The 115,343-nt window shown below is 48.6% G+C and carries 99 protein-coding genes and 1 other RNA gene (1 of these 100 running past the window's edge); 43 read left to right on the top strand and 57 right to left on the bottom strand.

Annotation, left to right across the window (positions count from 1 at the left end; genetic code table 11):
- A protein-coding gene (gene cysZ / locus J2X05_RS19110) for a sulfate transporter CysZ (RefSeq protein ID WP_310075614.1) crosses the window boundary here: on the top strand, positions 1-309 show its 3' portion. It extends 429 nt beyond the left edge of the window; 309 of the gene's 738 nt are visible here — the last part of the coding sequence; its start codon lies off the left edge, out of view; it ends in the stop codon at positions 307-309.
- Positions 310-375: 66 nt separating this feature from the next.
- On the opposite strand, the gene J2X05_RS19105 is transcribed toward cysZ, so the two are convergent.
- From J2X05_RS19105 to rhlB, 4 genes are all read right to left on the bottom strand, one after another.
- Positions 376-1,638 (bottom strand): response regulator, encoded by a 1,263-nt coding sequence (locus tag J2X05_RS19105; protein ID WP_310075613.1) that lies wholly within the window; start codon positions 1,636-1,638, stop codon positions 376-378.
- An 86-nt stretch (positions 1,639-1,724) separates the two neighbouring features.
- The gene (locus J2X05_RS19100) at positions 1,725-2,534 is read right to left on the bottom strand and encodes a DODA-type extradiol aromatic ring-opening family dioxygenase (RefSeq protein ID WP_310075611.1); all 810 of its coding nucleotides are present in this window, start codon (positions 2,532-2,534) and stop codon (positions 1,725-1,727) included.
- Between the two features lie 27 nt (positions 2,535-2,561).
- The gene (locus tag J2X05_RS19095; protein ID WP_310075609.1) at positions 2,562-3,434 is read right to left on the bottom strand and encodes a DMT family transporter; all 873 of its coding nucleotides are present in this window, start codon (positions 3,432-3,434) and stop codon (positions 2,562-2,564) included.
- An 88-nt stretch (positions 3,435-3,522) separates the two neighbouring features.
- Positions 3,523-5,142: an ATP-dependent RNA helicase RhlB gene (gene rhlB, locus J2X05_RS19090; RefSeq protein ID WP_310075606.1), complete on the bottom strand. Its 1,620-nt coding sequence runs from the start codon at positions 5,140-5,142 to the stop codon at positions 3,523-3,525.
- Positions 5,143-5,475: 333 nt separating this feature from the next.
- Between rhlB and J2X05_RS19085 the strand changes: the two genes are divergently transcribed.
- Positions 5,476-6,180: a type 1 glutamine amidotransferase gene (locus J2X05_RS19085; RefSeq protein WP_310075604.1), complete on the top strand. Its 705-nt coding sequence runs from the start codon at positions 5,476-5,478 to the stop codon at positions 6,178-6,180.
- A gap of 1 nt (position 6,181) precedes the next feature.
- Here J2X05_RS19085 and J2X05_RS19080 read toward each other — a convergent pair whose 3' ends face one another.
- Genes J2X05_RS19080 through J2X05_RS19070 form a run of 3 tightly spaced genes read right to left on the bottom strand, consistent with a single transcriptional unit; the run spans position 6,182 to position 7,954 of the window.
- Complete coding sequence (locus tag J2X05_RS19080) at positions 6,182-6,871, bottom strand: VIT1/CCC1 transporter family protein (RefSeq protein ID WP_310075602.1); 690 nt, start codon at positions 6,869-6,871, stop codon at positions 6,182-6,184.
- Positions 6,872-6,875: 4 nt separating this feature from the next.
- Positions 6,876-7,430, bottom strand: coding sequence for a cytochrome b (locus J2X05_RS19075; RefSeq protein WP_310075600.1), 555 nt, complete (start codon positions 7,428-7,430; stop codon positions 6,876-6,878).
- Positions 7,431-7,465: 35 nt separating this feature from the next.
- Entirely contained in the window at positions 7,466-7,954 is a 489-nt protein-coding gene (locus J2X05_RS19070) for a DUF3465 domain-containing protein (RefSeq protein ID WP_310075597.1), read from the bottom strand.
- A 408-nt stretch (positions 7,955-8,362) separates the two neighbouring features.
- Between J2X05_RS19070 and J2X05_RS19065 the strand changes: the two genes are divergently transcribed.
- Complete coding sequence (locus J2X05_RS19065; RefSeq protein ID WP_310075595.1) at positions 8,363-9,106, top strand: hypothetical protein; 744 nt, start codon at positions 8,363-8,365, stop codon at positions 9,104-9,106.
- Positions 9,107-9,205: 99 nt separating this feature from the next.
- Positions 9,206-9,823, top strand: a complete 618-nt coding sequence (locus tag J2X05_RS19060; RefSeq protein ID WP_310075593.1) for a TetR/AcrR family transcriptional regulator — start codon at positions 9,206-9,208, stop codon at positions 9,821-9,823.
- Positions 9,824-9,894: 71 nt separating this feature from the next.
- Here the strand turns inward: J2X05_RS19060 and J2X05_RS19055 are convergent, their stop codons facing one another.
- The 4 genes from J2X05_RS19055 to J2X05_RS19040 all read right to left on the bottom strand — a co-directional run bounded on the left by J2X05_RS19055 (position 9,895) and on the right by J2X05_RS19040 (position 17,800).
- Positions 9,895-10,263, bottom strand: a complete 369-nt coding sequence (locus tag J2X05_RS19055; RefSeq protein WP_310075590.1) for an FmdB family zinc ribbon protein — start codon at positions 10,261-10,263, stop codon at positions 9,895-9,897.
- 176 nt (positions 10,264-10,439) lie between these two features.
- Complete coding sequence (gene fmdA / locus J2X05_RS19050) at positions 10,440-11,669, bottom strand: formamidase (RefSeq protein WP_310075588.1); 1,230 nt, start codon at positions 11,667-11,669, stop codon at positions 10,440-10,442.
- A gap of 122 nt (positions 11,670-11,791) precedes the next feature.
- Positions 11,792-12,949 carry an AraC family transcriptional regulator gene (locus J2X05_RS19045; protein ID WP_310075586.1) on the bottom strand — a complete coding sequence of 386 codons (1,158 nt, stop codon included), beginning with the start codon at positions 12,947-12,949 and terminating at the stop codon, positions 11,792-11,794.
- Between the two features lie 180 nt (positions 12,950-13,129).
- The gene (locus J2X05_RS19040) at positions 13,130-17,800 is read right to left on the bottom strand and encodes a glycosyl hydrolase (RefSeq protein WP_310075584.1); all 4,671 of its coding nucleotides are present in this window, start codon (positions 17,798-17,800) and stop codon (positions 13,130-13,132) included.
- Between the two features lie 291 nt (positions 17,801-18,091).
- Between J2X05_RS19040 and J2X05_RS19035 the strand changes: the two genes are divergently transcribed.
- A complete protein-coding gene (locus J2X05_RS19035; protein ID WP_310075582.1) occupies positions 18,092-18,412 on the top strand; it encodes a hypothetical protein in 321 nt (106 codons plus the stop codon).
- A gap of 100 nt (positions 18,413-18,512) precedes the next feature.
- On the opposite strand, the gene urtE (J2X05_RS19030) is transcribed toward J2X05_RS19035, so the two are convergent.
- The 5 genes from urtE (J2X05_RS19030) to urtA (J2X05_RS19010) form a co-directional block, all read right to left on the bottom strand.
- The gene (gene urtE, locus J2X05_RS19030; protein WP_310075580.1) at positions 18,513-19,202 is read right to left on the bottom strand and encodes an urea ABC transporter ATP-binding subunit UrtE; all 690 of its coding nucleotides are present in this window, start codon (positions 19,200-19,202) and stop codon (positions 18,513-18,515) included.
- Positions 19,203-19,240: 38 nt separating this feature from the next.
- Complete coding sequence (urtD, locus tag J2X05_RS19025) at positions 19,241-19,987, bottom strand: urea ABC transporter ATP-binding protein UrtD (protein ID WP_310075579.1); 747 nt, start codon at positions 19,985-19,987, stop codon at positions 19,241-19,243.
- Positions 19,977-21,182: an urea ABC transporter permease subunit UrtC gene (gene urtC / locus J2X05_RS19020; protein ID WP_310075576.1), complete on the bottom strand. Its 1,206-nt coding sequence runs from the start codon at positions 21,180-21,182 to the stop codon at positions 19,977-19,979. Before urtC (J2X05_RS19020) ends, urtD (J2X05_RS19025) begins: the two co-directional genes overlap by 11 nt.
- A 15-nt stretch (positions 21,183-21,197) precedes the next feature.
- Positions 21,198-22,124 (bottom strand): urea ABC transporter permease subunit UrtB, encoded by a 927-nt coding sequence (urtB, locus tag J2X05_RS19015; protein ID WP_310075574.1) that lies wholly within the window; start codon positions 22,122-22,124, stop codon positions 21,198-21,200.
- A gap of 203 nt (positions 22,125-22,327) precedes the next feature.
- Positions 22,328-23,590 carry an urea ABC transporter substrate-binding protein gene (urtA, locus tag J2X05_RS19010; RefSeq protein ID WP_310075571.1) on the bottom strand — a complete coding sequence of 421 codons (1,263 nt, stop codon included), beginning with the start codon at positions 23,588-23,590 and terminating at the stop codon, positions 22,328-22,330.
- Positions 23,591-24,034: 444 nt separating this feature from the next.
- Between urtA (J2X05_RS19010) and J2X05_RS19005 the strand changes: the two genes are divergently transcribed.
- Together J2X05_RS19005 and J2X05_RS19000 are read left to right on the top strand one after the other, a co-directional pair.
- Positions 24,035-27,493, top strand: coding sequence for an ATP-binding protein (locus J2X05_RS19005; protein WP_310075569.1), 3,459 nt, complete (start codon positions 24,035-24,037; stop codon positions 27,491-27,493).
- A 46-nt stretch (positions 27,494-27,539) separates the two neighbouring features.
- A complete protein-coding gene (locus J2X05_RS19000) occupies positions 27,540-28,457 on the top strand; it encodes a response regulator (protein ID WP_310075567.1) in 918 nt (305 codons plus the stop codon).
- Between the two features lie 86 nt (positions 28,458-28,543).
- On the opposite strand, the gene J2X05_RS18995 is transcribed toward J2X05_RS19000, so the two are convergent.
- Positions 28,544-29,560 carry an LGFP repeat-containing protein gene (locus J2X05_RS18995; protein ID WP_310075565.1) on the bottom strand — a complete coding sequence of 339 codons (1,017 nt, stop codon included), beginning with the start codon at positions 29,558-29,560 and terminating at the stop codon, positions 28,544-28,546.
- 332 nt (positions 29,561-29,892) lie between these two features.
- On the opposite strand from J2X05_RS18995, the gene J2X05_RS18990 reads away from it, so the two are divergent.
- Positions 29,893-30,366, top strand: coding sequence for a hypothetical protein (locus tag J2X05_RS18990; RefSeq protein ID WP_310075563.1), 474 nt, complete (start codon positions 29,893-29,895; stop codon positions 30,364-30,366).
- Positions 30,366-30,650, top strand: coding sequence for a transcriptional regulator (locus tag J2X05_RS18985; RefSeq protein WP_310075562.1), 285 nt, complete (start codon positions 30,366-30,368; stop codon positions 30,648-30,650). Before J2X05_RS18990 ends, J2X05_RS18985 begins: the two co-directional genes overlap by 1 nt.
- Positions 30,651-30,754: 104 nt before the next feature.
- Here J2X05_RS18985 and J2X05_RS18980 read toward each other — a convergent pair whose 3' ends face one another.
- The 3 genes from J2X05_RS18980 to J2X05_RS18970 all read right to left on the bottom strand — a co-directional run bounded on the left by J2X05_RS18980 (position 30,755) and on the right by J2X05_RS18970 (position 33,157).
- Complete coding sequence (locus J2X05_RS18980) at positions 30,755-31,954, bottom strand: glycoside hydrolase family 3 N-terminal domain-containing protein (protein ID WP_310075560.1); 1,200 nt, start codon at positions 31,952-31,954, stop codon at positions 30,755-30,757.
- Between the two features lie 127 nt (positions 31,955-32,081).
- Positions 32,082-32,633 carry a pyridoxamine 5'-phosphate oxidase family protein gene (locus J2X05_RS18975; protein ID WP_310075558.1) on the bottom strand — a complete coding sequence of 184 codons (552 nt, stop codon included), beginning with the start codon at positions 32,631-32,633 and terminating at the stop codon, positions 32,082-32,084.
- A 62-nt stretch (positions 32,634-32,695) separates the two neighbouring features.
- Positions 32,696-33,157 carry a GNAT family N-acetyltransferase gene (locus J2X05_RS18970; RefSeq protein WP_310075556.1) on the bottom strand — a complete coding sequence of 154 codons (462 nt, stop codon included), beginning with the start codon at positions 33,155-33,157 and terminating at the stop codon, positions 32,696-32,698.
- A gap of 294 nt (positions 33,158-33,451) precedes the next feature.
- Here J2X05_RS18970 and J2X05_RS18965 point away from each other — a divergent pair, with 294 nt between their 5' ends.
- The gene (locus J2X05_RS18965) at positions 33,452-36,838 is read left to right on the top strand and encodes a glycosyl hydrolase (protein ID WP_310075555.1); all 3,387 of its coding nucleotides are present in this window, start codon (positions 33,452-33,454) and stop codon (positions 36,836-36,838) included.
- Between the two features lie 129 nt (positions 36,839-36,967).
- Positions 36,968-37,516 carry a PEP-CTERM sorting domain-containing protein gene (locus J2X05_RS18960; protein ID WP_310075553.1) on the top strand — a complete coding sequence of 183 codons (549 nt, stop codon included), beginning with the start codon at positions 36,968-36,970 and terminating at the stop codon, positions 37,514-37,516.
- A gap of 63 nt (positions 37,517-37,579) precedes the next feature.
- Here the strand turns inward: J2X05_RS18960 and J2X05_RS18955 are convergent, their stop codons facing one another.
- The 3 genes from J2X05_RS18955 to J2X05_RS18945 form a co-directional block, all read right to left on the bottom strand.
- Entirely contained in the window at positions 37,580-39,823 is a 2,244-nt protein-coding gene (locus J2X05_RS18955) for a glycoside hydrolase family 3 C-terminal domain-containing protein (RefSeq protein ID WP_310075551.1), read from the bottom strand.
- A gap of 219 nt (positions 39,824-40,042) precedes the next feature.
- Positions 40,043-41,347 carry a glycosyl hydrolase gene (locus J2X05_RS18950; RefSeq protein WP_310075549.1) on the bottom strand — a complete coding sequence of 435 codons (1,305 nt, stop codon included), beginning with the start codon at positions 41,345-41,347 and terminating at the stop codon, positions 40,043-40,045.
- Positions 41,348-41,366: 19 nt separating this feature from the next.
- Entirely contained in the window at positions 41,367-41,717 is a 351-nt protein-coding gene (locus J2X05_RS18945; RefSeq protein ID WP_310075547.1) for a pentapeptide repeat-containing protein, read from the bottom strand.
- Positions 41,718-42,202: 485 nt separating this feature from the next.
- Between J2X05_RS18945 and uxaC the strand changes: the two genes are divergently transcribed.
- Positions 42,203-43,618 carry a glucuronate isomerase gene (uxaC, locus tag J2X05_RS18940; RefSeq protein WP_310075545.1) on the top strand — a complete coding sequence of 472 codons (1,416 nt, stop codon included), beginning with the start codon at positions 42,203-42,205 and terminating at the stop codon, positions 43,616-43,618.
- A gap of 82 nt (positions 43,619-43,700) precedes the next feature.
- On the top strand, positions 43,701-44,657 hold the full coding sequence (locus tag J2X05_RS18935; RefSeq protein ID WP_310075543.1) for an AEC family transporter: 957 nt from the start codon (positions 43,701-43,703) through the stop codon (positions 44,655-44,657).
- Positions 44,658-44,673: 16 nt separating this feature from the next.
- On the opposite strand, the gene J2X05_RS18930 is transcribed toward J2X05_RS18935, so the two are convergent.
- The 17 genes from J2X05_RS18930 to J2X05_RS18850 all read right to left on the bottom strand — a co-directional run bounded on the left by J2X05_RS18930 (position 44,674) and on the right by J2X05_RS18850 (position 63,165).
- Positions 44,674-45,168 (bottom strand): GNAT family N-acetyltransferase, encoded by a 495-nt coding sequence (locus J2X05_RS18930; protein ID WP_310075541.1) that lies wholly within the window; start codon positions 45,166-45,168, stop codon positions 44,674-44,676.
- Between the two features lie 17 nt (positions 45,169-45,185).
- Positions 45,186-46,067 (bottom strand): SMP-30/gluconolactonase/LRE family protein, encoded by an 882-nt coding sequence (locus tag J2X05_RS18925; protein ID WP_310075539.1) that lies wholly within the window; start codon positions 46,065-46,067, stop codon positions 45,186-45,188.
- A gap of 103 nt (positions 46,068-46,170) precedes the next feature.
- Positions 46,171-47,736, bottom strand: a complete 1,566-nt coding sequence (locus J2X05_RS18920; RefSeq protein WP_310075537.1) for a sodium/sugar symporter — start codon at positions 47,734-47,736, stop codon at positions 46,171-46,173.
- Between the two features lie 187 nt (positions 47,737-47,923).
- The gene (locus J2X05_RS18915) at positions 47,924-48,709 is read right to left on the bottom strand and encodes an SDR family NAD(P)-dependent oxidoreductase (protein ID WP_310075536.1); all 786 of its coding nucleotides are present in this window, start codon (positions 48,707-48,709) and stop codon (positions 47,924-47,926) included.
- Between the two features lie 83 nt (positions 48,710-48,792).
- The gene (locus J2X05_RS18910) at positions 48,793-49,503 is read right to left on the bottom strand and encodes a FadR/GntR family transcriptional regulator (RefSeq protein ID WP_310075534.1); all 711 of its coding nucleotides are present in this window, start codon (positions 49,501-49,503) and stop codon (positions 48,793-48,795) included.
- Between the two features lie 216 nt (positions 49,504-49,719).
- Entirely contained in the window at positions 49,720-50,439 is a 720-nt protein-coding gene (phoU, locus tag J2X05_RS18905; protein ID WP_310075710.1) for a phosphate signaling complex protein PhoU, read from the bottom strand.
- A gap of 21 nt (positions 50,440-50,460) precedes the next feature.
- Positions 50,461-51,237: a phosphate ABC transporter ATP-binding protein PstB gene (gene pstB, locus J2X05_RS18900; protein WP_310075532.1), complete on the bottom strand. Its 777-nt coding sequence runs from the start codon at positions 51,235-51,237 to the stop codon at positions 50,461-50,463.
- A 74-nt stretch (positions 51,238-51,311) separates the two neighbouring features.
- The gene (gene pstA, locus J2X05_RS18895; RefSeq protein WP_310075530.1) at positions 51,312-53,000 is read right to left on the bottom strand and encodes a phosphate ABC transporter permease PstA; all 1,689 of its coding nucleotides are present in this window, start codon (positions 52,998-53,000) and stop codon (positions 51,312-51,314) included.
- 15 nt (positions 53,001-53,015) lie between these two features.
- Positions 53,016-55,307 carry an ABC transporter permease subunit gene (locus J2X05_RS18890; protein ID WP_310075528.1) on the bottom strand — a complete coding sequence of 764 codons (2,292 nt, stop codon included), beginning with the start codon at positions 55,305-55,307 and terminating at the stop codon, positions 53,016-53,018.
- Between the two features lie 168 nt (positions 55,308-55,475).
- The gene (locus J2X05_RS18885) at positions 55,476-56,447 is read right to left on the bottom strand and encodes a PstS family phosphate ABC transporter substrate-binding protein (protein ID WP_331351485.1); all 972 of its coding nucleotides are present in this window, start codon (positions 56,445-56,447) and stop codon (positions 55,476-55,478) included.
- A 206-nt stretch (positions 56,448-56,653) separates the two neighbouring features.
- Positions 56,654-57,085, bottom strand: coding sequence for a ClpXP protease specificity-enhancing factor (locus J2X05_RS18880; protein WP_310075526.1), 432 nt, complete (start codon positions 57,083-57,085; stop codon positions 56,654-56,656).
- A gap of 117 nt (positions 57,086-57,202) precedes the next feature.
- Entirely contained in the window at positions 57,203-59,437 is a 2,235-nt protein-coding gene (locus J2X05_RS18875; protein WP_310075524.1) for a ubiquinol-cytochrome c reductase, read from the bottom strand.
- 1 nt (position 59,438) lies between these two features.
- On the bottom strand, positions 59,439-60,038 hold the full coding sequence (gene petA, locus J2X05_RS18870) for a ubiquinol-cytochrome c reductase iron-sulfur subunit (protein WP_310075522.1): 600 nt from the start codon (positions 60,036-60,038) through the stop codon (positions 59,439-59,441).
- Positions 60,039-60,327: 289 nt separating this feature from the next.
- Positions 60,328-60,720: a 30S ribosomal protein S9 gene (rpsI, locus tag J2X05_RS18865; RefSeq protein ID WP_310075519.1), complete on the bottom strand. Its 393-nt coding sequence runs from the start codon at positions 60,718-60,720 to the stop codon at positions 60,328-60,330.
- 11 nt (positions 60,721-60,731) lie between these two features.
- Entirely contained in the window at positions 60,732-61,160 is a 429-nt protein-coding gene (gene rplM, locus J2X05_RS18860) for a 50S ribosomal protein L13 (protein WP_062066674.1), read from the bottom strand.
- A gap of 116 nt (positions 61,161-61,276) precedes the next feature.
- A complete protein-coding gene (gene zapE, locus J2X05_RS18855; RefSeq protein ID WP_310075705.1) occupies positions 61,277-62,407 on the bottom strand; it encodes a cell division protein ZapE in 1,131 nt (376 codons plus the stop codon).
- A 92-nt stretch (positions 62,408-62,499) separates the two neighbouring features.
- Entirely contained in the window at positions 62,500-63,165 is a 666-nt protein-coding gene (locus tag J2X05_RS18850) for an alpha/beta hydrolase (protein ID WP_310075515.1), read from the bottom strand.
- A gap of 144 nt (positions 63,166-63,309) precedes the next feature.
- Between J2X05_RS18850 and J2X05_RS18845 the strand changes: the two genes are divergently transcribed.
- Positions 63,310-63,816: a Z-ring associated ZapG family protein gene (locus tag J2X05_RS18845; protein WP_310075513.1), complete on the top strand. Its 507-nt coding sequence runs from the start codon at positions 63,310-63,312 to the stop codon at positions 63,814-63,816.
- Between the two features lie 115 nt (positions 63,817-63,931).
- On the top strand, positions 63,932-65,056 hold the full coding sequence (locus J2X05_RS18840; protein ID WP_310075511.1) for a trypsin-like peptidase domain-containing protein: 1,125 nt from the start codon (positions 63,932-63,934) through the stop codon (positions 65,054-65,056).
- A 73-nt stretch (positions 65,057-65,129) separates the two neighbouring features.
- Here the strand turns inward: J2X05_RS18840 and hisD are convergent, their stop codons facing one another.
- The 5 genes from hisD to J2X05_RS18815 form a co-directional block, all read right to left on the bottom strand.
- A complete protein-coding gene (hisD, locus tag J2X05_RS18835; protein ID WP_310075510.1) occupies positions 65,130-66,437 on the bottom strand; it encodes a histidinol dehydrogenase in 1,308 nt (435 codons plus the stop codon).
- Positions 66,438-66,550: 113 nt separating this feature from the next.
- Positions 66,551-67,186, bottom strand: coding sequence for an ATP phosphoribosyltransferase (gene hisG, locus J2X05_RS18830; RefSeq protein WP_310075508.1), 636 nt, complete (start codon positions 67,184-67,186; stop codon positions 66,551-66,553).
- Positions 67,187-67,199: 13 nt separating this feature from the next.
- Positions 67,200-68,465, bottom strand: a complete 1,266-nt coding sequence (murA, locus tag J2X05_RS18825; RefSeq protein WP_310075506.1) for a UDP-N-acetylglucosamine 1-carboxyvinyltransferase — start codon at positions 68,463-68,465, stop codon at positions 67,200-67,202.
- Between the two features lie 70 nt (positions 68,466-68,535).
- Positions 68,536-68,790 (bottom strand): BolA family protein, encoded by a 255-nt coding sequence (locus tag J2X05_RS18820; RefSeq protein ID WP_310075505.1) that lies wholly within the window; start codon positions 68,788-68,790, stop codon positions 68,536-68,538.
- Between the two features lie 202 nt (positions 68,791-68,992).
- Entirely contained in the window at positions 68,993-69,616 is a 624-nt protein-coding gene (locus tag J2X05_RS18815) for an MlaC/ttg2D family ABC transporter substrate-binding protein (protein ID WP_310075503.1), read from the bottom strand.
- Positions 69,617-69,920: 304 nt separating this feature from the next.
- Between J2X05_RS18815 and J2X05_RS18810 the strand changes: the two genes are divergently transcribed.
- The 11 genes from J2X05_RS18810 to yjgA all read left to right on the top strand — a co-directional run bounded on the left by J2X05_RS18810 (position 69,921) and on the right by yjgA (position 77,987).
- A complete protein-coding gene (locus tag J2X05_RS18810; protein ID WP_310075501.1) occupies positions 69,921-70,892 on the top strand; it encodes a KpsF/GutQ family sugar-phosphate isomerase in 972 nt (323 codons plus the stop codon).
- 16 nt (positions 70,893-70,908) lie between these two features.
- The gene (locus tag J2X05_RS18805) at positions 70,909-71,451 is read left to right on the top strand and encodes a KdsC family phosphatase (protein ID WP_310075499.1); all 543 of its coding nucleotides are present in this window, start codon (positions 70,909-70,911) and stop codon (positions 71,449-71,451) included.
- A 3-nt stretch (positions 71,452-71,454) separates the two neighbouring features.
- Complete coding sequence (gene lptC, locus J2X05_RS18800; RefSeq protein WP_310075497.1) at positions 71,455-72,066, top strand: LPS export ABC transporter periplasmic protein LptC; 612 nt, start codon at positions 71,455-71,457, stop codon at positions 72,064-72,066.
- Positions 72,053-72,664, top strand: coding sequence for a lipopolysaccharide transport periplasmic protein LptA (lptA, locus tag J2X05_RS18795; protein WP_310075495.1), 612 nt, complete (start codon positions 72,053-72,055; stop codon positions 72,662-72,664). The genes lptC and lptA overlap by 14 nt, the downstream gene beginning before the upstream one ends.
- A 5-nt stretch (positions 72,665-72,669) precedes the next feature.
- Positions 72,670-73,395 (top strand): LPS export ABC transporter ATP-binding protein, encoded by a 726-nt coding sequence (gene lptB / locus J2X05_RS18790; RefSeq protein WP_310075492.1) that lies wholly within the window; start codon positions 72,670-72,672, stop codon positions 73,393-73,395.
- 203 nt (positions 73,396-73,598) lie between these two features.
- Positions 73,599-75,257, top strand: coding sequence for an RNA polymerase factor sigma-54 (locus tag J2X05_RS18785; protein ID WP_310075490.1), 1,659 nt, complete (start codon positions 73,599-73,601; stop codon positions 75,255-75,257).
- 109 nt (positions 75,258-75,366) lie between these two features.
- Positions 75,367-75,657, top strand: a complete 291-nt coding sequence (gene hpf / locus J2X05_RS18780) for a ribosome hibernation-promoting factor, HPF/YfiA family (RefSeq protein WP_310075488.1) — start codon at positions 75,367-75,369, stop codon at positions 75,655-75,657.
- 98 nt (positions 75,658-75,755) lie between these two features.
- Positions 75,756-76,208 (top strand): PTS IIA-like nitrogen regulatory protein PtsN, encoded by a 453-nt coding sequence (gene ptsN, locus J2X05_RS18775; RefSeq protein ID WP_310075487.1) that lies wholly within the window; start codon positions 75,756-75,758, stop codon positions 76,206-76,208.
- Between the two features lie 11 nt (positions 76,209-76,219).
- Complete coding sequence (gene rapZ / locus J2X05_RS18770; protein ID WP_310075485.1) at positions 76,220-77,089, top strand: RNase adapter RapZ; 870 nt, start codon at positions 76,220-76,222, stop codon at positions 77,087-77,089.
- 3 nt (positions 77,090-77,092) lie between these two features.
- On the top strand, positions 77,093-77,365 hold the full coding sequence (locus J2X05_RS18765; RefSeq protein WP_310075483.1) for an HPr family phosphocarrier protein: 273 nt from the start codon (positions 77,093-77,095) through the stop codon (positions 77,363-77,365).
- A 103-nt stretch (positions 77,366-77,468) separates the two neighbouring features.
- The gene (yjgA, locus tag J2X05_RS18760) at positions 77,469-77,987 is read left to right on the top strand and encodes a ribosome biogenesis factor YjgA (RefSeq protein WP_310075481.1); all 519 of its coding nucleotides are present in this window, start codon (positions 77,469-77,471) and stop codon (positions 77,985-77,987) included.
- A 53-nt stretch (positions 77,988-78,040) separates the two neighbouring features.
- On the opposite strand, the gene J2X05_RS18755 is transcribed toward yjgA, so the two are convergent.
- From J2X05_RS18755 to J2X05_RS18730, 6 genes are all read right to left on the bottom strand, one after another.
- The gene (locus tag J2X05_RS18755) at positions 78,041-82,231 is read right to left on the bottom strand and encodes a YhdP family phospholipid transporter (RefSeq protein WP_310075477.1); all 4,191 of its coding nucleotides are present in this window, start codon (positions 82,229-82,231) and stop codon (positions 78,041-78,043) included.
- Between the two features lie 52 nt (positions 82,232-82,283).
- Complete coding sequence (gene rng / locus J2X05_RS18750) at positions 82,284-83,753, bottom strand: ribonuclease G (RefSeq protein WP_310075475.1); 1,470 nt, start codon at positions 83,751-83,753, stop codon at positions 82,284-82,286.
- The gene (locus tag J2X05_RS18745) at positions 83,750-84,376 is read right to left on the bottom strand and encodes a Maf family protein (RefSeq protein WP_310075473.1); all 627 of its coding nucleotides are present in this window, start codon (positions 84,374-84,376) and stop codon (positions 83,750-83,752) included. Before J2X05_RS18745 ends, rng begins: the two co-directional genes overlap by 4 nt.
- 68 nt (positions 84,377-84,444) lie before the next feature.
- Positions 84,445-84,930, bottom strand: coding sequence for a rod shape-determining protein MreD (gene mreD / locus J2X05_RS18740; protein ID WP_310075471.1), 486 nt, complete (start codon positions 84,928-84,930; stop codon positions 84,445-84,447).
- Entirely contained in the window at positions 84,930-85,847 is a 918-nt protein-coding gene (gene mreC / locus J2X05_RS18735; RefSeq protein ID WP_310075702.1) for a rod shape-determining protein MreC, read from the bottom strand. Before mreC ends, mreD begins: the two co-directional genes overlap by 1 nt.
- Before the next feature lie 64 nt (positions 85,848-85,911).
- Positions 85,912-86,946 (bottom strand): rod shape-determining protein, encoded by a 1,035-nt coding sequence (locus J2X05_RS18730; protein ID WP_062066743.1) that lies wholly within the window; start codon positions 86,944-86,946, stop codon positions 85,912-85,914.
- Between the two features lie 455 nt (positions 86,947-87,401).
- On the opposite strand from J2X05_RS18730, the gene gatC reads away from it, so the two are divergent.
- The 4 genes from gatC (at position 87,402) to J2X05_RS18710 (ending at position 91,021) form a co-directional block, all read left to right on the top strand.
- Complete coding sequence (gene gatC / locus J2X05_RS18725; protein WP_310075466.1) at positions 87,402-87,689, top strand: Asp-tRNA(Asn)/Glu-tRNA(Gln) amidotransferase subunit GatC; 288 nt, start codon at positions 87,402-87,404, stop codon at positions 87,687-87,689.
- A gap of 115 nt (positions 87,690-87,804) precedes the next feature.
- Positions 87,805-89,259 (top strand): Asp-tRNA(Asn)/Glu-tRNA(Gln) amidotransferase subunit GatA, encoded by a 1,455-nt coding sequence (gene gatA, locus J2X05_RS18720; protein WP_310075463.1) that lies wholly within the window; start codon positions 87,805-87,807, stop codon positions 89,257-89,259.
- Between the two features lie 11 nt (positions 89,260-89,270).
- Positions 89,271-90,716, top strand: a complete 1,446-nt coding sequence (gatB, locus tag J2X05_RS18715) for an Asp-tRNA(Asn)/Glu-tRNA(Gln) amidotransferase subunit GatB (RefSeq protein ID WP_310075461.1) — start codon at positions 89,271-89,273, stop codon at positions 90,714-90,716.
- A gap of 8 nt (positions 90,717-90,724) precedes the next feature.
- Positions 90,725-91,021: a PA4642 family protein gene (locus tag J2X05_RS18710; RefSeq protein ID WP_310075458.1), complete on the top strand. Its 297-nt coding sequence runs from the start codon at positions 90,725-90,727 to the stop codon at positions 91,019-91,021.
- Positions 91,022-91,169: 148 nt separating this feature from the next.
- Here the strand turns inward: J2X05_RS18710 and J2X05_RS18705 are convergent, their stop codons facing one another.
- Entirely contained in the window at positions 91,170-92,537 is a 1,368-nt protein-coding gene (locus J2X05_RS18705; RefSeq protein WP_310075456.1) for a deoxyguanosinetriphosphate triphosphohydrolase, read from the bottom strand.
- A 468-nt stretch (positions 92,538-93,005) separates the two neighbouring features.
- On the opposite strand from J2X05_RS18705, the gene atzF reads away from it, so the two are divergent.
- From atzF to urtE (J2X05_RS18665), 8 genes are all read left to right on the top strand, one after another.
- On the top strand, positions 93,006-94,793 hold the full coding sequence (atzF, locus tag J2X05_RS18700) for an allophanate hydrolase (RefSeq protein ID WP_310075455.1): 1,788 nt from the start codon (positions 93,006-93,008) through the stop codon (positions 94,791-94,793).
- A gap of 27 nt (positions 94,794-94,820) precedes the next feature.
- Positions 94,821-98,441, top strand: coding sequence for an urea carboxylase (uca, locus tag J2X05_RS18695; protein WP_310075452.1), 3,621 nt, complete (start codon positions 94,821-94,823; stop codon positions 98,439-98,441).
- Positions 98,442-98,533: 92 nt separating this feature from the next.
- A complete protein-coding gene (locus J2X05_RS18690; protein WP_310075450.1) occupies positions 98,534-99,247 on the top strand; it encodes a GntR family transcriptional regulator in 714 nt (237 codons plus the stop codon).
- Between the two features lie 187 nt (positions 99,248-99,434).
- Entirely contained in the window at positions 99,435-100,730 is a 1,296-nt protein-coding gene (gene urtA, locus J2X05_RS18685) for an urea ABC transporter substrate-binding protein (RefSeq protein ID WP_310075448.1), read from the top strand.
- 186 nt (positions 100,731-100,916) lie between these two features.
- A complete protein-coding gene (urtB, locus tag J2X05_RS18680; RefSeq protein ID WP_310075446.1) occupies positions 100,917-102,608 on the top strand; it encodes an urea ABC transporter permease subunit UrtB in 1,692 nt (563 codons plus the stop codon).
- A gap of 72 nt (positions 102,609-102,680) precedes the next feature.
- Positions 102,681-103,832: an urea ABC transporter permease subunit UrtC gene (urtC, locus tag J2X05_RS18675; RefSeq protein ID WP_310075444.1), complete on the top strand. Its 1,152-nt coding sequence runs from the start codon at positions 102,681-102,683 to the stop codon at positions 103,830-103,832.
- Positions 103,832-104,644, top strand: coding sequence for an urea ABC transporter ATP-binding protein UrtD (urtD, locus tag J2X05_RS18670; RefSeq protein WP_310075441.1), 813 nt, complete (start codon positions 103,832-103,834; stop codon positions 104,642-104,644). The genes urtC (J2X05_RS18675) and urtD (J2X05_RS18670) overlap by 1 nt, the downstream gene beginning before the upstream one ends.
- A 33-nt stretch (positions 104,645-104,677) precedes the next feature.
- Positions 104,678-105,373 (top strand): urea ABC transporter ATP-binding subunit UrtE, encoded by a 696-nt coding sequence (gene urtE, locus J2X05_RS18665; protein WP_310075440.1) that lies wholly within the window; start codon positions 104,678-104,680, stop codon positions 105,371-105,373.
- Between the two features lie 44 nt (positions 105,374-105,417).
- On the opposite strand, the gene J2X05_RS18660 is transcribed toward urtE (J2X05_RS18665), so the two are convergent.
- The 3 genes from J2X05_RS18660 to J2X05_RS18650 are packed head-to-tail and all read right to left on the bottom strand — an operon-like array spanning position 105,418 to position 107,110.
- The gene (locus tag J2X05_RS18660; protein WP_310075439.1) at positions 105,418-106,317 is read right to left on the bottom strand and encodes a LysR family transcriptional regulator; all 900 of its coding nucleotides are present in this window, start codon (positions 106,315-106,317) and stop codon (positions 105,418-105,420) included.
- Positions 106,318-106,356: 39 nt separating this feature from the next.
- Entirely contained in the window at positions 106,357-106,866 is a 510-nt protein-coding gene (locus J2X05_RS18655) for a DUF2938 domain-containing protein (RefSeq protein ID WP_310075437.1), read from the bottom strand.
- A gap of 16 nt (positions 106,867-106,882) precedes the next feature.
- On the bottom strand, positions 106,883-107,110 hold the full coding sequence (locus J2X05_RS18650) for a DUF2798 domain-containing protein (protein WP_310075434.1): 228 nt from the start codon (positions 107,108-107,110) through the stop codon (positions 106,883-106,885).
- A gap of 393 nt (positions 107,111-107,503) precedes the next feature.
- Here J2X05_RS18650 and J2X05_RS18645 point away from each other — a divergent pair, with 393 nt between their 5' ends.
- From J2X05_RS18645 to J2X05_RS18630, 4 genes are all read left to right on the top strand, one after another.
- Positions 107,504-108,982 carry an MFS transporter gene (locus J2X05_RS18645; RefSeq protein ID WP_310075432.1) on the top strand — a complete coding sequence of 493 codons (1,479 nt, stop codon included), beginning with the start codon at positions 107,504-107,506 and terminating at the stop codon, positions 108,980-108,982.
- A gap of 62 nt (positions 108,983-109,044) precedes the next feature.
- Positions 109,045-110,064 carry a glycoside hydrolase family 43 protein gene (locus tag J2X05_RS18640; RefSeq protein WP_310075430.1) on the top strand — a complete coding sequence of 340 codons (1,020 nt, stop codon included), beginning with the start codon at positions 109,045-109,047 and terminating at the stop codon, positions 110,062-110,064.
- 69 nt (positions 110,065-110,133) lie between these two features.
- Positions 110,134-110,521, top strand: a transfer-messenger RNA (tmRNA) gene (gene ssrA / locus J2X05_RS18635).
- The gene (locus J2X05_RS18630) at positions 110,477-112,342 is read left to right on the top strand and encodes a DUF6538 domain-containing protein (RefSeq protein ID WP_310075429.1); all 1,866 of its coding nucleotides are present in this window, start codon (positions 110,477-110,479) and stop codon (positions 112,340-112,342) included. Before ssrA ends, J2X05_RS18630 begins: the two co-directional genes overlap by 45 nt.
- Before the next feature lie 176 nt (positions 112,343-112,518).
- Here the strand turns inward: J2X05_RS18630 and J2X05_RS18625 are convergent, their stop codons facing one another.
- Positions 112,519-112,758, bottom strand: coding sequence for a helix-turn-helix domain-containing protein (locus tag J2X05_RS18625; RefSeq protein WP_310075427.1), 240 nt, complete (start codon positions 112,756-112,758; stop codon positions 112,519-112,521).
- Positions 112,759-112,903: 145 nt separating this feature from the next.
- Between J2X05_RS18625 and J2X05_RS18620 the strand changes: the two genes are divergently transcribed.
- Positions 112,904-113,575: a hypothetical protein gene (locus J2X05_RS18620; RefSeq protein WP_310075424.1), complete on the top strand. Its 672-nt coding sequence runs from the start codon at positions 112,904-112,906 to the stop codon at positions 113,573-113,575.
- A gap of 601 nt (positions 113,576-114,176) precedes the next feature.
- Here the strand turns inward: J2X05_RS18620 and J2X05_RS18615 are convergent.
- A partial coding sequence (locus J2X05_RS18615; protein WP_310075420.1) for an SH3 domain-containing protein occupies positions 114,177-115,343 on the bottom strand: 1,167 nt, incomplete at its 5' end.

The raw sequence follows: 115,343 nt of genomic DNA, 5'->3' as shown, positions 1-115,343 counted from the left end.
CTATTAGTATTGATTATTTTCGTAGTGCTATTTTTTATTCCCGGTGCAAATTTATTGGGTTTATTGATTGGGGTAATCTGGAGCTGCTGGTGTATGGCGGTGCAGTATTCGGATTATCCCGCCGATAATCACCAATTGAGTTTCCGTGAGTTGCGTCGCCGTTTAAACAAACAGCAATTGACCAGCTACTCCTACGGCGGGATTATTTTGTTGGGCAGTATGGTGCCGGTGTTGAATATTTTTGTCACGCCAATTGCGGTAGCCGGAGCGACACTTTATTGGGTGAAAGAAGTAAAACATCTTTCTTAACAATAATTTCCTGCAAAACACACAACGGTCATACCTGCGTTCGCGCGGCATGACGAAGATGACAAGTTATTCCTCCGCATCGCCATCATCCACAATCATATTGCCGCCAGCTTCTTTGGCGTGGCGCACATAAATATTCGCCTTGGCAATTTGCTGATCCAGACTTTGACACATTTGGCTGGTGATACCCGCGCTAAAATAAAAGTGCATGGTTTCACCGTTGATAACGTAGGCTTCGGCGGCCAACAATTGTTTAACTTTGCTTAACAGGGCCGCCGCTTTTTCATGATCCAAACCCGGCATCAGCACATAAAAGTCGTCGCTATCGGCGCGCGCGAATAAAAATCGCCCCAGCATAGTGTGCAAGCTGGTTGCGATATATTTGAGCGCTACATCACCCCAACCATTGCCATGTTTCTCGTTAATATCACCGAAATGATCAATATTAATAATGGCCATCGCCAGCGGGGCTGCTTTTTCTTCGGCAGTCTTATATAACTCACGGGCGGCATTAAAAAAATAGGAGCGATGGAACAAACCGGTGAGATGATCGCGCTGGGCGTTATAGGTGATCTGTTCAACCAGTTCAAGTGATTCAATATTGTGGATAATGCGGCAATAAAATTCTTCCGGATGAAACGGTTTCCGCAAAAAGTCATTGGCACCGTGTTTGATAAATTTGGCGGAGAGCGCCTCGCTACTTTCACCCGATACACCAATCATAATCAAATCGGTTTTGTCGTACTTGTAACGCAGGTTGCGCACCAACTCAAAGCCATCCATTTTCGGCATGTTGTAATCGGTGATTAGTAATTTAGTGTCGGGGTTTTCCAGCAGCACTTTGATCGCATCCACACCATCAACCGCCTCAACCACTTGAAACAAATGGCGGCGAAATAAATTTACCATATGCTTGCGCGACATATCCGAATCATCAACCACCAAAACTTTTATGCGCTGGTTTTTTTCCAGACGGTTGATCATGCCGACGGCTTTGCTATAAGCGTAGCGGCCCTCTTTGGTCACATAATCAACTATGCCTTTGTTGAATAATTGCTCGCGCCGTTTTTCGTCGTAGCTACCGGTGAGCACAATGGTAGGAATTTTTTTGCTGAGGATGAAGTCCACTACTTCACCGTTGGGGGCATCCGGCAAATTCAAATCTACCAGGGCAGCAAAAAAATCGTTCGGATATTGTTCGTAGAGCGCTGTTGCTTGCGCCATAGTCGCAGCGTACACAGCTTCATAAGCTAGCGATAAACTCTGCACCAGATGGCGCATGATTTTCATCACCATCTCGCTGTCTTCGACGATTAGAATTTTTTTCATGGGTTATCACTCAACAGCTTTCAAGTATCCATTGAGTGTAGCCAACATTTGGAAAAATGCGCCAAGTCTATGATTAGGCTAAGTGTTTAGCGCCAGAGGTAACCAGAAATTGCCGTGTTGAACAGTAGGCTGCTGAAGTTTTGCTCTGCCACCAATGAGCCTTTGCTGGCAGCACCCCAACATACATGCAATGGCAACAGGTGTTCTTCGCGGGGGTGGCTAAAACGTCCTTGTGGGGCAGAGGCCCAAGTGCACAGACGCTGTTCACGATCCTGAGGGGTCAAGTTAGATGCAGTGAGTGTCTCGGCCAGCCAATCGTCAAAAATCTCGCTTTTGCCTTTTATCGATGGGTCATTAGAAAAAAAAGCGCGCATATTGTGAAAGGACATACCCGAGCCAACAATCAACACGCCCTGCTCACGCAGCGGCGCAAGCGCTTTGCCAATGGCAATATGCGCTGCAGGATCGAGCGAGGAGAGTAAAGATAATTGTACGACCGGAATATCAGCGGCGGGGTACATCAACATCAGCGGCACAAAGGTCCCGTGATCGTAAGCGCGTTGGTTATCTAAACGTGCGTCGATATTGTTATCCTGCAATAGCTGCTGGATTTGCTTTGCTAAAGGTTGGTCGCCCGGTGCGGGATATTTGAATTCATAACTCTCAGGCGGGAAACCATAGTAGTCGTACATCATGCCCGGTGCGGGAGAATAAGTGATGCTGACCACCTCTTCTTCCCAATGCGCGGTGATCACCACAATTGCTGTTGGACGAGGTAAATCGACCGGAAGCGATTGCATAAAGCGGGTGAGCTCACGGTGATTGGCATCGCCCAACAAAGGCATAGGGCCGCCGCCGTGGGGAACAAACACAATTGGCATTAATGATTGACTCATAAACTCACCGAAAATTATTTGCTGTATTTACAGCAGGGCGGCAGCTTTATTGTGTTCGCGCACAGACTCGTAAATCGCTGCGGCCATAATAATGCTACCGCCAATGATTGTGCTCCAATCAGGATAAGTGTGCAGCACCGCAATTTCGTATATCACCGCATACACCGGCTGCAAACAGGCCACCAACCCCACCGTTTTCGCTTTTAGGTAGCGCAGCGCATAACCCAGCAATGTATGGGTAAAAGCGGTAAACACAACGCCAAGGCAGAGCAGCAGCCACCAGTCGTGCGTGCTCGGTTGGTGCGATGAAAAAAATAAAATCGGGGTCATCAATAGCGCGACGATCAATACTTGATAGCTCATCGAGCGCGCGGCAGTTTGGTCGCTGAACCAATAGCTCAACAATAAATTGCGCACTGCAAAAGTCAGTGCGGATATCACTCCCCAAATCACACCTTGGGTCATGTTGTTGTCGATATCAAATTCAGGCACGAGACAATAAATACCAACCAGCACCAGAAAACCGCTCACTACATCGCGCCAATCAAGTTTGGTGCGCTTGATCCAAGGCTCCAGAAATACGGTGACGACCGGGTAGGCGTAGAGCGAAATCATTCCCACCGCAATATTCGCGACCTGCATGGAGTAGAAGAAGGTCACCCAATGTAGGGCAAGCAGAACGCCAAGCACCAGCATGCGACCATAATCTCGCGTCGTTTTAAGCCCGATACTGCGTTCGCGCCAATAGACCCAGGCGAAAAGTACCACTGCCGCAATCCAGGTGCGGTAGCCGGTGATATCCCATGCAGGCAATTCGATAATTTTTGAGAAGAGCCCCGTCGCGCCCATCAGGAACGCACCCAAATGCAGGGTTAACAAGGCCGATTTAGCAGAGGACATAACCATTCCAGGCAGCAGGAGCGCCCCGCTAGGCGCGCCCGGCGAATGCCGGGCGGAATCAAATCAGTGGTTATTGATTTTAAAGAATTTAATTGCGCGGTCTGCGGCTGCGATTGCCGCCGGGGCGGTTGCCAACGGAGCGATTGCTAAAACGCTCATTGGTACGCGCACGCGGTGGTGCTGGAGGGCTGTCCGGCGGAGTCAGCAACAGATATTCCGGCGGCTGCTCACATTTAATCGGCTTACCCAACAACTGCGCGATAGGCTCCAGCAACAACGCATCATCCTCACAGGCAAAACTGATCGAGGTACCGTTTTTGCCTGCACGACCGGTGCGGCCAATGCGATGAACATAGTCTTCCGGCTCTTCCGGCAGGGTGAAATTCACTACGTGGCTGATGCCGCTGATATGAATCCCGCGCCCGGCAACATCAGTCGCTACCAACACTTTTATCTCGCCGGATTTAAACGCATCCAAGGTCGATACACGCTTGTTCTGTGCAATCTCGCCGGAGAGTAAACCTGCTTTGATACCGTGGCGCTGCAGCTTTTCTTGCAGATCGCGGCATTCGTCGCGGCGATTAGCAAACACGATCATGCTCTCGGCATGTTCTTGCTGAATGAGGTTATATAGCAGTGTGTATTTCTCTTCCGTCGAAACCAGATACACATGTTGGTCAACACGTTCGTTGGCGACGGATTCAGGTTCGATATCGATGGTGACCGGCTTGTAAGTCCACTGCTCTACCAAAGTACGCACTTCATCGGTAAAAGTGGCGGAGAAAAAGAGTGTCTGGCGATCTTCGCGCTTGGGAGTCTGGCGTACGATTTGACGCACTTGCGGGATAAAACCCATATCGAGCATACGGTCAGCCTCGTCGATGACAAGGATTTCCAACTGGTCGAGATACACATCTTTGTTGCCACAGAAATCGAGCAGACGGCCGGGAGTCGCCACCAAAATATCGACCAGATCATCATGCAGATGGCGCTGTTGTTTGACGTAATCCATACCGCCCACGAGCGTGTGGATTTTTAAATCCGTGTATTTGCACAGGCTTTTGGCGTCTTCCGCAATCTGGATAACCAGTTCGCGTGTAGGGGCGATAATCAACGCACGCGCCTCACCGGCATAGCGTTTTTCAGCGATAGGATTCTTGAGCAGGTCATCGATAATCGCCGTTAAGAACGCGGCCGTTTTACCGGTACCGGTTTGGGCTTTACCAACGACATCCTTACCTTGCAAAGCGTAGGGCAGCGATTGGGCCTGGATCGGCGAGCAGTATTTAAAGCCGAGATCGGCAATTGCTCGCATGATCGGAGGCTCAAAATCAAAATCGTGGAAGCGGGTTTTGCCTTCGATCTCCTCAACTTCAAACTGGGAAATATCCCAGGGGCCATGATCCACTTTCACGCTTTTTTTCGGACGCGGCGCGGCCGAGTGACGCGGGGGTTTGGCTGAGTGGTCACGCTCAACCGCAGGAACTTGCTCACCGGTTTTTTGGGCGGGACGCTGGTCGCGAGAATTGCGGTTGCCACGGCTATTTTGACTTGATCCACTGCGTTCGCGGGGATGTTTTTTTGCACCAGATCTATCATTGGCAGTTGTTTTGTCACTGGCGGGCTTGGAGGTTGCCTCGTTCTTTTCAGGCTTATCCGCACCTGAACCTATCAGTTTTTTAAAGAAATTTCCGATCAATCTATTCACCAAAAGTTATTTCAGCCAAAGGCTTAAAGGGGCAGTCACGCAGACTTGCCGATATAACCACTATCTCGCGTTTATGCAGCAGGGAGTTCAAATCTGGCATTTGGGGGATTCAAACCTGATTATGAGGGTTTAAACCTGCGGCGAAACAGTAGAAGGAGCGCGCAAAGAGTCTATTAATTGCACGCATGAACTGTGCCCGAGTATACACCAATCATCAGACAATCAGCGGCTTTGCAGCCAGTTGGACAGAATTAATGCTCCCCAACCAAGGGGATTTCTGCATAATTAGCACCTGCTAACATCCCCCCCCGACGACATCGACAGGAGCTATCCATGAGAATTCACAGCCTGCAACATGTTCCATTTGAAGATATCGGCAGCATGGCAAGCGACTTTCGCGCACGCGGTTATGCGCTCTCCACTACCCATTGGTACCGGGGCGATGCAGTGCCGGCAGTGAGTGATTTTGATGCTTTAGTGGTGATGGGCGGCCCCATGGGGATTTACGATGAAGCAATTTACCCTTGGCTAGCCGATGAAAAAATCCTGATTAAAGAGACCATCGCCGCAGGGAAAATCGTGTTGGGAGTTTGTTTGGGCGCGCAGCTGATTGCTGATGTGCTGGGCGGAAAAGTCACGCGCAACCCACACAAAGAAATTGGCTGGTTGCCCATTAGTATCAATCCCACTGCCGCAATACATCCCATCGCGCAGGTCTTTGCGCGCTACCCGAATGTATTTCACTGGCATGGTGATACGTTTGCATTACCATCTGGCGCGGTGCATCTCGCCAGCAGCGAAGGCTGCGCTAATCAGGCGTATGTTTTTCAAGATCAGGTTTACGGTTTCCAATTTCATTTGGAAACCACACCTGCATCCGCGCGGGCGTTAATTGAACATTGTGCGGAAGATATTGATGGTTCGCACTACACACAACCGGCGCAAACCATTCTCGCGAGCGATGAAAAGTTTGCGCAGATCAATCGTGCGATGAGTGAAGTAATTGCAGTAATTTTTGGATCAGAGCAACACCCTTAACTCAGAGCACCACGCCAAATAAATGCCCTGCTGCTGCAGTTAACGCCATAGCGGCAGCGCCCCAGAAACCAACGCGCGCAGCCCCAACAAACGTATTTGCCCCACCCACTTTTGCCGCAAGCCCACCTAATAACACCAGCGCGATGAGTGAGAAAGACACAATCGCAAACGAAAGATATTGTGCTGGATGAAATAGCACAACCAACAACGGGATCAGCGCACCCACTGCAAAAGTTCCTGCGGATGTCAGCGCCGCTTGCAGTGGCCGCGCACTAAACATATCAGTAATGCCCAACTCATCGCGCGCGTGGGCGCCGAGTGCATCGTGTGCAGTCAATTGCTTGGCTACTTCATGGGCGAGGCTGCGCTCCAAACCGCGGGCAACATAAATCTCTTCCAGCTCGCGCAGCTCGCCTGCCACATCGTTTTCCAGTTCGTGAATTTCGCGCGCAAGATCAGCCGCTTCAGTATCCGCCTGCGAGCGAACAGAAACATATTCGCCCGCCGCCATACTCATCGCACCCGCCACCAAACCTGCCACACCGGCTAATAAAATAGCGGAGGAATCTGCCTGCGCGGCAGCGATGCCCATCATCAAACTGGCGGTTGAAATAATGCCATCGTTCGCACCGAGAACTGCAGCGCGCAACCAGCCTGAGTGATGGGAACGGTGACCTTCGCGATGGCGCATAGGCTTAAGACTCTTTATTGATTAATGAAATACGTTTTAAGGTGTTATCGCGTTTTACATAGTGATGAAACAAACCCGCCAACACATGCAAGCCAATCAGGTAATAACCAATTTCTCCGACCAGACCATGCCAGTGCTCAACTTGTTCCGCCAGGTCATGATTCTCACCCACTAACGGTGGCAATTCCAATCCAAAAAAGGGCACCCCATGGCCTTCAGCACTTAAAATGATCCAGCCGGCAATTGGCATAAAAACCATAAAAGCGTAGAGCGAGAGATGCACAATTTTTGCGAGCGCATTTTCGAGCGGTTTAGGCGTGGGCGCTATCGCCGGAGTTGGGCTGGATAAGCGCACGCCAAGGCGAACTATCACCAGCAATAACACTACAATCCCAAACATAAAGTGCAGTGCTTTCATAAACTCACGAGGATCACTGCCTTTGGGAAACATGCCGCGAAATTCCATAGTGACGTAAACAGCAATCAAAAGTACAAACATAAACCAATGCAAGCCAATAAGAATTGGGCTATAGCGGCTAACAGTGTTGGGGTTAATCATCGTATTTCCTCTGCAAGTTTTTTATAGTGTTGATGTTACTTATACACCCGACCCTGGTATTTTAACCAACCACCGGTATGCACGCCTTTTGGGTCGTGATGCGTCCAGTGGATCACGCCCCCTTTTTGATTCCATTCATATTCGCCATAGAATTCCAACTGCTCTCCCTCGCGCAAATTTTCCACGCGCGGAGCCAAGTCAATATTATGCGCAATGAGCAGGCTATGGCCGGATTCCAATTCCAGTAAAAATCGTTGATGGCGATTACCGTTATTATCATCGGGAAGAATCCGGGCAACCCTGCCCTCACCGCCCAACTGCACATTGGACCGCCCATTGCGGAATGCCTCGGCAATTAATACATCGGCACCGACAACACTCTCGCCCTTTACGGCCAGCGCCAGTTGCGCTTGGGCTGCGTCTGACTCCAACAATTGTTGTTTGTTAAGGTTATTGAGCAGCGCAAGGCCCAGAGCAAAAATCAACAGGGCAAATAGCGGTTTTAGTTTACTGCGCGACTTCATGGATGAGTCTCAACAACTGCGAAGCGCGCAGCATAACCCAGACCAACCGCGCTGTTAACGCCTGCCTTGCCCGCGCCGCACTCTACCCACGCAAACTTAAGCCAAGATTAATTCAGTACTTAACACATCTGGTGAGCCCCACACTTTTTCACAAAAGTCGAATTGACAGACCATTTGGTCTGTTATTTAATGACGACCGACCAAATGGTCGGTTTTTCGGTTACCCCACAAACCGCTCAAGATACAACCAGAGTTAATAATGGAGAAAAAGGAACTTCACACCAGAGATGGCAATCGCCCGCTGCTTTCAGTATGGATTCAGCTCGCCAGCGCCAATCTAGTCGCGGGTATTCAGATTTCAAACTGATGCCACAAGAACCAAAAGATCGCTCAAGGAGCCAAGCCCTAATGAAAAACACACTGAAATCGTCAGTCCAGCACATGCCGTTACTGCAAAGTTTCCCAACCCTTGAATTACGCTCCCCCTATCATTTAGCTGATTTCCAGCCATTTTCGCTGGAACTCATGAGTTACACGCGGCATATCCGTGCGATAGCCCTGACTTTTTTTATTGTTGGCCTACTCGCGATTAGCAGTACCCTGAGCTTTGAGGCTTGGCAATTCAATCCCTCAATCGTAAAAGAAAATGGTCTCCTGGAGTTGGCGCAAGGCGGCTTCTTGCTCCTGGCAGCACTGGTGCAAGGTTGGCGTGCGTTTAATACGCATGACTCCGGCTTAAAGCGCGATATTCGCGTGGGACTTGCACTATTTGCGTTAGCACTTTTTTTGCGCGAAGTAGATATCGATAAATTGGGCAGCAGTGCAGCATGGGATGCACTCGAAAAAATCTTGCGCGTAATCGCCCTGTTAATGATACTCAGCTTTACGTGGCACATATCGCGCAGAGTTAAGTTGGTTTTCCGTAACCTCGGTAAAGTCCTGTTGGCACCAACGGTTATGCTAACCATGCTAGCCTGTGTGTTCTACGCCAGCGGCTGGCCGTTTGACCGGGAACTCTTCGATATGGATAAAGGTCTATCACAGTGGTTTGAGGAGACCTTCGAACTCAATGCTTGCCTGTTATTTTTCTGCGCAAGCATATTGGGCAGTATCAAAACTGATGTAGTAAAAATCCAGGCGCCGTCATTTTAACGGCGCAGTGTTTTAACTGGCGTGTTTCTACTGGAATGTTTCACCGGGATGTCATGAAACTCGATAACAATAATATGATTGCATACCCAAGAGACAACTATGGCCACTGAACGCAATGCCGAACAAACGCGCACCCGCATACTTGAAGCAGCGCGCGAGGAAATTTTCCAAAACGGGTATCAGGGGATGCGCATTGATGCGATCCTGCAAAAAACCAAGCTGGCTAAAGGCGCTCTCTATCACTACTTCCCCAATAAACTAGCCTTGGGTTATGCGGTGGTCGACGAGGTATTGATGGGGCATTTCCAGACAGTCTGGGAAGATTTTTTCCAGCAACACAAAAATCCGCTTACCACACTGCAGCAAATGTTTGTTTATAAAGCCGAGTCGTTCCAAAATGCCGCCTGCTTTAACGGCTGCCCCTTAAATAATTTAAATCAGGAGATGGCCGCTATTGATGACGGCTTTCACCAGCGCCTGGAAAAAGTATTTGAGAATGCACACATGACGATTGTGCGCGCACTGGAAAAAGGCCAAGTGGATGGACTGGTCAGAAAGGATATTGACCCCGTGCGAATTTCAATGTTTATCTTCAGCAGTTACCAAGGGATTATGGGCGCTGCAAAATGTATGCAGGCACCGGAATTGTTGAGCGATTTATTTGGTACGCTCAATGATTATATTGACACCCTGCGCGCATCGGGAAAAACACATTAGCGATCCACTTGGTTATCTAAAAATTAAAAAGGGCTTCGAATGAAGCCCTTTTTATTTGCTGTAAAAAAACATCAATGGCTAATCATCCATGGCCGCATTGATGGAAACATTTTATTGCCGCCAGCGGTATACATGAGATTCGATTTGCGGATCGGCTTATCGCCACAACCACAGCCTTTACCATGTTTGTGCTCACGCCGTGCCTGCTGTTCGGCGCGGTAATCCGGCGTAGAAAAAATCGGGGCATGCATCGCACTTTCATTGCGTGCATGTGCTGCGCGGTTTTCTTTTTTCATATCCAGAAATTCCGGCGCAACCATGATGACTCGCGCACTCAACTTTGCACAGGTTGGGCAAGCAGCGGGTTTGCTCGAATCATCCATCGAAGCCAATTCATAAAACAGACCGTGGTCTGTGCATTTGTAGTCGTAAACGGGCATGTGAATTCCTCAATAAAAGCGTTGGAATTTTCGCAGGGATGGACTCCGTCATTTGCTCCGGGACGCGCAGTCCGGGACGCGCAGTCCGGGACGCGCAGTCCCGGAGCAAATGCCGGAATTCATCTCAGTATATTCTGCTGACATCGATAAAAAGCAAATGCTATTTATCTTTCCCCTTACTTGTCTTTAGATAAAGGAACATCCATTCCCGGCGATACTTTTTTGGTCGGTCCTTCTGCCGATGGATTTACATCAAAATCAAAAATATCCGTCGGCAGCCACAAGGTTGCACAGGCATTCGGAATATCCACCACACCCGAGATATGCCCTTGCACCGGAGCACAACCGAGAATTGCATAAGCCTGCGCTTTGGAGTAACCAAATTTGGTCAAATAATTAATCGCATTCAAACAAGCCTGGCGATAAGCGACATGCACATCCAGATAATGTTGCTCGCCATATTCATCGACTGAAATACCTTCGAAGATTAAATAGTCATCGTATTTCGGCGCAATCGGACTGGGTTTGAAGATTGGATTTTTAATAGCGTATTTCGCCATGCCATCTTTAATTAAACTCACCCGCAGATGGATCCAACCCGCCATTTCAATGGCACCACAGAACGTGATTTCACCATCGCCTTGGCTGAAGTGCAAATCGCCAACCGAAAGCCCACCGCCCTTCACGTATACCGGAAAATAAATTTTAGAGCCGCGCGATAAATCTTTAATGTCGCAGTTACCACCGTGTTCACGCGGTGGCACGGTGCGCGCACCTTCAGCAGCTGCAATTTTTGCCGCATCGGGAGCCATTTTGCCCATGTGAGCGGTGTCGGCATAAGGGAGTGTGGCAAGTGCTGGAACGCGATCGGGCTCAGTATCGTAAAGCTCTTTTTCGCGCTTGTTCCACTCTAACAACATTTCTTTCGATGGCAGACAACCAATCAAACCGGGATGTACCAGTCCGGCAAATTCCACATTAGGCACATGACGGGATTTGGTAAACATACCGTTGATATCCCAGATCGATTTCTGCGCTTCCGGGAAATGCTCTGTTAAAAATCCGCCCCCATTTTTCTTGGAGAAAAATCCATTGAAGCCCCACAAGCTTTCTTGGAAGGCACCAATGTCGAGAATATCCACCACTAATAAATCACCCGGCTCTGCGCCTTCCACTCCCACTGGGCCAGAGAGGAAATGTACTTGCGATAAATCTACATCGCGCACGTCATCGGCATTGTCGTTATTCGTAATCTGGCCGCCCGTCCAGTCATAGCATTCAATAATAAAATCTTCACCAGGCTTCACGGTTTTGACCATGGGAATATCCGGATGCCAGCGATTGTGGATCATTTCATTTTCATAGGGCGATTTGGTTAAATCTATTTTGATAATCGTTTCAGCCATGGTTCTGACTCCTGGTGAGTGTTGGACAATACGTCTCGGAACAGGGTCAGTATCTGGCGCAGACTAACGAATCACCATACGACAAATAGCGCGCGCACCTACGCTATTTGACGTATGGACAATCAGTTTTTACGGTTGAGTTGATCAACGTAATCCGTTGGCGTCATATGGAGGAATTTTTTAAACGCGCGATAAAAGGTCGATTTACTGTTGAAGCCAGCATCGGCCATCACATCCAGCATGGAGGTTTTGCCGTTACGGCTGGCCAATATGTAAGCCGCCTTTTGCACGCGATGGAAGTTGATGTAATCAAAAAAGTTTTGTCCGGCATCGCGGTTAATGGCAGCGGAAATTTTGCGCACAGGAATCTCGCTAACTTCCGCCAGTTGCTCCAGCGTGAATTCAGGATCGAGATAGAGCTCCTTGTCTTTCATCAACTGATTGAGTTTTGTCATAATGAGTGGGTCATATTTTTCAGGTTCAGGTGCGTCAGATTTTTCCTCCTCTGACACTACTCGCCGATATCCGATGGTGGAATGGGCCATGCTGTAAAGCACTAATGCATTGACAAACACGAAGCTAAACACGTTGCCGGAAATACCAATCAGGTTTCCAATCCATTGGGATGCATTTAGCAGCGTTAGCAAGTAAGAAATAAACACCCACACCCAAATCATCAAAAAACCACCTATCAACATTTGCAACCAAAACATATCGATGTTTTCAATGTTGGAGTAGTGCTGCTTTAAACGGTTTTTGTATTGGAAAAGCAGGTAAAAACAACCGATGCCATAACCTACATATAAGAAATGCCTCATCCATAGATGCATCTGGAATACAGGCTCTTTGTATAACAATCCAAATTGGGTAATACCCAGCACCCGTTCTTCTGGTGTCAGGCTGGTATAGAGGCCGATGATAAACAAGGGGAATAGCAGCAGCGGCAACAAGTGTACGGCATACCGCCAGTGCAGCTTGAAGTCGGGATCAATCATCGATTTCACATAAAAAAATAACATAGGTGCCGCAAGGTAAACGCTGAATTTCAACCAATAAAATATGTGTACAGCGCCATCCAGATAGGCAACTTTGATACTGGGACTCCAGTAGATAAGCGAATCAAACGCATCGAGCCCTATCGCTAGCAGAAACATTGCGAGAAAAAAATTGGCCTGACGCCTTCCCAGATTCGCCGTCAACAAAAGAATAGAGAAAAGCAACGACTGGAAAATGACCAGAATGAGAGGAATATCATTAAAGCTTAAAACTAATTTATCCACCTAAAGCCCACCGATGTTTGTTTATTTTTATGTCACATCATTCTTCATAAAACCAGCATAGCCCAGGGGTTGAGTGTCAACAAACAAAAGGACGACTTAATACCTGCGGCATCGCAGGCAAAGGCTGAGCTAAAAAACCGGCGCAATTGCGCCGGTGATAATTGCATTGCGGGCAAATTCTTATTGCACAGTCCATGTATGGGGTTGGTTGCTATTATTGGCTTCACCGCGGCTGGCGGTGCTGATGGTGAAGTAATAATTCAGCGCAGTGCCTGGGGTGATGCCGGGAATGATCACCTCAAAGCTGTTGCCCTGTAAGCGGGTCATGTTGTTCCAGCCAGGGGTAAATACCCATACCCAGTTCAGGTTTTCAGTGGTGGTGAAGGTGATTTTCACCCCGCCATTGCTGTAGCTGGCAGTAGTGGTGTAAGCCACGTTCGCGCCATTTGGCATTACTGCACTCGCCGAGTAGCCATTAGTGACCGCGGAAGACGAAGAGCTGGAGCTGCTGGATGACAGCGATGAGCTGGAACTGCTCGATGGCACCAATGAACTGGATACGCTGGATGCTGACGAAGAACCCGCCCAATAGGTCATCGTTTTCCAGCTGGTTTCACCTGGACCAGGGTGGAAGGTTTGACCACTACCTGGATTGAAAGTGTAAAACCGCGCTTCAACCACATCCCAGCCCGCATAAACACCATTGCGGGTGATTTGGTAGGTGTAGGTACCATCGCCATTGTTGATCTCGGCGCCTGCCTGGGCTTGCAGGTCATTCACCACATAGTCCTGCAGGCCGTTGCGACGGGCAAACAAATGTACCTGTTGTTTGCGCTCATTCAGGCGGATGCTGAACTGCATACCACCATTGGCCAGCGCGGTCATTTTCACTACCCCCAACTCCACGCCCACTGACGAATTGCTGGAGGACAGACTGCTTGAGGATGACGTTGAGCTTGACGTGCTGGTGGACGTGCTGGTTGAAGACGAGCTGGATGAGCTGGGCACACTGGACGAGGTGCCGCAGTTAGCTGTGCTGTGGCTGTAGCTGTAAGGCCCCAGATCGTGCCCAACGGTATCAAAGTAAGTGAATTCAAAATTCACACCGCTGTTGTTGTTCAGGCCGGTCACGTCAAAGTAGGACTTGCCCTCCGCCGTTTTGGGCATGCGATAGCCACCTGACTGCATGGGTGAAGTGAGGCGGATATCGGCCCAAACCGCGCTGCGATTGAGGGTGATACGCACCGCACTGCAACTGGTGCTTTCTATGCAGTAGGCTGCGGTTGGGTCGCAGGCGGGCGGCGCTTCGCTGGTGACAACGGTAAGCGTTGCCGCGGGTGATTGCACCGCGTTGTTGCTCGCAATCACACTGACTTGATAGCTGGTTGCAGCATTCAGGCCTGTAATTACGCGCTGGACGGTGCCGCCAGTGGTGGGAATCGACTGTACCAATGTGCCGTTGCTGCGCAGCTCAATGGCATAGTCGGCGTTCAGGTAGGCAGCGGGAATAGCGCTCCAGCTCAAGGTGAAACTCTGGTGATCTACATTGGTGGTGCTAAGGTTTTTCACTGCTGGCACCAGGCTGGTATCTAAGGGAGTCTCAAAGGTGCTGTAGGCCGAGCGACCGCTTAAATCCTCAAAAACAGAGGTTACGCTCAGGCTGTAGCTGGTGCTGTGGGTCAAACCGGTAATGGCGACTGAGGTGCCGGTGACCAGCTGGTTAAACACTTCGCTGCCGCTGCTGTCTTTCACCACTGCGCGATAGCTGGCGCCAGTCCACTCGCCAGTCAACGCTGTCCAGCTGGCGTTGGCACCGGTAAAGCTTAGGTTGGCCACACTCAGGTTGCTTACGGCGGGCGCTACGGCATCGTCACCGCTCATACTGAACGGAGCGACATTGATGCTGACACCATCGCTGAAGGTGATGGTTTTGGGGGTAGCAGTAGGGTTGTAAGCCACATAGGTGCGGGTGCCATTTTTTTCAAACACCGCGTAGTGCGCGGTATCGGCGCTAATGCCTTTTACCGGGCGACCTAATTGACGCAGGTTGAAAATCCAGTGATAGGTATGGGTTTTGCTGGCACCGGCTTCACTGCGCACTTCGTCATTGGGGTACATAGGTGCGAGTGAGGGATCAAACTCGGTTTTGTAGTTGCCGGCGGCATTGAACTTGTCGGCCGCTGTCTGCGGGTTGACCAATGCTTCGGCCTGCCACATCAAATCGTCCCAGAATTTGGTTTTGCGACGGAAATCGTACTGGGTGTACTCGGCGGGCAGGTCTCTGTGCCAGAGTACAGAGGCAAAGAAGTTGGTGTCCTCATTCAGACGATCCATCACCAGTTGCAGAGAGGGAATAGTGCTGCCACTACTGAGTTTGCGCTCCATATGGCCCAGGTGCAGAGAGGCGCCGGTAACGGGCAGGAAGTTAATACCCGCAATCATGCGCGGTGCGGCTGAGAACCAGGTGCCGTAGTCGGCCTTGCTGTGCCATACCAGGCCTACCGAGGCGCGGTCAAAATCCTTCTGCACAAATTGGCTGCCGTTATCCCAAAATACATTGCGTGGAAATACCGCATTGTCCACATCGAACCAGTATTGGTGAATGGCCTGGATCTCGCTGGCATAGAGGAAAATCCCCAAGTCGCGAATGGCGCTATCGCCGGTTTCCGAACCCCAAAGCGCAACCGCTTGCGCGAAGTTAATACTCTCGGAGGAGGACTCCTGATTGCCGCCGGCGTCCATGTTCAAATGGCCATTGGCGAGTGAGTAGCCGTTGTAGATGTCAAAGTAGCGCAGGTACTGGAAGCGGGTATCGCTGCGATCCCAGTTGGCTGAGTCTTTAATCAACAAGTCGACCATTGGCTTCCACTGCTGCGCCCAGCTGTGGTCATAGCGGGCGATGGCTGCAGCGGCCGAGATCAAATAACCGGCGTGGAAATGGTGATCGTTCAGTTCGGTATCCGAGCCAAAACTGGCGGGGAAGCCGGTGAGCGAGTTCCACTCCTCGTTGTAGTAGAAGTATTTTTTCTCGTTGGCGAGGCGCAAGTCGCGGTAGCAGTTACTGCGCGCGGGTTCAGCCATGGGGTTGCAATGGCTATTGTTGTAGGCCTGGTCTTGCTGCCAGTCGTCGGCACTTAACCAATCTTCCAAATGCGTTTTAATGCGCCCCATCAAGGTGGCGGCAATATCGCTTCTGCCGGTTTGCTCGGCAATGTGCAGCAGCTGCAGCATCCAGTTCAGTTCTTTGCCGTTGTTGTAGGTATCCAGCACATCGTTTTGGGTCAGGCCGTCGGCCCACTGGCCGTTTTTGTCCTGCTCCAACAATGTCATCAAACGCTCCAGCTCGGCGCCTTCCAATTTATTGGGCAGGTTGGGCAGCAGGCCAGGGTGGTGAATGCGGGTCTCAAAGCTATTGCCTTTAATCACTTTCATCTCACCGCGCGGGGTGGAGTAGGTGTAGGCGTAATCGAGGTCGCCCGCGTTAATGTATTGGTGGCGATAGAGCCCCATCATGGTTTGGTTGATGGCATCAGGGTCGGCGTATTGCTCGGTGCCTACCTGATGGGTGGTGACTGTGTAAGTGGATACCACTTCTGCGGTTGCCTCGTTATAGCGGTAGTCAAAGCGGGTATCGGTGGGCAGAGCATAGGCATGGTGGCGGTAGTCAGCAATCAGCGCATCCAGTTCTTCGACTCCGACACCGTCACCGGCTTCATCCTCGCGGAAAAAATCCCCAACCAAACGCGATACCACCAGCGGCTGGCGGGTGCCAGCGATATGGGTGGGCAAGTCGCTCACCGCCGTACCTGCAGCAATCGCAAAACCCTGCTCGGTATAGCTGGTAGGCGCCTTGAAAATGTCGTTAATTTCGTTGGGCAGAACCGCCACGCTGAAATACTGGTGACTGGCGGGCAGGGTCATGGTTATCTGGCCATTGCTGGCCAGCTCTTTCAAGTCAAGATTCGCCAGGTTGTAGCTGAACTGAGTGCCCGGCGGCGCAAAAATTCCGTAGCCTGCACGCACGTCGCCCAAGTACAGGGCGAGCACTCCGTCGGACTCGTGCACAATGCGCATACCATTAAAGTAGGTGAAACTCACGCTACTCAGGCCCGTTTTCTGGAAGTGAATGTAGGGCGAACCATTCACCAGAGTCACCCTTGCAGCCTGGGTGTTTTCATTGGCGTCGGGATTTTTGAGCAACACGGTGGCGGCAAAGTCGCTGTAGTTATCCAACTGGGTTTCATCGGCATCCATACCGTCAAAACGAATATTCAGCTCGGTGCCACCCAGAGGGTCAAGGCGTGGGTCGATGCGCGCCGGATAGGTGTAGGCGGTGAATTTCGGGTTGCTGGTGGATGGCAGTACCCGTTTGTCGGAGTTGGGATCCTCGTAGCGGTAGGGTACCAGCAGCGGGATTTGCGCATAAGTCAGGTTGACGCCGCGATTAGTGAACTTGAGCGTGTAGGGCGAATTACTCATCCAGTGTGAGTAGGGCACGGTATCCACATTAGTTTCGATAATGCCGCCGTTTTCATTGCGGATCAGGTTTTTTACAGCGTGGGGCCAGACCACCGAGGACCAGAACTCGTGCGTGGGAGTGGGTTTACCCGAGCTTTGAAAGCGGTTGGTGACCTTGGGGCTCTGCTCCTGGCGTGGCACATAAATACCCCAGGGCTGCCCTTTTGGCACGGTTTGGTCATAACCTTCAGCGGTGGATGGCGCCCAGCGATGGGCGGGTTTTTCGGTGGTAAAACTACCGGCGCCGGCAGGTACTTCCCCCGCCTGTACAGCGATGGAGGCGGTGAGCAGGCTGGGCAACAATACCCCGATTAATCGTCTACAGGATTGCATCTCGTATACCTCTTTTATTGATTATTGTGAGCACCGCAATGGCGGTTAACTTATCTAATCAAAGTGCGAGGAGGCTGTCGTCCCAGCGGCGGATCGGTGCTCCTTGAGACGCACATTAAAAGTCCCACTAATAAGTCCCAGTTGAGATTCACGCAGGCAGTACGCGTTGAACCCAGCGTCAAGCGCGTGATTGTGCAAAGACTGTGATAACCAGTAAGAAGCCCGAACTATTATTTTTATTATTTATCTCAGAAACGTCTTTTAGCAATTTGACCAATCACGAGGTAAACAATGAAGATATTAATAAAAGCAGCGCAATGCGCAGGTGTTTTGGGCGTTTTACTGCATTCGTTTGCAATGCCAGTCTACGCCGCTGAACAGCAGCGGCCACCGCGCGATGAACATCATTTCGGCCCACCTCAAGAAGCACTGCTTGCCTGCAAAGGATTAACGGAAAATGATGTCTGTTCGTTTGCAGGGCGCAATGATGAATTGGTGAACGGCGTGTGCAGCACACCTCCGCACCAATCAGATGAGATCACCCTTGCGTGCAAACCAGACAATATGCCAGAACCACACAATGGAGAACCTCCTGAAGACCGTCAGGATTAACGGCAAATAAAAGAGCCAGCAATCGCCCGAGACGTAGCGAAAGCTGGCTTAAGAAGTAATAACTGAAATCAAAACAACAATGAAAAATTACACTGCCCTTTTACACTGATAAGTAGGACGCAACCTTTGCCTCATTAATCGTCTCGCGTAATTCTTCATGAACTATTTCGCCTTTCTCGATCACCAGAATCCGGTCGGCAATATCCAATGCAAAACTTAATACCTGCTCTGAAACAACAATTGATAAACCGCGCTGGTCGCGAATCATTTTTAAGGTTCGACCAATTTCGCGAATGATCGACGGCTGAATACCTTCTGTCGGTTCGTCGAGAAATAACATTTTTGGATCACTCGCCAGTGCGCGGGCAATCGCTAATTGCTGTTGCTGACCACCGGATAAATTACCGCCACGGCGATTGCGCATCTCCAATAGCACCGGAAACATATCGTAAAGTTCTTGTGGTACCGAACGTCTTTTTGTAGTGGTTAAACCTGTCTCAATATTTTCCTTTACGGTCATGCTGGAAAATATCATCCGCCCCTGGGGTACAAAACCAAACCCGCCGGCAACACGCTGGTAACTTTTCAGTTGGCTCACTTCCTTGCCGTCCAGTTTTACACTGCCACCGGAGCTGGGGATCACACCCATCAAGGATTTCATCAGTGTGGTTTTGCCCATGCCATTGCGGCCCATCACCGCGACAATTTCACGCGGTTTCACTTCAAAATTTAATCCATGTAACACTTCGCTCTGGCCATAACTTACGCGGTAATCTGATACAGATAACATAATGAATTTCTCCGAGGTGTTATTCGCACAACACTTTGTTAATGGCCAAGGTAAACTTCAATCACTTTCGGATCATTTTTGACTTTATCGACTGAACCTTCCGCGAGAATTTTTCCCTGGTGCAACACGGTAACCTTGTCGGCGATTTGCGCCACAAATTGCATATCATGTTCGATCACAATCACCGAGCGGTCTTTGATAATGCTGCGTAGCAATTCTGCTGTTTGTTGTCGTTCGCCCACCGACATACCAGCAACGGGTTCATCGAGCATTAAAAGATCAGGGTCTTGCATCAATAACATACCGATTTCCAACCATTGTTTTTGGCCGTGGCTTAAGAGCTCCGCTTGTTTATCCAATTGATCGCCGAGAAAAATCATATTGGCAACTTCATGGACTTTACTGATCACTTCCTCATCGCGTTTAAATACCAACGCGCCGAATACCGAGCGTCCGCGCGGAAAAGAAATTTCCAGGTTTTCAAATACACTCAAGTCGCCGTAGATAGAAGGGGTTTGAAACTTGCGGCCAACACCGGCTTTAACGATATCGTGCTCCTTCATTCTGGTGAGTTCGCGGTTGCGAAATTTAATGGAGCCATCAGTCGCTTTGGTGCGGCCACAAATCAAATCCAACACTGTAGTTTTGCCCGCGCCATTAGGGCCGATAATGACGCGGATCTCATTTTCATCCACATAAAAAGTCAAATCATTAACCGCTTTAAAACCATCGAAGGAGACAGTGAGACCTTCCACCGCCAGGACAAAGTCAGTATTACTGCTCATGGACAACTCCTTGCGGCAAAGTGACAGATTCAGTTTTAGTATTGGTTGGTTTTGATGGCAGAGGTGTTGGTGGTGATGAATGATTCACAGGAGTTTTGCCAAATAATTTGGCGAAGAACGCGTCTACTTTCGGTGCAGCGTAGGTGTTGTATAAACCGGCCAGACCGTTAGGAAATGCCATTACCACCGCGATAAATAAACCACCCATCGCAAACAACCAAAGCTCCGGAAAACTCTCCGAAAAAGAGGTTTTAGCAAAATTCACCAAGAGCGCGCCATACACTGCGCCGATGATGGATAAACGTCCGCCAACCGCACAGAAAATTACCATTTCAATCGAGGGTACAATGCCGACTAAAGTAGGCGACATGAATCCCACCTGCAGGGTAAACATAGCACCACCAATCGCCGCAAAAATCGCCCCGATGCAGAACACAAAAATTTTGAAATTGGACACATCGTAACCTGAGAACCGCACACGGTCTTCTTTATCACGCATTGCCACTAACAAGCGGCCCAATTTACTTTTGCGAATAAATTGCGCGATAAACAAGCATACAAACAGCAAAAACACGCATACAAAATAAAACACGTATTTGGCGTTGTCGGTGCGGATATCCCAACCGTGCAAGGTGCGCAAATCGGTCATACCATTTACACCGCCGGTATAACCTTGTTGGCCGATAATTAAAATCGTCAGAATTGCAGCGAGTGCTTGGGTAATAATCGCAAAGTACACGCCCCCTACCCTGCGCTTAAACATGGCAACGCCGATGATGTAGCCCAAAATGGTGGGCAGCAAAATAATCGCCAGCAGCGTAAATCCAAAACTGTAGAAGGGCTCCCAAAAGAAAGGCAATTCGGTAATTTGGTTCCAGTCCATAAAATCCGGAATGCCGGGGGTGGATTGAATTTTGGTGCTCTCCGGATCAGAGGCTTCCAATTTCAAAAACATCGCCATGGCATAACCGCCTAAACCGAAAAAAACACCCTGCCCTAAACTTAAAATCCCACCATAACCCCAGCACAGAACCAAACCCACAGCAACAAATGCATAGGTTAAATATTTACCGACTAGGTTGAGGCGAAAAATATCCAGCGAGAGCGGCAACACAATCACCAAAATTAATGCGAGCACCAAAAAGCCATAGAGATCTTTTTTGGGCAAGAGTGATCTTAAACCTTGATAGGACATAATGAGAGACTCCTCTTAACGGCGTACTTTCAGGGTGAACAAACCTTGCGGGCGCAGCATCAGGATCAACACGACAAACAAGAGCGTTAATACTTTGGACATAGAACCACTCATAAAGAATTCCATGGTCGATTGCGCTTGCGAAATGCTGAATGCAGAAGCAATGGTGCCGAGCAAACTCGATGCACCACCAAATACCACCACCAGGAATGTATCGACAATATAAAGTTGGCCAGAGGTTGGGCCAGTAGAACCAATCATCGTAAACGCACTGCCCGCAACACCAGCAATGCCGCAACCCAGCGCGAACGTAACGCGATCCACTTTGCCGGTATTAATGCCCACTGCACCTGCCATAGGGCGATTCTGTACTACAGCGCGCACTTGAGTGCCCCAACGCGAGCGATACATGAGCAAGGCAACGGCAAGTGAAATCCCGAGTGCGAGACACATTACAAATAAACCGTTGATTGGTAACTCAATCGATTCGGTGAGTTGATAAGAACCCATTAACCAATCCGGCAATGTGACGCCCACTTCGCGTGGACCAAACACTGTGCGATAGGTTTGTTGCAGAATTAAACTTAAACCCCAAGTTGCCAAAAGAGTATCCAATGGCCGGTGGTATAGATGTCGGATCATCGCCCATTCGACTAATGCACCTAGTGCGGCGGCGGCGATAAACGCGAGTATCATCGCGAGAATAAAATAGATACTGAAAAAATCAGGCAAGTAAGTGGAAAAAACATGCGAGGTTAAATAAGTCACGTAAGCGCCGAGAATCATAAATTCGCCGTGCGCCATATTGATCACGCCCATCTGGCCAAAAATAATCGCCAACCCCAGGGCCATAAGCACAAACACCGAAAACAAAATCAATCCCGCTACACCTTGCATCGCAAAGATCGATAATAATTCCGAGCTACTGTATTCAGCGAACATAGCTGCACCTCATCTCGATTTAAAAACAGAGCTTCTATCCAAAGTGAGGAGTAGAGTTCAATTTAAAACACGCCGTAAATACATCCATGTAGGCTAAAATCGGCATCCATGCCTCATATTGTTTTAAATCAAACTCTACTCCTCACTCATCACGATCTTCTCAACACATATCGCAACCAGCCTTGCGGCTGGTTGCGACTTTATTATTGATAACCTTTCGGGAATGGATCCGGTTCGATCAAATCTTTGGTTTCGAAGACCACATCGTATTGACCATCAGTGCGTGCATGACCGATACGGGTTTTAGACCAGAGGTGATGATTGGGGTGAACTTTTACATAGCCTTCAGGCGCCGTCGTCAACTCAATACCGGGTGATGCAGCGCGCACTTTATCGATATCAAATGATCCCGCTTTTTCCACTGCAGCTTTCCACAACCAGGGGCCGAGGTATGCAGCTTGGGTTACGTCACCGATCACGATATCTTTGCCATACTTCGCTTTGAAATCCGCAACAAATTTCTTGTTGTTTTCGTTCGGCAAACTTTGGAAATATTTCATCGCTGCATAAGCACCCACCATGTTCTCACCACCGATACCCAGAATTTCGTCTTCGGTTACCGAAATGGTCAACACCAGTGGTTTTTCTTTAGTCATATCAATACCGGCTGCTTTTAATTGCTTGTAGAAGGCAACGTTAGAACCACCCACCACAATCGCATAAATCACATCGGGCTTTTTCAATTTAATTTTGTTGATCACCGAGTTAAATTGGGTATGACCGAGTGGATAATATTCTTCACCCACCACACTCAAGCCCAATTTTTCAATGTGTTTGCGCGCGATTTTGTTAGAGGTGCGCGGCCAAATATAATCGGAACCGAGCAAGTAGAATGATTTGGCACCCTTGGTTTTAGTCACCCAATCGATACCGGCAATAATTTGTTGTGTAGCCTCCTGACCGGTGTAAATCACGTTGGGTGATTGTTCCAAACCTTCGTAGAAAGTTGGGTAATACAACATACCGTTGTACTGTTCAAAAATTGGCAACACTGCTTTACGTGATGCCGATGTCCAGCAACCGAACACTGCAGCAACTTTATCGTTCACCAATAATTTTTTGGATTTCTCCGCAAAGGTTGGCCAGTCACTCGCGCCGTCTTCCTGGATGTATTCAATTTTGCGACCGAGCACGCCGCCCATTGCATTGATTTGATCGATCGCCAGCTTTTCTGCTTGCACCGAACCTGTCTCACTGATCGACATAGTGCCGGTCACCGAGTGCAGGATACCCACCTTCACCGTTGTATCTGTCACTGCAAGGCCAGTCGTGTTTACATCGGCAGCTTGAGCATTACCAAACACAAGCGAAGCCGCCAGTGTGAGCAAACATTTTTTCCAGGTTTTCATGCCCGCACCCTGTGTGCGGGGCGAAACATGAAAGGAAGATAGCAGGGTCTTGTTCATGGTCATTCCTCAGGTAATTAAAAATTGTTTAGGTTGCGCACAAGCTGTAATAGGGATTTGCAGATTGTTACCACTGAGTTTTTGTCCTTACTGCGACGTTTAATCACTGAGAGGGAGCTTTGAAGCGGAAGCTGTCTCTACGCTTCACAATCTAGGCGCGAGCAGCATTTGAGACCATTCGATAAATGACACAGACCACTACGTCATTTGACGCATGGATAAATCACAAAGTTGGTACAGCAATTGAGTAGGGATTAATCGTAGATGTTTAAACGCCAGTGATAGCGGTGTTGATTAATTTCGCAGCAACAAAAAATGCACCAAGAAAGAAACAATAAGTGCACAAATGCACACAAATAAAGCGCACAACATAAAGCGCTGATAAAACCACTCACTTAATCGACGAGACGTTCCCGGACGAACAGACTGTTTAACGGGTAAACCATGACTGCCAAGCAGCATATATTTCGCGTGCGGCGTAATTACAACCAGTGGGTTGCCAACCAGACACTGGAAGATTACGCGCTGCGCTTCACTGCCAAAAGCGCACGGCGCTGGTCTGCTGCACGGGTAGCAACCACAGCGCTGGGCGCTATTTCATTTCTTGCATTGGAAGCCATAGGCGGTGCAATTACCTTGCACTATGGCTTTAACAATGCAGTCGCCGCGATTATGGCGGTGAGCTTGATTATTTTTCTCACCGCCATTCCCATCAGCTACTACGCTGCCAAATACGGTGTCGATATCGACCTGCTCACACGCGGAGCTGGTTTTGGTTATATCGGTTCCACTATCACTTCGCTGATTTACGCTTCCTTCACATTTATTTTTTTTGCGCTCGAAGCCGCCATCATGGCTATGGCTTTGGATTTATTATTTGGGATTCCACTCGCATGGGGTTATTTAATTAGCTCGCTGGCGATAATTCCGCTAGTCACCCACGGTATTACCTTTATCAGCCGGTTCCAATTATGGAGCCAACCACTGTGGATTATTCTGCAGTTACTGCCGTTTGTTTTTATTATCTATGCCGATGCCAGCGCGGTAGAAAGTTGGACGGAATTTTCGGGCGGGATGCAAGCACAAGAAGCGCCGGGTGAAGGCATTAATATTTTATTATTTGGTGCAGCCTCCGCCGTTATTTTTTCGTTGATTGCACAAATCGGCGAGCAGGTGGATTTTTTACGCTTTTTGCCAGAACCAAAACCCAATGCACGTTTACGTTGGTGGGCGGCACTTATTGCCGGTGGTCCGGGCTGGATTGTGATTGGTGCAATTAAAATTCTCGCCGGTTCGTTTCTCGCCGTACTCACGTTAAATCACGGTATTGGTATCGAAGAAGCTGCCGATCCAACGCGGATGTATATGGTGGCGTTTAGTTATATCGCCAGCTCGCCGGAAGTGGCTTTATCGGTCGCGGGTATTTTTGTCATTTTGAGCCAGCTCAAAATTAATGTTACCAATGCTTATGCCGGTTCAATTGCCTGGTCAAATTTTTTCTCGCGCTTGACTCACAGCCATCCCGGTCGGGTGGTGTGGCTGGTGTTTAATGTGGCGATTGCATTATTGTTAATGGAGCTTGGCGTTTATCGCGCATTGGAACAAACGCTAGGTTTTTATGGGATAGTCGCCGTGGCCTGGTTAGGTTCGCTGGTGGCCGATCTCGTGATTAACAAACCGCTCGGCCTAAGCCCGAAACATATTGAATTCAAACGCGCGCACTTATTCGATATTAATCCTGTGGGCGTGGGTTCAATGTTGATTGCTTCGATTGCCGGCATCGTTTGCCATACGGGAATCCTCGGTAATATTGCACAGGCGCTTTCACATTTTATCGCGCTGGGCCTTGCACTTATCTGTGCACCACTGATTGCATTTGCCACTGGTGGGCGATATTACCTTGCCCGTCCGGTCGTTAATGTGATGAAAGATGCCGATCACAGCGAAGGTGCTCACGCTACGATTTCCTGCTGTATTTGCGAACATAAATTTGAAACTGAAGATATCACCTACTGCCCCGCTTACGCTGGACACATCTGCTCGTTATGTTGCTCGCTTGATGCACGCTGTCACGATTACTGTAAACCGGGCGCTAATTATTCCACGCAGCTGAGCAATTTCTTTAAGGTATTTTTACCTAAGTCGATTACCACCAATATCAATTCGCGCGTGGGGCATTTTGTAGTCCTTGTGCTATTTATTAACGGGCTCTCGGCGATTCTTCTCTCACTCATTTATTTCCAAACGCCGATTGATGCACCAGAGACAGCAGCATTATTAGAAGCAACATTGTGGAAAGTATTTTTCCTGTTAGTGATTATTACCGGCGTAGTCAGCTGGTTATTTGTATTGGCCCATGAAAGCCGTGTTGTTGCACAGGAAGAATCGCAACGGCAGACACGCTTGCTTATGGAAGAAATTGAAGCACATGAACGCACCGACCGCGCACTGCAAACCGCTAAAGAAGAAGCAGAAGCGGCCAATCAGGCCAAAAGCCGCTACCTCACCGGAATTAGCCATGAACTGCGCTCACCGCTAAATGCCGTACTGGGTTATGCACAATTATTGGAAAAAGATCCGAGCATGCCAGCGCATCGCAAAGACGCGTTGGGTGTCATCCGCCGCAGCGGCGAACATCTTGCGGATTTGATTGAGGGTCTGTTGGATATTTCCAAAATCGAAGCTGGACGATTGGATTTGCATCAAGACCAAGTGCGCATTGCGGTATTAATGGAACAGCTAGTCCACATGTTTCGTTTACAAGCGGAAGCCAAAGGCTTGATATTTATTTACGAATGCAAAGACCGGCTGCCGGAATTTGTGCGCACCGATGAAAAACGCCTGCGCCAGATTTTAATTAATTTATTATCCAACGCCATTAAATACACTGACAAAGGTAGTGTGGTGTTTAAACTGCGCTATCGCAGTCAGGTCGCTGAATTTACGATTACTGATACCGGTGAAGGCATTGCACCGGAAAACATCGAGCGTATTTTTCGCCCCTTTGAACGCGTGCGCCGCGCAGGTTCCACTGCAACGGGAACCGGATTGGGATTAACGATTACCCGCTTGCTCAGTGAAATTATGGGTGGCGATATCGCTGTCACCAGCACACCCGGCGTTGGCAGTACCTTTAAAGCGAGCTTGATGCTCGCCAGCATCAGCAAGCCCCACCCCGAATTTATCACCGCACCGGTGCAAACTATTTACGGTTACAAAGGCACAGTGCGGACTCTCATGCTGGTTGACGATGAAGCATCGCACCGCCAACTGATGCGCGCCATGTTGGCACCGCTCGGTTTCGAAATTATCGAACTGGATAATCCCCTGCTCGCGCTTGATCGGCTAATGCAGGAAATAGACAACAACCGCAGCCCGGATTTAATTATGCTCGACGTCTCCATGCCCGGCATAAATGGTTGGCAGTTGGCAAAACAATTGCGTGAAGCGGGTTACCACTCACCCATTATTATGGTTTCTGCAGATGCCAGTGAAGGCAAGGATTTACCTGCGCATGATAATACTGAAGTTACACCGCTACATGATGCCTACGTGATTAAACCAGTGCGCATCAATTTATTACTGGATCATATTGGCCGTTTATTGAACCTGGTGTGGTGTTACGAAAAACAGGAAAGCGCCGCACCTGCATCACAGCTTATCGGAGCGCTGGAATTACCGGCCGATAATCATCTGGACGATATTGCTCATCTCGCAGCTATAGGCCACAAAAAGGGGTTGCAAGACAAAATCCAGGAGCTTGAAAAATCCGGTACAGCCCATCCGGTATTTATTCAGGAATTAAAAAAGCTCACTGGCAATTTCCAGTTTGAAAAAATTTTAGCTTTAGTAGATGCAGAGATTGCTGAAGAACAAGATACAGAAGTGACTCAAGACCAGTAGTTATATTTGAAGATCATAAATTCGTTAAAACAAAGAGTAAATTGCAATGAACACTAAGACCCAGTCGCAAGTCGTATTGGTGGTAGATGATGCTATCGACAGTATTCATATGCTTAACGATGTATTGGAAGAATCGCACTTCACCGTATTAGTCGCACTGGAAGGCGCGCAGGCACTGACCATCACTAAAAATATTCGCCCGGATATTATTTTGCTCGACGCCATAATGCCGAACATGGATGGCTTTGAAACCTGCCGCCAATTAAAACTCAACCCGCAGCTCGCCGATGTACCGATTATTTTTATGACTGGCCTTAGCGACACTGAGCATGTGGTAATGGGTTTGAATGCAGGCGGTGTGGATTATGTAACTAAACCGATTAACCCGGACGAATTGATTGCGCGCATGCGTGTGCACCTCGCCAACGCACGCATCACCCAAAGTGCACGTGCTGCCCTGGATACTGCAGGGCAATATTTATTAACCATCGATTTACACGGGCAACTAGTATGGGCCACACCACAGGTTTATCAATTGTTGGACGGTGCCGGCGCCACTGCAGATTCCATCGCCCTCACCCACACCATTAGCCAGCAGTTGCGCGAGTGGATCAGCCACAAACCCGAAACCGGGCGACAACTGCCACTACAACAAGTGACGCAAGAACTCAGCGTGGAAATGTTGAATTTAATCGACGGCAAAGAATATTTACTACGCCTGACTAACCCTCACAAACCCGCTGACGACACCCAATCCCTCAAACAACAATTTTCAGTAACCGGCCGCGAAGCCGACGTATTGTTATGGATCGCCAACGGCAAAACCAACCGAGAAATCGGCCAGATTTTGGAGATGAGTCCGCGTACGGTGAATAAACATTTGGAACAGATCTATAAAAAACTCGGTGTGGAGAATAGAACCTCTGCAGCGGCAGTGGCTATTAAGTGTTTGGCGCGGGGATGACACAAAAGTTATGTAGAAACCTATTCTGATGATAGAAAATAGAATGTGATGATAACTAAACCCAACACATTCTATTTTTATTCAAATCAAACAGCAAAGTTACTAATATTGATAGTGACATTAGCAAAATCGTCACCTTCATCCTCATTATTTACCACAAAGCTTTTCGCGGTAAATTGGTCGCGCACGACAATAAAACTGAGCGGTTCCTCACCATCCAGATCGGAAGTTCTATCATCTGTTCCTTCATAAAGGCGTAGTGTGCCAGTCATCATTACATCGCCACTAATCATTGCCTGCGCATTTAATCTAAGTTCAACTCGCATTTCATCGCCCGCGACAACTTCCATAAAAATAGTTTCTTGTGGCATATCACTGGTGACAGTCGCCTGTCCCTGACCGTCTCCGCTACCATGTTCATTAGCACCAATGTTTTCATGGTCAGTTAAATCCATATGCGCGCTAACGACAACACGTCGCCTTACACTGGTAACTCCCGCATGACCATGATCCTGAGGTCTGACTCCACTCGCTGGCGCAGGCCGAATAAATGACGATACAGCCGCACCCGCAGAAGGAGACCAGGCTATTTGCCCATGCTGAAAATTGCTTGCACGTCCCTGACTCACGTCAACTTCGTCAGAAATGGGATAGCCTAATCCTGCTTGCTCGGCACCCAGGTCAAACCATTTTTGCCGAATATCACCATGTATTTCGTGTGCACCAGTCTCGGGGGTCCAATAAATCGATCCTCCTTCGAAATGATTGAAGCGCCCAACACCATCGTTTGCGCCTAGCTCATCTGTAACAGGAAACCCTAAAAATCCGTTCTCCCACCCCATTGAAGCCCATTTATCGCGAATAAGGCCATAAATAACACAAGCGCCAGCATCTGAATAATAGATGGAACCCTTCTCATAGTGCTGGTACCAACCTGCGCGCACTGGTGCAGGCAAGATGGCAGATGTGGCTTGCCCCAACCATGAGTTTTGTTCTCGTTTTTCGTTTATTTTTTTATGCGACCACAAAATAACACTGCGTGGCTTAAATACATTGAAAGTAGTTTCCGCAATTAACGGTCTAAGTCTGAGTGCAGTTGGCATATCTTTCTCCTTGATTCCTAACGGTTAAGTGAATTCTAGAGACATCTTCTGATCACAAGCGACCTCTAGCCAACATCAACATATCAATCCCGATATTTCACGTATGTGAGTAAATACGAAACGACCTAGTGATATTTTTACATTTGGCGTATCAATGACCATTGATCATAGAAATCGCGATCAATACAAGAAAATAACAAACATTTTAAAAAGCAGTCTGTGGCGCAGCGGTAAGATGACCATCACTTTCCGCAACGAAAAAAAACAACTTTCCGAAACGGAAAGTCAATGTTATATTAGTTTCCGAAACGGAAACTAAAGGGAGCTAAACGATGAATACTACCGACCACCCCATTACCGCTGACGATGCAAGAGCAGCACTTGAATCATTAGCAATGGTTAACAAAATCGCCGTTAATAGTATGCGGCCGCCGTTATGGTTAATACTTCTGTGCGCAGTCTCTTTGGGCATAAAAACTGCTGCTATGGGACTGATGATTAGCAATGACCTGTGGATTAGCATCCAATGGGGCTCCTATATTGTTTGCTGCATCTGTATTGCCTCATGGATTATTACTCTGCACGTAAAAGGCATAGACATAAAGATTGTTGATGTAAACATAACAAAAACAGGGATTATTTCCGCCATTCTTATTTGCACATTGCTTGTGTCATCCCGCGTGACTTACCTGCAAACAGGCTCCCTCTTATTTCCGGTTATAGCGGGTATATTCAATACACTGATTCTTGCTTACGGCCTACATTTTGGTCTGCGATGGAATGTAAAAGAAAGGGAGAAAAATTAATGGCTACCGCTTGTTTTGATGAATTGATCCACGCGCCCAACCGTTTAAAAATATGCGCGCTTCTCGCACCGGTCGCATCACTGGAATTTGTAACCCTATGCGAACAATTGGGCGTGAGCGACTCTGTACTTTCCAAACACATTAAGTCACTTGTCGATGCGGATTATGTGGTTATTAACAAAAAAACCAGCGATGGAAGGCAGAGAACCTGGTTGTCACTCTCAGCTAAAGGACGCAAGGCTTTTGCAGGGCATGTAGAAGCATTGAAGGAAATTGTGGGGTGATAAAATTGTTCAATTATCAACAACAGTCACGGTGTGCGCACAACTGCACATCTTTACTATTGAAGGATATTGACTAAAGCTGAGGGGAAGTTCAAATTTTTCGGCTACTCGTTAAGAGATCTTATACACTTTATAGCAGTGAAGTATTTTTCATCGTCATATGCAATTAATAAATAATTAATAGTGGTCGAATATGATTGAGCCACACTCTTACAAAAACCACGGTTATAGATCGCCCCCATAGTTAGGTCGTCTGTAATGAGCACATTATTAATACCTAACTTTGATCTTATTATACTCTCAACAACTAAACTAGATGTAGTTATTGGATTTTCGGGGTCAACGTTTTCTAATATTACATGTGAAAGCATTAGCCATGACGAGGTCGATTTCAATATCTCCCTGAATGGAACCAAGTCTGTCTCTAGAAGAGTTGGAATGTCAGCATTCAAGCGAGCCGAAAAATGATGTGTGTCAGATTGTACTCTTGCAAGCCCCGGAAAATGTTTTAATGTCGCTTTAACACCTGACTCCTCAAGCCCTTTAACATAAGGTAATGCCACATTTACTACTTCTATTGGATTTGATGATATTGCTCTTGTCGCAATCAAAGAATGAAAATCAAATTTACTTGGAGGCCGGTTAGGCTTTAAGTCTAGAACGGGGCTAAAATTTACTGTTATCCCCAATTCATTGAGCCATTTTCCTTGCATCTTTCCATACTCATAACTTGACTCTCCTTTGCTACTAGCAATAGCCAATGATTCTTGCTGCCTAACTAATGGTGATAATCTGGACACAGCGCCTCCCTCTTGATCGGTCGTGATAATCAAAGGGGGCAGGTCATTTTCTTTTCTTATTTCTTGCAGCTCTTCGATAAATGATTTTAGAGAATTATGTGTTTCACCTTGTATATTTCTTTTTGTTAAAAATATCCCTGCTATTCCATTGACAGCTAGTCTTTTAATCTGGTTTTTATCATTAAAACCCACAATAAATCGTTTATTTATTAAAGAAAATTGGTTTGATTCATTCAATAAAATCTCATTTTTATATTTATAAAAATAATATTCATTTTTGCTAACGATAACCAGCAAGATTGCAGTGAAAACCAAGCAAAAAACTCTAATCCATTTTTTTTCTTGTAGCATTGCACTAACAACCAAAAACACACTTGATAACAAGAAAAATAAAATTTCAAAATCCCTGATAAATAACAAATGAGGATCTCTAAAATTTAGTGCCCAAATAGCATTTATAAAAAGCAAGGAAAACATGAATATACTAACTACAACTCTTTTCACAATCTCCTAATTCTCCATATTAGTTTATTAAACGGCCGATACCATATTCCATTAAAACATACATCTAAAAATATCAATTAAATTAGGTGTTTGCTTCAAGTTTTACCTTTCTGATTCAAAAAATTTGCTAAACCGTTTTCTCCACAATACCCGTCGCCTTCCCATCCAAACTCAGCTGATTTTTCTCTTTCCAATAAGCTTTAATTCCCTCCTGGCCTTTATTTATCGCCCAGTTGGTTAATTGCTCGCGTTCAGTGACATAATCAAAAAAAGGCACTGCCATCCCGCAGGAAGTTTGCACCAAGTCAACTTGCAGATCAAAAATCTGGCGCGCGCCGGGAGTTACAGCAAAGTTGCTGTAGAGTTGATTCCATTCGAGATCTCCATGATGAATCGCACGAGCATTGCCATATAAACGCAAAATCATCGGCGCACCTTCAAACGCGGCGAACATAATGGTCATACGTGGATGGGTTTGCAGGTGCGCGGCGGTTTCATTGCCGCTGCCGGTGACATTGAGCCAGATAACGCGGTTGCTATCGAGTACGCGCAGTGAATCCATTCCCTTGGGAGAAATATTGACCCGGCTGTCTTCGGTGGCAGTGCCGACAAAAAATAATTTTTGTCGAGCAATAAATTCCTGAATGTCTGCAGTCATTTCTGAATAACGCTTTCCCATTGTTCAACTCCTTGTTTATTAATAAGCAGCTGACTGATAAGTCACCAGCCGCGCTATTGTTGTCAAAGTGGATCTATCTTCATCAACGTCGCCTGGCCACCGCGATACGACTCCTGCGCGATAAACTGCCAACCCAGCTCGCGATAGAATTTGGCTTGGTCTGGAGTAAAGAGATAAAGCGGGCTGAAACCGAGTGCTTTGGCCTGACTAACAATATGCTTCACCAATGCCGCACCCACCCCGCGCTTGCGGCAATCTGGCCTCACATAGACGCTAGCGAGCCAGGGCGATAGCTCGGGGTGACTATCCATATCGCTCTCCACCAACGCAGCAGTACCCACCAAGTGTTCGCCATCCACACAGATATACATCGCGGGTATAGGCGCGCCTTTTAAAAAGCGCTGCATGCGTTCGATGCGTGATTCCAAAGTCCCGCCCGGATTTAAATAGCCCCACTGCGCATGATGCCACGCGGCGATAGTGGGAATATGTTCTGGGGCAGAAGCTAGATTGATAATTTTCATGCAGTTTCATCTTGGTTGCTCAAGAGCCAACATTATCCACCGAAAGAGTGCATCTATATAAGTGGCGACGTGTGCTACAACACGAGTGAATAAGCAAAATTTTTCTCAGGCTTATTTCTTAGATAAAGGCGTTTCACTCTTTATATTCCATAAAGTGAACCCTCCCACATTGGGTTTATTTTCAACTTGGGACGATTTAACTGACACCTTGGACTAGGGTGGCGCGTCGGACAAGGCTCGCCTGCCGGGTGAGCACCAAGCGCACCAGAATCTAACAATAAAATGGGACATATCATGAAACAGTTAAAGAATGCCTTACTCATCTGGGGGGCAGTCGCACTCGCACCTGTCTGCTCAGCAACAATAACCTCCTACGGTGCCGGTAATATTACCGACGCCGCCAACCCCGCCGGTTACAAATGTGCGGTTGATCATGGTAACTGGATTTACAACGCGGGCATCGTCAAGCCGGGCGTTAGCAGTTGCAGCCCGATTGGCGCACCCACGGCCATCTATCCACAAAAAGTGGCTCCTGCAACCGCCAAACACACCATGACCCATCGCTGGTGGGGTTCGATTTCGTTTATGGGCGAAATGAAAGTGGGCGATCCCAATGGCGCCGGCTACATTACGCCCGATCCTATGACTGCGCGCATAACTGATCGCGGCGTGCGCATTATGGGCATTCCCGGCGGCCTGCGTACCAATCCCACGGCAACACAGTATTCCATTCCTGATCCATTCAATGAAGTGTTTGATGGTATCGCCATTGCCAATACCGATTACACCAACCTCGAAGCCTACCTGAAAGATTACAGCGATGGCTCAGTGACTGTGCAGTGGAACAGCGGCAGTACGCCGGTGATGGAAGCAACCTTTGTGCACGGTTCGCCCTATGCCTATTTCACTGCACTCAAAGGTAACTTGCAGTTGCGCACCAAGGCCGCTGATGGCGGAGAAAAAGGGATTTTTTACCAGCAAGGAAACTCTCTGGGTGTATGGACCAGCGTTGCGGGCAACTACAACAATTTCCTGATCACCGGTCACGATGCAACCACTTTTAGCAACATCAATACGGCGACTATCGGCATCAACAATACCAGCAAACGTATGACAGTCACGTTGCTGCCGCAAGTATCCGGCACGCCGTCTGCAGCAATGATTCAGGATTTTGCACAATACGCTGCACAGCGCGTGGATAAAGTGAATATCACTTACGCCGTAAACCGCACCACTAGCAAAGTGACTGTGACCCATAAATTCCAATTCAATGGCACCCCCGTAACCACTATGGCGGGCATGTTGCCAATGGCATGGAAAAATTCTACGCAAGCGGTAAGCAATTACAAAGTGCGCAGCGCGCGCGGCGTAACAAAATTTGCAGCGACCAATGGCTTTAGCTACACGATTCCATTCGTGGGTGTGCTGCCTTATTTGCCAGAAAATATTGGTGATTACGATGCAAACCAATTAAAAGCGTTTGTCACTGAATTTGTAAACCAAGGCCCTGCCGGTTGGAACAATATGACCGATACCTACTGGGCGGGTAAAAATTACGGCAAGGTTGCCGAACTCGCTGCAATTGCCCGCTCAATTGGCATGACCGCCGAAGCAGATCAACTGATCAATTGGCTCAAAGGTGAATTGCAAGATTGGTTCCGCGCGAATACCAACGGCAGTGTCGATACCACCAAATATTTTTCCTACGACAGCAACTGGGATACCTTGCTTGGCTACGATGAATCATTCGGTTCACAACAACAATTAAACGATCACCACTTCCACTACGGCTATTTTGTCCGCGCCGCTGCAGAAATTTGCCGTGTTGATTCCAGCTGGTGTAGCGCAACGAATTACGGCCCCATGGTGGAATTATTAATTCGCGATTACGCCGCACCGCGCGATGATGCCATGTTCCCTTACCTGCGCAATTTTGATCCGGCTTATGGATTCTCCTGGGCATCAGGCCATGCGAACTTTGTATTGGGCAACAATAACGAATCGACTTCTGAAGCAGCCAATGCCTACGGCGCAATGGTGTTGTACGGCCAAATCACCAATAACAGAGCACTCACTGAACGCGGCATTTATTTACATGCATCATCCACTGCAGCTTATTGGGAATATTGGAATAACCTGGATCGCTTCCGCGGTTTAGGCGGTGATTACGATAACTTTGATGCTGCTTATCCAAAAATGACTACCTCCATTATTTGGGGCAATGGCCATGTATTTTCTACCTGGTTCAGCGGTGCTTACGCGCATATCCTGGGGATTCAAGGCCTGCCGCTGAGCCCATTGGTTTTCCACATTGGCCAACACGCTGATTACCTCGATCAATATGTCGATTTAGGTATGAGCCAATCAAGCAACGGCAAACCTTCCGGTTTGATCAACGATCAATGGCGCGATGTCTGGTGGAATATTTGGGCAATGGCTGACGGCCAGGCCGCTGTCGATGATATGCAAACCTATGGTTTTAACTACGTACCTGAAGCAGGTGAAACCAAAGCGCACACATATCACTGGGTTTACACACTCAAACAATTAGGCCATTTGGCAACAGGCACAGGTGCATTGACCGCAAACAGCCCTACTGCTGTCGCATTTAATAAAAATGGTTTGATGACTTACATTGCGTACAACTATGGTTGCAGTTCGCAGTATGTAGTGTTTTCAGATGGTATGACGTTAAATGTGCCCGCTAAAAGTTTCCGTGTAAAACGCACAGGCGAAACACCGGATTCTTTGCCGACATCTACCAGTTGCACACCGGCAACCAGCTCCTCCAAGAGCAGCCTTGCCAGTTCAGTGACCAACAGTGTGACTTCATCCAAAGCGAGCAGCGCGGCAGCGCCAAGCTCTGTTGCAACCACCAGCGCTGTAGTCGCTAGTAGCTCAACAGCAACCAGCAATGCGGTTGCTTCCAGCAGCGCGACCAGTCAATCACAAGCATCAAGTTCATCTGTTGCCAACGCAAATTATGGCCACACCGTTATCGCCGCCGACAGTGTGCAATTTTTTGCAAACAACGCTGCATGGGCGGATATCCATTTCACCGTCAACGGTGGTGGCCAACAAAATATTCGCATGGTACACAATGCTGACAACTCCAACACTTACGAATTAACCGGCCTACCTGCTGGTGCCACCGTGCGTTATTTTATGACAATTGCACAAACCCTCGGCGCAATGGATACCCCCTGGGCTGAATTTGTTGTGAGTGGTTCTGTTGCTTCATCAAGCGCTGCATCCAGCACTCCGGCAAGTAGTTCATCAAGTGCAAGTTCAATAGCTGCATTCAGCCAACATATAGAAGCAGAAACCTATGCGTTTATGTCTGGCCTTGAATTATTTGGCACTGGCGATGTTGGTGGCGGACAAGTGGTTGGCGCAATCGATGCAGGCGATTGGATGGCATTTACCAACATCACATTCCCAACTACCGGAAATTATTTGGTGGAATATCGTGTAGCCAGCCCAACCGGTTCACTGCTATCACTCGATCTAAACGGCGGTTCAATTGTGTTGGGTAATGCCAGCATTCCCGCCACGGGTGATTGGGGTAACTTCACCACCGTAACCCAAACTGTCACCATCAATGCCGGCACTTACAACCTCGGCATTTATGCGCAGCAAGGCGGCTGGAGTATTAACTGGTTGCGCATTACCAAAATATAAAGAGCCAAACGTTAATTTGCATTTTCGTCATACCCACGCATGCGGGTATCCATGAAAAATACCGCAGTTGAATTCTCAGCTGCGGTATAGCGAAAAATAAATTACAACACTCATACACGGAGATTGACCATGAAAAAAATGATTACCATGCTGACGTTAACTGCTGGCTTGTTGTTCGGAGCGCAAGCCAAGGCTGTTATTATCGATGCATCCACAGTAATTCCCGACGAAAATATTTTGCTGAACTTCAATGGTTTGGATTGGGTTTATGCAGGTCCTATCGCTACTGAGGAGTGGGGTCCAGGCAATATTGAAGCTCCTGAATATCGCGCTGCAGAAGGTTGGCGCTATGCCACCCAAGCTGAATGGGACTTACGCCCCGATTGGACAGATTTTATTATTGGCGGTGCAACGGTAGATGCCGTCGCTGGCTTCAGCGATCACGCAGTTTATCGTTTCGCGTCTGAATACTGGGGCAACTTTAATCACATCGATTTAAATGATGCTGCAGAGGGCAGACTAACCAACGGTTACGATATAGGTTCACCCTATGACGTCTACGAAACCTGGTACGTCCGCGATACAATTATCTCTGACGTACCTGAATCATCGTCAATTATGTTGTTGGGATTGGGATTGCTGGGCTTGGTATTTGCGCGCAAGACACAAAGGAAATAATTGTATATAAAAAATAAGGCGGCTCATTGCCGCCTTATTTTATAGAAAGTGCAATCAAATAAACTATTTACCATTCACATCCAATTTACGTGCTGGCAATTTCACTTTCACGCTAGTTTGTGGTTCAGCGGTGGATTTTGCGAGGATAACCTCGTATTCACCTTTGGCGATCTTCCAGGTTTTATCTTTGCTTTGGTACATAGCCAATAAACGCGGGTCAACAGTCACTGTTACATTGGAAGACTCACCCGGTTTTAAATCCACCTTTTGGAAAGCCCCCAAACGTTTTGGTGCTTCCCACTTGGCACTTTTTGGAGCGACGTAAACCTGTGCAACATCTTTACCGGCAAGAGCGCCAGTATTTTTTACGCTGAAGCTGACATTTAACTGACCGTTTTTCACATCGGCTTTTAAATCGCTGTAGGCAAAATCGGTGTAAGACAAACCGAAACCAAATGGAAACAGTGGTTGATGGTTTTTTAATTCAAACCATTTATAACCCACCGCAGCGCCTTCGAAATAATTTACTTCAAAACGCTCCTCAGGTTTTTTCAGACTGCCATCGACAATTGCCCGCGGTAATTGATTTTCCGCTGCGGGGAATGTTATCGGTAAATGACCTGATGGATTGACCTCACCTGACAACACCCGTGCAATTGCTTCGCCACCGTTCGTGCCTGGATACCAAGCTTCTACAACCGCACCTACATCGTTTAACCAAGGCATTAACACCGCACCACCAGTCTGCAACACCACCACCGTTTTAGCATTGGCTTTTGCAACGCTGGCGATGAGTGCATCCTGATTATCGGGCAGCGACAAATTAGGTACATCGACCGATTCTGCTGTCCACTGATTTGCAAACACAATGGTCAAATCACTTTCCGCCGCCAATTTTGCAGCCGCTTGTGGATTGGTGCCTTCATCAAAACTAATACGTGCATTTGGGTAGCGTACCGCAAGGGCTTTCATGGGTGATGAAGGGTAATAGACCATTGGACCGGGAAACACTTTAGGACCAAGACCTTTAACTGCCATGCCGCCAATTGGATAGACTTGTGAAGAGCCACCACCGGAAAGTACGCCAACATTGGCATGTGAACCAATGATGGCAATTTTTTTCAACTCTTTTGCAAGTGGTAAAAGTGTTGCGCCATTTACCTTTTCATTGCGCAGTAGCACCATGCCTTCTTCCGCATCTTTTTGCGAGATCAAACCGTGTTTTTTGAAATCGATATTATTGCTGGCTTGCGGAACCGGGTTATCCATTACTCCCTGTTCAAATAAAGCGTGTAATACCCGCCCAGCCATATCATCCAAACGCGCTTGCGTTACCCAGCCATTGGTGACTGCTTCTTTTAGCGGTTCTTTGAAATAAGCAGCATGATCAAAGGGCAAACCGGATTGCTGATCCAAACCATTATTGGCAGCGGGAATTGTGCTGTGAGTTGCGCCCCAATCCGACATTACCCAGCCTTTAAAGCCCCAATCTTTTTTCAGCACTTCATTTAATAAATACTCACTCTCGCAACCATATACACCATAAACGCGATTGTATGAACACATCACCGATCCGGGGTTGCCAATTTCGTAAGCAAACTGCAATGCGAGCAAATCCGACATGCGGCCTGCCGCTTCATCGATAGTGACATTTAAATGAAAGCGACCGGATTCCTGATCGTTATAGGCAAAATGTTTTAACGTAGAAACAATTTTATTTGATTGCACACCTTTGATCTGTGCGCCCACCATTACGCCTGCGAGTAGTGGATCTTCACCGCCGTATTCAAAGTTGCGGCCGTTGCGCGGTTCACGCACAAGATTGACGCCACCGGCAAGTAACACATTAAACCCCGAAGTACGCGCTTCGGAGCCGATCATTGCACCACCTTCAAAGCCCACTTGTGGATTCCAGGTGGCCGCGGTGTTCATTCCCGATGGCAATGCAGTGCGTTCACGCACATTGGGTCCACCTTGTGATGCCACACCAACACCGGCATCTGCTTGCCAAATATGAGGAATTCCCAAACGTGGAACACCATAGACAAAACCTGCAGATTGTGGATGGGACTCCACTGGACGGGTAAAATTTTTCCAGGGTGCATCAGTGCCAAAATAACCGACAACCAATGATAATTTTTCATCCAGCGTCATTTCTTTGAGCACTAATTGCGTACGCTCGGCGGCACTGAGATCGGTCTTCATCCAGGGCTGGGCACTGGAGCTGGCATCTTGTGCAGTGACAAATGGAATAGCGCCCAGAGCGTATGCAATCGCGATGACACTGAGTTTTTTGGAGAATTTCATGCTTGAGCCTCTTGCTGTGTTTACCCGGGAGAGCGGTTTTAATTGTTATGTTGATAGCCTGGCGGCAAGTTTGTAGTGGAGTTGGAAAAAGAGCATCAATTTAACGCGCAGATACTAACCATCTAACAAAATAGCCGCTGGAAATTAACCGAATTTTACCCTGCTACAAACAAAAACGGCCTGCTATGAAGGCCGTTTTTACTATTAAAAAGCGATCAGTTATTTCACACGGGTTTCAATGTTATAAACACCGGAAATATCGCGATTAAATGCGGTGAAGTCATCATTATAGAATTCACGCAGATCATCCAATGTGCCGTTCTGGATATTTTCTTCGCGGTTGGCTGGTACCCAATAGTGAGGTACGTTTTTACCGTCGGGCCCGGGTACACCTTCAGGGGCATTGCGCCAAGTCAGCAGGAAGGAAATATTGCGCGCATCCTTGTCAGCTTTTAAGCTGGCAATCAGTTTGCGATACCATTGGTTATCGTATTTACCCGCTTCAATATCCGGGGCACGTATACCAATTTCAGAAATCACCGGAATCTTGCCACGCGCTTCTGCCATACGCGCCACCAAGGCCGCGTTATCCACTACATTTTTAAACCAATCAGCATTATTTTCAGCGGCACCATAGGTATCAAATCCGAGCACATCGACATAGGCATCACCGGGGTAACGCTCCAAATAATTGGCTTCAGTTGCCTCTGGAAAATTATTCGGCGAATAAGCATACAAAAAATTGTGTACACCTTTGGTATCTCGCAGATATTCAACCGTGTATTGATACAGTTTTTGATATTGCTCGGGCGTAGATTGTTCCGCCCCCCACCAAAACCAGCTGCCGGTATTTTCGTGCAGTATGCGGAAAATAACCGGAATATGTTTTCCATTATCGTCTTTGAGGCTATTAGCCCAGGCAGCGAGTTGATCGAGATAACCGTTGTAGACTGAATTAAATTCACCCCCCGGCAAAGCGGCAACAACTGCGGGAGTTTTATCCCAGGAAGTCCCTACTGGCCACACGCCCTTTTGTTTATCCGTAATAGGATTGTCAAAATGGGAACTCACAGTGATGATGCCACCGCGCGCATAAGCTTTTTTAATTTGCTCAACCACGTCGCCCTCTGATTGAGGGGCGACTATGGAGAGCGTATCCCAGCCATAGACCGCCGCAAAATCACCGACTGCGTTAAAGGTATCGGATTGCGTACCGTCGGTAGTTGTGATCGTTAAGCCTTGCGTGGTTTCATGCTGATGGCCAAACATAATCGATTGTTTACGCTGCGCCTGCATAAATGCAAACAACGAACGGGTTTCAAAGGTAGCTTGTTTATCGACAATACTGATTTCAATTGCAGCGGTGTTTTGTGCAGCGCTTGCGACTGATTCTCTCGTTGTTACCGGAACAGACTCAGAATCGTTTGTTTTATCATTACAACCGACTATTGCAAATAACATCACCGCCATGATTAAACTACGCACACACGCTGATAAGAGTGCCGGTAAAAAAATTATTTTCATTGTTACCTCGGGAAAATAGCTAATTATTCTGGTATCGCACACGTATCCCCAAATCAAATGAAAGTCTCAATTCATCAGCCGTAATTTCACGCGGAAAAAAACATCCGGAAATATGTGCCTGACAAAAACTGGCTCCCTCTAATTGGGTAGTGCGAAAATCAATGCCACGTAAATCGGCGCCACGAAAATAAGCATCGCGCAAATCCAGACCACTCGCATCCAGCTCACGCAAATCCAGGCCGCGAAAATCGCCACCACGTAGAATCCCCTCCTTCACTTCACCGCGCGCTTTACGCTGGTTGAATTCAGCCACTCGCTCTGAACGCAATAACTCGTAATAAGGGTTGTGATGCACAATAGGTTTAGTCATGGCGGGCTCCGTTTGGCTGGCTAATAGTTGCAACAATATGCACAGGGCATTATTAGTTTTGACTATAGCCCAGGAACACAGATTTGCTTAACCGATTTCAGCACCGCCAGCATTATACTGTAAACGGTTACATTCGGGTTTAAGAAGTGTAATTAGAGTGTTAAAAGCGTAGTTCGTCCAGTTGGTATTTTAAGTGGCGCAGGTTACACTTGCGTAAAAGCTGCAACATAGCAGCACGCCCAATTTTTACGGTTATTGTTGTTTATCAATCTAGCCTTTGGGCAGGCAATCCTCGGTCAAACTTATCCCATCAGGTATAGCGCCTGTTGGAATAACAATCTTCAGCCAGTCTCCCTTTCATAAGGTTTAGTTGCTCATTTTTCGGGCTATGCTAAAGACATGCGTTGAGCGTAAAAAATTATCTTGCCATCGCACAGCCTCACGCGGGTTCGCTGTCGCTTCGGCATTATTGAGGAATTGTGAGAATGAGCTTTATCCACGACGACTTTTTGCTCGACACTGAGCAGGCGAAAATACTCTTTCATGAGTATGCCAAACACATGCCCATCATTGATTACCACTGCCACCTCCCCCCCGAACAAGTAGGCCAGAATAAGCAATTCAAAAACCTTACTGAAGTCTGGTTGGCAGGCGACCATTACAAATGGCGCGCCATGCGCTCCAACGGTGTAAATGAACGTTTCTGCACTGGCGATGCCAGCGATTGGGAAAAATTTGAGCAGTGGTGTGCGACTGTACCTTACACCCTGCGCAACCCGCTCTACCATTGGACCCATCTGGAACTGCGTAAACCCTTCGGTATTACCGACCGTTTACTTGATAACAGCAACGCCAAACGCACCTGGGATGAATGTAACGAGTTGCTCGCTACACCAGAATTCAGCGCGCGCGGTTTGATGACCCAAGCCAATGTGAAAATGGTATGCACTACTGATGATCCGATTCACGATCTCGAACATCACAAAACAGTGGCGGCTGACAAATCGTTTAAATCCGCGATGCTGCCCACCTGGCGCCCCGACCGCGCAATGATGGTGGAAAATACCGAAGCGTTTAACAAATATATGGATCGTCTGGCGATTGCAGCTGATGTGAACATCAATACCTTTGACGATTTGATGAAAGCGCTTAATATCCGCCACGATTATTTCCACGCAAATGGCTGCCGTTTGTCGGACCATGGTTTGGAAACTGTGTATGCAGCCGATTACACGCAAGAAGAAATCAAAACGATTTTCCTGAAAATTCGCAGCCATAAAGATCTGGATGCAGAGGAAATTGAAAAATTCCAGTCGGCGATGATGGTGGAGTTTGCACTGCAGGATCACGCCAAAGGCTGGGTGCAACAATTCCATATCGGTGCGATCCGCAATAATAATCCGCGCCTGTTCCGTACTCTGGGCGCTGACACAGGTTTTGATTCCATTGGCGATCACAACTACGCCAAACCCTTGGCCAAGTTTTTAGGCCGTTTGGATGACCAGAACAAACTCGCCAAAACCATTATTTACAACCTGAACCCACGCGATAACGAAGTGATCGGCACTATGATCGGCAACTTCCAGGACGGTTCATCGGCAGGCAAAATCCAATTTGGTAGCGGCTGGTGGTTCCTCGACCAAATGGAAGGCATGACTCGCCAGATCGAAGCCTTGAGCCAATTGGGATTGCTAAGTCGTTTTGTTGGTATGTTGACTGACAGCCGCAGCTTCCTGAGCTATTCACGCCACGAATATTTCCGCCGCATTTTGTGTGGAATTTTAGGGCGCGATATGGCCAAGGGTTTAGTGCCTAACGACACTAAAATGGTTGGCAAGATGATTCAGGATATTAGCTTCAATAACGCAAAAAAATATTTTCCGTTTGTAGTGCCGGATTAAGCACCGCGTTATTATCTGCACGAGTTTAAATAGCCCGGTTCGCCGGGCTTTTATTTTTTCTACTTTAGACTGAGAAGCAGAATTGCTGCACAACGCACTCGATACATTCTTATTCGCTTTCAACATCACTGCACCCATTTTTGTGATGCTTTTTCTCGGCATATGGCTGAAAAAACGCAACATGGTCAACGACGATTTTATTAAAACTGCCTCGCAGCTGGTGTACAACATTGGCTTGCCGGTGATGTTATTTATCACCAGTGCAACAACCAATATTTCCCAGATTACCGATTGGAATTTACTGATTGCATTTTGTGTGATGACCGCGCTGGTATTTATCGGCAGCTTGCTGACTGCCCATTGGCACTGCAAAGATGCGCGCGACCAGGGGGTTTTTATCCAAGGGGCTTTTCGCGGGAATTTGGTGATTCTGGGTTTGGCCTTTTGCGCCAATGCCTACGGCGAAAAGGGCTTAGCGTTAGCATCACTACCCGTCGCTATGACGGTAGTATTTTATAATGTACTTTCGGTTTATGTGTTGAATCGCAGTTTACATCACGCCAGTAATTCATTCATGCCGACATTGATTGGCGTAGCGAAAAACCCGTTAATTATTGCGATTTTTGCGGGCTTCGCCGTGAATACTCTCCACATCACCCTACCCGGCGTAATAATGGATAGCGGTAAATATTTGAGCCAGATGGTGTTACCACTCGCGTTAATTTGCATCGGCGGTTCATTGAGTATTGAGCGATTAACCCGAATGGATACGACAGCGATAAGTGCCTGCGTATGGAAACTGATACTGTCCCCACTGATTGCGTGCGCAATTGCCATTGGCTTAGGACTAAGAGGCGATGCACTTGCGGTATTATTTTTATTGGCAGCATCACCCACCGCAACGATCAGTTTTGTGATGGTACAGGCAATGAAAGGAAACGGGGAATTAGCGGCTAATATAATTGCCCAAAGCACATTGTGGTCACTAATAACGGTGACATTAGGCCTAGGGATACTACAAATAATGCATTGGGTTTGATGTTGCGCAGAAAAATTTAAAGTAATTTTTTCTGCCAAAACATCGCTTTTCCCATTTGTGGATCTAACTCATAGCCCGCAAATCCAGATTTTTGATAAGCCTGCTGGGCAATCACATTCCCTTCCAACACTTCCAGCGTAATTTTGCAGCAGCCTTTATCGCGCGCGATTTTTTCAAGCTCTTGCAATAATAATTGGCTTAACTGCAAGCCGCGAAATGTCTCCAGCACAACAATATCGTGAACGTTGAATAATGGTTTGCATGCAAATGTCGAAAAGCCTTCGAATGCATTTAGCAATCCAGCAGGTTGATTATCAACATAGGCGATTAGCGACAATCCAAAATCGCGTTTTGATAGTTCAGCAACCAGATTATCTTTTACAAATTGGCTGAGTGGTTCACCACCGCCCATAGGATCGCGAGCATAACTGTCGAGCAACAATACCAAATCACTGCCATGCTGCGGATTACCATAATCGACACGAACAATATTGATTTGTCGCTGACCCATTATGAATCTCCGCTAACTCAACCAAACCAGGCTTCAGGTAAACCAGTAAAATCGGTTTGGAAAATAAACAAATTACCCGCCTGCGGCTGCTGGGTGATAGCCGCATCACTTAAACCAATTCGCGCGCTGGTCACGGCTAACAAATTAAAATCGCTCCCACCGAATGCGACGCAAGTTGCTTGCGAGACAGGCATATCCAACACTAAATTTTTAGTGCCATCCGGTGCATAACGAACTACACGGCTACCGCCCCACTGAGCATTCCATACAAATCCTTCAGCATCGACACAAGCACCATCCGGTTCCACTCCAATTTCTGTGTGTGCAAAAATTTCCGGATTAGAGAGTTCGCCAGTCTGCGCATCAAAATCATAAACGCGAATACTATGGGTGGGTGAATCGGCGTGATATAACTTGCATGAATCGGGGCTCCAGCAGAGCGCATTGGAAATCATCAACCCGCTAAAATGTTTGCTCACAGAAAATTGTTGATCCAAACAATAAAGCGCGGCACTTTGCTCAGGAGTATTTTTTTGCTCCACGGTAGTACCCATCCAGAAACGCCCTTGGCGATCACAACGGCCATCGTTCGAACGGTTTCCAACAATTTCCGATTCTGGTTTTGCAATCCACTCCACTGCACCTGTTGCAACATCAAACCAAGCAAAACCTGATTCAAAAGCAGCAAGAATACGTGCATCATTTTTAGCAAAGGTAAAACAGCAAAGACGCTCGGGCATATCCCAAGTACTTAATTGTTTATCGCTGATACGGTACCGATAGAGTCTGGAGGATGGAATATCCGTCCACCAAAAACAGCCATCCTGATGATTCCACTGCACACCTTCACCGAGCAAGTTTGCACAGGGGACTGTATCGATAAGCGTCAATGTAGCCATAGCGTTCACTTTTCAAATATTGGATGACGAAATGTAATTTCATTAGCAAAAAAAACGCCCCTGAATAGGGGCGTTTTTTAACCGTTTTCAGTGGTCGCGCAGCTTACCACCAGGTGGCATAGATTGCGATGAGGATGAGCACAACACCGACAGCACCGATATTAAAACCTGGCGTAGTTTTGAAACTCACATCATTAAGGTCAACAGCATTGGCTTGATCTTTCGCACCGCCCAAATAAGTCACTATTACCGCTAATACACAGCAGAGAATAAAGACTAAACCAACGCGATCCATAAACGGAACTTCGGGAATGTAAATTTTAAACAACCAGGAGAAAGTGACCGATGCAATCGCAGCCGTTAATGCTGAACTTGCGGTGGCTTTTTTCCAGAAGAAACCAAACAAGAAAATCACCACAATACCGGGGGTAAAGAAGCCGGTAAATTCCTGAATAAACTGGAACGCCTGCTCTGATTTACCCACCAAAGGTTTTGCCAAAAGCACTGCAATTATCATTGCGACAAATGCTGTAGCGCGTCCGATAAATACCAATTTATGCTCAGATGCTGAAGGGTTAATGGACTTTTTATAAATGTCCATAGTGAAGATAGTGGAGACGCTGTTGCTCATGGAGCTGAGTGAAGATGCAATTGCAGCGACCAGTGCAGCAAAGGCAACTCCCAATAAACCATGTGGCAACAATTTCATCATTTCCGGGTAAGCCTGATCCGCCTTACTCAAATCCGGTGCAAGCACTACCGCGCAAATTCCAGGCAATACTACAATCAATGGAACAAATAATTTAATGTAGGCCGCAAAGGTCATACCTTTTTGCGCTTCTTGCAAACTTTTTGCAGCGAGCGCACGCTGAATGATGTATTGGTTAAAACCCCAGTAGCTGATATTCATAATCCACAAGCCACCGATCAACACCGAAATACCAGGGAGGTTTGCATAGCTGGGGTTGTCTTTAGACAGAATCATGTCAAATTTTTCCGGCGCTTTTTCTAACAGTGTAGAGAAACCCGACAGTACGCCGGTTCCACCTGAAATTTGATTCAGTGCCAGATAACTCACCAAGATGCCGCCTAATACCAACAAAGCCACTTGAATAATATCAGTCATGGCCACGGCTTTAAGGCCGCCATAAATTGAATAGGTCATGGAGAAAATGGCGAGGAAGATCATGCCGTAAAGCATATCTACACCGAGGAACTGTGAAATCGCCAGCGAGCCTAAGTAAAGTACTGACGTTAAATTTACGAAGGTGTAAAGCGCGAGCCAGAAAATTGCCATGACGGTACGCACGCGGCCATCGTAACGATTCTCCAAAAACTGCGGCATAGTGTAGATGCCTTTGGCGAGGAAAATGGGCAGGAAATATTTGGCGATAATAATCAGCGTAATCGCTGCCATTAACTCATAGGCCGCAATACCCATACCGATCACATAACCGGAGCCGGACATACCGATGATTTGTTCAGCGGAAATATTAGCGGCAATTAAGGATGCACCTATCGCCCACCAAGGCAGGGATTTGCTCGCGAGAAAATAATCATTGGCATTTTTCTCGTGACCTTTTTCGTCACGCGATACCCAGTAAGCAACAAACAGCAGGATCAGGGTATAAGCAATCAATACCCCAATATCGAGTCCATTTAAAATCATGATTGACCTCTATGTAGTAGTGCGTATGGGGAGCGCACTTTGTTATTAAAAAATTTTCTTTTTATGGCGGCAAACCAAATTACTCGCAATTCTGTTTGCCCTTTAAACAAGAAGCATTCATTAGGGTGACTAATGAATGCTTCCGGGTTAACGCTTGTAGCAATTCTTCTATAACTAATCTCGCTACTTAAATTCTCCCACCATCGACAACAAATTCTTGTGAGGTGATCATGGCAGAATCATCCGCTGCCAAAAACAGAGCCAAATTCGCTACATCGTGTGCGCCTAAACGTTTTTTGAGGCACACTCGTTTCATCAACTCTTCTTCCTCTTCCGCACTCAACCATTTTTCCAGTTGCTTGGGGGTTGCTACCCAACCAGGCAAAATAGAATTCACGCGAATATTATCCACGCCATAATCCGTCGCCAGCGCTTTGGAAATTCCCAAAATTCCCGCTTTGGCGGTGATATAACTCGCCAAACGCGGTGGCCCGAACTGCACATTGATCGAGCTGATATTAATAATTGATCCACCGCCCTGCGCGGCCATCATCGGCTGCACCGCTTGCGCCGCAAAAAAAGCTGGGTGGAGATTAATCGCCAAACCGCGATACCAGTCCGCTTCGGTAATACTGCGTGTATCAAAGCGTTGGTCATTGGCGGCATTGTTGACCAGTACAGTTATATCTCCCTGCGCCTGCTGGGCATCACTAATACTGCGCTGCAATGCGGCTATGTCACTCACATCACACACTTCAAACCAGGGCCGGGCGTAGCCTTTTGCCACCATCCCATCGCACAACTCAATTGCGCTCTGCTCATCAATATCGACAAAAGCCACCTTTGAGCCCTGCGCAGCAAAAGCTTCGACTAATGCCGCGCCTATACCAGTGGCGCCGCCAGTAATAAATACACTGCGCCCCTGCAAACTGGGGTAAGCGGTATATCTTTTATGGGCTGAGTAGCTATACATGTTGATTTCTCTCTGGGTTCAGGTGCTATTCGTGAAGACACAGGCACTCATAAGCATAGGCAGTTGTATGAGACCTGCTTTAGCTATTTAGGTTTAACCAGAGATACATTAATCAACTGCATAACTTCCTGCAGCAGTGTTTTTACCGCCTTACTCGCACCTTCCTGATCGCCCGCACAAATGGCGTCATAGATGCGCTTGTGGTCGTCATAATCCGCCGTCAGTACACCTTTCAGCTGGTTGGTGCTGGCGATACTGACCCGCAGGGCAACCTGGATAAACTCGCGCAACTGAAAAAAGAAGCGGTTGTTGCCCGCCGCCAGAATCGCGCAATGGAACTCTATATCAGCCGAAAGCGGATCATCGTGGCCTTCATCGGCGCGCTTCATCCGCGCCAGCGCATCACCGATGGCTTTAATTTTTACCGTGTCCTGATTGTTTTCCGCCGCCAAAACAGCAGCTTCAGGTTCTATTGCCATGCGCAGTTGGGTGAACTCGCGCAGCAGTTCCAGTGAAGGGCGCGCGTTTAGTGTCCAACTGAGCACATCAGCATCAAACATATTCCAGTGGGTACTCGGCATCACCCGAATCCCCTGCCGCGGGCGAGATGCAATCAGCCCCTTGGCGGTCAGCATTTTTACCGCTTCACGGGTAACACTGCGGCTGATATTGAATTGCTGCGATAGCTCCGCCTCAGTGGGAAAGGATTTATCGATCGCATATTGACCCTGAACAATTGCCGCACCCAGTTGATGGGTTAACTGGTGAGTAAGATTACGCCCTGTATCCAGCATAGTTATTTAGCCTATTTATATTATATATTTATGAGGTATCCGACAAGACTTAATTTGTCGTCGCTGTCACCGCTAAAGCCTTGGGAGAATGACGGATACCACTGGTATTTGACCCCGAAAACGAAAAAACCCGCGCCTGCTAGCAGGCGCGGGTTATTTAACAAGAGGAAGCTGCTTTAGTCACGCAAAAAATACGTAACTGAGGCAATCACAGGCCTATTCTTTGCTATTAACGTTTTCTTCGATCTCTTCAATATTGGAATGACGAACATCCTCGCCATTGACCAGATAAATCACGTACTGCGCCAGGTTACGAGCATGGTCGCCAATCCGCTCCAAGGCGCGCAACGACCACATGATATTGAGCACGCGCGTGATGCTGCGCGGATCTTCGATCATAAAGGTAACCAGCTCGCGCATCGCAGTGCTGTATTCCATATCGACCTGTTTATCGGTCTGAACTACGTTAAGTGCCAAGTCCATATCCAGACGCGCAAATGCATCGAGTGCATCCTGCAACATACGCGCTACATTGTTACCGATATGGCGCACTTCGATATAACCACGCGGTGCGAGGCCATCTTTATTCATGGCAATCGCCTGACGGGCAATTTTGGTCGCTTCATCGCCAATACGCTCCAGATCGGTAATGGCTTTAGTCACCGCAATAACCAAACGCAAATCGCTGGCAGCTGGTTGGCGACGCGCAAGAATGCGCACGCACTCCTCGTCAATAGTCATTTCCATGGTGTTGACTTTAATATCCGCGCGAACTACTTGCTCAGCGCGCTCAACATCAGCATCGATCAACGACTGAATTGCATCATTTACCTGGCGCTGCGCCATACCGCCCATTTCGGACAAATGGGTGCGGATCGTTTCCAATTCGAGATTGTATTGCTGCGAGATATGATGAGTGTGACTCGTAATATCCATAACCATGATGCGACCTCCGCATTAACCGTAACGGCCGGTGATGTAATCTTCAGTTTGTTTTTTGCTGGGATTGGTAAAGAGCGTGTCCGTTAAATCATGCTCAATCAAATCGCCCATGTACATAAACGCGGTGTAATCGGAGACGCGTGCAGCCTGCTGCATATTGTGCGTCACAATCACAATCGTGTATTGGTGTTTTAATTCGTTAATCAACTCTTCAATTTTCAAGGTTGAAATAGGATCGAGTGCCGAAGCGGGCTCATCAAGTAAAATCACTTCCGGCTCAATCGCAATCGCACGCGCAATCACCAAACGCTGTTGCTGTCCACCCGACAAACCAAATGCGTTATCGTGCAAGCGATCTTTTACTTCGTCCCAGAGCGCAGCACCGCGCAATGACTTTTCAACCACTTCATCCAACACGCGTTTGGATTTCACGCCTTGTAAGCGTAGACCATAGGCAACGTTTTCATAAATAGATTTTGGAAATGGATTGGGTTTTTGGAACACCATTCCCACTTGGCGGCGCAACTCGGCCACATCGACACCCTTGTCGTAAATATTATTGCCATCGAGAATGATTTCACCTTCAACGCGGCAAGCATCAACCAAATCATTCATACGATTAAAGCAGCGCAAAAGCGTTGATTTCCCACAACCGGATGGACCGATAAATGCAGTCACCTTTTTTTCCGGTATTTTCATGCTCACACCATTGAGTGCGCGCTTTTGATCGTAATACAAGTTGAGGTTTTTCACTTCAAGCTTGATCGGTTCCACTAATGCTGTCGGGCTCATAGAGTATGCCTGTTTAAAATTTTTACCAATATATTGCAGTTTAATGACAAAATTATTACAACCGATTGATGAACTTAATCCGATGCACTGCGATATTTTTCACGCAAGTTGTTACGAATTTTTATCGCCGTAATGTTCAGCGTGATAATGAGCAATACCAATGTCAATGAAGTTGCATATACCAGAGGGCGCGCTGCTTCTACGTTCGGGCTTTGGAAGCCCACATCATAAATATGGAAACCCAAGTGCATAATTTTTTGATCAAGATGCAAATAGGGATAATTGCCATCCACCGGCAGCGCAGGTGCCAACTTCACTACACCCACCAACATCAGCGGCGCCACCTCACCGGCTGCGCGTGCAATCGCTAGAATCAAACCGGTCATCATCGCTGGAGTCGCCAAAGGCACAACCACTTTCCACAATGTTTCTGCTTTGGTTGCACCCAGCGCTAAACTGCCTTGGCGAATAGTGCTTGGAATGCGTGACAAGCCTTCTTCAGTAGACACAATCACAATTGGCAAAGTAAGCAGTGCCAGTGTAAGCGATGCCCAGAACAATCCCGGTGTACCAAAGGTGGGCGACGGCAGCGATTCGGCGTAAAACAATTCATCCAGATTGCCGCCGAGGGTGTACACAAAAAAGCCCAAACCAAATACACCGTATACAATTGACGGAACACCTGCGAGGTTGTAAACCGAGATACGAATAATTTTCAGGAAGGTGCCCTGCTTGGCATATTCGCGTAAATAAATTGCTGCGAGCACACCAAAAGGCGTAACCATAATTGACATCACAATTACCATGGTCAGGGTGCCGAAAATCGCCGGGAAAATACCGCCTTCCGTATTAGCTTCACGTGGCTCGTCGCTCATAAATTCCCAAAAACGTTCCGCGTATTGACCGAGCTTGGCAAAGACACCCATTTCATTCGGGCGAGTAACGCGCACTATATGATCAAATGCGATGACAACTTCTTTACCGTCAGCAGTGCGCGCAATCAATTTATCGCGCGTAGCCTGCGCGAGCAGATCGTCGCGTGTTTTTTTGATCACGCTATATTCTGCTTCTAACTCGGCGCGGCGCGCAGCAAACTCAGCATCGGCTGCAGTAAGTTGCCCCCCCTTAACACCATCCAACTCCAGGCGGCGACGCTCCAAGCGTAAATCATCCATACGTTTGTTAATGCGGCCAATATCAGATTTCTCTATGCGATGAATTTGTCCGTGTAACTCCAGGGCGCGATTCAAACGCTGTTCAAGCTGCTGCCAAAAATCTGCGCTGCTCAGCTCACTAATAAGCTTGTCCTGCTCTTTAATCGCCACGGGGTAACCGTAGAAATTACCCCATTCGCGACGCTCAATCGAAATCGCATCGGCCGGGTATTCCCACTTCTCCATGCCGGTCTCAAGGAACCAGGAAAAATCACGGCCATTAACATCGCGGTTACCCATCTTGAATAAATAACGAGTGATCAGTTCCACGTCTTGTTCAACGATGTAACCACCGTCGCGCGCTACGGCGGCGGGAATAATTTCTGAACGAACTTCTTCGCCCATAATAATGTGACGCGCGCCCTCGCGATCGACAATCGAGGTTTGCAGGATATCTGCAGGCCAAAAGTGACCAAAACCACGAACGGCAATCAGGCCGAGCAAACCCACCACCATCACCATACAAATGGCAACCGCACCTCCATTTAACCAAATCCAGGGCGATCCACTTTTAAACCAGTCGGCTTGTGCTTTTACAAGATTTTTCATTGCATTCACCAGGAATTAAAGATTGCTGTAGCGTTGGCGCAGACGCTGACGAATAACTTCAGCGAGCGTATTCACTACAAAGGTCAGTGCGAGCAATACCAACGCCGCGAGGAACAACACGCGGAAATGAGTACTGGCCACTGCCGTTTCCGGTAACTCCACCGCAATATTTGCAGAGAGCGTACGCATACCTTCAAAGATATTGAAATTCACTACTGGGCTGTTACCCGTTGCCATCAACACAATCATGGTTTCACCAACAGCGCGGCCAAAGCCCATCATCACCGCCGAAAAAATACCGGGGCTGGCGGTGGGCAACACCACTCCCACCATGGTTTGCCAGCGCGTCGCACCGAGCGCAAGTGAACCTTGTGTGAGATGCCGCGGCACACTGAATACCGCATCTTCAGCGATAGAAAAAATACTCGGGATTACCGCAAAGCCCATCACTATGCCGACCACCAAAGCATTACGCTGGTCGTAGTTGATTCCGTTATCGGTAAACCACTGGCGCATGCTGCCATCAAAAAACCAGACCTCAGTGAAAGGACTAACTGCAACGCAAGCCCACACAGTTAAAATAATGGGCAACACCAGAATCACAGCTTCCCAACCTTCTGGAACACGGTTGCGAATCGATTCCGGGAAGCGGCTCCAAATAAATCCGGTCACCAACATAATCACGGGCAACAAAATTAAAATACTGAAAATCGCGGGCAAATGGTTTTCCATAAAAGGAGCCAACCACAATCCGGCGAGGAAACCGAGAATTACTGTCGGCAGTGCCGCCATAATTTCAATCGTGGGTTTTACAAGGCCACGCAGTTTTGGTGTCATAAAATAGGCGGTATAAATCGCACCCATCACACCAAGCGGTACTGCAAACAAAATGGCAAAGAATGCTGCTTTTAATGTACCCAGGGTGAGCGGGATGAAGCTCATCTTGGCTTCAAAGTTATCGCTACCTGAAGAGGCCTGCCAAATATATTCCGGCGCTTCACGGCCTTCGTACCAGACTTTCTCCCACAGCGAATGGAATGAGACTTCCGGATGTTTATTCCATACATCAGCAACCGCTACTTTTTTACCACCGTCAATTAACAATACACGGTTGTTGATAGGGGAAATGGCAATGTTCTGGATGGGTTTATCGCTGATGGATTGGATCAGCAGAGTGCGCTCAGAGGTGCCGAAATAAATCCCGATATTGCCTTGGTCGTCACCTGCCCAAAAACCGCGGCGGGCAAATTCCGGGGCAACACTGGTAATTGCGCCCGGCAAGGATTCAAACGCACGCACAAATTCGACGTGGTATTCGTTGCTTTCATCGCGCACTAAAAACCATTGGCTGACTTCTCCCTTATCGGTACCCACGATCAGAGAACCTGTACCCACTAAAAATTGCAACACGGTAATTTTTCCACCGCCAACACTTACAGGCTCTTTGCGCTCTGCAGCGGCGGGGTTAATAATTTTGTAGAGAATGATTTGCGCGGTATCGGTTGCAATCACCAAATGTTGCGCACCTTCATCAATTTGCATTGCGATGGCATTCATACCGGCAGGGAGTGGCGGAAGGGTAAACACTTCTTGTGAGAGGCTGGATTCACCGGTAATCATATTGGTGCTTTCGCTGAACACCCCGAGCAATAAACGGTTGTCGGCAGTGATGGAGCCAATCAAGGTGCTGCCAGAGGTTTCTTGAATTGCCAATACTTTTAATGCAGTGCCCTGCTCATCCAAACGCACCGGTGATTCGCCGAGCGGAAATAATAAGGTTGGAGTAATCAAACGCTTATCTTGCGGATAACTGAGTGAGTAGTTGGTTTTTGTCACAACTACTTCACCGTTATTAAAACCGTAAGCAACCAGTCCGTGATCGGCTGTACTGGTCGCCAAACTGGCAAACTCGGCCCCTTCGGTTCTAGGCAGTTGGGCCTCAAGAATAGTTTTGCCGTCGTTGACGTTAAAAAAGCTCACCGCACCACTGCGTTTAAAACTGCCGCCGATTTCTTCGTAGCGCTCAAGGGTTAAAAATTCAGTGGAGTCTTGTTCAATTTGATGTAATTCGGCCTGGTCGAAGGTCTTCACCACATCGACCGAGGCACCGCGAAACAGAGGCGCCACTTCGGAAAAGAGATAGAAAAATATCAACCCCAAGGAAAATACCACGGCAATTCCCGCCGACATAACGCCGTAGCGGGAGATATTATCTTTGAGCTTGCGAATGCGACGCAGGCGACTGCGCTGTTCGGTGGTCGGCATCAAACTGAGCGTTTGTTTTACCGAAATGCTGGGTTCTGACATGGTCTAGTCACCTGATTAAACTGCTGGCACGAGAATCCTAACAAGCAAAAATGACACTTTTGTTACAAAGCGGGGATTGCTTGTCATTTATCTGTCATATTTCTTTTTGCGCGCATAAAAAAGCCGCCGAACAAGTCGGCGGCTTTTGCTGTAGCACTTACGCAGTAATTACTTTTGCAACTCAGCCAATGCTTTGGTGACCATAGTCGCGGGCAGTGGGATATAACCATCACGCACCACAGTCTCTTGGCCTTGCTTGGAGAGGATCATCTTCGCAAACTCCAGTTGCAATGTATCCAGCGGGCGGTTCGGGTGCTTATTGATGTAGACATAAAGCACGCGTGCCAGCGGGTAGGTGCCATCTAAAGCATGCGATGCTTCAGCAGTCACAAAGGGTTGACCATCCTTTTTGGACAGCGGCAGTGCGCGCACGCCGGAAGTCACATATCCGATACCTGAGTAACCAATACCATTGATCGATTCAGATACACCTTGAACCACAGATGCTGAACCTGGTTGCTCATTGATGCCGGCTTTAAAGTCGCCTTTGCACAAAGCTTCATCTTTAAAGTAACCGTAAGTACCTGATACAGCGTTGCGGCTGTAAAGGGTGAAATCGCGACCAGCCCATTTATCGGTCAAACCTACATCGCCCCAACGGGTAATATCTTTGGCTGCGCCACACTTGCGGGTTGCAGAGAAAATCGCATCCACTTGTTGCAAGCTCAGGCCTTTGATCGGGTTATCTTTGTTTACATACACGGCAAGAACGTCAATCGCTACAGGTACCGCGGTAGGCTTGTAACCATGTTTGGCTTCGAAAGCCTGGATCTCTTCCGCTTTCATCGCACGGCTCATAGGGCCGAAGTTGGCAGTACCTTCAGTCAAGGCTGGTGGTGCAGTTGAAGAACCAGCTCCCTGAATTTGGATATTGACGTTAGGGTAGGATTTTTTGAAATCTTCAGCCCACAAGGTCATCAGATTGTTGAGCGTATCCGAACCAATTGAGTTCACATTACCCGACACACCCGTTACCACTTTATATTCTGGCAACTTGGGATCAACTGCCGCTTGCAGCGCAGCTGCACACACCATAGAGCCGGCCAGTGCCAACCCTTTAATAATTTTCATAGCGTTCATAGAGCGCTCCGTTTAGTCATTCGTGAGTAATGAATTCTTGCTTGTTGATGAAGAGATCTGTCTCTCCATTGACGATCACTTTAGCCAGCGAATATGACAGTAATATGACCAACAAGAATTTTTGTCACAAATATGTCGCACAAGCGTCACATTTATTCTGAGCGTACAAACAAAAACACCAGCCGCAGCTGGTGTTAGAGAGAGCTTTATTTTACGACGCGCAATCCGGGTCGTTTAGGGGCTGACCCAGAGGGAGAGATCGGCTCAGGTCGTGGAGATGGAGGCGGGGTTGTCGGAGCTGGTTCTGGCGGCTGCGGATTTTGCTCCGGCTCAAACATCATTCCCTGGCCATTTTCACGGGCGTAGATTCCGAGAATCGCGCCGCAGGGAACATAGAGATTATTCACCACACCACTAAAGCGCGCATTAAACGACACTGCAGTGTTATCCATAAAAAAATCTTTAATCGCCGAGGGGGAAATATTCAGAATGATCTGCCCGTCTTTGTTGACGTGTTGCTGCGGCACTTGGGTGCCCTGCACATGGGCATCCACGAGAATGTGCGGGGTGCAATTATTGTCCAGTATCCATTCGTAGATGGCGCGCAGAAAATACGGACGGCTGGATGTCATGGACATATACATTTCCTTTAGCTGAACAGATGAATACCGACAACAAATTACAGGTATTTTAACCCAGGCTCAATTTAATCAAGACACAAGCAAAACGGGCGACCTAAGTCGCCCGTTTTATTATCAGTGTATCTCTCTCCAGAATTCGCGGTTCAGGAAGTAGACAAAGACAAACAGGATCAACAGGAAGCCCAGCACGTAATAGCCCATTGCCTGACGTTTCACAGCAATAGGTTCGGCAACATACTCAAGGAAGTTAACCAAATCGTAAACCGCTTGGTCAAATTCAGCGGCAGATAAACTGCCCTTGATTTTGCCTTCCTTAAGTGCACCGCAGTGTTCGTCCATTTCAATCTGACCCACATCATTACGCAATGCTCCGCCGTGGTGATTGAGTTTTGGACCAGCGCCACACTCCAATAAACCCTGCTGGCCAATCAACACGTGCGGCATACCTACGTTGGGGAATACACGGTTGTTGACCCCCCAAGGACGGGTTTCATCCTTGTAGAAATTGCGCAGGTAGGTGTACAACCACTCCGGCGAACGCGCGCGCGCCACCAACGTCAAATCAGGCGGAACTACACCAAACCAGACTTTGGCTTGCTGCGGTTTCATTGCAATTTCCATCAATTGACCGATACGTTGATCGCCAAAAATCAGGTTTTGCTCCATCAGGTTGTGCGGGATATCCAAGTCGTCGGCAACACGCTCAAAACGTGAATACTTGGCCGAGTGGCAGCCCATGCAATAGTTGACGAAGTATTTGGCACCACGTTGCAGCGATTCTTTATCCTTGAGGTCCGGCTCCATGTGATCACAAGGAACCGCACCACAATTAAAAGCACCTTCACTTGCAACCGCTTTAATAGGCACCACCGCAAGGATAATAAACAGCACCAAACCACCAAGCACAACCAGTGTTGGCAAGCCTTTAGCTTGGGTGCGAGTCGGCTCAACCAAATCTTTATCGCGCGCTGCCAAAATTGGCATCACCGCAAAAATCGCCGCCAACAGAAAACACAGCACCAACAACAACACTGGAACTTCGCCACCAACATATTCGAGCCCCATCCAACCAAACACAACAGTGAACAGCAAACAGACGAACCAAGATGCTTTCGATTTGGCTTTTTCAGGGCTAGTGGTCGTCCACACCGGCATAGTCACAAAGTAGGCGAAGTAGAAAGCCGTTGCGATTTGCGACAGCAAGGTTCTGCCTTCGGTCGGCGCCTTAACACCTAGATAGCCGAGAATCACAAACATTGCCGCAAACGCGATCAACATCACTCGCGGGATATGGCCGCGGTAGCGCATGGATTTGACTTTACTGCGATCCAGCCAAGGCAACACAAACAGGATGGCAATCGCTGCCGCCATCGCAATAAAACCGAGGAACTTGGCGGTTAATACCATTGGGCCAAGCTCGATTGGCATGGTTACCGCACGCAGCACTGCATAGAACGGAGTAAAGTACCAAACCGGAGCAATATGCAGCGGGGTTTTCAGGTTGTTAGCTTCTTCAAAGTTAGCGTATTCGAGAAAGAACCCGCCCATCTCCGGCATAAAGAACATGATGAAGCAGAAGGCAAACAGGAACACAGTGATACCGACCAAATCGTGTACGGTATAGAAAGGATGGAAAGGGACACCGTCGCGCGGGATGCCGTTTTCATCTTTGTTCTTTTTGATCTCAACACCGTCAGGGTTGTTAGAACCCACTTCGTGCAGCGCCAGGATGTGCATCACAACCAAAGCGAGCAATACAATCGGCAAGGCCACAACGTGCAACGCGAAGAAGCGATTCAGGGTAATACCGGAGATCAGGTAATCACCGCGAATCCACTGTACCAAGTCTTCACCAATACCGGGGATAGCACCAAACAGGGATACGATTACTTGCGCGCCCCAATAGGACATCTGACCCCAAGGCAGTACATAGCCCATAAAGGCTTCCGCCATAAGTACCAGATAAATGGTCATACCAAAAATCCATACCAACTCACGCGGGGCTTTATAAGAGCCGTACATCATTCCGCGGAACATATGGAGGTAAACCACAATGAAGAACGCTGATGCGCCGGTGGAGTGCATATAGCGTAGCAACCAACCGTAATCCACATCACGCATAATGTACTCAACGGATGCGAAGGCACCCTCTGCAGATGGGGTATAGCTCATGGTCAACCAGATACCGGTTACCAGTTGGTTCACCAATACCAGCAGCGAAAGTACGCCAAAAAAATACCAGAAGTTAAAGTTTTTGGGCGCATAGTACTTGGCCATGTGCGTATCCCAGGCACGTTGTACCGGGAGGCGCTTATCAACCCACTGCCACAAACCAACTAACCAATTCATATCAAGCCCCCTGATCTTCGCCAATCACAATTACAGAATCGCTTTCATAACGATGCGGAGGCACTTCCAGATTCAAAGGTGCAGGTACAGCCTTGTATACACGGCCCGCCAAGTCATACTTGGAACCATGGCATGGACAAAAGAAGCCGCCCTGCCATTTATCGCCACCCAAATCTGCAGCGCCTACATCTGGACGAAATGCAGGTGCACAACCCAGATGGGTACAAATGCCCAACAAGATCGCAAACTCTTTGTTAATCGCACGCTCAGCATTTTGCGCGTAGGCAGGCTGCATGGTTTCTTTGGATTCAGGGTCAAGCAATACACCTTGCTCTTCCACTTTTTTCAAGCTATCCAAAGCTGCCTGGGTGCGGCGCACGATAAACACCGGCTTGCCGCGCCACTCAACGGTGACCATAGCACCCGGCTCTATTTTGCTGATGTTGTATTTTACTGGCGCACCGGCAGCTTTTGCCTTGGCACTCGGATTCCAGGAACCCACGAATGGAACGGCGGCACCCACAACACCAACCGCACCCACTGCACAAGTGGCTCCGATTAATACGCGGCGGCGCGTTTGATTTACTGCGTCATTACTCATGACGAATTTCTCCCCTAAACAGCTTTAACGGCTAGCAAATTGCCTAAAATCATCCTACGACTTGGTATGTGTTACTGATACGAAGTCAGGCGAAAAAAGGAATATTGGGTGACTCAAGAAAAGGCGGGCAATGTTAATGAATTAACGCACTGCTTACAAGAATAACCACACATAAACAGTGGGTTATAAGCTGCTAATTTTAGACGTAAAAAAACGCCCAAGCCAGTAAAGACTTGGGCGTTTTTGATGATCATCAACCAGTTGGCATAAATCCAACTGGAGAAAACCATTAACGCTTGGAGAATTGTGGCTTCTTACGTGCTTTACGCAGGCCAACCTTCTTACGTTCAACTTCGCGAGAATCGCGGGTAACGTAACCGGCTTTACGCAAATCGCTACGCAGAGACTCGTCATATTCCATCAGAGCGCGAGTCAGACCATGGCGAATAGCGCCTGCCTGACCAAAGCTACCGCCACCAGAGACAGTAACGTTCACGTCAAATTTTTCTACCAAACCAACCAGTTCGAGTGGCTGACGAACAACCATGCGCGCAACTGGACGACCGAAGTACTCGTCCAACGGACGATCATTAACGATGATTGCACCAGTACCAGCGGTGATGAACACGCGCGCGGTAGAGGTTTTGCGACGGCCGGTGCCGTAAAATTGTGTAGCAGACATGTCAGCTCCCCTTAGATGTTCAGTTCTTTAGGTTGCTGAGCAGCATGTGGATGCTCATTACCTGCATAAACTTTCAGTTTTTTGAACATAGCACGACCGAGTGGCCCCTTCGGCAACATACCTTTAACGGCAGTTTCGATGGTGCGCTCTGGCGCTTTTTCAATCAACTTCTGGAAGCTGATAGATTTAATGCCACCCACAAAACCAGTGTGTGAGTAGTAAATCTTGTCAGTTGCTTTACGGCCAGTCACGCGCACTTGAGCGGCATTGATTACAACAATGTAATCGCCGGTATCAACGTGTGGAGTGAATTCTGGCTTGTGCTTGCCACGCAAACGCGAGGCGATTTCCGCAGATAAACGGCCGAGTGTTTTTCCCGCCGCATCCACGACGAACCAGTCATTAACGACAGATTCTGCTTTGGCAATATAGGTCTTCATGTTATTCCTGCCTAATCGGATGTGGATACAAATATAAATAAAACAACCCTAAAATAGGGAGGCAGCATACTACACAGCCAATGCCTGACTTTCAATCATAATTTGCGCCTGGATTGTTATTCAGGCCGATGCGGGCGGGCCAGATACTCGTGGCTCTGCATTTCCAGCAGACGACTCACAGTGCGTTGGAACTCAAAATCCAACTTGCCAGTGGAGTAAATCTCAGCCAAGGGGCGCTCTGCCGAAATAACCAGCTTGACCTGGCGATCATAAAACTCATCAACCAGATTCACGAACCGGCGCGCTTGGTCATCTGTTGCACGCCCTAAACCTGGCACATTGCTCAGGATTATTGAGTGGTACTCACGCGCCAATTCGATGTAATCATTCTGCGAGCGCGGACCGTCACACAATTCGACGAAGTCAAACCAAGCGATACCTTCACTCAGGTAGCGCGCCCGAATAAAGCGCCCTTCCACTTCCAGATCACGATTCTCATGAACCTCAGCGGTAGTTGATAACAGGCTTTTAAAGCTGCACATCAAGCTCTGGTCAGCAGCTTCATCTAGCGGCGAATGATAGAGCTCAGCCTGCTCCAGCGCACGCAAGCGGTAATCGACCCCACCATCCACATTGACAACCAATGTATGTTCGTTGAGCAAGGCGATGGCAGGCAAAAAGCGCGCGCGCTGTAGCCCATCTTTATATAAGCCATCGGGGATTATATTGGAGGTCGCCACCAGCGTCACGCCGCGCGCAAACAGCTCTTCCATCAGGGTACCGAGAATCATCGCATCAGTGATATCCGATACAAAAAACTCATCAAAACAAATTACCCGCGCTTCACTGGCAATAATATCGGCCACTTTTTTCAGCGGATTTTTCTGGCCATCGAGTTTTTTAAGCTCGGCATGCACGCGGCGCATAAACCGATGAAAGTGCGCGCGCAGCTTTTGCTCAAATGGCAAACTCTCATAAAAATTATCCATCAAATAGGTTTTGCCGCGCCCTACCCCACCCCAAAAATACAGACCGCGTACCAATTCGCGCGGTTTAGCGCCGGTCAAGCGCTTGAAAAACCCACTCAACCCGGATTGCTCTTGCTCAGCCTGCCAAGCTGCAACAAGTTGCTCATAGAGATATTGCAGATGATTTACCGCAGCAGCTTGTGCTGCATCGCGGCGAAAATCCGGGCGCCCAAGATCGCGCTGGTAACGGTCAACAGGAGAGAGGGAGATAGAAGTCATCATAGATATCAAGCAGGCTCACTAAAACTGGGCGCCACTGTAGCGATAAGCCTGCAGCAGCGCCAATAGATTTTGTACCAGCAACGACAGGTTTAAGCCGCTGGGATTTGCCGCAATAGAACCTGGGTCAAATCGTTTTTTATCTGGGTTAAATAGCCATGAAAAAAATGTCCTGCTTCCGGGTAACGCAAAAGTTCAGCAGGGCTTTGCAAAGTGGCGACCCACTGATAAACCCCCTCGGCGATAACACGCTCATCTTTATCACCCTGGATAACTGCAAGCGGGCTGGGAAATTGCCCTTCGCGATCATAGGGATAACGCTCCACCGGTGGTGCCACCAGTGTCAAATGTTGCAAACCATCAACCTGATAACTGGCTTGCGCCGCGATAGAGGAGCCGAATGAAAAACCGGCCAATAATAACGGGGATTGCGGCAATTGCTGTTTTGCCCAAGCAATAACCGCCAACAAATCATCCACTTCGCCAACTGCATTATCAAAGCTGCCCTCGCTTTTGCCCACACCGCGAAAATTAAAACGCAGCACATGAATCCCCAGATCGCGATAAGTGCGCATCAGTGTAGTGACAACCTTATTATCCATAGTGCCACCGTGCACAGGATGCGGATGGCAGACAATCACTAACAAATGACGCGCTGTAAAAAAACCCTCCCTATCCCCCTGATGAATTGCGGCCTGTAGCTGGCCAACTGGGCCGGAAATAAAAATTTCCTGTTCTTTGGCAAAGGGAAAATTCATGATGAACCTCATCGATTAAGCACAAGCGCGCACATACGCGATAATTTTTGCCCATTTTAATGAGAAAATGGACTTATAATAGAGTTATCAACGTCCTTGGCCGAATATCCAACAGATCACGGTCATGTCTAGCAGGAGATTTTCGTGTATTCATTCAGTGCATTAGTTATTACCGGTTTGATTTGTTTGTTCGCTGGCGCCGGCCTTGGGGTAGCGATTACCTATGTATTCCGCGCAAAAATTCTCGGCCGCGACCTTGAACAGCGCCTGCATGAGGCCGAAAGTTCACTGCAAGGCTACCAGCGCGATGTCGCCGAACACTTTGCGCAAACATCTCAGTTAGTGAACAACCTTACTCACGCCTACCGCGATGTGCATGAGCATTTGGCAAGCGGTGCATTGAAGTTGGCCACTCCGGCAATCAGCCGCCAGATACTGGACTCGGCCAACAGCAATCTCGGTGGCGATACCAAAGCTTACATCGCTGAGCAGCGTATTGAACCACCGCGCGACTGGGCGCCCAAAGCGCCCGGAGCCAAGGGCGCCTTGAGTGAAGATTACGATTTGCGCGATGACCATCACACCAATGCGCGCATGCCGACCGAATCGGCAGATGACTATGATTTTGACGGCAAAGCCAATCGCTATTGATTAACGAGTGAAGCAGCTATCGCTGGCTTGATTGCGTACAGGACGTCGAAAAAAGTATAACCCCGCACTGCGGGGTTTTTGTTGGCTGATAAAAGTATCGACGGAGACGCTTTGCATGTTCCTACAACGCTTGCTGCAGTTTGTTGGCTGGCCCATTACCGCAGGCGTTATCATTGCGTTGCTCGCACTACTACTCTTTCCCCAATTGCGCGGAAGCCAGCAACCAACGCCACTAAACACCAATAACAACCTCAATACTGGTGTTGTCTCCTATGCGGATGCTGTCAATCGCGCTGCGCCTGCAGTAGTAAATGTGTACACCGAAAAACGGGTAGTACAACGCAACCAAAACCTTTCCAACAATCCATTTTTTCGCCACCTTTACAATAACTCCAACATTCCGCAACAAGAGCGTATGCAAAAAACGCTCGGATCAGGAGTTATTGTTGATAATTCCGGTTTAATTCTCACCAATAATCACGTCATTAACGGCGCTGACCGGATTGCGGTGTTGCTTTACGATGGTCGAGTAACTTCAGCCGAACTTATCGGCGTAGATCAAACCAATGATTTAGCAGTGTTAAAAATTCAAATCGACAACATCTCTGCCATCACACTCGGCAATTCCGACAATATTCGAGTGGGCGATGTGGTGTTAGCCATTGGCAACCCTTTTGGTGTTGGTCAAAGCGTAAGCCAAGGCATAGTAAGCGCGACAGGCCGCTGGAATCTCGGTATAAATAGCGCAGAAAATTTTATTCAAACCGATGCGGCGATTAATCCCGGAAATTCTGGCGGAGCATTAATTGACGCGCACGGGAATTTAATTGGAATCAATACCGCCATGCTGGATGAAACCGGGGCTTCATTCGGGATCAGTTTTGCCGTGCCGGTTGATAAAGCGATGAATTCGCTAAAACAAATTGTGGAATTCGGCAGTGTCCGCCGTGGCTGGCTTGGGATTGGCGTAACGCAACCCACACTCGAATTTGCACAAAAAATGGGAGCCGAAGGTCTCCTAATTAGTGAAATTGATCGCGACAGCCCCGCTGAAAAAGCGGGCTTTCACATTAATGATTACATTACCCATATCGACAATACGCCACTCCTTAACAATCATTCGGTAACTAATTCTCTTTTAAATATTCAACCTAACGCCGAAATTACCTTTAGAATTATTCGCGATGGAAAAGCATTAGAAATAAAAGCAATAGCCGCATTCCCGCCAACAAAAACCTAGTCTTCTTCAATTTTTATGCAAAAAAAATGGGCGCAATCCGCGCCCATTTTTATTTCAATATTGCCGATAAAAATTAATCGAGAATCCGGTATTCCGCTGAGCGTGCATGCGCCTCAAGATATTCACTGCGCGCCAACACCGATGCAGTTTTGGATAATACCGACGCACCCGCTGCCGAACACATAATCACCGAGCTACGCTTTTGAAAATCGTAAACTCCCAGTGGCGATGAAAAGCGCGCAGTACCCGAGGTAGGTAATACGTGATTGGGGCCAGCACAATAATCGCCAAGTGCTTCCGGGGTAAAACGTCCCATGAAAATAGCACCGGCGTGACGCACCTGCGGCAATAGCGATTCGGGATCGGCAACTGACAATTCCAAATGCTCGGGCGCTATGCGATTACTTACCGTGATTGCCTGCTCCATATCGGCAACTTTAATTAGCGCGCCACGATTTTTTAATGACACGCTTGCAATACTTTCACGCGCAAGTGTTGGCAATAAACGCTTGATCGACTCCTCGACCTTATCCAAATAATCAGCATCAGGGCACAGCAAAATCGACTGAGCCTGCTCATCGTGTTCCGCTTGGCTAAACAAATCCATCGCGATCCAATCCGGATCAGTCAAGCCATCGCACACCACTAAAATTTCTGATGGGCCTGCAATCATGTCAATCGCCACCTGACCAAATACCGCGCGCTTGGCAGTAGCGACATAAATATTGCCGGGGCCGACAATTTTATCGACCTTGGTAATGGTTTCAGTTCCGTAAGCAAGTGCCGCAACTGCTTGCGCACCGCCGATAGTAATTACACGATCCACACCGGCGATTGCCGCAGCTGCCAATACCATCGGGCTGATTTCACCATCGGGTGCAGGCACCACCATGATTAATTCATCAACACCGGCAACCTTCGCAGGAATTGCATTCATCAATACCGATGATGGATAAGACGCTTTGCCGCCGGGCACATACAAACCCACACGCTCCATCGCCGAAATTTGTTGGCCGAGCACAGTGCCATCGACTTCGGTATAGCGCCAGGAACTTTGCAATTGATGCTGGTGATAATTGCGAATACGCTCAGCAGCAATTTCCAATGCCGCACGTTGCTCGGCACTGATTTGCGTCAGCGCATGCTGTAACTGCGCAGAAGTAACCACAAATTCGCTAATACTCTGCGCTGTGCGGCGATCAAATCTATTAGTGAATTCCACTACAGCTGCATCACCGCGCGTTTTTACTTGATGCAAAATATCATCGACCACTGCGGCAACGCGGGTATCGCTTACCGACTCCCACGCAAGCAACTGATCAAGGCGCTGATTAAAATCGCTTTGGCTGGCATCCAAACGGGTGATGATAGATTCAGACATGGAATTCTCTTTTAAAAAAACAATAACAATATGAACTGAAAAAATAACAGGTTGATCATGCAGCCTATCGATTGCAAATACCTATTGGCATTTGCAATCGATGGTATAGAAAACTAATCGGCCGCTACTGCGGTAGCGATATGATCGATGATGGTTTGGATTTGCACGTGCTTCATTTTCATCGAGGCTTTATTCACGATCAAACGGGAACTGATATCTGCGATAAATTCACGCGGTTCCAAACCATTTGCGCGCAGGGTATTGCCGGTATCGACAATATCCACAATTTCATCGGCCAAATTCATAATCGGCGCGAGTTCCATAGCACCGTAGAGTTTAATGATGTCCGTTTGCCGACCTTGCGAGGCGTAATATTGTTTGGCGATATTCACATACTTGGTGGCGACGCGAATGCGACCAGCAGGTAGTGACTCGCCTTTTACACCGGCGGTCATTAATTTGCAGCGCGCGATATTTAAATCGAGCGGCTCGTACAAACCTTCAGCGCCATTTTCCATCAAGGTATCTTTGCCGGAAATACCCATATCCGCCGCACCAAATTGCACGTAAGTGGGAACATCCGCACCGCGCAACAATAATAAGCGCACGCCCGGTTGGGTAGTTTCAAATACCAGCTTGCGGCTTTTTTCCATATCTTCCAGCGGTTCAATACCTGCTGCTGCAAGCAGCGGTAACGTCTCTTCCAGAATGCGCCCTTTGGTAAGTGCAATGGTCAGGGTTTGGCTCATGGCATATACCTCCTTATGAACCTTTTACGCGGCGCACACTGGCACCCAGGCTTTGGAATTTTTGTTCAATAGCTTCATAACCGCGATCGATGTGGTAAATGCGGTCGATCAGGGTTTCGCCGTCAGCAACCAAACCGGCAATAACCAAACTCGCAGAAGCGCGCAGATCGGACGCCATCACCGGCGCCGCTTTCAAACGCTCGACACCAGTGACAATAGCAGTGTTATGCTCCAGCTCTATATGCGCACCCATGCGGTTCAATTCAGCAACCTGCACCAAACGGTTTTCAAAAATTGTTTCAGTAATATGGCTCACACCTTCAGCGACGGCATTCATCGCCATAAATTGCGATTGCATATCGGTGGGGAATGCCGGGTAAGGTGCGGTGCGCAAGCTCACGGCTTTGGGGCGTTTGCCGTGCATATCCAGCGCGATCCAATCTTCACCCACCGTGATATCGGCACCCGCTTCCTGCAATTTCAAAATTACCGCTTCAAGGATGTCGGCGCGGGTATGGGTCAGTTTGATTTTGCCGCGCGTGGCTGCAGCAGCCACCAGGTAAGTCCCAGTTTCGATCCGGTCAGGCATCACACTGTATTCGCAGCCATTCAATTTTTCGACACCGTAAATGGTCAGACTGGATGTGCCAATGCCTTCGATTTTTGCGCCCATGGCTACCAGCATATTAGCGAGATCGACAATCTCGGGTTCGCGCGCGGCGTTCTCAAGCACGGTTTTACCTTCAGCCAATACCGCGGCCATCAGCAGATTTTCAGTACCGCCAACGGTGACCATATCCATCAGGAAATGGCAGCCTTTTAATCGGCCATTGGAGCGGGCGCGTATGTAACCGCCATCAATTTCAATGGTTGCGCCCATCGCCTCAAGGCCGCGCAAGTGGATATCCACCGGGCGCGAACCGATTGCACAGCCGCCGGGGAAAGACACATTGGCTTCACCATAACGCGCCAGCAAAGGCCCGAGCACCAGGATCGAGGCGCGCATGGTTTTTACCAGTTCGTAAGACGCGGTGTAGGAATTGATGGTATTAGGATCGACGATCACTACGTGCTCGCCCTGAATTTCAATCGTCAAACCCAGGGTGCGCAACAGCTGCACCATGGTGGTCATATCTTTTAAATGGGGAACATTGCTTAAACGCACTTCGCCATCAGCCAAAATAGCGGCGGCCAAAAGTGGCAGTCCTGCATTTTTGGAACCGGAAATACGCAATTCACCCGTAAGCGGCCCGCCGCTCGCAATTAAAAACTTATCCATCACAACCCTGATAACAAAAAAGAAAAAAAATGCCGGCCCGGCTTATGCCAGTGCCTGCGAAATGAAGTTATTACTGCTGTTGTTGCTGTTGCATCCACTGTTCAGGTGTGAAAGATTTAATGTAATCCACCGCGTGGATACTGCGGTCAGCGAATTGCGCACTAAGGGTAGACAGCACCAACTGCTGCTTTTTAACAGGAGTCAGACCTGCAAATGCAGGGCTTACAACAACCAGGCCGATATGGTCGCCCATAACGTCTACAGATTTCACATCGCAATCGGGGATTTGGCTTTCGATCAGCGTTTTGATTTGTTCAGCTTGCATAGATTACTCGATAGGGAAGTCAGGCCAGCTATGCCTGCTACAAAGGCAGACATAATATAGCGATAAGTAAATAAGGCGCGCAGTTTACCGGAATGTCGCCCGTATCGCACCAATAAACCCGCATGCAGAACTCTCTGGGCCAAAAAGCAAAACCCCGGCTCTTGGCCGGGGTTTGATGGTGATTCAATCGGTGCAGGAGCACTTAGGCATCAGCCAACCAATTAGCAATCACTTTGTCGATGTCGCCATTGTACTTTTTGAGACTAGCCTTGAATTGGCCACTGAACGATTGACCCAAATTAACACCATTGAGCACCACATTGATCAGCTTCCACTCACCCGATTTTTCTTTGCGCATGGTGTAATCCAACTTGTGTGAAGCACCTTCTATCGCTACTTCTTGCTTCACGATATGACGGGCAGCATTAACTTCGTTGACACCGGCAATTGTCACCTTGCTATCTGCATAACCCAGTACACCCTTGGCAAGTGACTTTACCATGCCGTCTTTAAAGACTTTTTGAAACGCCTGGCGCTGTGCCGGAGTAGCTTGTTTGTATGCTTTCCCCATCACGGATGCAGAGATAAATGGAAAATTCACTACATCATTGAGTGCCCCCTCAACTTGTGCATAGTAGGCATCGTCAGCAGTTTTTTCAGTGTTTTTTACCTTAACCAAATCAAACAATTTTTGCGCAACGGACTCCACAATCATTTGTGGGGATTGGGTTGCAGCCGCTGCAGGTGCCTGTGCCATAACACTGGTACCAAGCAACATGGTTAAGCCGAAAACAACACCAGAGACTTTGGTGAACAAATTTTTCATCGTAGAACCTTCCATTAATTGATGTGTGGTCATTAAGTCAGAGATGGCCTTATACCGAGACTCAGACAGCGCGAATTCCTTATGGTGCCATTCTTTATAAGTTGCTTATGGATGTGGCGGTTTATTAAACCGGAGACGCGGTGAGCAGGTTTGCGGCGCGCACTATACCATTTACATCTGTGCCACCAAAACTCGCACACGGGAAAAAAGTCACAAACATCCCTCGCCTTGCACAGCCTGCCCGTTATAATGCCCCACCTTGTACTGCCATCACTGGCGTAAACCGTTATTTTGGAAGTGTTTTATGGCTGCTTTTGACTATGTCAGCTCCGCCTTGCGCACCATCCGTCTGGAAGCCGAAGCAGTGACGGCGCTGGGTGCACGTATCGACGGCCAATTTACTGCCGCCTGCGAACTCATTCTTAATTGCGCCGGCCGCGTGATAGTTACGGGCATGGGCAAATCCGGCCATATCGGCAAAAAAATCGCCGCGACGCTCGCTAGCACCGGTACTCCCGCATTTTTTGTACATCCCGGCGAAGCTAGCCATGGTGATTTGGGCATGATTACCAAGAATGATATTGTGCTTGCGATTTCTTACTCGGGCACATCGAGCGAAATTGTCACTCTGCTGCCGCTGCTCAAGCGCGCTGGAATTAAAATCATCAGCATGAGCGCCAATGCACAATCAACCCTTGGCGAAATCGCTGAAGTTAATCTCGATATTAGTGTTGTCTTCGAGGCCTGCCCACTCGACCTAGCACCCACATCCAGCACTACCGCAACCCTGGTAATGGGCGACGCATTGGCGATTGCACTGCTCGAAGCACGCGGTTTTACCGCGGAGGATTTTGCGTTCTCCCACCCCGGGGGCGCGCTTGGGCGCAAACTGCTGTTGCGCGTTGCCGATGTGATGCACAGCGGCGACGACATTCCGCGCGTAGCACCCGATACACCTATGTTGGACGCGCTGATGGTGATGTCAGAAAAAGGCTTTGGCATGACCACGGTGATGGATCAGGGAGGTAATTTGCTCGGCATTTTTACCGACGGTGACTTGCGCCGCAGTATCGACAAAGGTGTGGATATACGTACCGCCAAAGTGGGTGAACTGATGAATACCCAACCCAAAATGCTGCGTGAAAATACGCTGGCCGCTGAAGCGCTCGCATTAATGGAACAAGCAAAAATTAATGTATTACTCATCACCAACGAACAAAAGGCGCTGGTGGGTGTCGTAAAAATCAATGACCTGCTGCGTGCAGGTATTATCTAAAAAACGGAATTACCGCATGAACCCTGAATTGCGCGAACGCGCCGCCCGCATCAAACTCTTATTACTGGATGTGGACGGCGTACTGACCGATGGTCGCCTTTACTTTGGCAACAACGGCGAAGAATTTAAATCCTTTAGCACACTTGATGGTCAGGGCATTAAAACCCTGCAAAAGTCCGGGGTAAAAGTGGGGATCATCACCGGTCGCACCAGCAATCTGGTCGCCCGACGCGCGAGCGATTTGGGTATCAATATCCTGGTACAGGGGCGCGAGGATAAATGGGAGGCATTGCAGGAGATACTGCAGGAGCATCCAGTCGCATTGGATGAAATCGCTTTCATGGGCGATGACTGGCCAGATCTGGGTGTAATGACCCGCGTCGGCCTCGCATTTACCGTCGCCAATGCCCATGTCAGCGTCGCGGCACGTGCCCACTGGCAGAGTCGCGAGCGCGGCGGCGAAGGCGCGGTGCGTGCCGCGTGCGATTTGTTAATGCAAGCCCAAGGGACGTTTGATGCAGCCTTGGCGCCCTATCTCGCGAACAACGGTGAAGACTAGACGATGAACCTGTTGCAGCGCGCTTACCGAATTCACCAGTATGTGCCAGCACCATGGCTAATCGCCTTCGCGCTGGTGATTTGTTTTTTTGCTTTTTCATTGCGCCAGAAAGCAGAACTGGTGGGCTACGAATATGACGCCAGTGGCTTTCCCCAAACTTATATGAAAGCCGTGGAAACTCGCGAATTCGATGCCCAAGGCAAATTGCACTACCAATTATCAACACCGCAAGTCACCCATTACCAGGCAAATCCCGATGGCCCTTCGAATGCGGATTACACCCTGATCGAGCGCCCGGATATGGCGTTTTACGATGCCGAAGCTAATGCTCCCTGGCTGGTCAGTGCCAGCACTGGTCGCAGTGAAGCAAATGGCCAGTTGATCCGCCTGCTCGACAATGTCCTGATTCAGCAACAGACCCCTTCGCAGGGGCTGATCCAAATCACCACCAGTGAGCTACAGGTGCGCGCCAGTGAACAATTCGCGGAAACTGACAAAGCTGTTAATATGCGCAGCGCTAAAGGCCAGATAGACGCAATAGGTATGGATGCTGACCTGGCGCAGAGTCGGCTTCAGTTAAAGTCCCAGGTTAAGGCTGTTTATGATCCCCGTTAAATTCCGTTTTGCCCTCGCTCCATTTGCGCTAGCGATTGCTGCTGTTTTTGTCAGTTATAGCAACACTGCCCTGGCTTTGCCCGGCGACAAAAATGAAACTATTCGCGGTTCGGCGGATAATCTGACCGTCGACCAGAAAAACGGCGTCGCCACCTATACTGGTTCAGTGAAAATCCAGCAGGGCTCACTGGTGATTTCGGCAGACTCTATCGTGATCCACACCAATCCCGACAGCAGTGTTGAAAAAATGATCGCCACCGGCAACCCGGCGCGCTTCCAACAGCAACCGGAAAAGGATCAAGGTGTAGTCACCGCCGCTGCCAAACAAATTACTTATACCCCCAGCAATGAGCATCTTGTGTTGATTGAAGATGCATCGGTCGAGCAAAACGGTGCGGTCATGAGTGGCCCGCATATCGATTACGACTTAGTAAAAGAAGTGATGAAAGCGGCGGGCAGTAATGGTGCATCGGGCAGCGATGGCCAGCGGATCGAAATCGTGATCCCACCCAAGGCGGGCAAAACTGAAACCAGTAACGACCAGCCCGCTGCCGCATCCAGTGCAGCCCAATCCTCATCAACTGAAGCAACCCCTTAACTCATATGCCCAGCCTGCACGCACGCCATCTCGCAAAAAGTTACAAAAAACGTAAAGTCGTTATCGACGTCTCGATTACTGTGGAGAGCGGCCATATCGTCGGCCTGCTCGGCCCCAATGGCGCCGGTAAAACCACCTGCTTTTATATGATTGCCGGCCTGGTGCCCGCCGATAATGGCAATGTATTAATTGACGACCGCGATATTACCCAACTGCCCATCCACGGCCGAGCTCGCGCCGGCATCGGTTACTTGCCACAAGAAGCCTCGATTTTCCGCAAGCTGACCGTCGCCGATAACATCATGGCAATCCTCGAAACCCGCAAGGATCTGGATCGCACCCAGCGCCAGGAAAAGCTCGAATCATTGCTTAATGAATTTCACATCACCCACATCCGCGACAGCCTGGGGATGGCACTTTCAGGGGGCGAACGCCGCCGGGTAGAAATCGCTCGTGCGCTAGCGACCGACCCCAAATTTATTTTGCTCGATGAACCTTTTGCCGGAGTTGACCCCATCTCGGTCAACGATATCAAAGAAATTGTGCGCCATCTTAAGGACCGCGGTATTGGCGTGCTGATTACTGACCACAACGTGCGCGAGACACTGGATATATGTGAGACCGCCTATATTGTAAGCGAAGGCCACATTATTGCCGAGGGCGATGCCGAAACCGTACTCAGCAACAGCAAGGTGCGTGAAGTCTATTTAGGCGAGCATTTCCGTCTGTAAAGGTGGCTAAACCCGTCACCACCAGTGTTACCAACCGCCCGTCAGCAACACCTTCGGCAACACACAAACAACTTGACAAGTAACATTCTTTGATCATTAGGCATAAAGCTTGCTTAAGCTTATTGCTTGCGCGCCAAACCCTGACTAAACTCCACCTATCTGATGTTTTCCATCCTGCGTTATAAGGGTTTGTCGTTCACACAATGAAGCAATCTCTCCAGCTCAAACTCGGTCAGCAGCTGACCATGACTCCGCAACTGCAGCAGGCAATCCGCCTACTGCAACTATCGACATTAGACCTGCAGCAAGAAATCCAGGAAGCGCTTGAATCCAATCCTATGTTGGAAGTGGAGGAAAGCTTCGACAGCCCCAGTAGCACCAATGATTACGAAGGCAGTGAGCTGGATAAAGCGGATTACACTCGCCAGTTAGAGATCGCTGCTGAAGCCGGTACTGACCACGGCACTGACTTTACCGCGAGCGAAAATTTCTCCTCCAGCAGCGCCGACAACTACAGCGAAACCAATAGCTATACCGAAGGCGGTGAAAGCTTCGGTGAAGGTGAGAATTTTGGTGAAAGTGAGAGTTTTGGCGATAGTGATGTGTACGGTGAGGGCGACGGATTTAGTGCGGACGCCGGCGAATGGAGCGATTCCATCCCCAGTGACCTCCCCGTCGACACGAGCTGGGATGATGTTTACCAATCATCATCCAGCAGCAGCTCAAGCAATTACGACAACGAAGACAATGATTTTGAAAGTCGCCGCGCCGCAACTGATTCGCTCTACGACCATCTGATGTGGCAGTTAAACCTGACGCCCATGTCGGATCGCGACCGCGTACTGGCGATGGCAATTATCGATGCGGTGGAACCGAGCGGCATGCTGTCCATCACCATCGAAGAAATTTTTGAAGGTATGCGCAGCGATTTTGAAGAGCTGGAACTCGACGAAGTTGAAGCGGTGCAACACCGCTTGCAACAGTTCGATCCTTGCGGCGTATGCAGTCAAAATCTATCTGAGTGCCTGTTGGTGCAATTGCAACAATTTGATCCGAAAACACCGTTTTTAGACTCGGCAAAATTAATTGCCAAACAATATTTGCCGGTGCTCGGCAGCCGCGATTATCGCCAGCTGATGCGCCGCACCAAATTGAAAGAAGCTGAATTAAGCCAGGCAGTGGCATTAATTCAAAGTTTGAATCCGCGCCCAGGCGATATGATCGCCAATGGCGATACCGAATATGTAGTACCTGATGTATTCGTTGAAAAACGCGATGGCCGCTGGATAGTGGAACTCAATCCGGATATTGCGCCGCGCTTGCGCATTAATTCCGACTACGCCTCTATGGTGAAACGCGCCGACTCCAGCACCGACAACACCTTCCTCAAAGATAATTTGCAGGAGGCGCGCTGGTTCTTAAAAAGTTTGCAAAGCCGCAATGAAACCCTGTTAAAAGTGGCGAGTTGTATTGTGGAAAAACAGCGCGGCTTTTTGGATTATGGTCCTGAAGCGATGAAGCCATTGGTGCTGCACGATATTGCTGAAATTGTTGAGATGCACGAATCGACTATTTCACGTGTCACCACCCAAAAATACATGCACACACCACAGGGTATTTTCGAGCTGAAATACTTTTTCTCCAGCCATGTCAGCACCGACAGTGGTGGCGAATGTTCATCAACTGCAATTCGCGCGATTATCAAAAAATTGGTAAGTGCCGAGAATCCGAAAAAACCGCTCAGCGATAGCAAGATTACCGACCTGCTCGCCGAGCAGGGGATTCAAGTGGCACGCCGTACTATTGCCAAATACCGCGAATCACTCAATATTCCGCCGTCGAATGAACGCAAAACTATTTAGCTATTTAGTTGTATTAGTAGTACCAATAAAGTTCGGATCAAAAAATCACTGATGTAATGCGAGGTTGTGCCAGTCGCAACCGTTTTGTTTCTAGCGAGAGGAAGTATCTATGCAAATAAATATCAGCGGTCGTCATGTAGAAGTTACCGATTCCATGAAAGAGTATGTAACCAGTAAAATTGAGCGCTTAACGCACCACCATGACCGCATCACCAGCACCAACGTTATCCTCTCGGTAGATAAACTTATCCAAAAAGCAGAAGCCACTATCCATGTCAGTGGCAAAGATGTATTCGCTGAAGCTACTCATGAAGATCTGTATGCCGCGATTGATGCACTGGCTGATAAACTTGACCGCCAATTGATTAAACACAAAGAGAAGATGCGCAGCCATCGCTGAGTGCGCGATAGCTCGCCATCGTTAACTGAACCTACGCCGCCATCGCCACCTTGCGATGTCTGCATTATTTATTGAGAGATGCCCAGCATCACCTTGTCATGCAAATTCAATCCCTGATCAGCCCCAGCCGCACCCTCTGCGGCGTCGAAGGGGGCAGCAAGAAACGCGCACTGGAGTTGCTCGCCAACACCATTGCGCAGGATATCCCCGATATTGATGCCGATGAATTGTTCCGCCGCCTGATTGGCCGCGAGCGCCTCGGCTCCACTGGTATTGGCCACGGAATTGCAATCCCCCACTGCCGTATTGAACACTGTAAAGGCACTGTGGGTGCACTGATTACCCTGACCGATCCAATCGACTTCGATGCAATAGATTCGCAACCGGTCGATATTCTGTTCGCGATGCTGGTGCCGGAAGATGCCCACAGCGAACACTTGCAAACCTTGGCAGCACTGGCTGGCGCACTGAACAACGCCGAATACCGCCAGCGCCTGCGCGCCTCCAAAACTAATGAAGCGCTCTATGATGCAGCGCTAACAACCTCGTAAACAGGATTTATATGCATCTGGTGATCGTCAGTGGCTTGTCTGGTTCGGGTAAGAGTACGGCACTCCATGTCCTTGAGGATGTGGGGTTCAACTGTATCGACAACTTGCCCGTCAGCCTGCTACCTGCGTTGGTTGCCCAGATCCAGATCCACAAAGATGACCAACACCGCTTTGCCATTGGTATCGATGTGCGCAATGCCTGGCAAGATCTGGCTATCTTCCCGCAGATGATCAGCACCCTCAAAGAAGCGCATCTGCCCTTCCAGACCCTGTTCCTCGATTCTCAACCACCGGTATTGATCCAGCGATTCAGTGAAACCCGCCGCAAGCATCCGCTGTCAGATAAACATACTAGCCTGGAAGAGGCGATCAGCGCTGAGCAGCAGCTTCTGGAGCCCATCCGCGATTGTGCTGACCAGATTATCGATACCAGCCACCTGAATCTGCATGAGTTGCGCGATCTGGTGAAAGAGCGGGTCGTGGGCCGCAGTGAATCGACCATGGCTATTTTGTTTGAATCCTTTGGCTTCAAACACGGTGTACCCGTGAATGCCGATTTGGTATTTGATGCGCGCTGCCTGCCCAATCCACACTGGAAGCCCAATCTGCGTCCGCAAACCGGCAAGGATCAGGAAGTGATTGAGTTTCTGGAAGAGCAAATGACGGTGAGGGAGATGTACGAAGATATCGAGCATTACCTGACCCGATGGCTGCCCCGCTATCAGGCCAACAACCGCAGCTATATCACTATTGCAATCGGTTGTACTGGCGGCCAACACCGCTCAGTCTACTTGTCGGAGCGGCTGCAAAAACATTTCGACCACAGTTTTAGCGATGTTCAAGTTCGCCATCGCGACATTAACAAACACAAAAAACCCTAGATCATGCAGACCGAAACGCTCGATATCATCAACAAGCGCGGCCTACATGCGCGCGCCGCCGCCAAGCTGGCGACCCTTGCCAACCAATTTCAGGCCAAGGTACTCGCACGCGTGGGCGAAGGTAACTGGGCCGATGCCAAGAGTGTTATGTCGTTGATGCTGCTAGCCGCTAGCCAGGGCACTGCTCTGGAAGTCAGCGTAGAGGGCGATGATGCTGATGCCGCGCTCTGTGCTATCCGCGCACTGATTGCCGACCGCTTTGAAGAAGGCGAATAAATAGCCTATTGTTAAACCAAAGCCAGCGACAAAGGTTGTTGTTCCCGGGCAACTACTCTAAGCTGCGCGCCCTTTTATTGATTCTTTCTCCGACATTACAGCCATGGTTTACAACTACGACGACATCAACCCCGATGACTACATCCTTAGCAAATCGCAGGTCAAACGCGATATGCATGCGTTGCAAGCGCTGGGGGAAAGCCTGATCGACATGAACGAAAAGCAACTTGCCAGCATTCCGCTGAGCGACACTATGCTGGATGCGATTTACATCGCGCGCAAATTACCCCCCAAAGAAGCCCGCCGCCGCCAGGTGCAATATATTGGCCGCCTGATGCGCGAAGGCAACCACGAGGAAATCAAAGCAGCAGTGGACAAACTGCAAAACCGCAGCGATCAATATGTGCATCGCCAACACCAGGTAGAGCGCTATCGCGACCTGCTAATTGAAGGCGACAAACAAATTTTCCAAACACTGGTCACCTCTTGCCCCGGAATTGATGTGCAGCACTTACGCCAGTTGATCCGCACCGCGCAAAAAGAGCGCGACGAGAACAAGCCGCCTGCGAGTGCACGCAAACTCTTTGCGTTTATCCGCGAGCAGCTGGAAGCGCAGGATTAACGGGTTGCGCGCAAAAACAAACTACCAAAAACAAGGGCGCCGAATGGGCGCCCTTATTGTTTCTTACCAGATTCGTCCTGCATCTCATTGATCGGAGGCGGCTTTTCCACCTCCTTTTTATTGACGCTATCGCGCAAGCTTTTCTCGCTCTCAAACAGCCGGTTAAACTTCATTTTGGGTTCATCCCAGCTACCTTTGATGGTGTAACTGACACTTGTGGCCTGATCGACCTGCTTTTTAAACAGTTTGCTGACGATGTAAATACCCGCCGCCGCTGGCAGCCCGGTCGCCAATGCCGCATAAAAGGTCATATTCCCGGCGACGGGTAAGGTTGCCACTAAACGGGTATTAATTGTTTCGTTGCGCAGGTCAATACTGCCCGCCATTTGCATACCGCTCGAAGGGGTACGTACCACTAGCGGCTCCTCAAAAACCAAAACCCCTTGGTTGAACCGCACCTTGCCTTTAACGGTATCGTAAGCAAGGCCGCTTTTATAGAGATCAGAAAAATCAAAACGCAAACGTCGCGCCAAGGTGTCAAAGTTGAGGATCGACATCAACCTCAGCAGACCATCGCCAGCACTGGCATCTCGCTTGAAGCTACCCTGCTCAATGTCGATACTCATTTCACCCCCAAGGTTGACCAGTTTGAAATCCTGCGGCGAGCCCGGCCAAAAAAGATCGGCACGGTAGTACGCCCGGCGGCTTTCCAAGGTATCGGGTTTATTCCAGGCACGTAGTACTTCCGCCATGTCGCCCGTCTCCAGGCTGCCAATAAAGCGGGTTTGAACGCCAACTGGTGTGTTTTGCCATATCAATTTGGCGCCACCTGTTGCCTTATCTGCACCGCTGACAGTTACACCGCGGATACTGCCACGAATGTTGTCTATCACTACCCCTTTGTCATCAGGGCGCAGTTGGAGCGACCAATTGCCATAGTTATTGCCGTCCATTAGCAGCGCCTTAACAGTGATATTGGCCAGCGGGAGTTTGCGCGGATCTATTACTTTTTCCGGTACCGCATCCGTGATTACCAACTCAGCTGCGGCTGGATCGATAGATTGCGATTCGGTAGTTTGCGGATCAGCCAAGCCAAGCGCAGCACGGCTCAACGACAAGCGGTCTAGATCGACTTGCAAGGGCGTAAACTGGCTATTTGGTACTAACAGCCGACCGGCAACCACCGCATTATCCAATTGCAACTGCCAACCGGAGCGCACAGGTATGGCTATCACATTGAGGTTTTCCAGAGTTGTCGAGCCCAGCTCGTATTGCCCCAGCATCACTTCAGCGCGAAAGGGCAGCCCAGCGACCAAGCCGACTGGTTGCTCAAGCAATTCAGGTGCATCAGGCTGCAGTGATGACAAGGCTCGCGCAACAGCTGGGGCGAGCCGCTCGCTGTAAGTTTTGTAGCGGGATTGCACCGCTTTCAAGGTATCCAGATCAATACCCGGCAAAAAACCGGAAACTAAAAATTGAGGCTGGTCGCTAAATTTTGCAGCACTGGCAAGGGCGATATTGGCGTTCACCAAACTGTTATTACGCACCCGGTCGGTACGCAGCAGCGCCTGGATATCATTGTTGTAGCGCACATCAATTTGCGCTTGGCTCTCTTGCAACCAGAGCTTGAATTCAAATGGCCGTTCACCTTCCACAGGTTTGCCGTAGGGTGCAGGCAGATCGACGCTGACATTCGCCAGATTGCTGGTGATAGTGACTTGGGCAAAAGCGCTATCAGCAAATTCGGTCGGCGATTGCACAGCCTCAGCCATCTCTTCGGGGCTCAGTTCTACCAGATTCCTTATGCGCTGCGGGCGATGGTTTAATTCTACCAGCGCGGTGTAGGGCAAGTTGCCGCTCAGGAAGAGTACCTCCGGGCGCTTGCTCCAATAGGCGATTTTTTGGGCATCGACCACACCACCCAGCTCAATAAGGGTTTTGCTGTAGTGATCAAGTTTACGGGTGCTCAATCTGGCTTCAACCGGCTCATCAAAAAAGTGCGCCTTAAGCGTGTTACTACTGATCCCCTTGTCGCTGTTATAACTGATTTGTCCGGTCAAATCGTCCAGCGCCAGATTGAGGTTTTGCAATTCAAAACGCGGGACCTTGAGTGCTACATCAACTTGTTGGCGCGCACCTGCCGCCTTTTCCTCGCCAGTTCCGATGGGGATGGCGAGATCGAGCCGTGCCTGCATCTCGCCCTGCATAAACCAGGAATCCATACTGCTGCCCAGATACTGGCGCAACATGCCCTCGCGCAATACACGAATACCATCGCTGGCAGCACCAAAGATTTCCCCATCCACTTGCAACAGCGAGCCCTTACCTTGCGCGCGCGGATTAACGCGCACTTCCGCGTGTGTGACGCGGCTGGTATAAATCCCGGCGTCGATAACACTGGCAGAGACACGCGCATCGCTCACCAGTAAGCGGCCATTCATGTGGGTTAAAGCGGGCCAGCCGGGATGATAATTCAGCTCGGCATCCTCAATATCCAGATACAACTGGTAGGTGCGCGCCATAGAATTTTTGGTGTTTAGCGTACCGCGATAGACAAAGCCTGCCTCAGTCGCCACACCGGGATTCTGCTCACCAATACTCTGCGCTAGCCACTTGTGGAGCGATTGCGGCACTACCGCCGGGGTGTATTTTTGGTAAAGACTGGCATTGAGCTGCTGGGCACCAATCTGCAAATACAGGTCGATATCACCTGTGTTGCGCTTCCACGGCAGCCCCAGCCACATATAAGCGCGTGCCAGTTCATCGCCTTTGCGGAACTCCAACTGGCCACTGTTAACATAAATCTGGTTATTTTCCGGCTGCAGATGCCAAGCCACCTGCCCTTTGGCACGGTCGTACTCCATGGGTTCAGCATAAGTGGGCAAGTAGTGCATGGAGAAATGGCGCTGCGCGTCAATATCGACAAAACCACCTTTTTGCCCCACTTGCAGATAGCCGTCTACTCCGGCAAGTGCCGGTACACCCTGCCAAGCACTGGTAGCAACCTGGTCCAGGTTGGCGCGCAATTGCCAGTCTTTCGGTTGATCGAGAGGCAGGCTCATCTGCAAATTGCGCAGCTGGCCACTCGGCGCCAGAGTTTTTAATAAGCCCTGCAATTTGCCCTCGCCCATAACACCTGAATCGCCCAGCATATTGGTGAGGCGGGCCAGATCCAGTGTATCCATGCTAACTTGCAGGGGGCGTTTAAAACCGGACGAGGCAATCGCGAGGTTAACGTCGTTAATATTATGTGCTTTCATGGCGGCATTAACTTGCTGCAAACCCAAGCGCCATTCGCCGTTGGGTAGCCAAAAGCCAGCGAGTTCGGTAGAAAAACCATCCAATGATAAACGGTTTGCCCCTACTGGTAGCGACAAGCGCTGCAAACCCAAACGCCCTACCAAATCGTACCCTTTACCTTTGCTACGACTTTCAAACCAGATATTGGCATCCACCATACCTTCACTTAGCAGGCTGGAATTGCCGGTGCCGCTGAGCAGGAATGCACTCGCCGCCGCTATAGGTTCACTGGTGGGGAAGCGGTTGAGCTGCAGATATCCGCGGCTGCGAAACCGCGACTGATCGCGGGGGTCACCTTGCCCTTCCATAATCAGGTAAACACTGCGCGGCTGTGCATCCACATCAATCTGCAGGGCAAGACGGTGGAAATCATCGGCGTTTTCAAGCAACAGGTAGGGTGAATCCAGTTGTACCTGTTTACCGGATGTAAAGTGAAAGCGCAGATGACTACTTTGGAATTCAATCCGCGTGGAGAGAAGCAGCATATCCAACAGTGCATCCATCTGTACTTCAGGCTTTGTCGCATCAGCGCGCTTGGGCAAACCGGGAATCTGCCAAAAACCGTCTGCGGTCTGTGCGAAGGTCATCTCTACCTGGCTGAGCGAGAGGTTGCTCCATACCAAACGCAAATTGAGCAGAGACTCCAACATATCCAATCGCAGGCGCGCCTGTTTAAACGCGACTATCGGTTGGTTAGCCTGGCTCTTGATGCTGAAATCCTGAATCACCAAATTGGGTTTCAGCCCATTCCAGTCGGCCTCAATTTGACCGATAGTGACTTGCGCATTGAGTTGGGATGAGAAATAGCTAGCGATGTGTTGATTGTAGCCGCTCAACAAATGGGAAAAGCTACGCCCGGATTGCACCAGCACCGCCAATAAAATCAGGGCGAGGGCAATCAGGAAGTAAGACCATTTCACCAATTTGCGTAAAGCGCGTGTCATTACTGCTATCTATTTCCGGGCCAGGGGTTACATGGAGTGTGTTGGGTAAACATTAGACCAACACGATATCGTACTGCTCTTGATGAAAGAGCGCCTCGACCCTGAATTCAATGGTTCGTTTGATAAACGCTTCCAAATCAGCCACGTAAGTAGCCTCTTCATCCAGCAGGCGATCCACTACCAGCTGCGATGCCAACACCAAAAATTTCTCGTTGTCATAGGTGCGAGCCATACGCAGCACCTCGCGGAAAATCTCGTAACACACGGTTTCCGCCGATTTCACCTGCCCGCGCCCCTGGCATACCGGACAGGGTTCGCACAGCATCTGCCCCAGGGATTCGCGCGTGCGCTTGCGCGCCATCTCCACCAACCCCAATTCCGACACCCCTGTAATCCGGGTTTTGGCGTGATCTTTTTCCAACGCTTTTTCTAGGGTGCGCAGTACCTGACGCTGGTGCTCCGAGTCTTTCATATCGATAAAATCGAGGATGATAATCCCACCCAGATTGCGCAGCCTGAGTTGGCGCGCAATCGACGAGGCCGCCTCCAGATTGGTTTTGAAAATCGTCTCTTCCAGATTGCGATGACCGACAAAGGCACCGGTGTTGACATCCACCGTAGTCATGGCTTCGGTCTGCTCGATAATCAAATAACCATTGGATTTGAGCGGCACACGCGGTTCTAGCGCGCGGTGAATTTCCTCTTCCACACCGTAGAGTTCCAGTAACGGGCGGTCGCCGCTGTAGAGCTCGATCAGCTCCACCAACTGGGGCGCATACTTGGCAGCGAACTCCTGCATCTGCTGCCAAGTCAGGCGCGAATCCACCCGTACCCGGTCAATCGGCGCGCGTGCCATATCGCGCAGGGCGCGCAGATAGAGCGGCATATCGCGGTGAAGTTCCGCAGGAACGCCCAGACCGGGCAATTTCGCACTTAAATCTTCCCACAGCTGCCGCAAAAACGGGATATCAGCAATGATCGCATCGGCGTCCGCACCTTCAGCCACCGTGCGCACAATAAATCCACCGACAATGTCTTGCTCCGCTACTGCGGTCTCCACCGCTTGCCGCAAACGCTCGCGCTCGGGCTCATCTTCAATTCGGGTAGACACTCCGATATGGCTGGAGTTGGGCATATAGACAAGATAGCGGGAAGAAAGTGTCAAATGAGTCGTCAGGCGCGCTCCCTTGGTACTGATAGGGTCTTTGGCCACCTGCACGAGCAGGGTTTGGCCTTCGCGCACCAACGTACGGATATCCGGTACCTCAGCGCGGCGGATTTCGCCTTCCGGCGGCTCGGGCATCATGTCGGCGGCGTGGATAAACCCGGTGCGCTCAAGGCCGATATCGACAAATGCAGCCTGCATGCCGGGCAGCACCCGCACAACCTTGCCTTTATAGATATTGCCAACATAGCTCTCGCCGTGGCTGCGCTCGATATAAAACTCTTGGACCACCCCGTTCTCAACCAGAGCCACACGGGTTTCCACCGGGGAAACATTGATCAGGATTTCTTCACTCATACATCCGCTCCGGCAGTCCACCAGGGCACACCAAATTCCTGTAGTAACTCCAAAGTCGCCTCAATCGGCAAACCCACAACACAGGAATAGCTGCCGCGAATCTCTTTTACAAATACAGCGCCCATCCCCTGAATTCCGTAGCCTCCCGCCTTATCCTGCGGCTCACCGGTTTTCCAATAAGCTGCAATTTCAGCGTCGCTGAGTTCGCGAAACGTCACATGGGTGGTGGAGACACGCAGGGCTTGTTGTGCATGTAAATGGAGGGCAACGGCGGTAATCACTTGATGGGTGCGACCAGACAGTTGACGCAACATGTGTTGGGCATGGGCTTGGTCACGCGGCTTTTCAAGGATATCACCGTCGAGCAAACCGAGTGTATCGGCGCCCAAAACTGGCGCAATCGGCAATTGCTGTTGGAGCAATTGGGCATAGCCAGCGGCGGCCTTCTCACTCGCCAGGCGCCGCACATACTCCAGTGCGGTTTCACCGGCGGCAGGCTGTTCGGGAATAGCGGCAGAAATCACGGCGTGGCGCACACCAATCTGGCGCAGCAGTTCACGTCTACGGGGAGACTGGGATGCAAGGTACAGATCTGGAACAACATCGGAAACAACTGCGCTCACCCTGAAAACTCCTGATACCGCAAAGCATAATTATTGTGCAGGGCTATCCATTATCAACGGCCAAACTGTTAATGATGGTAGCGATGAGTCATACCGTTTAGCCACCAGTAACAGGCTGGCCATAAAAGCGCGCTGGTCAATGCCGGATATAAGAACTGGACGCCCGAGAGCGGCCGCCCTGCCATACCCTGCACCCAGTTATCGGTCAGCTGGGCGATCCCAACCAACACAAAGATCCAGCCCGATTGGCGCCAGATCGAAAAATTGCGCACTCGCTGGTAAGACAGGATACAAATATAGGCCACTATCACCAGCCCCAAACTGTGCTGCCCAAAAGGTACGCCTTCAAGCAAATCCTGAAACAGCCCCAATGCGCAAAGCAGGGTAAAACTCACGGTCAGCGGCATAAAAAAGATCCAGTAGATTGCCACCACCAACACAAACTCAGGGCGCCACCAACGCATATCCATCGGCAGTGGATATACCGACAGCACCAAAGCCACTAAAAAACTCAGGGCAACAATAAAGTAGAGATTGAGCTGCGGGCTGAGCATCAGCGCCCCCCGCTCACAGAGCTGGCAGCGGCCGATGTTGTCGGGGAAGCCGCTTCCGCTGCTGGCACACTCAAGGCGCCGGGCACACTGGCGCGGTCGCGGTTTTCAAAGACCAGCAATAGATGACGGCTGCGATCCAAACGCGCCATAGGCTGGGCGATCACCGTGAGGAATGCCTTGCCTGGATCGCGCACTACCTGCAGCACTTCCGCGACTGGGTAGCCGGTCGGAAAACGCTCACCCAACCCCGAGCTGACGAGCAAATCGCCCGCGCGTATATCGGTATTGGCCGACACATGGCGCAGACTCAAACTGTTCAAGTCACCCGTGCCTTCAGCGATAGCGCGCACCCCATTGCGGTTGACTTGCACCGGGATCGCGTGGGTCGAATCAGAGATCAACAGCACCGTGCTGGATGTCTCACCCACCTCGATAACCTGCCCCATCAAGCCAAACGCATCCAGTACCGGCTGGCCTTTAAACGCACCGTCTTTGCTGCCGCGATTGATAATGACTTTATGGCTGAGCGGGTTGGGCGAGACGCCGATCAACTCGGCAATCAACACCGTGTCCTGCAGCATCTGGCTGGCATTGAGCAACTGGCGCAAGCGCACGTTTTCCGCCGCCAGTGAGGCAAGCTGTTGCAGTTTGCGCTGATGAATCAACAACTCGGTTTTAAGCGCTTCGTTTTCGAGCTTCAGGTCAGCGTGGGAGACAAAGGTGTCCTTGCGCCAATCGTTAACACGGCTGGGCACATCAGTGATCTGGTAAAAAGGGGTTACCGCCTGCGCGAGTTTTTCGCGCAGGGGTTCGAGGCGGTCGGTATAGAGCCCTACCACCACCAACACCACCATAATCAGGATGAAGAGAAAGGCGCGACTGGTGGCAGATGAGCCTCGTGCAAAGAGCGGTTTAATGGTGAGTTCTCCCGTGGAGTTGAAGCCAGTTGTTAGCCGTGTGGCTAGCTGGCTTCAAAACATATCAGGACGACAGCAGGTCAATATTGCGCTTGTCATTCATCTCCAGCGCAATACCACCACCACGAGCCACACAGGTGAGCGGGTCTTCAGCCACAATAAACGGAAGACCGGTTTCGTTGGACAACAAGCGGTCGATATCGCGCAACAATGCGCCGCCGCCAGTCAACACAACACCGCTTTCTGCGATGTCAGAAGCCAATTCCGGGGGCGATTGCTCCAGCGCGCTCTTTACCGCCTGAACGATACCAGCCAGCGGATCTTGCAAAGCCTCAAGGATTTCATCGCTGCTCAGGGTAAAGCTGCGCGGTACCCCTTCAGCCAGATTGCGGCCGCGCACATCAATCTCGCGGATTTCGCTACCCGCAAATGCACAACCAATTTCCTGCTTGATGCGCTCGGCAGTCGCATCACCAATAACGCTGCCGTAATTGCGGCGCACATAGTTCACGATAGCTTCGTCGAAACGGTCGCCACCAATGCGCACAGAATCAGAATACACCACACCGTTCAGAGAAATAACGGCGATCTCGGTGGTACCGCCACCGATATCCACCACCATCGAACCGTTAGCTTCAGATACTTTCAGGCCGGCACCAATCGCTGCTGCCATAGGCTCTTCAATCAAACGCACTTCACGCGCACCAGCACCTAACGCGGATTCGCGGATCGCACGCTTTTCAACTTCGGTGGAGAGACAGGGAACACTGATCAGGACGCGGGGAGATGGGCTAAACCAGGAATTTTCATGAACTTTGCGGATAAAGTGTTGCAGCATTTTTTCAGTAACCTGGAAGTCCGCAATAACGCCGTCTTTCAGCGGGCGGATCGCGGTGATGTTACCCGGAGTACGGCCCAGCATACGCTTGGCTTCAACACCTACGGCTTCCACAATCTTGGTGCCGTTGTGATGGCGAATCGCAACCACTGATGGCTCGTTGAGCACTATGCCGCGACCGCGCACATAAATCAGGGTGTTCGCTGTACCAAGGTCGATTGAGAGATCGTTAGAAAATGCTCCACGCAAAAGTTTCATCATGACGGGACGGGGCCTTAAATTAGAATGTGTTGAAATAGAATTCGTGTTGTTTTGTGTCGCCAACAACGTTGGTGCCTACTCGTGCGACAGTGCGCATGGGCATCAAGGGTTCAGTTCCTTAAACAATTTTCTCTGCTGCCCGCAAAGAATCCCTGCAAATTTTTAGGAAGCGCGCAGTATAAGTGAATTTTCGCTTTTTATCCGACCTAAATTAACCCTAAAGTTCAATTTGATCGCGAATTTCGCCGACGTTTGCGGCTATTTTTTGCGCAACTCGACCTTCGCCAAAAATCCACTGCCGGTTTCGGCAAAATTCGCCGCACTCTATCAACCGCAAGGGTTCAGGGCAAGGCGCAAATGTGGTAACTTGGGCGCCCATTTTTGGCGGGTTGAAGCAGGTTTCGCCGCAACTTCGCCGCACTATTTGATTTTTTATCTGCTGGAGCTAACACCCCATGGCTGTAGACCGTTCCGATATCGCCAAGCTGGCAACGCTGGCGCGTATCCAGATTAGCGACGAAGCTGCCGATGAAGCGGCAAAAAGCATCTCCGATGTACTGGCTCTGGTTGACCAACTGCAAGCCGTGAATACCGATGGTGTATTGCCCATGGCGCATCCATTGGATGCAGTACAACGCCTGCGCGCGGATGTAGTAACCGAACCCAATCAACGCGAAGCCTTTCAAGCGATTGCACCAGCCACACAAGATGGCCTGTATTTGGTGCCGCAAGTTATCGAATAACAATGTAGGGGCGCCGCTTGCTGCGCCCTGAATATCTATGGGCGCCGCTCGCAGCGCCCGGAGAATGGGCGCGGCAAGCAGCGCCCCTACAGTAAAAATTTCAGGAATTTTTTGAATGCATCAGTTCACCATTGCCGAACTGGTAAAAGGTCTGCGCAACAAAGACTTTTCCAGTACCGAAGTGACCCAACATTATCTCGACCGCATTGCGCGCCTCGACAAAACCTACAACAGTTTTATTACTGTCACTGCCGATATCGCATTGCAACAAGCAGCTGCTGCTGATGCTCGTTTAGCCGCAGGTAATGCGCCTGCACTGTGCGGCGTGCCTATCGCGCATAAAGATATTTTCTGTACCACCGGTGTGCGCACGTCTTGCGCATCAAAAATGCTCGACAAATTTATCGCACCTTACAACGCCACCATCGTTGAAAATTATTTAAATTCCGGCATGGTGATGTTGGGTAAAACCAATATGGATGAATTCGCGATGGGTTCATCTAACGAGACCAGCTGGTACGGCCCGGTAAAAAATCCTTGGGCAATTGATTGTGTACCTGGAGGATCATCGGGTGGTTCTGCTGCTGCTGTTGCTGCGCATCTTGCACCAGCGGCTACCGCATCGGACACCGGTGGCTCAATTCGCCAACCCGCTGCACTCTGCGGATTAACCGGCATTAAACCGACTTACGGCCGCGTATCGCGCTGGGGCATGATTGCGTTTGCATCAAGTCTGGATCAAGCGGGAATTTTATCGCGCACCGCTGAAGACGCTGCAATTTTGTTAAATGATATGGCGAGCTTTGATGCAAAAGATTCCACCTGCGTTGAACGCGAGGTACCGGATTACACCGCTGATTTAAATAAATCCTTAAAGGGTTTACGCATTGGCGTGCCGAAAGAATATTTCGGCGAAGGCTTGAATCCAAACACAGCAAAACTGGTTGAAGATTCAATCAAAGTCTACGAAAGTTTGGGCGCGACCATTCATAGCGTCAGCTTGCCGCACACGCATCTTGCCGTGCCTGCTTACTACGTAATTGCACCGGCAGAATGCTCCGCGAACTTGTCGCGTTTTGATGGCGTGCGTTATGGCCATCGCTGTGAGAATCCAAAAGATTTAAATGATCTTTACATGCGCTCGCGCAGTGAAGGTTTTGGTGCAGAAGTAAAGCGCCGTATTTTGGTTGGCGCTTACGCACTTTCTGCCGGTTATTACGATGCCTATTACAGCAAAGCGCAAAAAGTGCGTCGTTTGATCAAGCAGGATTTTGTCGATGCATTTGAAAGTGTCGATGTTATTCTTGGGCCAACCTCGCCCTCGCCCGCATTCCAATTTGGTTCAAAAACCAAAGATCCAGTGGCAATGTATCTGGAAGATATTTACACCATCGCAACCAACCTCGCAGGCCTGCCCGGCTTGTCGATTCCTTGCGGTTTGGTGGATAACAAACCCGTTGGTTTGCAATTGATTGGTAACTTTTTCGCTGAGGGCCAATTGTTAAATGCCGCGCATCAATTCCAACAAGCGACTAACTTCCACCAACAATCTGCACCTGGCATTGAGTAAGGAGCCATAGCATGCAATGGGAAACCGTAATCGGGTTGGAAGTTCACGTACAACTCGCGACCAAAACCAAAATTTTCTCCGGCGCCAGCACTGCATTCGGTGCTGAGCCAAACACCCAGGCTTGCGCAATTGATCTGGCATTGCCCGGCACACTGCCCGTCGCTAACGAACAAGCATTTCGTTTCGCCACCATGTTTGGTTTGGCGGTGAATGCAGAAATCGGCAAGCGCTCGGTGTTTGAACGCAAAAATTATTTTTATCCCGATTTGCCTAAAGGTTATCAAACCACACAACTCGCCGAGCCAATTGTCGGCGCGGGTTTTGTTGATTTGGAGCTGGGTGAAGGCCGCACCAAACGCGTTCGCATTCACCACGCACATCTGGAAGAAGATGCCGGAAAATCGTTGCACGAAGATTTCGCCGGCATGAGCGGTATCGATTTAAACCGCGCTGGAACTCCGTTGATCGAAGTAGTAACTGAACCGGATATGCGCAGCGCCGAAGAAGCCGTTGCCTTCGCAAAAAAATTGCACTCCATCGTTACCTCACTGGAAATTTGCGACGGTGACATGAGCCAAGGCTCTATGCGTTTCGACGTAAACATTTCCGTGCGCCCCAAAGGTCAGGAAAAACTCGGCACGCGCACTGAAACCAAAAACTTGAACTCATTTAAGTTTATGGAAGAAGCCATCGCACTCGAAGTTGAACGCCAAATTGATGTACTTGAAGACGGCGGAAAAATTCGTCAGGAAACTCGCCTGTATAACGGTGATACCAAAAAAGCCCGCTCAATGCGCAGCAAAGAAGACAGCAACGATTACCGCTACTTCCCCTGCCCTGATCTGTTACCCGTTATTCTGGATGATGAGTACATAGAATCCGTACGCAAACAAATGCCGGAATTACCCGAAGCCAAGCGCGCACGATTTGTCGAGCAATATGGTTTGAGCAGCTACGATGCAGGCCAAATCACCATGGATAAATTTGCGGCGGCATTTTTTGAAGCTTCAACCAAAATTTCCGGGGAAGCAAAACTCACTGCCAACTGGATCATGGCTGACTTGGGCGCTTATTTAAATCGCACCGAACAGCGCATTGATCAATCGCCCGTTACACCCGAATTACTCGCTGGCTTGGTAGTCCGCGTAAAAGATGGCACCTTGTCGAGCAAAATTGCCAAACAAGTGTTTGAAGCGATTTGCAACGGCGAAGGCGATGCCGACACCATTATCGAAACCAAAGGTTTGAAACAGGTTTCCGATACTGGCGCACTGGAAAAAATCATCGACGACATACTCGCCGCTAACGTCGCGCAAGTAGAAGGCTATCGCGCCGCCGCCGAAGATAAACGCGCAAAAATGCTCGGCTTCTTTGTGGGCCAGGCTATGAAAGCATCAAAAGGCCAAGCGAATCCGCAAGCGCTGAATGAATTATTAATCAAGAAATTGAACGGTTGAGAATCAAAATGAGCCTACGCAAAGACAAAGAAAAAGTCCTCGGCGAAATATTCGACGAAGCCCGCATCGCCACCTTTTTGGATTACCCCGCACCTGCGGGTATCAATGCCGACTTCCATTTATTGGAGAAAGCCTATCGCGGTATGCGCGGTGAAAACTTCGGCACTTTCGTAAAACTATTTATCGAAGCAGGTAAAGATGTAAACGCAATCGGCCCGGAAGGCAAAACTTTCCTGCAAGTCGTAAAGGCCCATCGCAACGGTGAAGAGTACGCAGTTGCTTTGGAGGCAGCTGGCGCGAAGTAAATAACTCACAAACTAACAAGCAGAAAATTGCGCGTACCAAACTGCACCCCAAAAGCTGGCGACTACGCCAGTTCGACAGGTGCAGTTCACCTCTCACCACCGTACAGTAGCCGTCTCTATCATCATGACTTAAACAAGCAACACCAGACTAGTATTGCGAATACCCCATACCATTAAATTGTTTAGCAAGATTAGTCGCATAGTTATCGGTCATACCACTTATGTAATCGATCACTGCCATCAACGCCAGATATTTGTAATTTTCTCCACGCTTACTTACATCAGGATGGAAATTATTTTCGCCAATCAAGGCCATTACCCGATTGTCTTTGTAAGTCATTTGAGACACATCGCCAAGCGATGCATAAACCGCAGAACAAATCGTATTCAACAAAGTCCCTATCACTGTATAAGCACCAATTTCCAATTCAACCCGACGCGAATGATTAAATATTTTTCGCTTGGCTAAATCTTTTGCGGCTTGCACTGCATTTTTTACTTTGGGATCGCACAACGAAATCAAATCGCCCTGCACTTCGCCACGTAAAAAAGCATCCTGATGTTTAATAAATGCCGCTGTGCCTGCATTGATAAATGCATCGATAACTTTACCGCGCACCAACGCTGGCTTGCGTCCGTCGTTAACTTTTTTCAGCAACCGCTCCAATTCCGGTAACTGTGCAGAATCAGAAATTACAGGATGCAGCAATTCATAAATCTCATTCCAATTGAGAATGCCCATTTCCAAACCGTCTTCCAGATCAATAATGCCGTAGCAAAAATCATCCGCCGCTTCCATTAAATACACCAGCGGATGGCGGCAATACCAATCAGGTCCCATTTCAATCAAACCGGTTTTTTGAGCGATCTCATGCACATGCGCCAATTCCGTTTGAAAAATGCCGTACTTGGCATCTTTTGGGCGCTGACCTAACACGGTAGGTGATGAAGTCCAGGGATATTTAATTGATGATGCCAGCGTTGCATAAGTCAAACGCATGCCATCGTGAAATTGGTGATACTCAGAAGTAGTCAGCACGCGTAGCCCCTGCGCATTACCTTCAAACACACGAATGTCATCTTGCTCAGAGGGCGATAGATCCCTTAAAAATTCTGCACCTTCTTTTTGGAACCAGTTGCGGATCGCATCTTCACCGGTATGACCAAACGGCGGGTTGCCAATATCGTGCGCTAGACACGTCGCCTGTACGATATCGCCAATATCGGTTGGCCAAATATGTGCGGGCAAATCACCTTTATCTTTTAACGCCTGCCCCACACGAATACCAAGCGTGCGCCCCACACAAGCCACTTCCAAACTATGCGTCATACGGTTATGAATATGGTCATTAGTCGCGAGCGGATGCACTTGCGTTTTGCGCGCAAGCCGGCGAAATGCGCCGGAGAAAATAATCTTGTCGTGATCTGAGTGAAACGGTGAACGCCCCTCCTCGTGTTTTGCTGTGCGATTACCCAAGCGGTCAGCGCAGAGTAGTTGTTTCCAATTCATGGCCATACATACATCCCTAACAGTGTTTAAGAGATCCAGTTTTTCTGGATTTCTTGTTTGTTGCGCGAATTGCCTGAGTCAGGAGTGAAGCTCGATTAAAGAACTCATATCAAAAACTCACAATATTGAGATGAACTATGAATTATCGCCCCTGATATCTCAATATTTATAAAAATTGAGATATGCAGATAAGAACCACTCGCACCAATTTAGCCCCCAAAGAAAAAGTGGGCGCACAACTTCAGCGCATAAAATCCTTCACAAAACCCACCCACAATCATCCTCAACCCAGCTTTTATACGTCATTTAACTCATTGAATACCAAAGGTTTTGTGCTTGTAACGCGAATGGATTCAGCCACGCAATTTCACTTGGCACAGTTTCTGCTGAATACAAACTTGTATCCAAGATTGTATTTAGATCCAGGAGCAAATGTAGCCCGGATCAAATTAAAAGAGTCACGCAGGAACGATAATGATGCAAACAACCGGTTGGACGATTAATGAATGGCTGAATGCTTACCGTAGCGAAGGCTTGGTAGCGCGCGCTGCGCTGCAAGACTTGCGAGCGCAACTGAAAGTTAATGATGCAGCTTGGATTTATATTGTTTCAACCGCTGAGTTGGATGCACAGCTTGATGCATTGGAAGACCGGGGCAATCCCAACAACCTGCCCCTCTACGGCGTGCCCTTCGCGGTAAAAGACAATATCGATGTAACCGGTATTCCCACTACGGCTGCCTGCCCCGCCTTCACTTATATTCCTGAGGTTGATGCGACTTCAGTCGCGCGCCTTAAACAAGCCGGTGCAATTGTGCTCGGCAAAACCAATCTCGACCAATTTGCCACAGGCTTGGTCGGCACCCGCTCGCCTTACGGAGCCGTGCCTAATTCATTTAAACCCGATTATGTATCCGGTGGTTCAAGTTCAGGTTCTGCAACAACTGTCGCGCATGGGCTTGTGCCATTTAGTTTAGGTACGGACACCGCCGGCTCAGGCCGTGTACCTGCTGGCTTTAACAATATCGTCGGATTAAAACCCACCAAAGGCCGATTTAGCACTACCGGTGTTGTACCTGCGTGCCGGAGCCTGGATTGTGTTTCTGTATTTGCTCTCACAGTGGAGGATGCAGAAACCGTTGCCAACATCATGGAAGGATTTGATGCAACAGACGGCTACTCGCGCGTTGCACCTGCGGCAGCGACCTATTTTTCCAGCAAGCCGCACTTTGGTATCCCCGCATCACCCAATTGGTTCGGCGATACGCAAGCTGAAGCGGCATGGTTGGAAACACTGGAAAATATTTCTGCCTTTGGTGCTGAATTAGTCACCATCGATTTCACGCCGATGTTTACCCTCGCGCAATTATTGTATGGCGGTCCCTGGGTGGCGGAGCGTCACGCAGCCATTGCCGAATTTATGCAAGAGCACGCCGCCGATATGAATGATGTCGTGCGCGGCATTGTTGAAAACGCGGTTAATTTTTCCGCGACCGATGCCTATCGCGCAGAATATCGCCGCGCTGACCTCGCGCGCGAAATACAACTATTGATGAAAAACGTTGACGCGCTGTTGGTGCCCACATCACCGCGTCATCCTACGATTGCCGAAGTCAACGCCGATCCTGTTGTCGTGAATAGCCAACTCGGTACTTACACCAATTTTGTGAATCTAGCCGACTGCTCTGCCCTCGCACTGCCTGCCACCATGCGCGCGGATGGTTTGCCTTTTGGTATCACGCTGATTGCGCCAGCATGGCAAGACGCCGCACTCGCTGCCTTTGGAAAAAAATGGCACAGCAGCGTTAACTTATCGCTGGGTGCCACCACAAAGCCAACTCCGACGCTCGCGCTAAAAAATACAGCACCGCAAGGCTATGTTCGCCTTGCAGTGGTCGGTGCGCATTTAACCGGCATGCCACTCAATGTGCAACTGCAAGAACGCAAGGCAATTTTTGTTGAGAGCACTTACACCGCAAGCAATTACCGTTTGTTCGCACTACCCAATACCACACCGCCCAAACCCGGTTTGATTCGCGCAGCGGAAGGTGCAGAAATTATTGTGGAATTGTGGGATGTACCAGTACAGCACTTTGGAAGTTTTGTTGCATTAATTCCCGCACCACTCGGTATAGGTACATTGAGTTTGCACGATGGCCGTGAGGTAAAAGGTTTTATTTGTGAAGGCGCGGCCGTGAATGGCGCCACGGATATTACCCATTTGGGTGGATGGCGCACCTACATTAAATCACTACAAAAGTAATTTAAAAATTACAGTCGGAGAAGAATCATGTTGAAGACCGTACTTATCGCCAATCGCGGGGAAATCGCGGTGCGCATTGCCAAGACCCTGAAAAAAATGGGTATCGAATCGGTTGCGGTTTATTCCGATGCCGACCGCAACTCCGCGCATGTCACCGCCTGCGATAAAGCTATCTGCCTTGGTGGTAATACGGCCGCCGAAAGTTATTTGAAATCCGATTTAATTCTCGCTGCCGCAAAGGAAACGGGTGCTCAGGCAATTATTCCCGGTTACGGCTTTCTCTCTGAAAACGCCAAATTTTGTGAGCAATGTGAAGCAGAAGGCATCGCATTTTGCGGCCCTACTCCCGCACAAATTCGCGAATTCGGTTTGAAGCACACCTCGCGTGAAATTGCTGAAAAAGCTGGTGTGCCACTTACCCCTGGAACCGGCTTACTGGATTCAATCGACGAAGCCGTTGCCTCTGCTGCGCAACTGGGCTACCCGGTGATGTTAAAGAGCACTGCCGGTGGCGGTGGTATCGGATTGACTCGCTGCAACAACGAAGCAGAATTAGTTGCTGCCTATGAAAGCGTAAAGCGTTTAGGGCAAAACTTCTTCAGCGATAGTGGTGTATTCCTCGAGCGTTTTGTCGATAACGCCCGTCATGTGGAAGTACAAATTTTTGGTGACGGCAAGGGTAACGTACTTGCATTGGGTGAACGCGATTGCTCCCTGCAACGCCGCAACCAAAAAGTGGTTGAGGAAACCCCCGCACCCAATTTGCCTGCTGCCACGCGCGATAAATTATTGGCCGCATCCAAAAGCTTGGGTGAAGCAGTTAATTATCGCTCAGCTGGCACTATTGAATATATTTACGATGCCGCGCGCGATGCGTTTTACTTTTTGGAAGTAAACACCCGCTTGCAAGTTGAGCACCCCATCACCGAAGCATGTACCGGTGTCGATCTGGTTGAGTGGATGATTCTCACTGCCGCTGGCACACCGCCAAAACTGGATATCGAAATCAATCCGAAAGGCGCCGCTATTGAAGTGCGTTTGTATGCGGAAGACCCAGTGCGCGATTTCCAACCATCGCCCGGCGTATTAACCGATGTACACTTTTCCGAATCAGCGCGTATCGACACCTGGGTTTCTACTGGAACAGAAGTATCACCCTATTACGATCCGATGATCGCCAAAATTATTGTGTACGGTAAAGATCGCGCTGACGCGATTAGCAAAATGAAAACCGCGTTGAACGAAACTCGCGCGGCAGGTATTGCGACCAATCTGGATTACTTGCGTCAAATTATCGCAACCGATTTTTTTGGCAGCGGCGATGTAGCGACCAACAAACTAGCCAGCTTTGAATATCAAGCGCCTGTTGTTGAAGTTTTACAACCGGGCACCTACACCAGCGTGCAGGATTATCCCGGCCGCGTCGGTTTGTGGAGTATTGGTGTTCCACCCTCAGGCCCGATGGATGATTACGCATTCCGTTTAGCCAACCGTATTGTCGGCAACCATGAAAGTGCCGCCGCGCTGGAATACACCATCATCGGGCCAAAATTAAAATTCCATCGCGATGCAACCATCGCGCTGACGGGTGCAACATCACCCGCAAAAATTGATGGTGAATTAATTCCTTTCTGGCAACCGGTTGCCATTAAAGCCGGACAAATTCTGGAAGTGGGCAAAGCCGACCAAGGTTGTCGCGGATACCTCGCGGTGCGCAATGGTTTTGATGTACCAGTGTATTTAGGCAGCCGCTCTACCTTTGCACTCGGCCAATTTGGTGGCCATGCCGGTCGCACCTTGCGCGCAACCGATATGCTGCCGATTAGCAATCCGGCAATTGCCGCCTGCACTACTCCAGCACCTGTTTACGAAGCCGCAGCGGCACCTGTTGAATTAATCCCGAGCTATCCAAGTGAATGGGAAATTGGTGTGCTCTATGGTCCACACGGTGCTCCAGACTTTTTCACCGAAGATGCGATTGACATGTTTTTTTCAACCGCATGGGAAGTGCACTACAACTCCAACCGTTTGGGCATTCGCTTGAATGGCCCCAAGCCTACATGGACACGCAGTGATGGCGGTGAAGCCGGTCTGCACCCATCCAATATTCACGATACTGAATATGCTGTTGGCTCAATTAACTTCACCGGCGATATGCCAGTCATCCTTACCAAAGACGGCCCTAGCCTCGGTGGATTTGTTTGCCCGGTTACAATTGTAAAAGCGGAATTATGGAAGGTTGGTCAGGTAAAACCCGGCGATAAAATTCGCTTTAAACGCTTGAGTTTTGATGCAGCACTGGCTCTGGAATTATCCATTGATCGTGCAATTGAAAACCTGAGTGTACAACCGGAAGTATTACTCGCGCCCATTGTTAAACCGGAAAACACCATTTCCGATTGTATCGTTGCCGCATTGCCACCGCAGGGCAGCCGCCCATTGGTGAGTTATCGCCAAGCGGGCGATAAATATATCCTGCTCGAATACGGCGACAATATTCTTGAATTGAGTTTGCGCTTGCGTGTGTACGCATTGATGGAAGCATTGAAAGCATCACCGATTGAAGGCGTGATTGAATTATCGCCCGGTGTGCGCTCCCTGCAAATTAATTACGACAGCCGCGTCATTCATCAACAGCAATTAATCAATCAATTATTAGTGATTGAAGAAACACTCGGCGATGCCCGCGATACCAAAGTACCGAGCCGCATTGTGTATATGCCGATGGCCTTTGAAGATTCGGCCACACTGGATGCAGTTTCACGCTATCGCCAATCGGTGCGCGATACAGCGCCCTGGTTGCCGAGCAACACTGAATTTATGCGTCGTATTAATGGCCTTGATTCCGTCGAGCAAGTAAAACAAATTTTGTTTGAAACCAGCTACATGGTGTTGGGTTTGGGCGATGTGTATCTCGGTGCACCTTGCGCAGTACCGGTTGACCCGCGTCATCGTTTGCTCACTTCCAAATACAATCCAGCGCGCACTTACACCGCCGAAGGCACTGTGGGAATCGGCGGGGTATATATGTGTATTTACGGTATGGATTCTCCCGGTGGCTACCAGCTTGTAGGGCGGACACTGCCGATCTGGAATAAATTCCTCAAAAACCCGATCTTCAAAGATGGTGAACCCTGGTTATTAAAATTCTTTGACCGCGTGCGCTATTACGAAGTGACCGAAGAAGAACTCACTGCACAGCGCGAAGCATTCCGCGAAGGCCGTTTAAGCCTGCGTATTGAAGAAGATTATTTTAGCCTCGCTGAACACGAACAGTTCCTGCACGACAATGCCGCGAGCATTGCTGAATTTAAAACCAAACAACAAGCCGCTTTCACCAAAGAAGTTGCACTCTGGCAAGCCGATGAAGAAAAGCAAGTTGATGCAGCATTGCAAGCAAAAGTATCGACTGGCCCGATTGATGTTGATGGCCATGCCGTTACTGCCGATATCAGCGGCAACATTTGGAAGTTGTTGGTTGAGCCAGGTCAATCAGTAGAAGTAGATCAACCACTGTTAATTGTGGAAGCGATGAAAATGGAATTTTCGGTATATGCCGATCGCGCTGCAAAAATTGGTTCGATTCATTGCGAGCCAGGCAAACAAGTCAATGCAGGGGATTTATTGTTGGTGCTGGAAGAAGATTAATTTAAAACACGGACGTAGGTTGGGCAGCAATGCCCCACATCAAATATTTAAAACGAAATGTTGGGCATTGCTGCTCAACCTACGGTAAAACCATGAAATTAATCAAACACGACAAAACCAAAAAAAAAGCCGATGAACCGCGCACCAATTTAACAGAGCGGATTTATCAAACAATTAAAGATGATATTTTTTCATTTCGCTTATTGCCCGGCGATCGGTTTAGCGAAAACGAAATCGCCGAGCGTGTGGCGGCAAGCCGTACCCCGGTACGTGAAGCGCTAGCGCGTCTGCAGCGCGAGGGTTTTGTCGATGTTTCCTTTCGTAGCGGCTGGCAAGTCAAACCTTTTGACTTTAAACAATTTGAACAGCTTTACGATGTACGCATCGTACTGGAACTGGCAGCAGTTAAAAAATTATGCGAAATGGAACCAGCGCCACCGCTGGAAGATTTAAAACGTATCTGGCTAATAAAACCGGAAGACCGTTTGGAAGATGGCCCAACCGTCTGTGCACTGGATGAACGCTTTCATGAGCAATTGATTGAAGCCACCGGCAATACTGAAATGGCACGCATACATCACGATATTACTGAGCGCTTGCGTATTATTCGCCGGATCGATTTCACCCAGCGCAACCGCATTGAAGCGACCTACGATGAGCACGCTAAAATCCTGCGCACGATTATTGAGCGGCGTGCAGAGGATGTAAAAAGTTATTTAAAAACGCATATCGAAGCGAGTAAAGCCGAAGTGCGGAAAATTACACTGCACATGCTCTATGAAGCACAGCAGCAGAACCCGGATTAATTGCAACACTTTCAAAAACAGAGTGACAACATTTTTTATGCCTGAAGCACATAAAAAATGATTAAGGAAGAAAAATCTGTCACCCACGATTAGCGTTAACAGCGTTACCGGAAAATGGTGTTTATACAAACAACATAGCACCAAAGTTAAAACCACTGAGTCATTAAACCATCTAGGAGACAGACCCATGAAGCTGAAGAAGATAGCAAAACATGTCGGGGCACTCGGTATCGCCTGCGGCCTAACCATCGCATCGTTTAGCGCTGCTGCCGCTGACACCATCAAAGTGGGTGTACTCCACTCACTTTCTGGCACTATGGCGATTTCAGAAACCACCCTGAAAGACACCATGTTGATGTTGATCGAAGAGCAAAACAAAAAAGGGGGTTTGCTCGGTAAAAAATTGGAAGCCGTTGTGGTTGACCCTGCGTCAAACTGGCCGCTGTTTGCCGAGAAAACCCGTGAATTGTTAACCAAGGATAAAGTCGCAGCAATCTTCGGTTGCTGGACCTCTGTTTCGCGCAAATCGGTATTGCCCGTAATTGAAGAATTAAACGGCGTACTTTTTTATCCTGTGCAATACGAAGGTGAAGAATCTTCGCGCAACGTGTTCTACACAGGTGCTGCACCAAACCAGCAAGCAATTCCTGCTGTTGATTACCTGATGAAAGAAATGAAAGTGAAGCGCTGGGTGTTGGCCGGTACCGACTACGTATACCCACGCACCACCAATAAAATCCTTGAAGCTTATTTGATGGCGAAAGGCGTTGCCAAAGAAGACATCATGATCAACTACACCCCGTTCGGTCATTCCGATTGGCAAAACATTGTGTCTGATATCAAACGTTTTGGCTCAGCAGGCAAAAAGACCGCAGTAGTGTCTACCATCAACGGTGATGCGAACGTACCTTTCTACCGTGAACTTGGCAACCAAAAAGTCACTGCAGAAGATATTCCGGTTGTTGCTTTCTCTGTAGGTGAAGAAGAACTTTCCGGTATCGATACCAAGCCATTGGTAGGTCACCTCGCTGCATGGAACTACTTCATGAGCGAAGACAACACTGCTAACGCTGCGTTCATCAAGCAATGGAAAGCGTTCATCAAGAATCCAAAACGCGTAACCAACGATCCGATGGAAGCACATTACATCGGCTTCAACATGTGGGTAAAAGCGGTTGAGAAAGCAGGCACTACCGATACTGACAAAGTGGTTGATGCCATCATCGGTGTTGAAGCACCTAATCTGACTGGCGGCATCAGCAAAATGTTGCCGAACCACCACATCACCAAACCCGTGTTGATTGGCGAAATCCAGGAAGACGGTCAATTCCTTACCGTTTCACAAACCGATGGTTTGGTTCCGGGTGATGCATGGTCTGACTATCTTGAAGGTTCAAAAGATCTGGAATCAGACTGGATTAAATTGAAGTGCGGTAATTACAACACCAAAACTAAAAAATGTTTAGGTGCTGCAGCGCAGTAATAATATCCATACCACTCGCTGCCAAGCTCTGCTTGGGAGCGAGTTCCTACCGCACCAATTAAGTAGATTGTTAAATATATATGCATTACCAATGCAGAGCTTGGGAACGAGCAAAAAGCATTACCTAAAAAATTAAAAAAGTTCCACCAAAAATTATTTTCAATTTGTTTTTACAGAGACACGACTATGCGAAACCCAATGCAGCTGTTTGGAAGATGGCAAGTGCAGTTGATATTATTATTATCACTTTGCTGCCCGGTTTCGATTTTTGCACAAGACGCGGATACAACAGCTAGCACCACAGAAGCAGCCAGTGACACCACACCAGCAGAAACTCCTGCTGTCACTGAACCTGAATTTGATACCCTCGTCAAAGCCTTAACCCAAGGCAGTTTGCCCAAGCGTGCACAAACCGCTAAAAAATTAGGTAAGCTCGAAGACCACCGTGTTGCAGGGATAATTGCCGCACTGCAACAAGGCAATCTTTACGCAGAAAAATCCAGCGACCCGATCGTCGCGATAGTCGATAATTCCGGCAATTATGTGGACGCAATCAGCGGTGAAAAAATTGCCGCCGATGCCGCCGAATCACTCAAACGTGTACCCATCAACAACACCATGCGCACCCAGCTGCGCACAGTGTTGGCCGCATTAAATTTAAACGATAAAAATGCTGCAGTACGTCTGGATGCTGTCAATCGCATGATCGCTGATGGTGTTGATGACGATATTATTGCGCTGCTGCAAGAGCGCCAGAAAACTGAGCCTGATGACGATGTGCGCACGGCAATCACTGCCGCTGTAGCATTGATGAATTTGCAAAGTAGTGAACAACAAGTGCGTTTGGATGCAATCCAGATTTTGCGCGGTAGCCTCCAGCAGGAAGTGCGCACCGCATTACTCGAAATCGCCACCAATGACGCCGATGTTAAAGTGAAACAGCAGGCGCAATTTGCACTGGATTCTATTGAAGACAGAATTGCCGCATTTCGTTTAACCGAAAATATTTTCTTTGGCTTGAGTTTAGGCTCAGTGCTGTTGCTCTCCGCGATTGGCCTCGCCATCACTTTTGGTGTGATGGGTGTAATCAATATGGCGCACGGCGAGTTGATGATGATCGGCGCTTACGTCACCTGGGTGGTGCAACAAGTTTTCCCCAACCATATTGCTTACAGTTTGATGATAGCGATTCCAGCAGCGTTTATTGTTGCAGGCTTGGTAGGTATTGCAATTGAACGCGGCGTAATCCGTTTTTTATATGGCCGCCCACTGGAAACCCTGCTGGCCACCTTCGGCATCAGTTTGATTTTGCAGCAGGCTGCACGCAGCATTTTTTCTCCACTCAACCGCGCGGTTGAATTACCCGAATGGATGAGCGGCTCTCTGGTCATCAACCCGGTTCTCTCTATCACCTACAACCGTCTGTACATTTTTATTTTCGGTTTGCTGGTGTTCTTTGCACTTCTGGTGATTCTGAAAAAAACCTCACTCGGATTAAAAGTGCGTGCCGTTTCGCAAAACCGTGCCATGGCTCGCGCTGTTGGCGTACGCGCAAGCTGGGTGGATGCGATGACATTTGGCCTCGGCTCTGGCATTGCCGGTATCGCTGGTGTTGCGCTCTCACAACTCACTAACGTTGGCCCCAATCTCGGCCAAGCCTACATTATCGATTCGTTTATGGTGGTGGTGTTTGGCGGAGTCGGCAATTTGTGGGGCACTCTTGTTGGCGCTATGGGGCTCGGTATCATCAATAAATTCCTCGAACCTTATGCAGGCGCAGTGCTTGCGAAAGTGTTGGTGTTGGTGCTGTTGATTCTGTTTATCCAAAAACGACCCAAGGGAATTTTCCCGCAAAAAGGTCGTGCGGCGGCGGATTGATTAATCTCCTACCGCTCCCCTTTTGAATGCCAACATCCAACGAATTGAAAGAATTTTAAAAGAGAGAATCAAATGTTAACCCAACGTTTATTACTCAGCGATCGCGGCGGCATGATTGTGCTGGGATTGGTATTGCTCGCCATGGTGCTGGTGCCCATCTGCAATATCCTCGTGCCAGAAACCTCATCGTTGCATATCTCCACCTTTATGGTGACGCTGCTTGGAAAATTTCTGTGCTACGCACTGCTTGCACTCGCGGTGGATTTAATCTGGGGTTATTGCGGAATATTATCGCTCGGCCACGGCGCTTTTTTTGCGCTGGGCGGTTATGCGATGGGTATGTATTTGATGCGTCAGATTGGCCCCCGCGGTCAATACGGTGACCCACTGCTGCCCGACTTTATGGTGTTTTTAAACTGGAAAGAATTGCCCTGGTATTGGCAGGGTTTTGATATGTTCTGGTTTGCGATGCTGATGGTGATTGTAATTCCCGGTTTGCTTGCGTTTGTTTTCGGTTGGCTTGCATTCCGCTCGCGTGTTACCGGTGTGTATTTTTCTATTATCACCCAGGCATTAACCTACGCGTTGCTGCTCGCGTTTTTCCGCAACGAAATGGGTTTTGGCGGCAACAATGGCCTTACCGATTTTAAAGATATTCTCGGCTTTCCTATCGCCGCTAACGGCACACGTATCTCACTGTTTTTAGCGTCCGGATTTATGTTGATAATTGCCTACATCGCCTGCCGCTATATTGTCACTTCGCGCATGGGGAAAATTATTGTCTCGATCCGCGATGCGGAAAGCCGCACGCGTTTTTGCGGCTATAAAGTAGAGTCCTACAAACTCTGGTTATTTGTATTCTCTGCGATTCTCGCAGGCATTGCAGGTGCTTTATATGTTCCGCAAGTCGGCATTATTAACCCCGGTGAATTTTCACCGCTCAACTCGATTGAGTTAGTCGTGTGGGTGGCCACTGGTGGGCGCGGCACTTTGTTTGGTGCGATTGTCGGTGCGTTTACCGTTAACTACGGCAAAACCATTTTTACATCTTATTCACCTGAAACCTGGCTGTTTGCCCTGGGTGCACTGTTTGTGATTGTGACGTTAGTATTACCCAAAGGTTTGGTTGGCCTTTTTAATCGCAACAAAAAAGTACCAGCCAAAATTAACACTACTGCCGAGCCAACAAACAGCACAGCAGAAACCGCCAAGGAGAACGTGTAATGAATATTCTTTCGCAAGCACGCCGCTCACTTGGCCAAGCTGATCCAAATTTTGGTGCACCGCTGGATACTACCAAAGGCACGATTCTGTATGTGGAAGGTATAACCGTTAGCTTTGATGGATTTCGCGCACTCAATAATTTAAACCTCTACATCGATGAAGGTGAATTGCGCTGCATTATCGGCCCTAACGGCGCGGGCAAAACCACCATGATGGATGTAATCACGGGCAAAACCAAACCGGATGAAGGCAGCGTTTTTTTCGGTCAGCAAATTAATTTGCTTGAACTCTCTGAGCATCAGATTGCGCGCGGTGGTATTGGCCGAAAATTCCAGAAACCCACTATTTTTGAAGCGCTGAGTGTGTACGAAAATTTGGAATTGGCAACCGCAGCCGATAAACGTGTGTGGTGGACGCTAACCCAGCAATTGAACAGCGCACAAAAATACCGTATTGACGAAGTACTGTTACAAATTGGCTTGCAAGAACATCGCTATAAAAATGCAGGTGCATTATCGCACGGCCAAAAACAATGGCTGGAAATTGGAATGTTATTGATGCAAAACCCGCGCGTGTTGTTGGTGGATGAACCCGTCGCCGGTATGACGGGAGAAGAGACCGAAAAGACCGCCGAGCTATTATTATCACTCGCGGGCGACCACTCAGTCATTGTTGTAGAGCACGATATGAAGTTCGTCCGCTCTATCGCGCGCAAAGTCACTGTATTGCACCAAGGCTCAGTGCTCACTGAAGGCACTATGGATCAGGTACAAAATGATCCAAAAGTAATTGAAGTGTATCTTGGTGAATAAAAAGTGAATAAATAGGACGAGAATACAACCATCATGCTGACGATCAAAAATATTAACCAATACTACGGCCAAAGCCATATTTTGTGGGACTTGTCCCTGAACCTGAAACAAGGTACCTGCGGCTGCCTGATTGGGCGCAATGGCGTGGGCAAAACCACACTGCTTAAATGCATTACCGGTTTATTGCCGGTACGCGATGGTTCCATTCAATTGAACGGTTATGACATCAATAAACTTTCTACCGAAAATCGCGCCCGCGGTGGCATAGGTTTTGTGCCACAAGGCCGTGAAATATTCCCGCTGTTAACGGTAGAAGAAAATTTAAAAATATCGCTCGGTGCACGCAAAGATAAATCACGTTTTATCCCCGGATTGATTTATGAACTGTTTCCCGTGCTAAAAGAAATGAAACACAGACGCGGCGGCGATTTATCCGGCGGCCAGCAACAACAACTCGCGATTGGCCGCGCATTGGTATTAGACCCGAAATTGTTAATCCTCGACGAACCCACCGAAGGTATCCAGCCTAATGTAGTGCGCGATATCGGCGATGTGATTCGTAAACTCAACCGCGAATTAGGCTTGACCGTATTACTCGTCGAACAAAAACTCCCCTTCGCCCGCCGTGTGGCCGATGATTTTTTTATTATGGAAAAAGGCAGTGTGGTCGCAACCGGGTCGATTGCCGATTTGAAAGATGATTTGGTGCAGCGCTATTTGAGTGTGTAAACCTTCAACGCACAAATGATGATGCAGACATGCGTATACCTGCACTAGTGGGTATACGCATCTGGTTGCTGCAGAATATCCTCGAGCACCTGCAATACTGAACCAATTAAAGGCTCTTGTTCGCGCCCGCGCAGCATCCCAAAAAATACACTTACGTATTGCTGCACATCTCCCAACAACACCAGCTCGCCCTTGGCTTGCGCTTCCAGCGCTGTATCCGCATGTAAAAAACCAACGCCCACACCACCAGCGATTAATGTGCGCGTCACTTTTTCATGATCCACACTCACTTGTTTTTGCGGACGGAACCCTCTATCCACAAATACCTGCTCTGCCACCTTGCCGCAGCAACTATTGGATGCAGGGCAGATCCAGGGCATAGTCGCGAGTTGTTGCCAATCCGGATTTTCTCCTGTTGTTACCCATCCTGTTGGAGCGGCAAGATAGACACCAAATTTATCCACCTCCAGTTTTAAAATTTCCGGCGAATACCTACCTGAATCCGCAAAAAATCCGACATCTAATGCACCAGTTAAAATAGATTGTTCTATTTCGGCGGAGCTGCCATAGACTAACTGCACATCGATATCAGGGCATTTTTCTGCGCAGGATGTTAGCAACTTGCCCAATACCAACGCGCTCGGCCCACGATTTGAACCCAAGCGGACTTTTCCTCCTACACGCCCTTTTAATTGCCGGGCCTCCTGAATTAGCTCGCGATGTAACGCCAACAACTGCTCCGCTTTGACCAGCAAAGCAGCACCCTTGTCAGTCAAACGCATACCGCGCGCTGTGCGCTCGAATAATAAAAAGCCAACCTCGTCCTCAATCGTTTTGATATGTGCGCTGACGGCTGGTTGACTCAGAAACAATAATTCAGAAGCGCGGGTAATGGTGCCCTCGCTGGCGATGGTCACAAATGTTTTTAATTGATAAATCTCCATAGCCCAGACTCACCTCACAAACCCAATGCCGATCGCTAATTAGATAATTGCGCGCATCAATGCACTAAAAACCAATGCCGACAAATAGAGCCCCGCACCAAATACGGTATGGCTCATCAGACTCTTTGCTCGGGCCTGCATAGGATTAGGCGCCTTTGCTGCAGCAATTCCCAACCCAAAAGCAGGCTGCATCATAAAAAAAGGAAAAATTACCGTCACTATACCTAGAGCCAGCGCGGGCATAAGCGATGGCGATATCAGCCATGCGCCCGATGCGGGAAGCACCAGAACAAAAGCATAGGCAATACCAATAAGGTAATGTGCTACCCAACCGATAGCACACTCACCCGTCCTTTTTTCTGCCGCACCAATTTTTTCATGGCGAAATATGCCTTCCCGCATATGGCTGAACCAACGGCCGACGAGACAAAAACTCAATGATTGGATATTAAACGCACGCCGTAAAACAATCGCCCATAGATCCATAATTGCCGTCGCACCAACACCAATAAAAATAGCACCTGCAAGATAAAAAATGTCGCTATTCATTCATCATCCTCCCCAATCAGTGCTGCCCAACAACGGCGGCCACCAACCTACGAACAATCGGTGTAATAAAAATGATCGTTGGGAAAGCCACAATAAATGCAAACATCCAGGCTTTTAGCCAAATGAAAATGATGTCATCGACTAATCCCACATTAAATACCGAAATGATGAAAGACATGATGCATGACATCAGCAAAGCCATAAAAAATGAAAAAACCTGCGGAGTATATTGTTTACTAATCACGTTAAAGCTCCTCTAAATAAGAATGGTGAGACAAGGTATTCACACTCATCTCCTCTGGTAACTCGCCTGGTTGCACTGCATGAGCGAGATAAGTCTGCATTGGGAACAATATGCTCGCACCCGAGCACACCGTCTAATTGAATATCTGGAGGGGGGACCTCAAAATTTTTGAGGAGAGAGAAGCTGTATCTGGCTTGGCATCATGTTATATACTTCTTGACTATAAGCCCCTATTGGGCGATTCTAGTGCCTACAAGTATATCGGCCACTCCAAAGCTGGTACTTATAACCTTTGGTTAGCAAATATGAGCACAAGTTTGCTATTTGCTTAAGTCACCCCAGCGATTTATCCGCTAGAGTAAAAGCTCCATCACATAAGAAGATATAACCCAAATGACTCAACTCCCTGCGCAAAGACTGTCCGTTGTTGAAAAAGTTGGCTATAGCCTGGGCGACCTCGCCGCCAACCTGATTTTCCAAACCTTGCTCACCTTCCTCGCGTTTTTCTATACCGATGTGTATGGAATTTCGGCAGGCAAAGCCGCCACCATCATGGCGATTGGCGGTATGTTTGGTGCCTTTTTCACCCCGGTGATGGGGATAATTGCCGACAGAACATCCACTCGCTGGGGTAAGTTCCGCCCCTGGTTACTCTGGACATCTATCCCCTTCGGCGCAGTGGCTTTACTCGCGTTTAGCACACCCGACTTCGATGAAAACGGCAAAGTGATTTACGCCTTTGTCACCTACATTTTGCTGTTGATTATCTACGCCGCCAACAACCTGCCCTACTCTGCACTGAGTGGAGTGCTCACCGGCAATATGTCAGATCGCAATAGCCTGTCGTCCTACCGGTTTGTTGCGGTGATGGTCGCGCAATTTATTATCCAGGTGTTGTTATTGCCGCTAGTATTAATTCTGGGCGATGGCGATAAAGCGGTGGGTTTCCACAACACCATGTTGTTGTTTTCGATCGTTGGCACCGTGTTTTTCCTGATTGCTTTTGCCACAACCAAAGAAAGAATTTTACCTGTTGTTGCCGGACGTAACTCGATCGCCCAAGATGTTTCCGATCTGTTTAAAAACCTGCCCTGGCTCGTGATGCTGGTAGTAACTGTGCTGGTATTTATCACTCTTGCACTCAAAGGCGGCATGTACATATTTTATTTTGAAAATTATTTGAATGAAGCCAAGCTCGCAGAGTTCCTGCAAAATATCGGCTTTAACGGCTTTATCGCTGGACTCAATCACGGCCTGACCAGTATCGGCCTGTCGGAGTTCCAATGGCCGAAAGATGCACCTACTTCGGCGTTCAGTTTGTTTAATGCCTGCGGTATTATCATGATGATTATCGGGATTGGTTTCTCCAAAAACCTCGCCGATAAATTTGGTAAACGCAATGTCTTCGGCGGCGCGCTCTTTCTATCGACCTTGTTTGTATTAGCGTTTAAATTTTTCTCTGCCGACAGCATCGGTATCGTGTTTATCTCGCAAATCCTGCACGGCTTTTTTTACGGCGTCACTATTCCACTGCTGTGGGCGATGATTGCCGACGTAGCCGATTACTCCGAGTGGAAAAATAATCGTCGCGCCACAGCGATTGTATTCTCCGCAATGATTCTCGGCCTCAAAGCAGGCTTAACTATCGGTGGTTCATTGGTCGCAGGTTTGCTCGCGTATTACGGCTATGAAGCCTCACTGCCAATGCAAAACCCTGAAACTATCGAAGGTATTAAAACGGCGGTGAGCGTGTTTGCATCCCTGCCATTCTTTGCTGCTGTTGCCTGTATGTTCTTCTATGCTATCAACAAGCCACTGGAAACACAGATTGAAGCCGACCTGAATGCCCGCCGCAAATCGGCAGGCCAATAATTATTTTAACAAACGATTGTTGTGATAAGTAAATGTTTGAAATGAAGTAGAGAGAATATTGTATGGCAGAAGAATTTTTAGCACCGGAAGTAGTTGCCGACCTAAAGGCACGCGCGATTTCCCAACCGCTGGTTGAGCACATCTACACTGCTGACCCATCGGCGCATGTGTTCAACGGCAAGATTTATATTTATCCATCGCATGATATTGAAGCGGGCATTCCGTTTAACGATAACGGCGATCATTTCGGGATGGAGGATTACCACGTAATTTCTCTTGATTCCCCCGATAGCCCCGCAGTGGATAACGGTGTTGCCCTGCATGTCAAAGATGTCGCTTGGGCTGAACGCCAAATGTGGGCACCCGATGCAGCCCATAAAAATGGCAAATACTATTTATATTTTCCAGCAAAACGCGCAGATGGCATTTTCCAAATCGGCGTAGCGGTAGGTGATTCACCTGTCGGTCCATTTAAAGCAGAACCCGAAGCCATCAAAGGCAGCTATTCAATTGACCCTGCTGTGTTTGAAGATAGCGACGGTGAGTACTACATGTACTACGGTGGTATCTGGGGCGGCCAGTTGCAGAATTATCGCAACAACCAATATGACGCAAAGCGCGGCGAACCTGCAGACAACGAACCAGCTCTCGGCCCTATCATTGCGCGCATGAGCGACGACATGAAAGAGTTCGCCGAAACACCGCGCGAAATCCAAATCCTCGATGAAAACGGCAAACCTCTGTTAGCAGGCGATCATGACCGCCGCTTCTTTGAAGCCTCCTGGATGCACAAATACAACGGCAAGTATTACTTCTCCTACTCCACTGGCAACACCCACTTTTTATGTTACGCCACCGGTGATAACCCCTACGGCCCCTTCACTTACCAAGGCCGCATTCTTGAGCCAGTGATCGGTTGGACGACGCACCACTCAATCGCTGAATTTCAGGGGCAGTGGTATTTGTTCTATCACGATTCGATTTTATCCAAGGGCATCACTCACCTGCGCTCGGTGAAGATGGCCCCACTGAATTACAACGCGGACGGCAGTATTCAAACCATTGTTCCCTATCGCGACTAATAGGGGTAGAATGCCGCCACTCGCTACTTGACGTGGGACGTTTGCAAGAACAACTCTTCAGGAGCGAACGGGGTCGATTTGGATTCGACGCTGGTGACAAAGTCTTAGGTGCATGTCGTGAGGGTAGCCAATCACGTAAATCCAAAGCTGCAAACTTACAGTTGCCAATGATGACAACTACGGTGCCCAATTAGCTGCGTAAGCAGCTTTTGAAAGCATCTTTAGCGGTTCGCCGCTAACGGTCTTTAACAAGGTGCCAGTACCGCGTTAACGCCCGTCATATAGAACTGGATCGCAGTGAAGCCTGCCTGGGGTGGATCAGCTAAAACTTATCAGGATCGCGCTTTACGTCCCGCCCGCTGGGCTGTAATTCGCTAAATCAATAGGCGGTTCTAAACATGTAGAGCCGAGGATGGAGTGCTGGCGGACGGGGGTTCAAATCCCCCCGGCTCCACCACTTAAAAATAACTTGTTGTTTTCTAATAAGTTATTGTATTTCAAAGACTTCCATATCCCATGTGGTACACATTACTGGTACACTTGGGGTATGGAAGACTTGTCTAAACGATCTCACCTTCTTAATCGAAATGGTCACTATTACCTACGGGTACGAGTGCCTGTAGACCTTTCCAGCCAGTACCTTCAGAAAGAAATCAAACGAAGCCTTAAAACCAAAGACGCAAAGGAAGCCAAGCTTCGACTGTCTATTGAGCTGTTAAAGGTGGAGGAAGAGTTTCAGAAAAAGCGTAGGCAGCTATTACCTCCCGTAGCCAGCAGCTCGGGAATTGCACCGCTGCCAAATCAAATTTCCAACACCGACCTCGAACGAGCCGTATTGGTTTGGCATAAAAAAGAGTCTGCCAAATCAGCGCTGGAGGATGACCAACTCCGAATAGGTATTTCTCCCGGCGACAGAGAGACAATTCTCGAAAACCTGAGAGATGATCTGGCAGCGTTTAGCAATTCCGATGAGGCGGTCTATATACCGGCTATCCAAACCACAGCCATCAAAATTCTTGCTGAATCCGCATTGGATAAACAAGCTCTGGATAACCAGAAAACCAAATACTTTTACAACCTCATTCGCCAAGCCCGAATGGAGCAAACCTTTGAAAGCTTCGAAAGGTTTGGAGAGTTTTTTCAGCGTACCCCAGCGAGCCTATTTTCCAACACTCAAGCCCTATCCCTATCGAGTGAAACAATTCACTCGAATGATGTAAGCCTTGAGAATCTTCTCCAAAGATTTCGCACCGCGAAACGCAGTGATGGTTTAACTGAAAAATCATTAGCGGGATACAAACTCACATTTGATTTTGCGCTGGAGTTATTTGGCAAACAAAAATCTATAAAGTCGTTCACTCCAGCTGACTGCCGGGAGTTTAGAGACAAGCTCTCCCAGCTGCCCTCCAACGCAAAAAAGAAATTCCCGCACCTAACCCTTATGCAAGCATTGGAAAAGCGCTCACCGGACACTGTAGAAGCCCTGAGCGAAACATCCGTTAATGGACACATGAAAAACTTATCCGCCATTTTTAATTTTGCGATGAGAGAGCGCTTACTAGATGCAAACCCCGCAAGCCATATTCCGCAGCTCAAGGCAAAACGCAGCAATAAGAAAAAACGGGGGCCATTCGATGGCGATGAAATACAAAAGCTCCTTTACACCCCAATTTTTACAGGCTGCAAAGATGATGAGCATGGCTACAATGTGGCGGGCAAAAACAAACCTCGCCGCCATCGCTTCTGGATACCTTTGATAGGGCTTTACACCGGCATGCGCCTGAATGAAATCTGTCAGCTTTTTACCGACGATATTGAATGTATTGATGGAATACACGTTATCCATGCCCGTCTAGATGAGAATGGAATTAAAACACTTAAAAATGAGCATAGTGAACGAATAGTGCCTATTCACAAAAATTTGATAAAGATGGGTTTTCTCGACTATGTTAACAAAATTAAAATACAAAATAAGAAGCAACTTTTCCCTGACCTAACAGCCAGCGCACGAGGTAGCCTGTCAGACAATTTTTCGAAATGGTTTAGCCGCTTTCTTGTCGTATCAAAACTTAAGCGGGAGAAACTATGCTTCCATAGCTTTAGACATTCATTCAGAGACGAATGCAGGGTGCACAATATCAACAAAGAAATTGCAGCAACGCTTGGGGGCTGGAAGTATTCAGAGGATGTAATGGACAACTATGGGAAGGGACATGAATTAAAAGTATTACAAGCGGAAATCAATAAAATTCATAACAATTTGCAATTAATTGAATAAAGCCACAAAAAAGTTTTTATTACTGAGGCAGTCTATTGGGACTCGCCTCTTGTCGGTATTTTGCCGCACCACAAAAGAGTAATTTAAAAAAGAACTTCCCCATGAGGCAGCAAATAAATACTCATATTCAGGACTGCATTATTGAAGTCAAACAGCTTAAACAACCATTCGAATAACTAAGAACCAGCATAGTACCTAGCCACAAACGCTTGCGGTGTCACCCTCAAACTTTCACAGACTTCCAGCACCTCCACAAAATCTAGGCGGCGCTCCCCGCTTTCATATTTGGACACATAACTTTGGGGCTTACCCAATAAATTAGCCATTTCCGTTTGCGTTAATCCTGCCTCGTTGCGGAGGGACTTAAGCAACGCAGTCAACGCCTCTCTCTTCTCATCCCAAGGTCTATTTGCCATATGGATACTTCGCCTTCAAGTCGAAATATCCCAAATTAGAATATTGTTTAAATTATCCCATTTTGGGATAATCGATTTTGAAACCAGTTTCAAATTCTGGTCACGCACCCTCATCTAAGAAATCGACAAACAATAGGGATACAACATGCAAGATACATCACCTACACCAAGCACTGACCTACCCACCCCAACCACCAAAACCCCGTGGTATAACAGACGACTAATAGTGGCACTTTGGCTAATTTTCTTTTTCCCTATCGGGTTACTTGGCCTATGGATGTCCGAGCGCATCCATGTGATTTTTAAAATAGCTATCACAATAGGATTGGTGATCATTCTTAATCTGGATTCACAAGAGGAGAAGGATGCTAAAAATGCAGGATTTAAATCACTGTCAGACAAACAAGCAGCGACGGAGTTAAATCTTACAACTGCAAATTCGTACTACAAATATTTAGATGCACAGGAACAGACAAGACAAGGAACAATAGAAGCCGAGAAACGAGAAGCAGCCCTACAGGAGCTGGAAAAAGAAGATCTTAGCGTAGCGGCTTACATAATTTGCCAACAACATACCAAAGATAATCTCGCCTCTCCTGCTTCTGCCGATTTCCCATTTTTACCTGACGAAGTTCTCGCCTTTAAGGGTCATAGCTACATCGTTCATACCTATGTAGACTCCCAGAATAAATTCGGCGCGATGCTGCGAACAAAGGTTTTATGTAAAGTTAAATACAAAGGCACGTCAGCGAAAGATGAGGAAAGACTCGATATAAAAAAATGGGAGCTGAGAGAACTTGCATTTACACCGTCCTAAAAAAATCCCATCAAAAATACTGACAGTAAATCAACTTGAAGAGTTCGGGAGAGTTCAGCTCTCCCCTTCTTTCTTCATGCGCGATTTTCTCTACTCCGAAATTTCCCAGATAGAAAATATCCCGAACATTCCGCACTACCCCGAGGCAGCCATAGAGACAGGCTCAATGCTCTGCCAAAAAGTCCTTGAGCCGCTACAGAAAGCCTTTGGACGCATAAGCATAAGATCGGGCTACCGGTGCCCTGAGGTTAACGCGAAAGGGGCTGAAAACAAAAACCAGTACCGATGCGCAAGCAACGAAAGGAACTACGCCCGGCATATTTGGGATTATCCGGATAAGCATGGGAATTATGGGGCTATGGCGTGCGTTGTAGTTAACTCTTACCTAAAACATTACGCTACTACTAAAGACTGGGAAACATTGAGCCTATGGCTTACAGAAAACCTTAGTGATTATTCAGAGATTCACTTTTTCCCTAAGTTATGTGCCTTCAATATTTCTTGGAGCGAAACGCCGAAAAAAATCATTAGATCCAGCATTAGAAACTCTAAAATGTGCGGCACGCACTGCTAGTCCATATCAACTCACGAAATAAATATACTAATTCAACCTCTTCAAATATCTTGAATATACCCATCCCTGTATAGCTGTACCACTCTCACTATCTCGCCAACTTATCAACGTCCAGCTCCGATGTTTTTCTATAACCTCGACTACGTTTCCAAAATACAAAGTCCCTAAAACAGGGGACTTTTTTGTGGCACTTTTTCGAACATTAAGCACGCTGGCAGATACCATTTTAAAAGCAGAAAGATAGGATTTATCTATTTCCATTCTAGCTACGTTTGTTCGCAATTCTTTTTCAATCTGTCTCTTCTCATTATTTTTTAGCTCTTTTTTTACATAAAAATCTGCTATCGGATTTAAGACAGAAGAAACTATGACAAGTATTACAGGAAATAACAACAACGTAATAAGCTTATGATGGAAAGGCTCTTTCAATGAAGATACTAATTCTATTAACTTATTTATCTGGCCTTCGAGCGAGTCATGGTTATCGAAAAAAGCATCATTGATTATTTGATTTGAGATATTTTGAAGTTCATGTTGGCTGATGGAATCAGAACCCAAGTAAACCTGACCGCCCGAATGGGTATAAATATCAACCCCATCTTCGTCTCCATATCTAATCGCCTCATCAGATAGCTTTTTAATCGAGTACAAAATACTATCTGCTGACTCAAAAAGCTTTGTTGCTTCTACAGCCTTGCGAACTGCTTTCAGCGGATCAATCATTTGTAGAGCATTTAGCATTTGCAGGGAATCTTGTACCAAACCATGCGATTGCATTGCCATCAAAGCTTCTCTTGTGCCCCTCATCTCATCAGATACCATCCAAGCTTTCGAAGCTTCCAAAATATCTCGCGCAGAACTATGCGCTTGGAGTGACATCAAGGCTTCTCTTGCGCCCCTCAACTCATCAGATTCCATCCAAGCTTTTGAAGCACCCAAAATATCTCGTACAGAACTATGCGCTTGGACTGACATCAAGGCTTCTCTTGCGCTCCTCATCTCGTCAGATACCATCCAAGCTTTCGAAGCTTCCAAAATATCTCGCGCAGAACTATGCGCTTGGACTGACATCAAGGCTTCTCTTGCGCCCCTCACCTCATCAGATACCATCCAAGCTTTCGAAGCTTCCAAAATATCTCGCGCAGAACTATGCGCTTGGACTGACATCAAGGCTTCTCTTGCGCCCCTCACCTC

The organism is Cellvibrio fibrivorans (assembly GCF_031457055.1).
GTDB lineage: Bacteria > Pseudomonadota > Gammaproteobacteria > Pseudomonadales > Cellvibrionaceae > Cellvibrio > Cellvibrio fibrivorans.
The sequence above is the reverse complement of the archived record's forward strand: the minus strand, read 5'-3'. Positions and strand labels throughout refer to the sequence as shown.

Coding starts and splice junctions, on each gene's coding strand:
- J2X05_RS19080 (WP_310075602.1), bottom strand. CDS start 6,871: ATGCGCCATCGCGAAGGTCACCGTTCCCATCACTCAGGCTGGTTGCGC.
- gatC (WP_310075466.1), top strand. CDS start 87,402: ATGGCTGTAGACCGTTCCGATATCGCCAAGCTGGCAACGCTGGCGCGT.
- J2X05_RS18655 (WP_310075437.1), bottom strand. CDS start 106,866: ATGAATAGCGACATTTTTTATCTTGCAGGTGCTATTTTTATTGGTGTT.
- urtD (WP_310075579.1), bottom strand. CDS start 19,987: ATGAGCAGTAATACTGACTTTGTCCTGGCGGTGGAAGGTCTCACTGTC.
- urtE (WP_310075440.1), top strand. CDS start 104,678: ATGCTGACGATCAAAAATATTAACCAATACTACGGCCAAAGCCATATT.
- murA (WP_310075506.1), bottom strand. CDS start 68,465: ATGGATAAGTTTTTAATTGCGAGCGGCGGGCCGCTTACGGGTGAATTG.
- J2X05_RS18815 (WP_310075503.1), bottom strand. CDS start 69,616: ATGAAAAATTTGTTCACCAAAGTCTCTGGTGTTGTTTTCGGCTTAACC.
- J2X05_RS19085 (WP_310075604.1), top strand. CDS start 5,476: ATGAGAATTCACAGCCTGCAACATGTTCCATTTGAAGATATCGGCAGC.
- J2X05_RS18765 (WP_310075483.1), top strand. CDS start 77,093: ATGCAGACCGAAACGCTCGATATCATCAACAAGCGCGGCCTACATGCG.
- J2X05_RS18990 (WP_310075563.1), top strand. CDS start 29,893: ATGAATACTACCGACCACCCCATTACCGCTGACGATGCAAGAGCAGCA.
- J2X05_RS18645 (WP_310075432.1), top strand. CDS start 107,504: ATGACTCAACTCCCTGCGCAAAGACTGTCCGTTGTTGAAAAAGTTGGC.
- J2X05_RS18705 (WP_310075456.1), bottom strand. CDS start 92,537: ATGGCCATGAATTGGAAACAACTACTCTGCGCTGACCGCTTGGGTAAT.
- urtB (WP_310075574.1), bottom strand. CDS start 22,124: ATGTTCGCTGAATACAGTAGCTCGGAATTATTATCGATCTTTGCGATG.
- J2X05_RS18915 (WP_310075536.1), bottom strand. CDS start 48,709: ATGTATAGCTACTCAGCCCATAAAAGATATACCGCTTACCCCAGTTTG.
- pstA (WP_310075530.1), bottom strand. CDS start 53,000: ATGAAAAATCTTGTAAAAGCACAAGCCGACTGGTTTAAAAGTGGATCG.
- J2X05_RS18810 (WP_310075501.1), top strand. CDS start 69,921: ATGGCTGCTTTTGACTATGTCAGCTCCGCCTTGCGCACCATCCGTCTG.
- J2X05_RS18945 (WP_310075547.1), bottom strand. CDS start 41,717: ATGACTAAACCTATTGTGCATCACAACCCTTATTACGAGTTATTGCGT.
- lptC (WP_310075497.1), top strand. CDS start 71,455: ATGAACCTGTTGCAGCGCGCTTACCGAATTCACCAGTATGTGCCAGCA.
- J2X05_RS19070 (WP_310075597.1), bottom strand. CDS start 7,954: ATGAAGTCGCGCAGTAAACTAAAACCGCTATTTGCCCTGTTGATTTTT.
- hpf (WP_310075488.1), top strand. CDS start 75,367: ATGCAAATAAATATCAGCGGTCGTCATGTAGAAGTTACCGATTCCATG.
- urtE (WP_310075580.1), bottom strand. CDS start 19,202: ATGTTATCTGTATCAGATTACCGCGTAAGTTATGGCCAGAGCGAAGTG.
- uxaC (WP_310075545.1), top strand. CDS start 42,203: ATGAGCTTTATCCACGACGACTTTTTGCTCGACACTGAGCAGGCGAAA.
- J2X05_RS18955 (WP_310075551.1), bottom strand. CDS start 39,823: ATGAAATTCTCCAAAAAACTCAGTGTCATCGCGATTGCATACGCTCTG.
- J2X05_RS18880 (WP_310075526.1), bottom strand. CDS start 57,085: ATGTCCATGACATCCAGCCGTCCGTATTTTCTGCGCGCCATCTACGAA.
- J2X05_RS18965 (WP_310075555.1), top strand. CDS start 33,452: ATGAAACAGTTAAAGAATGCCTTACTCATCTGGGGGGCAGTCGCACTC.
- ptsN (WP_310075487.1), top strand. CDS start 75,756: ATGCAAATTCAATCCCTGATCAGCCCCAGCCGCACCCTCTGCGGCGTC.
- hisG (WP_310075508.1), bottom strand. CDS start 67,186: ATGAGCCAAACCCTGACCATTGCACTTACCAAAGGGCGCATTCTGGAA.
- J2X05_RS19100 (WP_310075611.1), bottom strand. CDS start 2,534: ATGAGTCAATCATTAATGCCAATTGTGTTTGTTCCCCACGGCGGCGGC.
- uca (WP_310075452.1), top strand. CDS start 94,821: ATGTTGAAGACCGTACTTATCGCCAATCGCGGGGAAATCGCGGTGCGC.
- J2X05_RS18805 (WP_310075499.1), top strand. CDS start 70,909: ATGAACCCTGAATTGCGCGAACGCGCCGCCCGCATCAAACTCTTATTA.
- phoU (WP_310075710.1), bottom strand. CDS start 50,439: ATGGATATTACGAGTCACACTCATCATATCTCGCAGCAATACAATCTC.
- J2X05_RS19075 (WP_310075600.1), bottom strand. CDS start 7,430: ATGATTAACCCCAACACTGTTAGCCGCTATAGCCCAATTCTTATTGGC.
- rpsI (WP_310075519.1), bottom strand. CDS start 60,720: ATGTCTGCTACACAATTTTACGGCACCGGCCGTCGCAAAACCTCTACC.
- fmdA (WP_310075588.1), bottom strand. CDS start 11,669: ATGGCTGAAACGATTATCAAAATAGATTTAACCAAATCGCCCTATGAA.
- J2X05_RS18960 (WP_310075553.1), top strand. CDS start 36,968: ATGAAAAAAATGATTACCATGCTGACGTTAACTGCTGGCTTGTTGTTC.
- J2X05_RS18885 (WP_331351485.1), bottom strand. CDS start 56,447: ATGAACGCTATGAAAATTATTAAAGGGTTGGCACTGGCCGGCTCTATG.
- J2X05_RS19065 (WP_310075595.1), top strand. CDS start 8,363: ATGAAAAACACACTGAAATCGTCAGTCCAGCACATGCCGTTACTGCAA.
- J2X05_RS18755 (WP_310075477.1), bottom strand. CDS start 82,231: ATGACACGCGCTTTACGCAAATTGGTGAAATGGTCTTACTTCCTGATT.
- J2X05_RS19005 (WP_310075569.1), top strand. CDS start 24,035: ATGACTGCCAAGCAGCATATATTTCGCGTGCGGCGTAATTACAACCAG.
- J2X05_RS18640 (WP_310075430.1), top strand. CDS start 109,045: ATGGCAGAAGAATTTTTAGCACCGGAAGTAGTTGCCGACCTAAAGGCA.
- J2X05_RS18890 (WP_310075528.1), bottom strand. CDS start 55,307: ATGTCAGAACCCAGCATTTCGGTAAAACAAACGCTCAGTTTGATGCCG.
- J2X05_RS18785 (WP_310075490.1), top strand. CDS start 73,599: ATGAAGCAATCTCTCCAGCTCAAACTCGGTCAGCAGCTGACCATGACT.
- urtA (WP_310075571.1), bottom strand. CDS start 23,590: ATGAACAAGACCCTGCTATCTTCCTTTCATGTTTCGCCCCGCACACAG.
- mreD (WP_310075471.1), bottom strand. CDS start 84,930: ATGCTCAGCCCGCAGCTCAATCTCTACTTTATTGTTGCCCTGAGTTTT.
- J2X05_RS18985 (WP_310075562.1), top strand. CDS start 30,366: ATGGCTACCGCTTGTTTTGATGAATTGATCCACGCGCCCAACCGTTTA.
- J2X05_RS18630 (WP_310075429.1), top strand. CDS start 110,477: ATGGAGTGCTGGCGGACGGGGGTTCAAATCCCCCCGGCTCCACCACTT.
- J2X05_RS19000 (WP_310075567.1), top strand. CDS start 27,540: ATGAACACTAAGACCCAGTCGCAAGTCGTATTGGTGGTAGATGATGCT.
- J2X05_RS19060 (WP_310075593.1), top strand. CDS start 9,206: ATGGCCACTGAACGCAATGCCGAACAAACGCGCACCCGCATACTTGAA.
- J2X05_RS18690 (WP_310075450.1), top strand. CDS start 98,534: ATGAAATTAATCAAACACGACAAAACCAAAAAAAAAGCCGATGAACCG.
- J2X05_RS18820 (WP_310075505.1), bottom strand. CDS start 68,790: ATGCAAGCTGAACAAATCAAAACGCTGATCGAAAGCCAAATCCCCGAT.
- urtC (WP_310075444.1), top strand. CDS start 102,681: ATGTTAACCCAACGTTTATTACTCAGCGATCGCGGCGGCATGATTGTG.
- yjgA (WP_310075481.1), top strand. CDS start 77,469: ATGGTTTACAACTACGACGACATCAACCCCGATGACTACATCCTTAGC.
- J2X05_RS18975 (WP_310075558.1), bottom strand. CDS start 32,633: ATGGGAAAGCGTTATTCAGAAATGACTGCAGACATTCAGGAATTTATT.
- lptA (WP_310075495.1), top strand. CDS start 72,053: ATGATCCCCGTTAAATTCCGTTTTGCCCTCGCTCCATTTGCGCTAGCG.
- urtA (WP_310075448.1), top strand. CDS start 99,435: ATGAAGCTGAAGAAGATAGCAAAACATGTCGGGGCACTCGGTATCGCC.
- hisD (WP_310075510.1), bottom strand. CDS start 66,437: ATGTCTGAATCTATCATCACCCGTTTGGATGCCAGCCAAAGCGATTTT.
- J2X05_RS18625 (WP_310075427.1), bottom strand. CDS start 112,758: ATGGCAAATAGACCTTGGGATGAGAAGAGAGAGGCGTTGACTGCGTTG.
- J2X05_RS18620 (WP_310075424.1), top strand. CDS start 112,904: ATGCAAGATACATCACCTACACCAAGCACTGACCTACCCACCCCAACC.
- J2X05_RS19040 (WP_310075584.1), bottom strand. CDS start 17,800: ATGCAATCCTGTAGACGATTAATCGGGGTATTGTTGCCCAGCCTGCTC.
- J2X05_RS18710 (WP_310075458.1), top strand. CDS start 90,725: ATGAGCCTACGCAAAGACAAAGAAAAAGTCCTCGGCGAAATATTCGAC.
- J2X05_RS18925 (WP_310075539.1), bottom strand. CDS start 46,067: ATGGCTACATTGACGCTTATCGATACAGTCCCCTGTGCAAACTTGCTC.
- pstB (WP_310075532.1), bottom strand. CDS start 51,237: ATGAGCCCGACAGCATTAGTGGAACCGATCAAGCTTGAAGTGAAAAAC.
- J2X05_RS18850 (WP_310075515.1), bottom strand. CDS start 63,165: ATGAATTTTCCCTTTGCCAAAGAACAGGAAATTTTTATTTCCGGCCCA.
- gatB (WP_310075461.1), top strand. CDS start 89,271: ATGCAATGGGAAACCGTAATCGGGTTGGAAGTTCACGTACAACTCGCG.
- J2X05_RS19035 (WP_310075582.1), top strand. CDS start 18,092: ATGAAGATATTAATAAAAGCAGCGCAATGCGCAGGTGTTTTGGGCGTT.
- J2X05_RS18930 (WP_310075541.1), bottom strand. CDS start 45,168: ATGGGTCAGCGACAAATCAATATTGTTCGTGTCGATTATGGTAATCCG.
- J2X05_RS18660 (WP_310075439.1), bottom strand. CDS start 106,317: ATGGAGATTTATCAATTAAAAACATTTGTGACCATCGCCAGCGAGGGC.
- rapZ (WP_310075485.1), top strand. CDS start 76,220: ATGCATCTGGTGATCGTCAGTGGCTTGTCTGGTTCGGGTAAGAGTACG.
- zapE (WP_310075705.1), bottom strand. CDS start 62,407: ATGACTTCTATCTCCCTCTCTCCTGTTGACCGTTACCAGCGCGATCTT.
- J2X05_RS18920 (WP_310075537.1), bottom strand. CDS start 47,736: ATGATTTTAAATGGACTCGATATTGGGGTATTGATTGCTTATACCCTG.
- petA (WP_310075522.1), bottom strand. CDS start 60,038: ATGAGTAATGACGCAGTAAATCAAACGCGCCGCCGCGTATTAATCGGA.
- gatA (WP_310075463.1), top strand. CDS start 87,805: ATGCATCAGTTCACCATTGCCGAACTGGTAAAAGGTCTGCGCAACAAA.
- rplM (WP_062066674.1), bottom strand. CDS start 61,160: ATGAAGACCTATATTGCCAAAGCAGAATCTGTCGTTAATGACTGGTTC.
- lptB (WP_310075492.1), top strand. CDS start 72,670: ATGCCCAGCCTGCACGCACGCCATCTCGCAAAAAGTTACAAAAAACGT.
- J2X05_RS18910 (WP_310075534.1), bottom strand. CDS start 49,503: ATGCTGGATACAGGGCGTAATCTTACTCACCAGTTAACCCATCAACTG.
- J2X05_RS18970 (WP_310075556.1), bottom strand. CDS start 33,157: ATGAAAATTATCAATCTAGCTTCTGCCCCAGAACATATTCCCACTATC.
- urtC (WP_310075576.1), bottom strand. CDS start 21,182: ATGTCCTATCAAGGTTTAAGATCACTCTTGCCCAAAAAAGATCTCTAT.
- J2X05_RS18875 (WP_310075524.1), bottom strand. CDS start 59,437: ATGAATTGGTTAGTTGGTTTGTGGCAGTGGGTTGATAAGCGCCTCCCG.
- atzF (WP_310075455.1), top strand. CDS start 93,006: ATGATGCAAACAACCGGTTGGACGATTAATGAATGGCTGAATGCTTAC.
- rng (WP_310075475.1), bottom strand. CDS start 83,753: ATGAGTGAAGAAATCCTGATCAATGTTTCCCCGGTGGAAACCCGTGTG.
- urtB (WP_310075446.1), top strand. CDS start 100,917: ATGCGAAACCCAATGCAGCTGTTTGGAAGATGGCAAGTGCAGTTGATA.
- J2X05_RS18995 (WP_310075565.1), bottom strand. CDS start 29,560: ATGCCAACTGCACTCAGACTTAGACCGTTAATTGCGGAAACTACTTTC.
- urtD (WP_310075441.1), top strand. CDS start 103,832: ATGAATATTCTTTCGCAAGCACGCCGCTCACTTGGCCAAGCTGATCCA.
- J2X05_RS19055 (WP_310075590.1), bottom strand. CDS start 10,263: ATGCCCGTTTACGACTACAAATGCACAGACCACGGTCTGTTTTATGAA.
- J2X05_RS18840 (WP_310075511.1), top strand. CDS start 63,932: ATGTTCCTACAACGCTTGCTGCAGTTTGTTGGCTGGCCCATTACCGCA.
- J2X05_RS19095 (WP_310075609.1), bottom strand. CDS start 3,434: ATGTCCTCTGCTAAATCGGCCTTGTTAACCCTGCATTTGGGTGCGTTC.
- J2X05_RS19105 (WP_310075613.1), bottom strand. CDS start 1,638: ATGAAAAAAATTCTAATCGTCGAAGACAGCGAGATGGTGATGAAAATC.
- J2X05_RS18950 (WP_310075549.1), bottom strand. CDS start 41,347: ATGAAAATAATTTTTTTACCGGCACTCTTATCAGCGTGTGTGCGTAGT.
- J2X05_RS18730 (WP_062066743.1), bottom strand. CDS start 86,946: ATGATGAAACTTTTGCGTGGAGCATTTTCTAACGATCTCTCAATCGAC.